General features: G+C 63.4%; 76 protein-coding genes and 1 other RNA gene. 41 read left to right on the top strand and 36 right to left on the bottom strand.

Features of this window, described 5'->3' with window-relative positions:
* Window positions 1–97 precede the first annotated feature (97 nt).
* From AC13FW_RS06030 to htpG, 4 genes are all read right to left on the bottom strand, one after another.
* Window positions 98–373, bottom strand: a complete 276-nt coding sequence (locus AC13FW_RS06030; RefSeq protein ID WP_296250419.1) for an oxidative damage protection protein — start codon at window positions 371–373, stop codon at window positions 98–100.
* Window positions 374–390: 17 nt separating this feature from the next.
* Window positions 391–1,446: an A/G-specific adenine glycosylase gene (gene mutY / locus AC13FW_RS06025; RefSeq protein ID WP_482988511.1), complete on the bottom strand. Its 1,056-nt coding sequence runs from the start codon at window positions 1,444–1,446 to the stop codon at window positions 391–393.
* A 152-nt stretch (window positions 1,447–1,598) separates the two neighbouring features.
* Complete coding sequence (gene ftsY, locus AC13FW_RS06020) at window positions 1,599–3,005, bottom strand: signal recognition particle-docking protein FtsY (protein WP_482988510.1); 1,407 nt, start codon at window positions 3,003–3,005, stop codon at window positions 1,599–1,601.
* A gap of 681 nt (window positions 3,006–3,686) precedes the next feature.
* Window positions 3,687–5,591, bottom strand: coding sequence for a molecular chaperone HtpG (gene htpG / locus AC13FW_RS06015; protein WP_296250413.1), 1,905 nt, complete (start codon window positions 5,589–5,591; stop codon window positions 3,687–3,689).
* A 202-nt stretch (window positions 5,592–5,793) separates the two neighbouring features.
* Between htpG and rsmD the strand changes: the two genes are divergently transcribed.
* From rsmD to AC13FW_RS05980, 7 genes are all read left to right on the top strand, one after another.
* Window positions 5,794–6,417, top strand: coding sequence for a 16S rRNA (guanine(966)-N(2))-methyltransferase RsmD (gene rsmD / locus AC13FW_RS06010; protein WP_482988509.1), 624 nt, complete (start codon window positions 5,794–5,796; stop codon window positions 6,415–6,417).
* Entirely contained in the window at window positions 6,414–6,917 is a 504-nt protein-coding gene (gene coaD / locus AC13FW_RS06005; RefSeq protein ID WP_282268816.1) for a pantetheine-phosphate adenylyltransferase, read from the top strand. Before rsmD ends, coaD begins: the two co-directional genes overlap by 4 nt.
* A gap of 39 nt (window positions 6,918–6,956) precedes the next feature.
* Window positions 6,957–7,445, top strand: coding sequence for a hypothetical protein (locus AC13FW_RS06000; protein ID WP_282268818.1), 489 nt, complete (start codon window positions 6,957–6,959; stop codon window positions 7,443–7,445).
* Window positions 7,446–8,124: 679 nt separating this feature from the next.
* Entirely contained in the window at window positions 8,125–8,409 is a 285-nt protein-coding gene (locus AC13FW_RS05995; RefSeq protein WP_282268820.1) for a YfhL family 4Fe-4S dicluster ferredoxin, read from the top strand.
* Window positions 8,406–10,148 (top strand): gamma-glutamyltransferase, encoded by a 1,743-nt coding sequence (ggt, locus tag AC13FW_RS05990; RefSeq protein ID WP_296246358.1) that lies wholly within the window; start codon window positions 8,406–8,408, stop codon window positions 10,146–10,148. The genes AC13FW_RS05995 and ggt overlap by 4 nt, the downstream gene beginning before the upstream one ends.
* A 350-nt stretch (window positions 10,149–10,498) precedes the next feature.
* Window positions 10,499–11,389, top strand: a complete 891-nt coding sequence (locus AC13FW_RS05985; RefSeq protein ID WP_482988508.1) for an MBL fold metallo-hydrolase — start codon at window positions 10,499–10,501, stop codon at window positions 11,387–11,389.
* Between the two features lie 96 nt (window positions 11,390–11,485).
* Window positions 11,486–12,322, top strand: a complete 837-nt coding sequence (locus tag AC13FW_RS05980; protein ID WP_482988507.1) for an alpha/beta hydrolase family protein — start codon at window positions 11,486–11,488, stop codon at window positions 12,320–12,322.
* Window positions 12,323–12,458: 136 nt separating this feature from the next.
* On the opposite strand, the gene AC13FW_RS05975 is transcribed toward AC13FW_RS05980, so the two are convergent.
* On the bottom strand, window positions 12,459–12,869 hold the full coding sequence (locus AC13FW_RS05975; protein WP_296246353.1) for a g-type lysozyme inhibitor: 411 nt from the start codon (window positions 12,867–12,869) through the stop codon (window positions 12,459–12,461).
* Window positions 12,870–12,927: 58 nt separating this feature from the next.
* Window positions 12,928–13,560 carry a uracil phosphoribosyltransferase gene (gene upp / locus AC13FW_RS05970; RefSeq protein ID WP_481533405.1) on the bottom strand — a complete coding sequence of 211 codons (633 nt, stop codon included), beginning with the start codon at window positions 13,558–13,560 and terminating at the stop codon, window positions 12,928–12,930.
* Window positions 13,561–13,764: 204 nt separating this feature from the next.
* On the opposite strand from upp, the gene AC13FW_RS05965 reads away from it, so the two are divergent.
* The 5 genes from AC13FW_RS05965 (at window position 13,765) to AC13FW_RS05945 (ending at window position 20,088) form a co-directional block, all read left to right on the top strand.
* Window positions 13,765–16,281, top strand: a complete 2,517-nt coding sequence (locus tag AC13FW_RS05965) for a TonB-dependent receptor (protein ID WP_482988637.1) — start codon at window positions 13,765–13,767, stop codon at window positions 16,279–16,281.
* Window positions 16,278–17,387 (top strand): NHL repeat-containing protein, encoded by a 1,110-nt coding sequence (locus AC13FW_RS05960; protein ID WP_482988506.1) that lies wholly within the window; start codon window positions 16,278–16,280, stop codon window positions 17,385–17,387. The genes AC13FW_RS05965 and AC13FW_RS05960 overlap by 4 nt, the downstream gene beginning before the upstream one ends.
* Window positions 17,384–18,781: a purple acid phosphatase family protein gene (locus tag AC13FW_RS05955; protein WP_482988505.1), complete on the top strand. Its 1,398-nt coding sequence runs from the start codon at window positions 17,384–17,386 to the stop codon at window positions 18,779–18,781. The genes AC13FW_RS05960 and AC13FW_RS05955 overlap by 4 nt, the downstream gene beginning before the upstream one ends.
* A 4-nt stretch (window positions 18,782–18,785) precedes the next feature.
* A complete protein-coding gene (locus AC13FW_RS05950; RefSeq protein WP_482988504.1) occupies window positions 18,786–19,397 on the top strand; it encodes an inorganic diphosphatase in 612 nt (203 codons plus the stop codon).
* Between the two features lie 211 nt (window positions 19,398–19,608).
* Window positions 19,609–20,088 (top strand): hypothetical protein, encoded by a 480-nt coding sequence (locus AC13FW_RS05945; RefSeq protein ID WP_482988636.1) that lies wholly within the window; start codon window positions 19,609–19,611, stop codon window positions 20,086–20,088.
* Between the two features lie 205 nt (window positions 20,089–20,293).
* Here the strand turns inward: AC13FW_RS05945 and AC13FW_RS05940 are convergent, their stop codons facing one another.
* Window positions 20,294–21,316: a LysR family transcriptional regulator gene (locus AC13FW_RS05940; RefSeq protein WP_296246341.1), complete on the bottom strand. Its 1,023-nt coding sequence runs from the start codon at window positions 21,314–21,316 to the stop codon at window positions 20,294–20,296.
* Window positions 21,317–21,829: 513 nt separating this feature from the next.
* Between AC13FW_RS05940 and AC13FW_RS05935 the strand changes: the two genes are divergently transcribed.
* The 4 genes from AC13FW_RS05935 (at window position 21,830) to AC13FW_RS05920 (ending at window position 28,589) form a co-directional block, all read left to right on the top strand.
* Window positions 21,830–23,026: an efflux RND transporter periplasmic adaptor subunit gene (locus AC13FW_RS05935; protein ID WP_482988635.1), complete on the top strand. Its 1,197-nt coding sequence runs from the start codon at window positions 21,830–21,832 to the stop codon at window positions 23,024–23,026.
* 106 nt (window positions 23,027–23,132) lie between these two features.
* Entirely contained in the window at window positions 23,133–26,303 is a 3,171-nt protein-coding gene (locus AC13FW_RS05930; protein WP_296246339.1) for an efflux RND transporter permease subunit, read from the top strand.
* 130 nt (window positions 26,304–26,433) lie between these two features.
* The gene (locus AC13FW_RS05925; RefSeq protein WP_482988503.1) at window positions 26,434–27,171 is read left to right on the top strand and encodes an SDR family oxidoreductase; all 738 of its coding nucleotides are present in this window, start codon (window positions 26,434–26,436) and stop codon (window positions 27,169–27,171) included.
* The gene (locus tag AC13FW_RS05920) at window positions 27,165–28,589 is read left to right on the top strand and encodes an efflux transporter outer membrane subunit (protein WP_482988502.1); all 1,425 of its coding nucleotides are present in this window, start codon (window positions 27,165–27,167) and stop codon (window positions 28,587–28,589) included. The genes AC13FW_RS05925 and AC13FW_RS05920 overlap by 7 nt, the downstream gene beginning before the upstream one ends.
* 76 nt (window positions 28,590–28,665) lie before the next feature.
* On the opposite strand, the gene AC13FW_RS05915 is transcribed toward AC13FW_RS05920, so the two are convergent.
* Window positions 28,666–30,162 (bottom strand): aminotransferase class III-fold pyridoxal phosphate-dependent enzyme, encoded by a 1,497-nt coding sequence (locus AC13FW_RS05915; protein ID WP_482988501.1) that lies wholly within the window; start codon window positions 30,160–30,162, stop codon window positions 28,666–28,668.
* A 118-nt stretch (window positions 30,163–30,280) separates the two neighbouring features.
* Here AC13FW_RS05915 and AC13FW_RS05910 point away from each other — a divergent pair, with 118 nt between their 5' ends.
* The 10 genes from AC13FW_RS05910 (at window position 30,281) to fabV (ending at window position 41,989) form a co-directional block, all read left to right on the top strand.
* Window positions 30,281–30,712, top strand: a complete 432-nt coding sequence (locus tag AC13FW_RS05910; protein ID WP_282271858.1) for an Lrp/AsnC family transcriptional regulator — start codon at window positions 30,281–30,283, stop codon at window positions 30,710–30,712.
* A gap of 290 nt (window positions 30,713–31,002) precedes the next feature.
* The gene (gene queA / locus AC13FW_RS05905; protein ID WP_282271744.1) at window positions 31,003–32,046 is read left to right on the top strand and encodes a tRNA preQ1(34) S-adenosylmethionine ribosyltransferase-isomerase QueA; all 1,044 of its coding nucleotides are present in this window, start codon (window positions 31,003–31,005) and stop codon (window positions 32,044–32,046) included.
* 93 nt (window positions 32,047–32,139) lie between these two features.
* Window positions 32,140–33,222, top strand: a complete 1,083-nt coding sequence (locus AC13FW_RS05900; RefSeq protein ID WP_482988500.1) for a Fe(3+) ABC transporter substrate-binding protein — start codon at window positions 32,140–32,142, stop codon at window positions 33,220–33,222.
* Window positions 33,223–33,294: 72 nt separating this feature from the next.
* Complete coding sequence (locus AC13FW_RS05895; RefSeq protein WP_482988499.1) at window positions 33,295–34,947, top strand: ABC transporter permease; 1,653 nt, start codon at window positions 33,295–33,297, stop codon at window positions 34,945–34,947.
* Entirely contained in the window at window positions 34,937–35,938 is a 1,002-nt protein-coding gene (locus tag AC13FW_RS05890; RefSeq protein ID WP_482988498.1) for an ABC transporter ATP-binding protein, read from the top strand. Before AC13FW_RS05895 ends, AC13FW_RS05890 begins: the two co-directional genes overlap by 11 nt.
* Window positions 35,939–36,012: 74 nt before the next feature.
* Complete coding sequence (gene tgt / locus AC13FW_RS05885) at window positions 36,013–37,152, top strand: tRNA guanosine(34) transglycosylase Tgt (RefSeq protein WP_282271735.1); 1,140 nt, start codon at window positions 36,013–36,015, stop codon at window positions 37,150–37,152.
* Between the two features lie 126 nt (window positions 37,153–37,278).
* Window positions 37,279–37,608 (top strand): preprotein translocase subunit YajC, encoded by a 330-nt coding sequence (yajC, locus tag AC13FW_RS05880; protein WP_282271731.1) that lies wholly within the window; start codon window positions 37,279–37,281, stop codon window positions 37,606–37,608.
* Between the two features lie 57 nt (window positions 37,609–37,665).
* Window positions 37,666–39,510, top strand: coding sequence for a protein translocase subunit SecD (gene secD, locus AC13FW_RS05875; protein ID WP_481533393.1), 1,845 nt, complete (start codon window positions 37,666–37,668; stop codon window positions 39,508–39,510).
* 61 nt (window positions 39,511–39,571) lie between these two features.
* On the top strand, window positions 39,572–40,540 hold the full coding sequence (gene secF, locus AC13FW_RS05870) for a protein translocase subunit SecF (RefSeq protein ID WP_282271728.1): 969 nt from the start codon (window positions 39,572–39,574) through the stop codon (window positions 40,538–40,540).
* 189 nt (window positions 40,541–40,729) lie between these two features.
* Window positions 40,730–41,989 carry an enoyl-ACP reductase FabV gene (gene fabV / locus AC13FW_RS05865; RefSeq protein WP_482988497.1) on the top strand — a complete coding sequence of 420 codons (1,260 nt, stop codon included), beginning with the start codon at window positions 40,730–40,732 and terminating at the stop codon, window positions 41,987–41,989.
* Window positions 41,990–42,301: 312 nt separating this feature from the next.
* On the opposite strand, the gene AC13FW_RS05860 is transcribed toward fabV, so the two are convergent.
* The 3 genes from AC13FW_RS05860 to AC13FW_RS05850 form a co-directional block, all read right to left on the bottom strand.
* On the bottom strand, window positions 42,302–44,371 hold the full coding sequence (locus tag AC13FW_RS05860; RefSeq protein WP_482988496.1) for an EAL domain-containing response regulator: 2,070 nt from the start codon (window positions 44,369–44,371) through the stop codon (window positions 42,302–42,304).
* 209 nt (window positions 44,372–44,580) lie between these two features.
* Window positions 44,581–45,771, bottom strand: a complete 1,191-nt coding sequence (locus tag AC13FW_RS05855) for a BaiN/RdsA family NAD(P)/FAD-dependent oxidoreductase (protein ID WP_296246314.1) — start codon at window positions 45,769–45,771, stop codon at window positions 44,581–44,583.
* 6 nt (window positions 45,772–45,777) lie between these two features.
* A complete protein-coding gene (locus tag AC13FW_RS05850) occupies window positions 45,778–46,326 on the bottom strand; it encodes a YaeQ family protein (RefSeq protein ID WP_296246312.1) in 549 nt (182 codons plus the stop codon).
* Window positions 46,327–46,389: 63 nt separating this feature from the next.
* On the opposite strand from AC13FW_RS05850, the gene AC13FW_RS05845 reads away from it, so the two are divergent.
* Entirely contained in the window at window positions 46,390–47,259 is an 870-nt protein-coding gene (locus AC13FW_RS05845) for a pseudouridine synthase (RefSeq protein ID WP_482988495.1), read from the top strand.
* A gap of 3 nt (window positions 47,260–47,262) precedes the next feature.
* Here the strand turns inward: AC13FW_RS05845 and AC13FW_RS05840 are convergent, their stop codons facing one another.
* Window positions 47,263–47,748: a YaiI/YqxD family protein gene (locus AC13FW_RS05840; RefSeq protein ID WP_482988494.1), complete on the bottom strand. Its 486-nt coding sequence runs from the start codon at window positions 47,746–47,748 to the stop codon at window positions 47,263–47,265.
* 309 nt (window positions 47,749–48,057) lie between these two features.
* On the opposite strand from AC13FW_RS05840, the gene AC13FW_RS05835 reads away from it, so the two are divergent.
* The 6 genes from AC13FW_RS05835 (at window position 48,058) to AC13FW_RS05810 (ending at window position 52,454) form a co-directional block, all read left to right on the top strand.
* Window positions 48,058–48,267, top strand: coding sequence for a cold-shock protein (locus tag AC13FW_RS05835; protein ID WP_054659637.1), 210 nt, complete (start codon window positions 48,058–48,060; stop codon window positions 48,265–48,267).
* Between the two features lie 163 nt (window positions 48,268–48,430).
* Entirely contained in the window at window positions 48,431–49,123 is a 693-nt protein-coding gene (locus AC13FW_RS05830; RefSeq protein WP_482988493.1) for a glutathione S-transferase family protein, read from the top strand.
* A 51-nt stretch (window positions 49,124–49,174) separates the two neighbouring features.
* A complete protein-coding gene (locus tag AC13FW_RS05825) occupies window positions 49,175–50,737 on the top strand; it encodes a protein adenylyltransferase SelO (protein WP_482988492.1) in 1,563 nt (520 codons plus the stop codon).
* A gap of 14 nt (window positions 50,738–50,751) precedes the next feature.
* Window positions 50,752–51,294 (top strand): adenine phosphoribosyltransferase, encoded by a 543-nt coding sequence (locus AC13FW_RS05820; protein ID WP_296246299.1) that lies wholly within the window; start codon window positions 50,752–50,754, stop codon window positions 51,292–51,294.
* 33 nt (window positions 51,295–51,327) lie between these two features.
* Window positions 51,328–52,110: a thioesterase family protein gene (locus tag AC13FW_RS05815; RefSeq protein ID WP_482988491.1), complete on the top strand. Its 783-nt coding sequence runs from the start codon at window positions 51,328–51,330 to the stop codon at window positions 52,108–52,110.
* The gene (locus AC13FW_RS05810; protein WP_482988490.1) at window positions 52,110–52,454 is read left to right on the top strand and encodes a hypothetical protein; all 345 of its coding nucleotides are present in this window, start codon (window positions 52,110–52,112) and stop codon (window positions 52,452–52,454) included. The genes AC13FW_RS05815 and AC13FW_RS05810 overlap by 1 nt, the downstream gene beginning before the upstream one ends.
* 7 nt (window positions 52,455–52,461) lie before the next feature.
* Here the strand turns inward: AC13FW_RS05810 and AC13FW_RS05805 are convergent, their stop codons facing one another.
* The 14 genes from AC13FW_RS05805 to AC13FW_RS05740 all read right to left on the bottom strand — a co-directional run bounded on the left by AC13FW_RS05805 (window position 52,462) and on the right by AC13FW_RS05740 (window position 68,981).
* Window positions 52,462–53,799, bottom strand: a complete 1,338-nt coding sequence (locus AC13FW_RS05805) for an acyl-CoA thioesterase/bile acid-CoA:amino acid N-acyltransferase family protein (protein WP_482988489.1) — start codon at window positions 53,797–53,799, stop codon at window positions 52,462–52,464.
* A gap of 113 nt (window positions 53,800–53,912) precedes the next feature.
* Window positions 53,913–54,620 (bottom strand): LytR/AlgR family response regulator transcription factor, encoded by a 708-nt coding sequence (locus tag AC13FW_RS05800; RefSeq protein ID WP_482988488.1) that lies wholly within the window; start codon window positions 54,618–54,620, stop codon window positions 53,913–53,915.
* Window positions 54,617–55,708, bottom strand: a complete 1,092-nt coding sequence (locus AC13FW_RS05795; RefSeq protein WP_482988487.1) for a sensor histidine kinase — start codon at window positions 55,706–55,708, stop codon at window positions 54,617–54,619. Before AC13FW_RS05795 ends, AC13FW_RS05800 begins: the two co-directional genes overlap by 4 nt.
* A gap of 36 nt (window positions 55,709–55,744) precedes the next feature.
* On the bottom strand, window positions 55,745–57,121 hold the full coding sequence (dbpA, locus tag AC13FW_RS05790) for an ATP-dependent RNA helicase DbpA (protein WP_481548149.1): 1,377 nt from the start codon (window positions 57,119–57,121) through the stop codon (window positions 55,745–55,747).
* 87 nt (window positions 57,122–57,208) lie between these two features.
* The gene (locus AC13FW_RS05785) at window positions 57,209–58,162 is read right to left on the bottom strand and encodes a C13 family peptidase (RefSeq protein ID WP_482988486.1); all 954 of its coding nucleotides are present in this window, start codon (window positions 58,160–58,162) and stop codon (window positions 57,209–57,211) included.
* Between the two features lie 229 nt (window positions 58,163–58,391).
* Window positions 58,392–58,679, bottom strand: a complete 288-nt coding sequence (locus AC13FW_RS05780; RefSeq protein WP_481533380.1) for a hypothetical protein — start codon at window positions 58,677–58,679, stop codon at window positions 58,392–58,394.
* Window positions 58,680–58,924: 245 nt separating this feature from the next.
* Window positions 58,925–59,437, bottom strand: coding sequence for a GNAT family N-acetyltransferase (locus AC13FW_RS05775; RefSeq protein ID WP_482988485.1), 513 nt, complete (start codon window positions 59,435–59,437; stop codon window positions 58,925–58,927).
* A 310-nt stretch (window positions 59,438–59,747) separates the two neighbouring features.
* Window positions 59,748–60,101 (bottom strand): helix-turn-helix domain-containing protein, encoded by a 354-nt coding sequence (locus AC13FW_RS05770; RefSeq protein WP_482988484.1) that lies wholly within the window; start codon window positions 60,099–60,101, stop codon window positions 59,748–59,750.
* Between the two features lie 8 nt (window positions 60,102–60,109).
* A complete protein-coding gene (locus AC13FW_RS05765) occupies window positions 60,110–60,424 on the bottom strand; it encodes a type II toxin-antitoxin system HigB family toxin (protein WP_482988483.1) in 315 nt (104 codons plus the stop codon).
* A 466-nt stretch (window positions 60,425–60,890) separates the two neighbouring features.
* Window positions 60,891–61,589, bottom strand: coding sequence for a M48 family metallopeptidase (locus AC13FW_RS05760; protein ID WP_482988482.1), 699 nt, complete (start codon window positions 61,587–61,589; stop codon window positions 60,891–60,893).
* The gene (locus AC13FW_RS05755; RefSeq protein WP_482988481.1) at window positions 61,589–64,699 is read right to left on the bottom strand and encodes a type I restriction endonuclease subunit R; all 3,111 of its coding nucleotides are present in this window, start codon (window positions 64,697–64,699) and stop codon (window positions 61,589–61,591) included. Before AC13FW_RS05755 ends, AC13FW_RS05760 begins: the two co-directional genes overlap by 1 nt.
* 28 nt (window positions 64,700–64,727) lie before the next feature.
* Window positions 64,728–65,969 carry a restriction endonuclease subunit S gene (locus AC13FW_RS05750; RefSeq protein ID WP_482988634.1) on the bottom strand — a complete coding sequence of 414 codons (1,242 nt, stop codon included), beginning with the start codon at window positions 65,967–65,969 and terminating at the stop codon, window positions 64,728–64,730.
* Window positions 65,966–68,383 carry a type I restriction-modification system subunit M gene (locus tag AC13FW_RS05745; RefSeq protein ID WP_482988480.1) on the bottom strand — a complete coding sequence of 806 codons (2,418 nt, stop codon included), beginning with the start codon at window positions 68,381–68,383 and terminating at the stop codon, window positions 65,966–65,968. Before AC13FW_RS05745 ends, AC13FW_RS05750 begins: the two co-directional genes overlap by 4 nt.
* 343 nt (window positions 68,384–68,726) lie before the next feature.
* A complete protein-coding gene (locus AC13FW_RS05740) occupies window positions 68,727–68,981 on the bottom strand; it encodes a helix-turn-helix domain-containing protein (RefSeq protein ID WP_482988479.1) in 255 nt (84 codons plus the stop codon).
* 78 nt (window positions 68,982–69,059) lie between these two features.
* On the opposite strand from AC13FW_RS05740, the gene AC13FW_RS05735 reads away from it, so the two are divergent.
* Window positions 69,060–69,896 (top strand): surface-adhesin E family protein, encoded by an 837-nt coding sequence (locus AC13FW_RS05735; RefSeq protein WP_482988478.1) that lies wholly within the window; start codon window positions 69,060–69,062, stop codon window positions 69,894–69,896.
* A gap of 733 nt (window positions 69,897–70,629) precedes the next feature.
* Here the strand turns inward: AC13FW_RS05735 and AC13FW_RS05730 are convergent.
* From AC13FW_RS05730 to AC13FW_RS05705, 6 genes are all read right to left on the bottom strand, one after another.
* A complete protein-coding gene (locus tag AC13FW_RS05730; RefSeq protein ID WP_192288158.1) occupies window positions 70,630–70,971 on the bottom strand; it encodes a helix-turn-helix domain-containing protein in 342 nt (113 codons plus the stop codon).
* Window positions 70,971–71,168 (bottom strand): helix-turn-helix transcriptional regulator, encoded by a 198-nt coding sequence (locus AC13FW_RS05725; RefSeq protein WP_192288159.1) that lies wholly within the window; start codon window positions 71,166–71,168, stop codon window positions 70,971–70,973. Before AC13FW_RS05725 ends, AC13FW_RS05730 begins: the two co-directional genes overlap by 1 nt.
* A 295-nt stretch (window positions 71,169–71,463) precedes the next feature.
* Entirely contained in the window at window positions 71,464–72,207 is a 744-nt protein-coding gene (locus AC13FW_RS05720) for a hypothetical protein (protein WP_482988477.1), read from the bottom strand.
* Window positions 72,208–72,298: 91 nt separating this feature from the next.
* Window positions 72,299–73,567: a tyrosine-type recombinase/integrase gene (locus AC13FW_RS05715; RefSeq protein WP_482988476.1), complete on the bottom strand. Its 1,269-nt coding sequence runs from the start codon at window positions 73,565–73,567 to the stop codon at window positions 72,299–72,301.
* Window positions 73,568–73,744: 177 nt separating this feature from the next.
* Window positions 73,745–74,098, bottom strand: a transfer-messenger RNA (tmRNA) gene (gene ssrA / locus AC13FW_RS05710).
* Window positions 74,099–74,187: 89 nt separating this feature from the next.
* Window positions 74,188–74,556 carry a DUF6713 family protein gene (locus AC13FW_RS05705; RefSeq protein ID WP_482988475.1) on the bottom strand — a complete coding sequence of 123 codons (369 nt, stop codon included), beginning with the start codon at window positions 74,554–74,556 and terminating at the stop codon, window positions 74,188–74,190.
* A gap of 170 nt (window positions 74,557–74,726) precedes the next feature.
* Between AC13FW_RS05705 and AC13FW_RS05700 the strand changes: the two genes are divergently transcribed.
* Window positions 74,727–75,314, top strand: coding sequence for a hypothetical protein (locus tag AC13FW_RS05700; protein ID WP_482988474.1), 588 nt, complete (start codon window positions 74,727–74,729; stop codon window positions 75,312–75,314).
* Here the strand turns inward: AC13FW_RS05700 and AC13FW_RS05695 are convergent.
* A complete protein-coding gene (locus tag AC13FW_RS05695) occupies window positions 75,311–75,730 on the bottom strand; it encodes a GNAT family N-acetyltransferase (protein ID WP_296246246.1) in 420 nt (139 codons plus the stop codon). The genes AC13FW_RS05700 and AC13FW_RS05695 overlap by 4 nt on opposite strands.
* Window positions 75,730–76,233, bottom strand: coding sequence for an SsrA-binding protein SmpB (gene smpB / locus AC13FW_RS05690; protein WP_296246245.1), 504 nt, complete (start codon window positions 76,231–76,233; stop codon window positions 75,730–75,732). The genes AC13FW_RS05695 and smpB overlap by 1 nt, the downstream gene beginning before the upstream one ends.
* Window positions 76,234–76,283: 50 nt before the next feature.
* On the opposite strand from smpB, the gene AC13FW_RS05685 reads away from it, so the two are divergent.
* Both AC13FW_RS05685 and AC13FW_RS05680 read left to right on the top strand, forming a co-directional pair.
* Window positions 76,284–76,712, top strand: a complete 429-nt coding sequence (locus tag AC13FW_RS05685; protein WP_282271976.1) for a type II toxin-antitoxin system RatA family toxin — start codon at window positions 76,284–76,286, stop codon at window positions 76,710–76,712.
* A 3-nt stretch (window positions 76,713–76,715) separates the two neighbouring features.
* On the top strand, window positions 76,716–76,973 hold the full coding sequence (locus AC13FW_RS05680; protein WP_296246242.1) for an RnfH family protein: 258 nt from the start codon (window positions 76,716–76,718) through the stop codon (window positions 76,971–76,973).
* Between the two features lie 21 nt (window positions 76,974–76,994).
* Here the strand turns inward: AC13FW_RS05680 and AC13FW_RS05675 are convergent, their stop codons facing one another.
* Entirely contained in the window at window positions 76,995–77,384 is a 390-nt protein-coding gene (locus AC13FW_RS05675) for an outer membrane protein assembly factor BamE (RefSeq protein WP_282271980.1), read from the bottom strand.
* 104 nt (window positions 77,385–77,488) lie between these two features.
* Here AC13FW_RS05675 and fur point away from each other — a divergent pair, with 104 nt between their 5' ends.
* On the top strand, window positions 77,489–77,899 hold the full coding sequence (gene fur, locus AC13FW_RS05670; RefSeq protein WP_282271992.1) for a ferric iron uptake transcriptional regulator: 411 nt from the start codon (window positions 77,489–77,491) through the stop codon (window positions 77,897–77,899).
* 606 nt (window positions 77,900–78,505) lie between these two features.
* Here the strand turns inward: fur and recN are convergent.
* The gene (recN, locus tag AC13FW_RS05665; protein ID WP_482988473.1) at window positions 78,506–80,173 is read right to left on the bottom strand and encodes a DNA repair protein RecN; all 1,668 of its coding nucleotides are present in this window, start codon (window positions 80,171–80,173) and stop codon (window positions 78,506–78,508) included.
* Window positions 80,174–80,357: 184 nt separating this feature from the next.
* On the opposite strand from recN, the gene grpE reads away from it, so the two are divergent.
* The 3 genes from grpE (at window position 80,358) to dnaJ (ending at window position 84,192) form a co-directional block, all read left to right on the top strand.
* The gene (grpE, locus tag AC13FW_RS05660; RefSeq protein WP_296246238.1) at window positions 80,358–80,873 is read left to right on the top strand and encodes a nucleotide exchange factor GrpE; all 516 of its coding nucleotides are present in this window, start codon (window positions 80,358–80,360) and stop codon (window positions 80,871–80,873) included.
* Between the two features lie 144 nt (window positions 80,874–81,017).
* Complete coding sequence (gene dnaK, locus AC13FW_RS05655; RefSeq protein ID WP_482988472.1) at window positions 81,018–82,934, top strand: molecular chaperone DnaK; 1,917 nt, start codon at window positions 81,018–81,020, stop codon at window positions 82,932–82,934.
* A gap of 133 nt (window positions 82,935–83,067) precedes the next feature.
* Complete coding sequence (dnaJ, locus tag AC13FW_RS05650; protein ID WP_482988471.1) at window positions 83,068–84,192, top strand: molecular chaperone DnaJ; 1,125 nt, start codon at window positions 83,068–83,070, stop codon at window positions 84,190–84,192.
* Window positions 84,193–84,438 lie beyond the last annotated feature (246 nt).

Here is an 84,438-nt window from a genome sequence, read left to right as displayed (position 1 = left end):
CCCCCCGCCCCCCCCCCCCCCGCCGCGCCCCCCCCCCCCCCCCCCGCCGCGCCCCCCCCCCCCCCCCCCCCCCCCCCCCCCACTACAGGGTCCGGTGTTATTCCGCTTCCGGCGCAACGTAGCCGGCCGGCTTTTCCGCGCCGCCGGAGAACAGGTACTTCACCAGCTCTTCCTCGAGGAAGGCGCGGTGCTTGGGGTCGCGCGGTGACAGCCGGTTCTCGTTGATCAGCATGGTCTGGTGCGCCAGCCATGCCGCCCACGCCTGCTTGCCGATGTTGGCGAAGATGCGCTGCCCCAGTTCGCCGGGATAAGGCACGAAATCCAGTCCCTCGGTTTCGCGTTGTTCGTATTGGCAGAAGACGGAGCGGGGCATGGTGTAGTCCTGTCGAATCAGTGCGCCGGATGACGTTCCAGCAGTTTGCGGATGGGCGCAGGCAGGCCGATTGCGGCGAGCTCGTCACGCGCTACCCAACGTAGATCGGCATTGTCACCGACCTTGGATTTGAGTGCGACCTTGCGCAGGTGCAGTGGCTGCAGATGCAGGCGGTAATGGCTGAAGGTATGCACGATCAGCGGCAGCTCGTTGGCGTTGTCGTAGTTGCCTTTGATGCTGGCGGCGAACCACTCGCGCAGCGCGCTGTCAGTGTCGGCCTGCGGCAGCGTCCACAGTGAAGCCCAGATGCCGGTTGGCGGGCGCTTGAGCAGCAGGATGCGGCCGTCGGTGTCTTCCAGCAGCAGGGCGCTGGCTTCGCGCTCCGGCAGCACTTTGCTGGGTTTTGGCGTGGGGAGTGATTCGACCAGGCCGCGTGCATATGCGGTACAGCTGCGCTGCAGCGGGCACAGGATGCAGGCCGGCTTGGCGCGTGTGCACAGGGTCGCGCCGAAATCCATCTGCGCCTGGGTGTAGTCGGCCATGCGCCCGACCGGCACCTGCGCGACGTGTGCCTCAGCCTGTGTCCACAGTTGTTTCTCGATGGCAGGCAGGCCGGGGAAACCAGTGATGCCGTGGTAGCGGGTCAAGACGCGCTTGACGTTGCCATCGAGGATCGCGAACGGGTCGTTCCAGGCCTGGCTGAGGATGGCACCGGCGGTACTGCGGCCGATGCCGGGCAGGGCGAGCAGGGCATCGAAATCACGCGGCAGTTCACCACCATGCAGTTCGACGCATTGTTTGGCTGCGGCATGCAGGTTGCGGGCGCGTGCGTAATAGCCCAAGCCGGCCCAGTGCGCCATCAAGGTGTCGTTGTCGGTTACTGCCAGGTCGCGCAGCGTTGGGAACGACTGCACGAAGCGTTGGAAATAGGGCGTTGCAGTGGCGACCTGGGTCTGCTGCAGCATGATTTCCGATAGCCAAACCCGATACGGCGAACGCGGATGCTGCCAGGGCAGATCGTGGCGGCCGTGCTGGTCAAACCAGGTGAGGAGTTGGCTGGGGAAGTTGGGCATTGGCTCGCGAAGGCTGGCGATTGCGCGTTTCCCTTCTCCCGCTTGCGGGAGAAGGTGCCCCGAAGGGGCGGATGAGGGGAGTTTTTGATTCCGCTCGTAGAGCTTCCCCTCACCCCAACCCCTCTCCCGTAAACGGGAGAGGGGCTAGCAGATCAGTTGCTGCCCAAGGCCTGCGGCAGCAGCGCGTCGACGAAGGCTTCTGCATCGAATACGCGCAGGTCTTCCGGGCGCTCGCCGATGCCGGCGAAACGGATCGGAATGCCAAACTCACGCGCCAGCGCGAATACCACGCCGCCCTTGGCGGTACCGTCCAGCTTTGTCACGACCAGGCCGGTGACACCGGCAGCGGCATGGAACTGGCGCAGCTGCGACAGCGCGTTCTGACCGGTGGTGCCGTCGATCACCATCAGCACTTCGTGCGGTGCGGTGTCGTCGATCTTGCCCAGCACGCGACGGATCTTGCTCAGCTCGTTCATCAGGCCGGTCTGGGTGTGCAGGCGACCGGCGGTGTCGGCGATCAGCACGCTGGTGCCGCGTGCCTTGCCGGCCTGCAGTGCGTCGAATGCAACGGAGGCGGCATCGGCGTTCTGGCCCTGTGCGACCACGGCAACGCCATTGCGCTCGCCCCAGATCTGCAACTGGGCGACCGCGGCGGCACGGAAGGTATCGCCAGCGGCCAGCATCAGGCTATGGCCCTGATCCTTGAAACGCTTGGCCAGCTTGCCGATGGTGGTGGTCTTGCCGACGCCGTTGACGCCGACGGTGAGGATCACGAATGGCTTGGCGTTGGTGTCGATGACCAGCGGCTTGGCGACCGGCTGCAGCATCGCGATCAGGTCGGCGCGCAGCGCGGCCAGCAGCGCGTTGGCATCGGCGAACTCGCGCGACTTCATGCGCTTGCGCAGGTCTTCGACCAGCGCAGTGGTTGCCGGCATGCCGACGTCGGCGGTTATCAGGGCGGTTTCAATTTCATCGAGCAGGTCGTCGTCGAGCTTGGGATTGCGCGAGAACAGGCCGCCGAAGCTGCGCGCGAAGCTGCTGTTGCGCAGGCGATCGCGCCAGCCGAGCTTGCCGGCCGGCGCTGCGGGAGCGGCATCGACGGGAATCAGCGCGGCGTCTGAATCGGGGGAGCTGGGGACGATGACTTCGGCAGCGGCCGGAGCCGGTGCTGCAACTGGAACAACAGGAGCAGGGGCGGCAACGGGCTCCATCGCCTGCGGAGTGATTTCAAGGGCTGCAGCGACGGGCGGTTCGGCGGCAGCCGGTGCTTCGACCTGGGCTGGTGCTGCAACAGGGGTTGCTTCGACCACGACAACTTGTTCGGCAAGCGACGTGGGTGCTGCTGCGGCTTCTGTTGCTTGCTCTACCTGCGTATGAGCAGCGACCGGGGATTCGAGCGATGTTTGTGCGGTTTCGGGCTGGGCGGGTTCTGCGGGCAGCGGCGCTTGTGCCGACGGTGCCTGCGGGAACGCGGCGGCAAGTTCCTCGGCGCTCAGCGTGGACGGCTTTGCGGGCTGTTGGGCGTCGTCGGTCTTTTTGCGGCGGAAGAAGCTGAACATGAGGGAAAAAGGCCTGAAATCAGTTGTCCATTCTACCACTGGCGGTCAGGCGGCCGGCGGTGCGGTGGCGGGAGTGCTGTTGCCAAAGCCCCTGTCCCGCTTGTGGGGTGAGCAGCTTGCGAACCATTGGTTCGCTGCTTATCGAACGCGCTTGCGCCAGCGCAAGGGCTGGGGCGCGGAGCGGGGGTTGGGGTGAGAGGAGCTTTTGAGGCTTTGCCGGGAAGGCCTCTGCCGAGCATGGCTCGGCACTACGGGCTCCTCGCTCTATAAGCCCCTCTCCCGTTTACGGGAGAGGGGTTGGGGTGAGGGGAGCTTTTGGGGCTTTACCGGTAAGGCCTCTGCCGAGCATGGCTCGGCACTACAGGCTCTTCGCTCTACAAGCCCCTCTCCCGCTTGCGGGAGAGGGGTTGGGGTGAGGGGAGCTCTTGAGGCTTTGCCGGTAAGGCCTCTGCCGAGCATGGCTCGGCACTACGGGCTCCTCGCTCTATAAGCCCCTCTCCCGCTTGCGGGAGAGGGGCTGGGGTGAGGGCGGCTCTTGGGGCTTAGCCGATGAGGCTTCTGCCGAGCATGGCTCGGCACTACAGGGATTGCTGGGAAGGCTTCTGCCGAGCATGGCTCGGCACTACAGAGCATCCCTTTCCAACCCTCCCCTTCGCTGCGCGAAAGGGAGGGGGCGGATCATCAGGCTGACAGTTCCAGCAGCAGCTTGTTCAAGCGGCGCACATAGCCGGCCGGATCCTTCAGGCTGTCGCCTGCGGCCAATGCGGCCTGGTCGAACAGCACATGGGCCAGGTCGTTGAAGCGGTCCATGTCCGGCTCGGCATCCAGCTTCTCGATCAGCGGGTGCGCCGGGTTGAACTCGAACACCGGCTTGCTGTCGGGTACCTTCTGGCCGCTGGCTTCGAGGATCTGGCGCATCTGCAGGCCCAGGTCCTGTTCGCCGATGGCGAGGATGGCCGGCGAGTCGGTCAGGCGGTGCGAGACGCGCACTTCGGCGACTTCCTCGCCCAGCACGGTCTTCAGGCGCGCGGCCAAGCCTTCCTTGGTCTTGGCGACTTCTTCCTGTGCCTTCTTGTCTTCCTCGGTCTCAAGCTTGCCCAGGTCCAGGTCGCCGCGGGCGATGTCGGCGAAGGACTTGCCGTCGAACTCGGTGAGGTAGCTCATCAGCCACTCGTCGATGCGATCAGTCATCAGCAGCACTTCGATGCCCTTCTTGCGGAACACCTCAAGATGCGGGCTGTCCTTGACCTGCTGGAAACTTTCGCCGGTCAGGTAATAGATCTTGTCCTGGCCTTCGATCATGCGGCCGACGTAGTCGGCAAGGGCAACACTCTGCTCGCCGCTGCCGTCGTTGGTGGAGGCGAAGCGCAGCAGGCCAGCGACCTTCTCGCGGTTGCCGTAGTCCTCGGCCGGGCCTTCCTTCAGTACCTGGCCGAAGTTCTTCCAGAAGCCTGCGTATTCCTCCGGCTTGTCCTTGGCCAGCTTCTCCAGCATGTCCAGCGAACGCTTGGTCAGCGCCGACTTCATCGAGTCGATCACCGGGCCGGACTGGAGGATTTCGCGCGAGACGTTCAGCGGCAGGTCGTTGGAATCGACCACGCCCTTGATGAAGCGCAGGTACAGCGGCAGGAACTGTTCGGCCTGGTCCATGATGAAAACGCGCTGCACATAGAGCTTCAGGCCCTTGGGTGCATCGCGGTGGTACAGGTCGTAGGGTGCGCGGCCCGGCGTGTACAGCAGCGAGGTGTACTCCAACTTGCCTTCGACCTTGTTGTGGGTCCAGGCAAGCGGATCGGTCGGATCGTGCGCGATGTGCTTGTAGAACTCCTTGTATTCCTCGTCCTTGACCTCGGACTTGGCGCGGGTCCACAGCGCATTGGCACGGTTGACGGTTTCCCACTCCGGGGTGGCCGGCTTGTCGGCTTCCTCGCCGTGGTGTTCTTTCTGCAACTCGATCGGCAGGCCGATATGGTCGGAGTACTTCTTGATCAGGCTGCGCAGCTGCCAGCCGTCCGTGTAGCTGTCCTCGCCTTCCTTCAGGTGCAGCACGATGCGGGTGCCGCGCTCGGGCTTGTCGATGGTCTCGACCTCGAACTCGCCTTCGCCCTTGGACGACCAATGCACGCCTTCGCTGGCCGGCAGGCCGGCGCGGCGGCTGTACACATCAACCTGGTCGGCAACGATGAAGGCCGAATAGAAGCCCACGCCGAACTGGCCGATCAGGTTGGAGTCCTTCTTCTGGTCGCCGGACAGGTTCTTCAGGAACTCGGCGGTGCCGGACTTGGCGATGGTGCCGAGGTGGGCGATGGCTTCATCGCGGCTCAGGCCGATGCCGTTGTCGTCGATGGTCAGGGTGCGCGCGGCCGGGTCGGCTTCGATGCGGATGCGCAGCGGCGCGCCGCCTTCGAGCAGTTCGGGTTGGGTCAGCGCTTCGAAGCGCAGCTTGTCGGCGGCGTCGGCGGCGTTGGACACCAGCTCGCGCAGGAAGATTTCCTTGTTCGAGTACAGCGAATGGATCATCAGGTGCAGCAGCTGCTTCACCTCGGTCTGGAAACCGCGGGTTTCCTTGTGATTCGGGTTGCTCATCGGTCGGGGTGCTCCGTTGCTGATGGATCGCGCAGCTGCGCGGTGGCTGCAGCTTGGGTAAGGGTGAATGGGCCGATTTCAAGGTGGGCGCAGCCGGGGCAGGTGCTGGTCTATCATCTGCAGCACTTGGATCTGTTGGATGTAGACCGCCGATGTATTTGATTTGCCACGTTTTGCCATTGGCTTTGCCGGTGCGGGGCGGATGAGTCCGGTTCGTGGGAAAGCGCCTGCTGCTGCCAGCGGGCAGGTGCGTATCGTCGGTGGGCGTTGGCGCAATACCCGTTTGCAGGTTCCTGAACTGCCGGGCCTGAGGCCGACCAGCGACCGGGTCCGCGAAACCCTGTTCAACTGGCTGATGCCCAAACTGCCGGGCGCGCGTGTGTTGGACCTGTTTGCCGGCAGCGGCGCGCTGGGCCTGGAGGCGGTATCGCGCGGTGCGGCGTTCGCACAGCTGGTGGAGCGCGATCCGCAGCTGGTGGCTGCGCTGCGCGGCGTGGTCGGAAGGCTGGGGGCAGGGGCCCAGGTTGAGGTGATTGCCGGCGATGCCCTGCAATGGCTGGGCAGCGCGCCGCCCGCCCGGGCCGATGTCGTGTTTCTGGACCCGCCTTTCGCCGCCGGTTTGTGGGAACAGGTGATCGAGCGTCTTCCCCGGCACCTGGCTGACGATGCCTGGCTGTACGTGGAAGCGCCGGTAGGCGCGGCGCTGCAGCTGCCGGCGGAATGGCAGCTGCGTCGCGAAGGCAGTACCCGTGAGGTGGCCTATGCCCTCTACCGCCGGGCCGCTGCTACACTTCGCGGCGACATGAACGCGACCGAACCCGCATGACCTCAGCCAATCGCCGCATCGCCGTATACCCGGGCACTTTCGACCCGATCACCAATGGTCACATCGATCTGGTGAACCGTGCCGCGCCCTTGTTCGAGAAGGTGGTGGTCGGCGTGGCGCAGAGCCCATCCAAGGGCCCGACGCTGCCGCTGGAGCTGCGGGTGGCATTGGCGGTGGAAGCACTGCAACACCACGACAACGTGGAAGTGGTCGGTTTCGACACCTTGCTGGCCCATTTCGTGCGCTCCGTGCACGGCGGGGTGCTGCTGCGCGGCCTGCGCGCGGTGTCCGATTTTGAATACGAATTCCAGATGGCGAGCATGAACCGGCATCTGATTCCGGAGGTGGAGACCTTGTTTCTGACCCCCTCCGAGCAGCACAGCTTCATTTCCTCCTCGCTGGTGCGTGAAATCGCCCGGTTGGGCGGGGATGTCTCCGGTTTCGTGCCGGCCACTGTGCTTGAAGCGTTGCGCAAGGCCCGCGAAGCGCGTGGGCAGTAAATTTTTCTGGCAACACCACTTTTCAACGGGAGAACGATCATGAAGAACACGATGCGCGTGCTGCTTGCCGCCTCGATGGTGCTGGCTGTAACGGCCTGCAAGAAAGAAGAAGCACCGGTAGTCGAAGCGCAGCAGGCGCTGGTCGCCCCGGCCAAGGATGACGACGCGGGTTGGAAGAAGTACCTGCAGGCGGTCGCCGTGCAGAACATGGGCAACATCACCGCCAGCCCGTTCCTGTACTACCTGCCGCCGGAGTCGGATCCGGAATTCGCTGCCAAGTACGACCGTCAGGCTGAGAGCGCCACCGGTGCCGTCGGTCGCGGCGTCCAGCCGGGCAACATGCTGGCTTTTGGTTCGTCGGCGTCGGCCAAGATGGCTGACCTCATCGAAGCCAGCTTCAAGGACGTGCAGGCTGATTCGATGAAGGGTGTGCGCGTGGTGTTCATCGGCGATGCCGCTGACAACGCCCGTGTGCAGACCATCGTCAAGCCGACCGGCGCTGACTACGTCTTCGTCGAAGCCAAGTGACGTACTGGCGCGGGGCCGCGTAGCGGCTCCGCCTTTGCCAGTGCGTCATCCCCGCGCAGGCGGGGATCGCTCTGGCCGTTGCTTTAGCTTCTACCCTGGTTCTGGCTTCTGCTCCAGCTGGAGCGGGGCCGCGTAGCGGCTCCGCCTTTGCCAGTGCGTCATCCTCGCGAAGGCGGGGATCGCTCTGGCCGTTGCTTTAGCTTCTACCCTGGTTCTGGCTTCTGCTCCAGCTGGCGCGGGGTCGCGTAGCGGCTCCGCCTTTGCCAGGGCGTCATCCCCGCGCAGGCGGGGATCGCTCTTGCTTCTGCTCTAGCTCCTGCTCTGGCTCTGGATGTAGCTCCGCTCCAGCTGACGCGGGGCTGCGTAGCGAACCCGCCTTACCCTCGCGAAGACGGGAGTCGCCCTTGTTCTGGTGTCAGCCTCAGCATTAGCGCTGGCCCTGGTTCTGCTCAGGCGTTGCGAGACCCCTGCCAACAACGCGCAATTCAGCCAAATCCAGCGGCGACCAAATCCAGCACCGACACCCGCAGAACGCTGTGGAAGCAGCAGCTTGGACCCCGGCAAAACCAGTATCCGGTAAGCTTGCTGTCGGCACTGCCCTTGGCAGTCCATGAACAGCAGGACCGATGAACCGGCAGGCGCCGGTTGCAAGCCCCGCTCCGACGGGAACACCGCAACAATGTCTTTGAAAATCAATGAGCTCTGCGTCAATTGCGACGTCTGTGAGCCAGCCTGTCCCAACCAGGCCATCGCAATGGGCGAGACGATCTATGTGATCGATCCGGCCCGTTGTACCGAATGTGTCGGTCATTTCGATGAACCGCAATGCGTGGTGGTGTGCCCGGTCGAATGCATCGACCCGGACCCGGATATCGTCGAAACCGAAGATCAGCTGCTGGCCAAACTGGCCGGCCTGCAGCGCGATCACCCTGAGTTTTACCAATCGGAGAATCCAACGGCATGAAACTCGTTGCCCGTTCCCTGCTGCTGTTCGCACTGGTGCTGTCGCCAGCCGCGTGGGCAGCCGACACCGCGCCGGCGCGCGCCGCACACCCTGATGGCGCTGCGATTGCCAGCGGTCATTCGCTGGCGACCCAGGCCGGTATGGAAATCCTCGGCAAGGGCGGCAATGCGTTCGATGCAGCGGTGGCCGTGTCTTCCACGCTGGCCGTGGTTGAACCAATCAGCTCGGGTCTGGGCGGCGGCGGGTTCTTCCTGCTGCATGATGCCAAGACCGGCAAGGACCTGATGCTGGATGCGCGCGAGACCTCGCCCGAGTCCGCAACGCCGGAGCAGTTCCTGGACAAGAAGGGCAACCTGGACCGTGACCGCTCGGTCAATGGCCCATGGTCGGCCGGCATTCCGGGTTTGCCGGCGGCGCTGGTGAAGCTGGCGCGCGAGCATGGCAAGTTGCCGCTGGGTGATTCGCTGGCACCGGCAATCCGCGTCGCCACCGATGGTTTCCCGGTATATGCACGCATGGCCCGTGGCTATGCCAGCCGCCGTGAAGTGATGGACCGTTACCCGGGCACCCGCGAGGTCTACCTGCGCAACGGCAAGCCGATCGCCGAGGGCGATATCTTCAAGCAACCGGAGCTGGCGCATACGCTGCAGCTGCTGGCCGCCAACGGCTTTGATGGCTTCTACCGCGGCGAGACCGGGCGCAAGCTGCTGGCCGGCGTGAAGCAGGCCGGCGGCCGCTGGACTGCCGAGGAACTGGCCGGCTACACGGTCAAGACCCGCGAGCCGATCGTGTTCAACTACCACGGCTGGAAGATCACCACTGCCTCGCCGCCGTCTTCCGGTGGCATCGCACTGGCCTCGATGCTGCAGATCCTGGAACCCTGGGACCTGAGCAAGTTGGACCAGGCGCACAGCACGCACCTGGTGGTGGAAGCGATGCGTCGTGCCTATCGCGACCGCACCTTCTTCCTGGGCGACCCGGACTTTGTCGACATCCCGCAGAAGGTGCTGACCAGCCGCGACTACGCGCAGGGCCTGCGTGCAACCATCCATCCGGAAAAGGCCACGCCCAGCGACCTGCTGTCGGGCAACCCGACGCCACTGGAAGATGACGAGACCACGCACTTCTCGATCATCGACAGCGAAGGCAACCGCGTTGGCGGCACCCAGACGGTGAACCTGCTGTACGGGTCGGGCCTGATTCCGGCTGGCACCGGCGTGCTGTTGAACAACGAGATGGACGACTTCGCGTTGAAGCCGGGCACGCCCAATGCCTTCGGCGTGATGGGCTATGCGGCAAATGCGCCGGCCAAGGGCAAGCGCATGCTCAGCTCGATGACGCCGACCTTCATGGAGAACGACGACAAGGTCGTGGTGATTGGTACGCCCGGTGGCAGCCGCATCATCACCATGGTCCTGCTCGGCATCCTCGGCTACGACGCCGGCCTGGATGCACAGCAGGTAGCCGCCTTGCCGCGCTACCACCACCAGTGGTTGCCGGATGAGATTTCGGCGGAAACCGGCGCGTTCTCGCCGGAGGTAGCCAAGCAATTGCAGGCGATGGGCCACAAGGTGGAACTGCCGGGCGACTCCGCCGAAGGTGGCCGTGGCTCCAGCCATGTCTGGGGCAACCTGCAGACGGTGGAGTGGGATCGGCGCAGCAATGTACTCAGCGGCGGCAGTGATCCGCGTAACCCGGTTGGCAGTGCCGAGGTTCGCAAGCTGGGAAAGGCTGACTGAGGTGAACAGGAGACCTCGCTTCGGCGGGGTTTTTGTTTGGCTTTTGATCTATGCCGTCATTCCCGCGTAGGCGGGAATCGCTCCTGCCTTTTGCCTTACGTTCTTTGCTCCATTCCCTGCTCTCGGTTTACTGCATCGCGGAGGCAGTGGCGAGAGCAAGAGCTAGAGCGATTCCCGCCTGCGCGGGAATGACGGCAGATGAGCAAAAGCCGATCCAAAGCCCGGTCCATCAGTAATCATCCTTCCGATAGGTGCACACAACGCGACGTCCCCGCCAGTGCCGTTGCCCGTCAATTATCCGCCATCGGATCCTTGCGAATATTTAACGCGCAGCGGGTAGAATTTTTCATATGAAACTTTGGTCGATTCGCGGTAACTCGCAAAAACTCGATGGCGGCGCGATGTTCGGCAACGCGCCGAAGGCGTTGTGGGAGCGCTGGGCGGAGGCCGACGATGCCAATCGCATCGAGCTGGCATGCCGGGCATTGTTGGCCAGCCCGTTGGGTGGCAAGACGGTGTTGTTCGAAACCGGCATCGGTGCCTTCTTCGAGCCCAAGCTGCGCGAACGCTATGGCGTGCAGGAGCCGCGGCATGTGCTGATGGATTCGCTGCGTGAAGCAGGCTTCGAGCACGAAGACATCGATGTGGTGGTGCTGAGTCATCTGCATTTCGATCATGCAGGGGGCTTGCTGGCGCCGTGGTCGGAAGGTCGCGAGCCGGAGCTGTTGTTCCCCAATGCGACCTTCGTGATTGGTGCCGAGCACTGGGAGCGCGCCAAGCATCCGCACCCGCGTGACAGGGCCAGCTTCATTCCCGAGTTGACCGGTTTGCTGGAAGCCAGTGGCCGCCTTGAGATCGTCAATGGTGCCTATTCGAAAGTACTCGGCGAATCGGTACGTTTCAGCTTCAGTGATGGCCATACGCCAGGCTTGATGCTGGCCGAGATCGTCGGCCCCGAGCGGGTCAACGGGCAGTCGCGTGGTGGCGTGGTGTTCTGTGCCGATCTGATTCCTGGCCGTTCCTGGGTGCATGTGCCGATCACCATGGGTTACGACCGCAATGCCGAACTGCTGATCGACGAGAAGCGGGCATTTCTGGAAGACAAACTGGCGCGCAACGTGCATCTGTTCTTCACCCACGACCCGCAATGCGCGATGGCGCAGGTGGTGCGTGATGAGAAAGGGCGGTTTGGCACCGCCCATGAGGTGGGTGAGCTGAAGGCGCGTTCGCTGGCCGCCTGAGCTGACCAACGGCAGGAAAAAAACTGACTTCCGGCACTGATTCCGGAAGCCGTCAAAACCGACATTGGTCCCATCATCCAGATCCGGGGCAATGTCATGAAACTTCCTTCCCTGCTGCGACGCGCCGGGCTTGCCGTGCTCATGTTGCTGGGGCCCGCTGCTGCCGCGCTGGCGGCTCCAACCCAGGTGCTGCCATTGCAGGTCAGTGCCGAGCGCTCGACAACGCTGGCGATCTGGGAGCCGGCGCAGGTGCGTGGCGTGGTGCTGTTTTCCTCCGGGCACGGTGCCTGGCCGGAGCGCTACGAGCGCCTGCTGCAGTCCTGGGCGGATGCCGGATTCGTGGTGTTGGCACCGCTGCACGTGGACTCGATGAAGTATCCGCAGCGTGAACAGTTCTCGCTGCAACAAGGCTTGACCGAGCGCTTCGTCGACATGCGCGCTGTCAGCAGCTACGCGGCGAAGCATTGGCCCGGGATGCCGGTTGCTGCAGCCGGTCATAGCCTGGGGACGCTGATCTCGGCGACGCTTGGTGGTGCATTGAACGGACTGGGGCCGTTGCGCGATCCGTCAGTGGTGGCTGTGCTGGGCTTTTCGTCGCCAGGCCGGATTCCGGGGCTGATCAGCGAGCAGTCATATGCCTCGCTGGCGGTGCCTTTGCTGCTGGTCACCGGTGACAAGGATCTGGTGCCGGGTTTCGTCAGCGACCCAGTCGATCACCTCTATCCCGTCGAGACGGCGCCTGCTGGAGACAAGACCGGCGTGGTACTTGCCGGGGGCGACCACAACCTGATTGGCGGAGAACCTGAGCTGTTGTTCGAACGCGCCCGCGAGCTGGGCACGGCGTTCCTGCGTGCACAACTGCTCAAGGACGAACAGGCGCGGCAGCTGTTGGCGGCGCCTGCCGCTGCCAATGAGCGCTGGCTGCGCCGCTGATTCGTTGCAGTTGGTTCGGCGGATTACGCGTCTTGCGCAAATCCGCGCCAGCTCGTTTCAGTCAGCAAGCGCCGCAGAGCGGCGGTTGCTGACTTTGCCACTGCCGCCATGCCGGCCTGCATGGCAGGGATCAATGTCAATGAATCGCGAAGGTGATGGCATAGGCCGCCTGCGCACCGCGCCGGGCTGCCGCACGCACCTGATACACCTGCACGGTGTAGGTCCCGGAGGCAGGCAATATGCCGTTCCAGTCCTGTCCCTGGCTGCCACTGCCGAGAGCGGTGGCAACGCCGGGAATATCCCCCGGGGCATAGATGTTGAAGCCGACATTGCTGCTGCCGCTCAGGCTTACCCGCATGGATTGCTCGGCTTTGGCATCCAGCGTGTAGTTGACGCTGTCATAGCCAAGCAGGGTGTGGCTGGTGCTGAAGCTTTGCATGCCCTTGGCGAACTGCACCGGAAGTGTGGTGACCTTGTCGGCGGCAGCAGCCCCCTGCGTGCCGAGTGCAACTGCTGTGGCCAGGATCAAGGGCATGATGCGCTTCATCGTACTCACCGTTTGCGTGGGGAAAGGCTGGCGGCAACTGTCTGGCCGGCCGCGATGCTCAACCGATGCGCGTGCCGAAGATGCGATCACCGGCATCGCCCAGGCCCGGCATGATGTAGCCCTTCTCGTTGAGGCGCTCGTCGATGGCGGCGGTATAGACCTCCACGTCCGGATGCACGGCTTCCAGTGCCTTCAGGCCTTCCGGTGCGGCGACCAGGAAGATGCCCTTGATGCGGCGGGCGCCGGCGCGCTTGAGCATGTCAATGGTGGCGATCAAGGTGCCGCCGGTGGCCAGCATCGGGTCAAGGATCAGCGCGTCGCGTTCTTCCAGGCGGCCGGTCAAGCGCTCGAAGTAGGGCACCGGCTGCAGGGTTTCCTCGTCACGCTGCAGGCCGACAACGCTGACACGCGCGGCTGGAATCAGCGACAGCACGCCGGTCAGCATGCCGAGGCCGGCGCGCAGGATCGGCACCACGGTGATCTTGGCACCGGCAATGCGCTGCACCTGCACCGGGCCGGCCCAGCCTGCCATGGTGTGGCTTTCGGTCTCAAGATTGGCGGTGGCCTCGTAGGCCAGCAGGGTGCCAAGTTCGTTGACGACCTCGCGGAAATCCTTGGTGCTCATGGATGCATCGCGGAGTAGGCCGATTTTGTGCTGGACCAACGGGTGGCGGACTTCGACGATTTTCATGGCGGTGTGATGACAGGGAAGAGCCGATAGTTTGCCGCAGTCCTGCTGTACCCAGCCAGTAATGGACTGAAATATTGCAGCCGTGCGTCTGTAACAGTGATGCAATTGAACGGACATACCGTGCACACCCATCCTTTACACAGATTGGGGGCGGTAGTGCGCAAGAGCGTCTTGGTGGTGGCGGTGACGACCGCGGTGGCCTGCATGGCTGCCGCGCCTGCATATGCACAACAGGCCACGGCCGATGGCACGACCACGCTGGCCAGCGGTGCGGCAGCTGCCATCGACCTGGAGCGCATCGAGGTACGAGCACAGCGCGAGGCACAGATCCGCGCCGTCGAGCTCAAGCGCGACGCCAATGGCGTGCAGGACGCGGTGGCATCCGACTCGATGGGTGACTACCCCGACATGAACGTCGCCGAGTCGCTGCAGCGCCTGCCTGGCGTCAGCGTCACCCGCGACCAGGGTGAGGGTCGCTTCGTGGTGATCCGCGGCCTGGATGCGGCCCTGAACAGCGTCAGCATCGACGGCATCGCCATCGGCACGCCCGAGGACTCCTCGCGGGCAGCACCGCTGGACGTGATTCCGTCCGAGTCCACCGAGCGCCTGCGGGTGATCAAGTCGGCCACGCCGGACATGCCGGGTGATGCCATCGGCGGCGCGGTAGTGGTGGAATCGGCCTCGGCCTTCGACCGCGATGGTCGCTCCCTGAAGGGCAAGCTGGAGGGCAGCCACCAGGAGCTGTCGGGCGAGACCAGCCCGAAGGCTGCGTTCAATTACAGCGAAGTATTTGCGGAAACCTTCGGTGTGGCGCTGGGTGTGAACTACCAGAAGCGCAGCTTTGAATCCGACAACACGGAAGTGGAGTACGACACCTTCGATGGCGGTGCCGATGATGATCTGGTCGCGGTCGAGATCCAGCGCCGCAAATACACCATCGAGCGCGAGCGCACTGGTGCCAACCTGAACTTCGATTGGCGTCCTGATGATGCCAACCGCTATTACCTGCGCACGCTGTACAGCCAGTTCGACGATGCGGAAACCCGCCAGCGCACGATCTTTGGCCTTGGTAACGAAGGGATAACCGCTCTGGGTGGGGGGCGCTATGAGGTCGCTGAGCTCGATGCCGATGCCATCAGCAAGCGCATGCGCTACCGCACCAAGGAAGAGAACACCTTTGCGGTCAGCCTGGGCGGTGAGAATCAGCTGAGCGGCGCGGTCTTGGACTACAAGGTGGGCTACACCAAGACCCGCGAGCGCGTGAACGATGAAATGGAAGCGCGCTTTGACTACGACGGTGGCCCATTCTCCGCCACGCTCAACCAGAACAGTGGCATTCCCGGCCTGGGCCTGAGCGACAGCGGTTGGATGGACAACGGCAACTACGCGTTCGACCGCGTCGTGCTCTCGCCCAAGCAGATCGACGACAGTGAGCGCAGCGCGCAGGTCAACATCCGTTTCGATGGCGACAAGGGCAGCTACAAGTTCGGTGTGCTGGGCCGTTGGCGCGAGCGTGATGTCAATGTGGACGAAGTCGAGCTGCGTACCGGTCCAGCCGTTGACTTGACCAGCTGGAACGGCAAGACGCTTGACCACCGCGGCGGCAGCCTCGGTCAAGGCATGAGCTCGGCGGCGATGCGCGCATGGTGGGCAGCCAATGGCAGCAAGTACAGCGCCAGACCGGGCGACGTCGCTGGCAACACGATGACTTCGCTGGAAGAAGACTACATCGCCAGCGAAGACATCCTCTCCGCCTATGCGATGGGCACCTGGGACATCGGCGCATTGCGGGTGATCGGCGGCGTGCGCGTGGAGAACACGCAGTTCAATGCCACCGGCAACGATGTCGATATCGACGGCGACGGCGAAACCGTCACGGTGACCCCGCGTATCGCCAACAACAGCTATACCAGTGTGCTGCCTGGCCTGCACCTGCGCTACGACACCAATAATGATTGGGTGCTGCGCGGCTCGGTCAACAAGACCGTGGCGCGTCCATCGTTCGGTGATGTCTCGCCGCGCTTGGCAGTAAACCGCGACGACAAGGAAGCGCGCATCGGCAATCCGAACCTGGATCCGTACGAGTCCACCAATCTGGATTTCTCGTTCGAGCGCTACCTGGGTGACAGCGGCATCATCTCGCTGGGCCTGTTCCACAAGTCCATCGACGGCTACATCGTGCAGGTCGAGAGCAAGGCCGATCTGGAGTATCCGGGCTTTGACGTGACCCGCTCGATCAATGGCGACAAGGCCAAGGTGTTCGGCGCCGAGTTCAATTGGCAGCAGCAGCTGAGCTTCCTGCCGGGTGCATGGTCTGGCTTGCTGATCGGTGCCAGCGGCACCTGGCTGGATACCGATTTTGATCCGGGCATCGCTGACCGCGAAGGCGATGACTTCAACCTGCCGCGCGCGTCCAAGAACATCTACAGCGCGCATATCGGTTATGAGTGGGGCGGCCTCAGTACGCGTCTGGCTGGCGTCTATCGCAGCGAGTACCTGGACACCATCGGCGACAGCCGTGCATTCGATATCTACGTCGCGCCGCATACCCAGCTCGACTTCAGCTTCGACTACAAGCTGAGCAAGAACGTGAGCCTGTACCTGGAAGCTTCCAACCTGCTGGATGAGCCGCTCGAGCTGTACCAGGGCGTGTCCTCGCGTACCCTGCAGAACGAGGAATACGGCCGTACCTATGCGATTGGCGTGAAGGTGGCACTGTGAGGGCCGCGCTGCTCGCTACCGCCGTTGCCTTGGTGCTGGGCGCCTGCCAGCCGGTGCCGAAGTCCAGCACGCCACCGACCGCCGCCGATCTTGCCGAGGGCGCGACCGCTGTCCCGTCCACCTTGGTGGCCGAAGCCTTCCTGACGCCGATGACGCCGGCTGACAACATCGATTCGCCGGCCAGCTGGCGCGGTGCCGATGGCCGGCTGTGGCTGATCGCGACCGCCAAGGCCACCGACAAGCTGGTGGTCTACGACGGCCAGACCGGCAGGCATCTGCGTGACGTCGGCAGCACCGGCACCGCGTTGGGTCAGTTCGACCGCCCCAATGGCATTGCGGTGCAGGACGACCTGGTGTTCATTGTCGAACGTGACAACCACCGTGTGCAGGTGCTGCAGCTGCCGGACTTCAAGCCGCTGGGCGTGTTCGCCGGCAACGACCTGCGCAAGCCTTATGGCCTGTGGGTGAACCCGGTGCAGGGCGGTTACGACCTGTACGTCACTGACTCCTACGACGATGGCGAGGATGCGGCGGGCAATGACATCCTGCCAGCGCTGGAACGTCTGAACGAGCGCGTGCGTCGCTACCACGTCACCGTCAATGGCGATGAGGTGCAGGCCAAGCTGGTGCGCAGCATCGGCGACAGCTCGCCCAAGGGCGCGCTGCGTGTGGTCGAGTCGATCTGGGGAGATCCGGCCAACGACCGCCTGCTGATCGCCGAAGAAGACGAAACCTACGCCAGCGAGTTCAAGGTCTACAACCTGGCCGGTGACTTCAGTGGCGAGACCTTTGGTCGCGGCCTGTTCAAGGCGCAGGCCGAAGGCGTGATGCTGCGTACCTGCGGCGATGGCGGCTGGTGGATCACCACCGAGCAGGGCAAGCAGCGCAGTACCTTCCATCTGTTCGATCGCAAGACACTGGCGCCGGTGGGTTCGTTCCACGGCAACACGGTGGCCAATACCGACGGTATCTGGAACAGCCAGCAGGTGTCGGCGCGTTTCCCGCAGGGGGCGCTGTACGCGGTGCATGACGATCAGGGCGTGGTGGCCTTTGATTGGCGTGATATCGCCAAGGCATTGTCGCTGCCGCAGGAGTGTGGCCGATGAGGGCGCGGGGACGCTCTCGCCAGCGGCTGCCGCTGCTGGCGCTGGCGCTGATCAGCGCAGCGCTGATGGGCGCAGCTGGAGCGGTGGGGGCCGCTCCAGCTGCCGAGCCCAACACGCAGGTGCCGGCGGGGAGCCGGCACTACGCGGCCAGTGGCTTTCCTGACCGCATCGTCGCGTCGCCAGCGCAGGATGCCAGCAGCGGTTTTGCGGTGGCATGGCGTACCGCGCCGCTGGCCCAGCCGGCGCGGCTGGAAATCACCGTGGCTGGTGACTCGCCGGACATGGGCCAGGTGCGGCAGCTCACTGCGAGCAGCCAGCTACTGCAGACCGAGAACGGCGAAAGCCAGCACCATCGTGCGTTGATTGATGGCCTGCAGGCAGACACGCTGTATGCCTACCGGGTGCAGGGGCAGGGCACCTGGGGTGCATGGCAGCACTTCCGCACTGCCGCTGCCGCTGGTCAGCCGCTGACCGTGCTGTACTTCGGCGATACCCAGAACAAGAACCTCAGCCATGTCAGCCGAGTGATACGGCAGGGCTGGCAGACCGCACCGGATGCGCGGCTGACCTTGTTTGCGGGTGATCTGGTCAGTGGCGGTGATGGCGAGGACGACAACGAATGGGGCGAGTGGTTCGCCGCCGGTGGCTGGTTGCTGCCGGGCATGGCGGTCGCACCGGCCGCAGGTAACCACGAGTACTTCGAAGAGTTCGAGGACACGCCGCAGGAACGGCGTGTGCTGGGCAAGCATTGGCCGCTGACCTTCGCGCTGCCGGGCAATGGTGCATCGGCTACTGCCAGTACGACCTACTGGTTCGACTATCAGGGCCTGCGCGTGGTGGTGCTGGATGGTACTTCGGCACTGGATCTGGGCACCGCCAAGGCGCAGGCGAACTGGTTGGAGGGTGTGCTGGAAAGCAGTCACCAGCCCTGGAACATCGTGGTCGTGCACCAGCCCCTGTATCCCCTGCGGGCCGAGCGTGACAGTTCGGTGCTGGCCAGCGAGATCCGCCCGGTACTGCAGCGGCACAAGGTCGATCTGGTGCTGCAGGGCCACGATCACACCTACGGCCGCCGTGCCGATGCAGGTGCAGCGTTGCCGCAGTACATCTCGTCCGTTGCCGGTCCCAAGCAGTACCGCTTGTCGCCGGAAGCGCGCGCGACGATGAAGCCGACCGCCGAGGACACGCAGTTGTTCCAGGTGCTGCGACTGGACGACAAGGGGCTGAACTACGAAGCGCGCACGGCAACCGGCCGGCTGTATGACGCTTTCCAGATAAGCCGCGGTGCCGATGGCGGCAAGCAGTTCAGCGAGATCATCGAAGGGCGCATCCCGCAACGTGATTGCCCGCGTGCGGTGTCGCCCAAGGGCCGCGACGACCGTTGCTGGGAGTAAGTGGATGAAGGTGATGCAGGCAGCGCTGTGCGGCGTGTTGTTGGTCGCAACTTCAACCGTACTGGCGGCGGGAGGGCTGCTGCATCCATTCGCCTTGCCGCAGCCCGATATGGCGCCGGAGGAAGTGCTGCTGGCGGTGGAGATTCCCGCTGGCGGCGCGATCAAGTACGAGCTCGGTGAGCATGGCGAGTTGCGGGTGGATCGCTTCCTGTCAATGCCGGTGGCCTATCCGGCCAACTACGGTTCGATGCCGGAGACCTTGGCCGGTGATGGTGATCCGCTGGATGCGCTGGTGTTGACCCGGTTCCCGATCCAGCCCGGCGCCGTCGTCCGCTTCCGCCCGCTGGGCGTGTTGCGCATGGTCGACAAGGGCGAGGCCGACGAGAAGATCGTTGGCGTGCCGGTGGATGCAGTCGACCCGACCTATACGAAGGTACGTGCGCTGGAGGACCTGCCGGTCATGGACGTGCAGCGCATCGAGGCGTTTTTCCGCACCTACAAGCAACTGCCAACTGGCGCCGACATCCAGCTCAACGGCTGGGGCGATGCGGCCGAGGCCCGGCAGGTGATACGCCGGGCACTGCTGGACTACCAGCAGGTCAGGCCGACGCGCTGAGTATCCAACCGGTTTCACGGCTCTGGATGCGGCTTCCTCCTATAATGAACACGGATTAGTCCGAATGTGCTGCCGTGCGGCCGCGGGTAAGGCCGCGCGCCGGGATGGCAGCAGGTAGCAATGACAGCTCGGCCAAGGGTGTTGGCCGGGCGATCACGGCGGACTGCCGGTAACGGCAGGTGCCCAATCAAGGAGGGTGGTCATGCGCATCATGGGAAAGGCGTGGAACAAGTTGGCTGTAGCAGCCATGTTGCTTGCAGTAGCTGCGAGTGCGGCGGCGGCCCCGCCGTTGGAAGAAGAAATCGTCAACCCCAGCGAAGTTCTGTTCGAGGGTGGCAAGGCCTATGCCGATGCTGGCGGTGGCCAGATGGAGCAGTTGCACAGCCGCAAGCAGGGGGGCGAGACCATTTATTACCGCCTGGTCCGCTACGACAACGAGAACGGCTACGTCGACAATGACGGCGCACAGGCGCTGGCGCAGACCTTCCGTACCGAATCTAGCATCGGCCAGACGCCTTACCGTTACTACGGTTCCGGCCATTTCGCGCGTCCGGATTTCTACAACAGCCCCTATAACCGTGATGCCCGCCAGCGCTACTCCGGGCCGGGTTACTTCGGCAGCTGCAGCCGCTATGACGGCTGCAAGGAAGTGCAGATCGTGCCGCTGTGGCCGTATTACCGCGGTTACTGACGAGGTATTGATTCCTGACCTGGGCAAGCGCAGCGCGTCCGGGGCTGCGGAGTCATCAGGTTTCCGAGCCGGATTTGACCGTATTGCTGTTCTTCCCGGGTGCGCTGCGCTTACCCGGGCTACGGCCTGGCGACAAGAGCGCTTGATGCAAATAGAAACGGCGGCCTTGATGGCCGCCGTTTCTGTTTGACGCGTAGTGCCGCACTCAGGCGCTGAGTGCTTCCACCACCCGCAGTTTTGGGTGGCCCTTTGATCGCTGCTGGTACTCCTGCTCGATATCGGCCAGCCGCTTGGCATTCGGGCATTGCAACATCATGTAGTTGGCGTCGAAGTTGAGCTTGGCGACCAGGAAGTCGATGAACGCGCGCACCTTGGGGGAGACCAGGCGGCCGCCGGCAAATACCGCATTGAAGTCGTAATCCGGGCCAGTCCAGCCAGGCAGAACCTGCCGCACCATGCCGGATTCGACAAAGGGCTTGGCCATCACGTCGCTGCTCAGCATCAGGCCTTCACCGGCTACCAAGGCGGCGTTCAGTGCTGAAGGGTCATTTGCTACCAGGAGCGGGTTGACCGCAAACTCGCGCATCTCACCACCATTTTCTGCCAATGCCCACGTAAAACGCTGGGTTTGCCCATGATGGATCTTGCGGATCGCCAAGGTGCGATGGAACTGCAGCTCGTCCGGGTGCTTGGGCTCGCCGTGCACGGCGAGATAGGCCGGGCTGGCGAATACCTGGGTGCGCAGGCTGCCCAGCTTGCGCGCGATCAGGTTGGAGTCGGGCAGTGCGCCAACGCGCAGTGCCAGATCCACTTCCCCTGAAATCAGGTCCAAGGTCTCATTGCCCAGATGCATGTCGACCCGGATCTCCGGGTACTCGCTCTGGAACTGGCCCAGCAGCGGTGCAATCCAGCAGGTACCAATCGAGTACGGAACGGTGAAACGCAGCCAGCCGCGGGGGCCGGATTGCAACTGGCTGACCGCGCTTTCGGCCTGGTCCAGTTCACGGGCAATACGCTGGCAGTGCTCGTAATACACGGTCCCGGCTTCGGTCAGGCCCAGGCGCCGCGTGGTCCGGTGCAGCAGGCGCGCGCCGAGGCGCGTCTCCAGCTCCTGCACCTTGCGGCTGACCGTGGTCTTGGGTTGACCGAGCAGGCGCGCAGCGGCAGTGAAACTGCCCTGTTCGACCACTTTGACGAAGATCAGGGTGTCGTTGAGATCGTTGGCCATGGTTGGGACTCTTGCGGCAACGGAATTGTGCCGGCGACGGGATGATTATTCCCTTCAATCCGTACTAATCAAGTCTGGATTAGGGGCCTATCTTGTACGCCTGTATCCAATCCGGACATGCCGTCATGCGCATGCGCTCCCCCATGGCCCTGCCAATACCTCGCCGCGAACCCAGTTACCGCAATGCTTTGCCTTCAAGGTTGGCCTGCAATCAATTGAATCCATTGCAGTTTGAGGCCTTGCTTGGCGACGTGCAGGCGGCTGCCCCTCGAGGCCCCAAGTGGCGAGGTGTTACGATGCTGCGACGGACCCTGGGGCTGTTTGTCCCATTGGTGGTCCAAAAATTTCCGCGGACGGGACAGTGATTCCGTCGCCGCCGCCGCTGATCCGCCTGCCCAGGGCCGAGCTGCGCAAATTGTCGCGTGACGGACTGGCGCCGCCGCGATGTCGAGCTCCATTCCGTTTTTTTGCAATTCCCTGATCACCTCCCCCTTGGAGCACGAAATGAAAGGCATCTCCCCATCACCCACGTTGCGCCGCGTCGCCTTGGCAGGCATGTCAGCGCTGAGTCTGGCCGTACTGGTCGCCTGCAGTGGCGGCCACGCGGAAAACGCCGCGCCGCCTGCACCCGAAGTAAGTGTTGCGCCGGTGCTGATCAAGCAGGTCGCCCAATGGGACGAGTTCAGCGGCCGCGTCGAGGCCGTGCAGAGCGTTGAACTGCGTCCGCGTGTGTCTGGCTACATCGACAAGGTCAACTACGTCGAAGGCGATGAGGTGAAGAAGGGCGATGTACTGTTCACCATCGATGCGCGCAGCTACCAGGCCGAGTTCAACCGGGCGCAGGCCGAATTGAATCGCGCACGCACGCAGGCTGGTCTGGCACGCAGCGAGTCCGAGCGCGCCCGTCGCCTGGCCGAACAACAGGCCATTGCTGCGGAAACCGCCGAACAGCGCCGTGCCAGTGCAGACCAGGCCGGTGCACAGGTGCAGGCCGCGCAGGCTGCATTGGATGCAGCGCGTCTCAACCTGGAGTTCACCAAGGTGCGTGCGCCGATCGATGGCCGTGCAGGCCGTGCGATGGTGACCGCTGGCAACCTGGTCACCGCCGGTGATGCAGCCAGCGTGCTGACCACCCTGGTGTCGCTGGACACGGTGCATGTCTACTTCGACGCCGACGAGTCGACCTATCTGCGCTACGTGCAGATGGCGCGCAATGGTGAGCGACCGAGCGAGCGTGACCAGGCCTTGCCGGTCAAGGTTGGCCTGAGTGGCGAGCAGGGCTATCCGCACGAAGGCAAAGTCGATTTCCTCGACAACCAGATCACCCGTAGTACCGGCACCATCCGCGTGCGTGCGCTGCTGGACAATGCCAGCCGCCAGTTCACTCCAGGCCTGTTCGCCCGTGTGCAGCTGCTGGGTAGTGGCCAGTTCCAGGCAGTACTCGTGGACGACAAGGCGGTGCTGACGGACCAGGATCGCAAGTACGTCTTCGTGCTGGACAAGGACAACAAGGCGCAGCGTCGTGATGTCCAGCTCGGCCGCAATGCCGAGGGCCTGCGCATCGTCGAGCAGGGTCTGGCTGCCGGCGACAAGGTCATCGTCGACGGCGTGCAGAAGGTGTTCATGCCAGGCATGCCGGTGCAGGCCAAGCCGGTTGCGATGCAGCGCACCGCTGCATCAGCCACCCAGGCCGTGAGCAGCATCAACTAAGCCGCCAACTACCTTTGCCGGCGTGGCAGCCGGCCGTGTTTGCCTGCTCCTGTTGGGAGCGGGCAGGGCGGCTGCAGCCTGACGCCAGCTTTTCCAAGGACTTCCCATGGATTTTTCCAGATTTTTCATCGACAGGCCGATCTTCGCGGCGGTGTTGTCGATCGTGATCTTCGCTGCTGGCCTGGTCAGCATTCCCTTCCTGCCCATTGGTGAGTACCCGGAAGTGGTGCCGCCGTCGGTGGTGGTGCGTACTGTGTATCCGGGCGCCAATCCCAAGGTGATCGCCGAGACGGTGGCTACGCCGCTGGAAGAGGCGATCAACGGCGTCGAGGGCATGATGTACCTCAAGTCGGTGGCTGGCTCCGACGGCGTGCTGCAGATGACCGTCACCTTCCGCCCGGGCACCGATCCGGACGAAGCGGCGGTGAAGGTGCAGAACCGCGTCGCGCAGGCGCAGGCGCGCTTGCCTGAAGACGTGCGGCGGCAGGGCGTGACGACCCAGAAGCAGTCGCCTACCTTCCTGATGGTCGTGCACCTCACTTCGCCCAAGGGCAGCTACGACACCTTGTACCTGCGCAACTACGCCCGCCTGCACGTCAAGGACGGACTGGCGCGTATTCCCGGCGTCGGCGATGCGCAGATCTTCGGTGGTGGTGACTACGCCATGCGTGCCTGGCTGGACCCGGACAAGGTTGCCTCGCGCGGACTGACTGCCAGCGACGTGGTGAGCGCCATGCGCGAACAGAACGTGCAGGTGTCAGCCGGCCAGCTTGGCGCCGAGCCAATGCCCAACAGCCAGTTCCTGACCCTTATCAATGCCCAGGGCCGCCTGCGCAGCGAGCAGGAGTTCGGTGACATCGTGCTCAAGAGCGGCACCGACGGCGAAGTGGTACGCCTGTCGGACGTGGCGCGTATCGAACTGGGCGCGGGTGACTACACCTTGCGTTCGCAGCTGGATGGCAAGAATGCGGTCGGCATCGGTATCTTCCAGGCGCCGGGTGCCAATGCACTGGAGATCCGCGATTCCGTGATCGGCACCATGGACGAGCTGCAGAAGAGCTTCCCGGCCGACGTGAAGTACGAGGCAGTGTACGACACCACGATCTTCGTGCGTGACTCGATCAAGGCCGTGGTGACCACGTTGCTGGAAGCCATCGCGCTGGTGGTGCTGGTGGTGATCCTGTTCCTGCAGACCTGGCGTGCCTCGATCATTCCGCTGATCGCAGTACCGGTGTCGGTGGTCGGTACATTTGCTGCGTTGTACCTGCTGGGCTTCTCGATCAATACGCTGAGCCTGTTCGGCCTGGTGCTGGCGATCGGCATCGTGGTCGATGACGCGATCGTGGTGGTGGAGAACGTCGAGCGCAACATCGAGGAAGGCCTGTCGCCCACGGCTGCTGCGCACCAGGCGATGAAGGAAGTGTCCGGCCCGATCGTCGCGATTGCGCTGGTGCTGTGTGCGGTGTTCGTGCCGATGGCGTTCCTGTCCGGCGTCACCGGCCAGTTCTACAAACAGTTCGCGGTGACGATTGCCATTTCCACGGTGATCTCGGCGATCAATTCGCTGACCCTGTCGCCGGCCTTGGCTGCGCGCCTGCTCAAGCCGCATGGTGCGGCCAAGGATGCGCCAAGCCGTCTGATCGACAAGCTGTTCGGCTGGGTATTCCGTCCGTTCAATCGTTTCTTCAAGACCAGCTCGGAGAAGTACGAGCGCGGCGTGTCACGCATCCTCGGTCGTCGCGGCGCGGTGTTCGTGGTGTACGCGGTGCTGCTGGTGGGTACCGGCGTGATCTTCAAGCTGGTGCCGCCGGGCTTCATTCCGACCCAGGACAAGCTGTACCTGATCGCCGGTGTGAAACTGCCGGAAGGCTCGTCGATTGCACGTACCGATGAAATGCTGCGCAAGGTGGCCAAGATTGCCCAGGAGACCGATGGCGTTGCCCACACCATCTCGTTCCCCGGCTTGAATGCGCTGCAGTTCACCAATACGCCAAACACCGGCGTGGCCTTCATCCCGCTCAAGCCGTTCAACGAACGCAAGGGCCGTACTGCCGCGCAGATCAATGCCGAGATCAACCAGAAGATCGCCGGGCTGCAGGAAGGGTTCGCCTTCGCGATGATGCCGCCGCCGATCCTTGGTTTGGGTAACGGCAACGGCTACCAGATGTTCATCGAGGACCGTGGCAATCTCGGCTATGGCGCCTTGCAGAACGCGGTGCAGAGCATGCAGGGTGCGGTGGCGCAGACGCCGGGCATGGCCTATCCGATCACCAGCTACCAGGCCAACGTGCCGCAGCTGGATGCAGAGGTCGACCGTGTGAAGGCCAAAGCACAAGGGGTGCAGTTGACCGAGTTGTTCGACACGCTGCAGACCTACCTGGGTTCGGCCTATGTCAATGACTTCAACCAGTTCGGTCGTACCTGGCAGGTGATCGCGCAGGCTGATGGTCAGTTCCGTGACAGCGTGGAAGATATTGGCAAGCTGCGTACCCGCAATGATCGCGGCGAGATGGTGCCGATCGGTTCGATGGTGACCGTCAAGGAAACCTATGGCCCGGATCCGGTGCTGCGCTTCAACGGTTACCCGGCGGCTGATCTGGCCGGTGAGGCAGATCCACGCATGCTGTCCTCGGCCGAGGCGATGAACAAGCTCACCGAGATTGCCGGGCAGGTGCTGCCGGCCGGCATGGTCACCGAATGGACCGACCTGAGCTACCAGCAGGCGACACAGGGCAAGGCTGCCTTCATCGTGTTCCCGGTGGCGATCCTGCTGGCTTTCCTGGTGCTGGCGGCGCTGTACGAGAGCTGGTCGCTGCCGCTGGCGGTGATCCTGATCGTCCCGATGACCTTGCTGTCGGCGTTGTTCGGCGTATGGCTGACCGGCGGTGATAACAACGTCTTCGTGCAGGTAGGCCTGGTGGTGTTGATGGGTCTGGCATGCAAGAACGCGATCCTGATCGTCGAGTTCGCCCGCGAGTTGGAGATGGGTGGCAAGGGCATCGTCGAGGCTGCATTGGAAGCCTGCCGGCTGCGTCTGCGTCCGATCGTGATGACCTCGATCGCCTTCATCGCCGGCACGGTGCCGTTGGTGCTTTCGCATGGCGCCGGTGCCGAGGTGCGCTCGGTGACGGGTATCACCGTATTCGCTGGCATGTTGGGTGTGACCTTGTTCGGCCTGTTCCTGACCCCGGTGTTCTACGTGGCGCTGCGCAAGTTCGTGTCACGTAACGGCGGCGGCAAGCTGGTACAGCATGGTGAGCCGACCCTCCACCATTGATGGCAGGTGTAACTCCGTTGCGGGAGGCTGCAGATGTGTTGCCTCCCGCAGGTCCTTGTCACCTTCACTGGCAGGGACGGTTTGAAATGTTATCGGGCTTGTATCAATTCATTCCCCCAAGGAAAAGCAGATGAATACCCAGAACACCAAAGTTGCGCTGGTTACCGGCGCCACCCGCGGCATCGGTCTTGAGACCGTACGCCAGCTCGCCGCCGCGGGCGTGCATACGCTGCTGGCCGGGCGCAACTACGACACTGCCGCCGCAAAGGCGCAGGAACTGAAGGCGGAAGGCTTGCCGGTGGAAGCCATCCAGCTCGACGTCAATGACCCCGACAGCATCGCGGTAGCGGTTGAGCGCGTGACGCAGCAGTACGGCAAGCTCGATATCCTGGTCAACAACGCCGGCGTGCTGGTCGATGACCTGCAGGCCGGCGCCAGCGGCCAGTCGCTGGAAACCTGGCGCAGCACCTTCAATACCAATCTGTTCGCCGTGGTTGAAGTGACGGTGGCCTTCCTGCCGCTGCTGCGCGCTGCACCGGCCGGACGCATCGTCAATGTGTCCAGCATCCTCGGCTCGTTGACCCTGCATGCGCAACCGGGCTCTTCGATCTACGGTTTCATCGTGCCGGCCTACAACGCTTCCAAGAGTGCGCTGAACGCCTGGACCGTGCAGCTGGCGCATGAACTGCGCGAAGGTCCGATCAAGGTCAACGCGGTGCATCCGGGCTACGTCAAGACCGACATGAACGGTGGCGAAGGTGAGATCGATGTCGCCGAAGGCGCGCGCTCCAGCGTGGGCATGGCCTTGATCGCTGCCGATGGCCCCACCGGCAGCTTCAGCTACCTCGGCGAGGTGTTGCCGTGGTGATGCGCCTGTTGGTGACCGCAATGGCCAGTGTCTTGCTGGCCGGTTGCATGACGGTGGGTCCCGATTACAAGGCAGCACCAGTGGAACCGGTCAGCCTGCAGGGCGCGGTTGACCCGGCGTTCTCCAGTGCGCCGCCGGTTGCGAGTTGGTGGACGCAGTTTGATGACCCGGTACTGGGGCAGCTGGTGCACGATGCACTGGGTGACAACCTGGACCTGCAGATCGCGATGGCGCGCGTGCGCGCCGCGCGTGCGGCGTTCACCGAACAGCGCCTGGATCAGCTGCCGCACATCACTGCCGGTGGCAGCCAGGACAGGCGCAAGCAACCCGATGCAACGCTGGGCGGCGAGCGCGTCGGTAGCGAGACCTATCAGCTCGGCTTCGATGCCGGTTGGGAGCTGGATCTGTTCGGCGGGCAGCGTCGTGCGGCGGAGGCCGCGCGTGCCGACCTTGGCGCGGAGCGGGACAATCTGGCCGACGCGCAGGTGATGGTGGCGGCCGAAGTGGCACGCAACTACTTCGAGCTGCGCGGGTCACAGAAGCGGATTGCCGTTGCCCGCGACACGCTGTTGAACCTGCGCGAGACGCAGCGGCTGACCGAAACCCGGCTGGAACTGGGTGCAGGCAGTGAGCTTGACGTGCAGAGCAGTCGCGCCCGCTTGAAGGCGATCGAGGCGGATATTCCGTTGCTGGAAGTGTCCGAAGTGCAGTCGCGGCATCGTCTTGCCGTGCTGCTTGGGCAGCGTCCCGGTTCGCTGGACACACTGCTGCAGCCACGTGAAGTGCCTGCATTCGCCAAGGCCTTGCCACTGGGCGACACCAGCGATCTGCTGCGGCAGCGTGCCGATGTGCGCATGGCCGAGCGTCGCCTGGCTGCAGCCACGGCGCGTGTTGGCGTGGCGACGGCCGATCTGTTCCCGCGCATCAGCCTGAGTGGTTTCGTCGGTTTCCTGGGCGGCGATGCTTCGGGTCTGGTCAACGGCAACAACAAGGCCTGGTCGCTGACCCCGTCGATCAGCTGGGCGGCATTCGACTTCGGCACCGTGCGGGCACGCCTGCGTGCCAGCAAGGCGCAGGCCGATGGCGCGGCAGCCGAGTACGAGAAGGCGGTGCTGCTGGCATTGGAAGACACCGAGAACGCGCTGACCCGCTATGCCAAGCAACAGGCAAGGCTGGGCATCGTGGCTGAGCAGGCACAGGCCGCACGCAAGGCGGAATCGCTTGCACAGCTGCGTTATCGCGAGGGCTCGGAAGACTTCCTGGCCTTGCTGGATGCGCAGCGCAATCAGTTGGCTGCCGACGATGCGTTGGCGGCAGCGGAAGCGTCGGTGAATGTCAGTGTCGTTGCTGTCTACAAGGCACTGGGCGGCTGGGGTGGACAGCCCGGTCCTGCGTTGGCGGTCACCAGCGTACGTTGAGAGCGCGGGAGCTTCTGGATCTGCAAACAGAAACAGGCGGCCAATGGCCGCCTGTTTCGTTACGCATCACGGAAAATCAGGCAGCGTCAGCTTGCGCCCGGTGCGGGCCTTCAACCAGCGCGCGACCAACCATCTCCACCAGCACGTCGAGTTCTTCCTCATCCATGCCGAAGTGCGGGGTGAAACGCAGCGAGTTCTCGCCACCGTGGATGACATTGACGCCGTGCATGCGCAGCCACTCTTCGGTGGAGCCGGCGCCATAGCATTTGAACTGCGGGGCCAGCTCGCAGGAGAACAGCAGGCCGGTGCCCTGCACTTTGGTGATCAGGTCGCCGAGCTGGGTCTTGAGCGCTTCCAGCTTCTGCACGGCCTGTTCACCACGCAGGCGGATGTTCTGGCGAACTTCCGGCGACAGGCGGGCGAGGGTGGCAACAGCCACATCCAGCGCGCGCGGGTTGGTGGTCATGGTGTTGCCGTACACGCCCTTGCGGTAGAGCTTGGCGGCATGCTCGGTGACGGCCAGCACCGACAGCGGGAACTGCGCGCCGTTCAAGGCCTTGGAATAGGTTTCCATATCCGGCGGATCCAGCGTCTCGTAGCCCGGGTAGTCGACGAAGGACAGGGTGCCGTGCGCACGCAGTGCGGCCTGGATGGAGTCGATCAGCAGCAGGCTGCCGTGCTCGCGGGTGAGTTCGCGGACCAGCTTGTAGAAGCTGGCCGGTACGGCGCGGCCGGGGTCGCCTTCGCCCATCACCGGCTCCAGGAATACCGCCTCGATGAACCAGTTGTTGGCCTTGGCATCGGCAAACACCTTGCGCATCGCCGCTTCGTCGTAGGGCGGTACGGTGATGACGCTGTTCTCGCCGCGGTAGCTGGCCAGGTGCTGGTCATAGGCCTTGCGGCTGGAGTCGGAGTACAGCGCCGGGCGGTCGGTGCGGCCGTGGAAGCTGCCCTTGATCACCACCCGCTTGATGGTGGCGCCGGCATGCGGTGCACCCGGATCGGTCTGCAGCTTGGCGTTGATGTCGGCAATTCGAGCGGCCAGGCCAACGGCCTCGGAGCCGGAGTTCAAGCACATGAAGTGCGAGAACGGACAGCTGCCGCGGCTGTGGCCGATCTCTTTCTGCATGGCCTGCACGAAGCGGCGCTGGGCCAGGCTCGGGGTCATGATGTTGGCCATCACCTGCGGCTTGGCTGCAGCGGCCATCACGTCGGCCGGGGTGTGGCCGAAGCCGAGCATGCCGTAGCCACCAGCGTCATACAGCACGGCGCCCTTGAGCGAGACCACCCACGGGCCGCACGCGGCCAGGGCGATGTACGGGACGACGGCGTCGTCGGCGTAGAAATTGACGAAGCCGGCCTGCATGGCGGCGATCTGGTCGTGCTCGTCCAGATCCAGCAGGTCGACGGCTTCGTCCTTGATACGGGCGTATTCGCTGGCGGCAGCGGCGATGGCGCCTGCCAGGTCCGGGTGAGCGACGGCCAGGCGTTCAACGCTGGCGTCGTCCAGGCCTTGGGTCAGGCGGCTGCCGGCGTGCGCGCGAAGCGGGGCGAGGGGGCCGAGTACGGTCATGCTCATCTCCAGAAGTTTCTTGTATATACCCATTATGTGGAGATTCTGGACATATGGCAGCTATGATCTCGACGGATTTTCGGGTAATTTCGGCGAATCGACGAAGCTGGTTTGCAATGTGAATATTTCTCCCGCCGACGAACGCCTGTTGTCCGTATTGCGCGAGGACGCGCGCGCCTCCACCGCGCAGATCGCCCGCCGGCTTGGCCTGTCACGGACCACGGTGCAGAGCCGCATCGACCGGCTCGAACAGTTGGGAGTGATTGCCGGCTACACGGTGCGCACCCATGAGGACTACGAGCAGGGCCAGGTGCGTGCGCACGTGCTGATCACCGTCCTGCCGAAGAAGATGCCGGCCGTGGTCAAGGCGCTGCGTGACATCACCGAGGTGCGCTCGCTGCATTCGGTAAGCGGCAACCACGACCTGATCGCGATGGTGGTGGTGGGTGGAGTCAGCGAGATGGATGTGGTGACCGACGCGATAGGTGCGGTGGATGGGGTGGAACGGACCAACAGCGCGATCATTCTCTCGACCAAGTTTGAGCGGTGAGGTAGCTGGCAGCGTTGCTTTGGCGCTGCCTTGCCCATGCTCTACAGCCGTCATTCCCGCGAAGGCGGGAATCGCTCTTGCTTTGGCTGTTCGCTGTTGATTTGGCCTGGCCAGTGCGAATTCAGGAGCAAGCCAGAGCCAGAGCCAGAGCCAGAGCGATTCCCGCCTTCGCGGGAATGACGGCATGAAGCGAAGCCAAGGCCAAGGCCCGAACCCAGGCCCAAGCCCAGAAGCCAGCGCTTCCTCCCCTGAGAGCTACAATAGTCGGCTCCCCGCACGAAGTTCCGGCCTTGAAGAAGTCCGATTTCACCTATGACCTGCCTGAGGAATTGATCGCCCAGGCTCCCTTGGCCGAACGTTCGGCCAGCCGCCTGCTGCTGGTTCCACCGGCGCCGGCGCCGTTCGACGACCGTCAGGTGCGTGATCTGGCCGGATTGCTGCAGCCTGGTGACCTGCTGGTGTTCAACGACACCCGCGTCATTCCGGCGCGCCTGTTCGGGCAGAAAGCCAGTGGCGGCCGCGTCGAGATCCTGATCGAGCGTCTGCTCGGTGGCCAGCAGGCGCGCGCGCAGATCGGTGCCAGCAAGTCGCCCAAGCCCGGCAGTCGCATTCAGCTTGATGCCGGCGGCGAAGCCGAGGTGCTTGGCCGCGACGGCGAGTTCTATGTGCTGCGCTTTGATATTCCCGAATCGCTGGAATCCTGGCTGGTGCACGAAGGCCGCCTGCCGCTGCCGCCCTACATCCACCGTGAGCCCGGTGTGGACGACCGCGAGCGCTACCAGACGGTGTTCGCCAAGCAGGTCGGTGCCGTGGCTGCGCCGACCGCCGGTTTGCACTTCGACGAAGCGCTGCTGGCGCAGCTACGCGAGCGCGGCGTGCAGTTCGGCCACATCACCCTGCATGTCGGCGCCGGCACCTTCCAGCCGGTGCGCGTGGATGATCTATCGCAGCACGTGATGCACCGCGAATGGCTCAATGTCGGCGCCGAGCTGGTCGAGCAGGTGCGGCGCACCCGTGCTGCCGGTGGCCGGGTGATCGGTGTCGGTACCACCGTCGTGCGAGCGCTGGAGAGTGCGATGCGCGAAGGCGAACTGCATCCCTACGCCGGAGAGACCCAGATCTTCATCACTCCGGGTTACCGCATCCGCAGCGTCGATGCGATGGTCACCAACTTTCATCTGCCGGAAAGCACCTTGCTGATGATGATCAGCGCATTTGCTGGCAAGCAGCGTGTTTTCGAGGCCTATGCACACGCTATCGCGCAGAAGTACCGCTTCTTCAGCTATGGCGATGCGATGCTGCTGTTCCCGGCGGGCGAGGGTGCGGCTGTTTGACGCAGTGCACGGACGGATCAGATGAGATAAGTTCTCATTTGATCCGTGTCCGGCCATCGTGGCCGGGACCGACGACCACTTCCGGAGTAAATCATGCGTCATCCGAAGCGTGCCGCCGGCCATCTGGCTGCCTTGTGTTCCCTCGTCCTGCTTGGCGCCTGCGCCAAGAGCGATGACGCCCCCGCACCTGCTGCCGCATCGCAAGCAGGCACCACTGCTGGTGAGGTCAACCTCTACACCACGCGCGAACCCGCTCTGGTGCAGCCGCTGTTGGACGCATTCAGCGCGGATACCGGCATCAAGGTCAATACGGTGCTGCTCAAGGACGGCTTGACCGAGCGTCTGGCTGCCGAAGGCGAGCGTTCGCCGGCCGACGTGCTGATGACGGTGGACACCGGTCGCCTGCTCGACGTGGTTGAAGCCGGCCACACCCAGGCGGTGAAGTCGCCGGTGCTGGAAGCGGCCATCCCTGCGCACTTGCGCTCGCCGGAAGGGCAGTGGTTCGCGCTGTCGCTGCGCGACCGCGTGGTCTATGCCGACAAGGATCTCGACCTGACCGGCTTCACTTATGAAGATCTGGCCGATCCCAAGTGGAAGGGCCGGGTATGCATCCGTTCCGGCCAGCACCCTTACAACACCAGTCTGTTCGCGGCGATGATCGCGCATGACGGCGCGGAGAAGACCGAAGCCTGGCTGCGCGGGGTCAAGGCCAACCTCGCACGCAAGGCTGCCGGTGGTGATCGCGATGTTGCACGCGACATTCTTGCCGGCATCTGCGATATCGGTGTGGCCAACGCGTATTACGTGGGCCGCATGAAGAACGCCGAGGAAGGCTCCGAGCAGCGCAGCTGGGGTGATGCCATCCAGGTAGTGCGGCCGGTGTTTGCCAGTGCTGCCGATACCGGCACCCACGTCAACATCTCCGGCGCCGCCGTCGCCCGTCATGCGCCCAATCATGACAACGCGGTGAAGCTGCTTGAATACCTGGTCAGCGAGAGCTCGCAGAGCCTGTACGCGCGTGCCAACTACGAATACCCGGTGAAGCCGGGTGTTGCGCTTGACCCGGTCGTAGCCAGCTTCGGGCCGATGAAGGTGGATCCGCTGCCCTTGGCCGAAGTGGTTGCCAACCGCAAGCTGGCCAGTGAGCTGGTGGACAAGGTCGGTTTCGACAACTGAACCTTGCGGCTTCCTACGGGCCGGCGCCGTGCTTGCGGTGTCGGCCCGTTGTTTCGCGATGGATAGTGCTTGATGACGTGGCGATGGAATCCCTGGCTGCTGGGCGCGGTATCGGTGGCGGTGCTGATGTTGGCGCCGGTGCTGGGCTTGGCGTGGGCGGCGAGCGATGGCAGTGCCGGGCTGTGGGCGCATCTATCGGCCAATGTGCTGCCGACCGCGCTGCTCAATACCGGGCTGTTGTTGCTGGGCGTCGGCGTCTTGGTCGTAGTGCTGGGTACGGGTGGCGCGTGGCTGGTGACGGCGTTTGCGTTTCCTGGGCGCAAGATGCTGGCTTGGGCGTTGTTGCTGCCCTTGGCAGTGCCAACGTACATCGCCGCCTTTGCCTATCTGGACGTGCTGCACCCGCTTGGCCCGGTGCAGGGGCTGATCCGCGACCTGCTGGGCTATGACAGTTCCCGCCAGTTCCGCCTGCCGGATATCCGTCATCTGCTTGGCTGCATCGTGCTGCTGGGCTTCGTGCTCTATCCCTATGTGTACCTGACGACCCGCGCCTTGTTCATGACCCAGGCGGCGGGCTTGCTTGAAGCGGCGCGCAGCCTGGGGGCCACGCCGCTGCAGGTGTTCTGGCGGGTGGCGCTGCCGTTGGCGCGACCTGCAATCGCAGTAGGCGTGGCACTGGCCTTGCTGGAAGCCCTCAACGATATCGGGGCCTCCGAATTCCTCGGCGTGCAGACCCTCACTGTTTCGATCTACACCACCTGGGTAAGTCGTGGCGATCTGGCGGGCGCGGCCCAGATCGCGTTGGCGATGCTCGGGGTGGTGGCGTTGTTGCTGACGCTGGAGCGCTATGGTCGGCGCCGGCAGCGCTACGCCAGCGTACTGCGGCCACGCCCGTTGCAGCCGTTGCAGCTGCGCGGCGCGCGTGGCCTGCTTGCGTTGCTGTTGGGGTTGCTGCCGGTGCTGCTGGGCTTTGTGGTGCCGGCGGCCTATCTGCTCTGGGAGGCGGTTGAGCGCCTGCAGGTTGCTGGTTTCTCGCCGCAGTTGCTGGTTGCGCTGTGGAACACCTTGCGGGTTGCCTTGTTGGCAACGGTTGTGGCGATGGCGCTGGGGTTGTTGGTTGCGTGGGCATTGCGGCTGGCGCAGGCGCGGCGGCGTAACGCCCTGGCCATGGCCAGCAGTCGCACTGCCACGCTGGGCTATGCGATCCCCGGCACGGTGCTGGCGATCGGCTTGTTGTTGCCGCTGGGCGGGGTGGATGCCGTGGCCAGCCGACTGCTGGTGCTGCTTGGCGGTCAGCCGCAGATGCTGTTGATGGGTTCGGTGACCGTGTTGGTGCTGGCGTATACGCTGCGCTTTCTTGCGGTATCGGTGGGCGGGATCGAGGCGGGCTTGGCGCGCATTCCGCTGTCGTTGGATCAGGCTGCAGCGAGTCTGGGCGAGGGTGCAGCGGGGATGTTGCGACGGGTGCATCTGCCGCTGCTGCGCCCGGCCTTGGCCGCTGCCGCGCTGCTGGTATTCGTCGATACGATGAAGGAGTTGTCGGCCACCCTGGTGCTGCGGCCAATGAATTTCGAAACACTCGCGACATGGTTGTATGCCGAGGCTGCGCGCGGGACGTATGAAGAAGGCGCGGTGGCGGCCTTGTTGATTGTCGCCAGTGGCCTGCTGCCGGTGATCCTGCTGGCGCGCGCAGGCGCGGCCTATGGAGTTGAAGATGCACGTTGACGCACAGCTGCTATTGGAAGACCTGCATATTGGCTATCCCGTCGCGGGCGGTTTCAAACCGGTGGTGGAGGGCTTGTCGTTGCAGCTCGGTCGTGGCGAGATCGGATGCCTGCTGGGCGCGTCCGGCTGCGGGAAGACCACGGTGCTACGCAGCATTGCCGGCTTTGAGCCGCTGCAGCAGGGCGGCATCGTGCTCGCCGGGCGGCAGCTCGCTGCGCCGCAGCGGGCGCTGCCGGCTGAGCAGCGCAGGGTTGGGATGATGTTCCAGGATTACGCGCTGTTTCCGCACCTGGACGTGGCGGCGAACATCGGCTTTGGTCTGCGTGGCCTGCAACGTGCCAAGCGGAAGGCCCGGGTCCAGGCTTTGTTGCAGTACGTGGGCTTGCCAGGCCTGGAGCTGCGCTACCCGCATGAATTGTCTGGTGGCCAGCAGCAGCGCGTAGCGTTGGCGCGCGCACTGGCGCCGGCACCGGACCTGTTGCTGCTGGACGAGCCGTTCTCGAACCTGGACGTGGATACCCGTCAGCGGCTCGCTGGCGAACTGCGTGACCTGCTCAAGGCGGCCGGCACCACGGTGCTGATGGTGACCCATGACCAGAGTGAGGGCTTCGCCATGGCTGATCGCATCGGCGTCATGCATGAAGGGCGCCTGCTGCAGTGGAGCAGCGCCCAAGCGCTGTATCAGGCGCCGCAGGATCCGTTCGTCGCCGGTTTCATCGGTCGCGGAGCGCTGATCCAGGCGGCGCAGCTCGGCATGGTTGGGGGAGGGCGGGTGCTGGTGCGCCCACACAGCCTGCTGTTGGACCCGGCCGCGGCACTGCGTGCGCGGGTCGAGGGCGTGGTGTTCCGCGGGCCGGGCAGCAGCGGCTGGGTGCGCTTGGCGGGCGGTGAGCGGCTGGAGCTGGACTTCGGCCCTGGCCAGCTGCCGGATATTGGTGCCGAGGTTGGCCTGGCCTGGCACGATCCCGCGCCGGTTCGCTTCCCCGACTGACTGTTCCGGGTACAAAGTTCGCCCTGCAGGCCCATATCCGCGACAATTGGCGCAACTGACGCCTCAATGCTTCCATGTCCAGATTGCAGTTCAAGCTCCAGAACACCGATGGCCGCGCCCGCCGTGGCCAGCTGTCCTTCCCGCGCGGCACCGTGCAGACCCCGGCGTTCATGCCGGTCGGCACCTATGGCTCGGTCAAGGGCGTGCTGCCAGAGCAGGTGCGCGCGCTCGGGGCCGAGATCATCCTCGGCAATACCTTCCATCTGTACCTGCGCCCGGGCCTGGATGTCATTGCCGACCACGGTGGCCTGCATGGATTCTGCCAGTGGAATGGGCCGATCCTGACCGATTCGGGTGGTTTTCAGGTGTTTTCGCTGGCGCATCGCCGCAAGATCACCGAAGAAGGCGTCACGTTCGCCTCGCCGACCGACGGCGCCCGGGTCTTCCTGGGCCCGGAAGAGAGCATGAAGATCCAGAAGGTGCTGGATTCGGACATCGTCATGATCTTCGACGAATGCACCCCGTACCCGGCCACCGAGCCGGTGGCGCGCAAGTCGATGGAGCTCAGCCTGCGCTGGGCACAGCGCAGCCGCAACGCACATGACGCCATGGGCAACGATGCGGCGCTGTTCGGCATCGTCCAGGGCGGGGTACATACCGAACTGCGCAGCCGTTCGGCCGAAGGCCTGCAGCAGATCGGCTTTGATGGCTATGCCATCGGCGGCCTGGCGGTGGGCGAGCCCGAGCACGAGCGCAACGCCATGCTCGATCACATGCACCCGATCCTGCCCGCTGACCGTCCGCGTTACCTGATGGGTGTGGGCCGGCCGGAGGACCTGGTCGAAGGCGTGGCCCGCGGCGTGGACATGTTTGACTGCGTCATGCCGACCCGTAATGCCCGTAATGGCCACTATTTCACCTCGTTCGGCACCGTTCGCATCCGCAATGCCAAGTACGAGCGGGACATGAACCCGATCGAGCCAGGCTGTGGTTGCCACGCCTGTACTGGCGGCTATACCCGCTCTTACCTGCGTCACCTGGACCGCTGCAACGAGATGCTGGCGCCGATGCTGGGCACGCTGCACAACCTGTTCTATTACGAAAAGCTGATGGCCGACATGCGTGCGGCCATCGAGGCGGGAACCTTCCTGGCCTTCCGCGAGTCCTTCTATGCAGCCCGGGGCCTGAGTGTCCCGGCGTTGTCGGGGGAGTAGCGGTCTTCACACGGTCCGGGACGTGTTCCCGGACGCGTGGCATACTTCACGGCTGACCCCGTTTCGCGGTAACTGATGCAGGCCATCCGGCCTGCATGGGTGCCGCCCAACATCAAGGATTACAAAATGACTCTCATGGCTATCCTGCTCCCCGTCGCCCAGGCCGCTCCGGCCGCTCCGGGCATGGGTACCTTCCTGCTGCCCATCGCGCTGATCGCAGTGATGTACTTCCTGATGATCCGCCCGCAGATGAAGCGCCAGAAGGAACACAAGGCAATGCTGGAGAAGATCGCCAAGGGTGACGAAGTGCTGACCTCCGGCGGCATCGCTGGCGTGGTCACCGACATCGGCGACAACTTCATCACCGTGGAAGTGGCTGACAACGTCCGCATCCGCGTGCAGAAGGGCTCGGTCGGCAACGTCCTGCCCAAGGGCACGCTGAAGAACGCCGCCTGAGACTGATCCCTTTCCGTCACGTCGTGACGCCGCACCGGCGTCGCGCAGGATCCTGCAATGCTTGAATTTCCGCGCTGGAAGTACTTCCTGATTCTGATCGTTCTGGCGGTCAGCGCGCTGTACGCGCTGCCCAACATCTACCAGAAGGATCCGTCCGTTCAGATCACCGCCAACCGTGGTGGGCAGATTGATGATGCGCTGCAAGAGCGCGTCAACAAGGCGCTGGGCGAGGCCGGTGTCACCGCCAAGTCGGTGGAGAAGGAGGGCGAGAACAACCTGATCGTCCGCCTTGCTTCGCTGGACGCCCAGTCGCGCGCCAATGAGGTGCTGCGCGAGACGGCCGGCGAAAACTACACCGTCGCCCTGAACCTGGCCTCGACCGTGCCGGATTGGCTGGCCAATCTGGGCGGCAAGCCAATGGTGCTGGGTCTGGATCTGGTCGGCGGCGTGCACTTTGCTTTGCAGGTGGACCAGAAGGCCGCGGTGGACAAGCGTTTCGAAGCCTTCACCGAAGACGTGCGTACCACCCTGCGTGACAACCGCGTGTCCTACCGTTCGGTAGAGCGTCGCGGCGAAAGCGATATCGCCATTGCCCTGACCAATGCTGCCGATGCCGACAAGGCACGTGCGGCACTGGCCAAGGCACAGCCGACCTTCAGCTACTCGGTCAGTGGTGATCGCATCACCGCCACCGTGCCGCAGGCGGAAATGCTGCAGATCGCCTCCGGCGCCATCGAGCAGAACCTGACCACCCTGCGTAACCGCGTCAACGAACTGGGCGTGGCCGAGCCGATCATCCAGCGTCAGGGCGAGGACCGCATCGTGGTCGAGCTGCCGGGCGTGCAGGACACGGCCGAAGCCAAGCGCATGATCGGTGCCACCGCGACGCTGGAATACCGCGCCGTGGTCGATGGCAACGCGCAGGATGCAGTGGATACCGGCCGCATCCCGCCGGAAGCCAAGCTCTACCGCGACCGCCGTGGCATGCCGGTGCTGTTGAACAAGCGCACCATCGTCACCGGCGACCAGATGGTCAAGGCGGCGACCTCCACTGACCAGAACGGCCTTCCGTCGGTCAGCGTGACGCTGAACAGCGTCGGTGGCCAGCGCATGTTTGATTTCACCAGCGCCAACGTCGGCAAGCCGATGGCCGTGGTCTACACCGAGCGGATTCCGCAGGTGACGATGGTCAACGGTGTGGAGCAGCGCAGCTTCCGGGTCAAGGAAGAAGTGATCTCCATCGCCAACATCAATGGCGTGTTCGGCAAGGAATTCCAGACCACCGGCCTGGAGAAGACCGAAGCCGACGGTCTGGCCAAGCTGCTGCGTGCCGGCTCGCTGGCTGCGCCGATGGACTTCGTCGAGGAATACGTGATCGGCCCGAGCCTGGGTAAGGAGAACGTGGACCGCGGCGTCAAGGCAGTGGTGTTCTCGTTCATCTTCACCCTGGTGTTCTTCGCCATCTACTACCGCATGTTCGGCGTGATCACCTCGGTGGCGCTGCTGTTCAACCTGCTGATCGTGGTGGCGGTGATGTCGATGTTCGGCGCGACCATGACCTTGCCGGGCTTCGCCGGCCTGGCCTTGTCGGTCGGCTTGTCGGTCGACGCCAACGTGCTGATCAACGAACGTATCCGTGAAGAGTTGCGACTGGGCATGCCGGCGAAGAAGGCCATCGCGGAGGGTTACGAGCGCGCCTCGGGCACCATCCTCGACGCCAACCTCACTGGCCTGATTGTTGGTGTGGCGCTGTACGCGTTCGGTACCGGCCCGCTGAAGGGCTTCGCGCTGACCATGATCATCGGTATTTTTGCCTCGATGTTCACTGCGATCACCGTGTCGCGTGCTCTGGCGACGCTGATCTACGCCAAGCGCAAGAAGCTGAACTCCGTGGCCATCTGACGCGAACCTCTTCGCAGAAACCCGCACCTGACCGGTGCGGGTTTTCCAAGGAACTCCTTGCATGAAACTGTTTCCACTTCACATCGTTCCGAACGACACCAACATCGACTTCATGAGTCACCGCAAGCCGGTGCTCGCGATCATGGTGGTGTTGCTGCTGGCCTCGTTCGCCATCATCGGCTTCAAGGGCTTCAACTACGCGCTGGAGTTCACCGGCGGCACGGTTGTGCGCACGCATTTTGAGAAGAGCATCAACGCCGACACGGTGCGCGAGCGTCTGGAGAAGGCTGGCTTCGAGAACGCCCAGGTGCAGAGCGTCGGTGGCGGCAATGACCTGATGATCCGCCTGCCGCCGGACGGCGAGCACAACAATGCCGCCGATGCAGCGCAGACGGTTGCCGAGAATGTCCGTGTTGCGGTGACTGCGGCGGACAACGTCGCTACCGTGCAGCCGGGCGAGTTCGTCGGCCCGCAGGTCGGCAAGGACCTGGCGATGAACGGCATCTACGCCACGCTGTTCATGGTCATCGGCTTCCTGATCTACATCGCTGCCCGCTTCGAATGGAAGTTCGCCATCGTCGCCAGCATCACTGCGTTCTTCGACCTGATCCTGACGGTTGCCTACATGTCGCTGCTCGGTCGCGAGTTCGACCTGACCGTGTTGGCCGGTATGTTGTCGGTGATGGGTTTTGCCATCAACGACATCATCGTGGTGTTCGACCGTGTGCGCGAAAACTTCCGCAGCCTGCGCGTTGAGCCGCTGGAAGTGCTTAACCGCTCGATCAACCAGACGCTGTCGCGTACGGTGATCACCGCGGTGCTGTTCTTCCTGTCCGCACTGGCGCTGTATATGTTCGGTGGCGAGTCGATGGAAGGCCTGGCCGAAACCCACATGGTGGGTGCCGTGATCGTGGTCATCTCCTCGATCATCGTGGCCGTGCCGCTGCTGAGCATTGGTCCGTTCAAGGTCACCAAGCAGGATCTGCTGCCCAAGGCCAAGGACGAGGAAGAGCTGGCCCGTCGTCCCTGACGGACTCGCACTGCCTTGCTGAAAAGCCGCGCCCCGCGCGGCTTTTCTTTTGCCTGCAATCCACGCGGGGGCAGGGAGGTCCATGCGGTGGCGTCGGTTGTTTTCGATGCGGCAGCGCACTACGATCCTCCCGGTTCAGCGCGCAAACTGCTTGTGCTGCTGTCTTCTGTTTAGCCAACCGAGGTTTTCATGGTCATCAAACCGCGTGTGCGCGGCTTCATCTGCGTCACCACCCATCCGACTGGTTGCGATGCGGCGGTCAAGGAACAGATCGATTACATCAAGGCCCAGCCCAAGCTGGCCAATGGCCCGAAGAAGGTGCTGGTGCTCGGTGCCTCCACCGGTTACGGTCTGGCCGCCCGCATCAAGGCTGCGTTTGGCAGCGATGCCGCCACCCTTGGCGTGTTCTTCGAGCGCCCGGGCAGCGAGACCAAGCCGGGTACGGCGGGTTGGTACAACTCCGCCGCATTCGAGAAGTACGCACACCAGGCGGGTCTGTATGCGCGCAGCGTCAATGGCGATGCGTTCTCCGACGAGGTGAAGCAGAAGGTCATCGAGATCATCAAGGCTGACCTGGGTCAGGTCGATCAGGTGGTCTACAGCCTCGCTGCGCCGCGTCGCAAGCATCCCAAGACCGGCGAGATCATCAGCTCCACGCTGAAGCCGATCGGCGCGCCGATCACCTTGCGTGGCCTGGACACCGACAAGGAAGTGCTGACCGAAACCACGCTGCAGCCGGCAACGGCTGAGGAGATCGCCGGCACCGTGCAGGTCATGGGTGGCGAAGACTGGCAGATGTGGATCGACGCGCTGCTTGATGCTGGCGTGCTGGCGCCGGGTGCCACCACCACCGCGTTCACCTATGTCGGCGAGGAGATCACCCAGGCCATTTACTGGAATGGTTCGATCGGCGCTGCCAAGAAGGATCTGGATGCCAAGGTGCTGGCCATCCGTGACAAGTTGCAGGGGTTGGGCGGCGATGCGCGTGTGTCGGTGCTGAAGGCTGTTGTGACCCAGGCCAGCTCGGCGATCCCGACCATGCCGCTGTATCTGTCGCTGCTGTTCAAGGTGATGAAAGAGCAGGGTACGCACGAAGGCTGCATCGAGCAGCTCGACACCCTGTACGACATTCTGTACAACGGCCCGCAGGGCGGCGCCAACGCGGCTGACCACATCCGCCAGCAGTTGCAGGACGCGCAGGGCCGCGAGATCGCGCTGGTCGACGGCGAAGGCCGCCTGCGTGCGGACTACAAGGAAATGGCGCCGGAAGTGCAGGGCAAGGTACTGGAGCTGTGGCCGCAGGTGACCAACGAGAACCTGTACGAGATCAGCGACCTGGCCGGCTACAAGGCCGACTTCCTGCGCCTGTTCGGGTTCGGCATCGATGGCGTGGATTACGAAGCCGATGTGAATCCGGATGTGGCTATTCCGGGGATTGTTGAGGTCTGAGTTTTTGCGTTTTTGTGTGTGAAAAGGCCGCGCTTTGCGCGGCCTTCTTTTTTGCATCTCTAGCTAGGAGCTTCCCCTCACCCCAACCCCTCTCCCGCAGGCGGGAGAGAGGCTTTAAAGCTGAGGTTGCAGACATTGCTCGCGCTCGCGGATTGCTAGCCCCTCTCCCGCAGGCGGGAGAGAGGCTTTAAAGCTGAGGTTGCAGACATTGCTCGCGCTCGCGGATTGCTAGCCCCTCTCCCGCATGCGGGAGAGGGGTTGGGGTGAGGGCAGCTTCCAGCGCGGAACGTCAGAACGCAGCCCAATCACCCATCAACCAAACTCAAAATCCATCTGAGCCGTCGGCGGCCCGACAAAATCGCCTTCCACGTAATCCACGCCAGCGCTGAACAACAAGCTCATCGTCGACGCATCCGCCACGAACTCGGCGATGGTCAAGATGCCGGCAGACTGCGCCTTGGTGGTGATCTCCTGGGTCTTCTCCAGCTGTTCCTTGGCCAACGCCGGATCAGCGGTGAACGCACTGTCCAGCTTGAGAAAGCCTGGCTGGAAGTGGGCCAGCAGCTGGAACGAATCCAGTCCCGAACCAAATTGCTCCAGGCCAACCTTGCAGCCCAGCGCAGTGACATCTGCCAGGAATTGCTGCGCATTGCGCAGGTGGGTGAATACCTTGGCTTCGGGAATCTGCAGCCACAGCTGCGCGCCATCCACGCCTTCGGCCTGCAGGCCGCTGCGGATCACCGTCAGCAGCTCGGGGTCGGAGAAGGACTCCGGGGTGATGCGCACCATCAGGTGCGTGCGATGACCCGCGCGGCGGCGCTCACCCAGCGCGCGGATGGCGTTGGCCACCACCCAGCGGTTGATCGGGGCCAGTAGTTCATGTTCCTGCGCGATCGGCAGGAAGCTGGGCGGGCCCACCATCTCGCCGTTGTTTTCCATCTGCAGCGAGGTGTCGTACAGCTGGATCGGCTCGCCCATCAGGTTAAGCACGGGGCGGAAGCGCAGATGGAAGCCATCGCCGGACAGCGCTTGGCGGATGCGCTGTACCCAGCTCTGGATGCGCTCTTCCTCGACGCGGTCGGCCGCGCCCGGGTCGAATACCTTGAAGGTATTGCCGCCCAGTTCAGTGGCGGCGCGTGCGCAGTCATTGGCGCGGTTCAGGACCTGGCCAACGCTGGCGATCTTCTCGCCCACCTGCACGCCGCCGATGCTGACGGTGACAGTGGCCGAGCGCTCGCCGATGCTGAATACCGAGGAGGCAAAGGCGCCGCGTACCCGCTCAGCCATCTGCGAGGTATGTGTGTAATCGCCCTCGGTAAGAAGGGCAAAGCTATGCTCGCCAAAACGCGCCAGCTGCGCGTCCTCGCCAATAGCCTGGGCCAGCTTCTGGCCGAGGGCTGCAATCAATGCGTCGGCCGAATCCAGTCCGATATCGGGCAGCAGGCGCGCGTAGTGATCCGGCTCTACCAGCAGGAAGCCATACTGGCCATCGCTGCGCCCAACCTGGGCGACGGCTTTCTCCAGCTGGACCATGAAGGTCGGGCGGTTGAGCAGGCCGGTGACCTGGTCGCGCTGGCGCAGGGCTTCGACTTCGCGCGCCAGTTCCGGATCAAACTCTTCGCGGCGCCGGAACACGATCTGGAAACAGCTCTCGTCTTCATACGTGGCAGCGGTGAATTCCATCGTCGCCGGGAAGGTGTCGCCATCCTGGTTGCGTGCGTGCACTTCGTACTGCGGTGGCGGTGCTTCGCCCTTGCTCAGCGACTTGAGCAGCTGCTTGAAGTTCTCCACATGCTGCGGTGCCACCATGTCCAGCAGCGAGATGCCTTCCACATCCTCGAACGACTCGAATCCGAACATGTCCAGATAGGCTTCGTTGGCGCGGATGTGCATGCCTTCGTGGATGTAGGCGATGGGATCGCGCGAGGAAGAGATCAGCGCGTCGCAGCGGCGCTCGGTCTCGCGCATCTGTGCCTCGATCCGGCGCAGGCCGCGTCGCGCCTGCAGGTCCGTCCATTCGTTCTGCACCACCGACAACAGGTGATCCGGTTGCTGGCGAAGTGCGATGGCGCGGATGCCATTGGCGGCCGAGTCCAGCAGCATCTGTGCATCGATGCTGTCGGTCAGCAGGATCATCGGGATGTCCTTGCCGCTGGCCGCGACCTGCTGGGTGAGCACCAGTTGCGGAATAACGTAAGAGTTGGCCGCCAGCACCAGGTCGATGGGCTGGCTCAGCGTCTGGCTCAGCTCCTCGACGCTTTGCGGCCGCGACGGGCGTACTGCGATGCCGCTGTTGCGCAAGGTGCTGACGATGGCCTCGGCGCTCTCGGCACTGTCGTCAACGATCAGCAAGCGCAAGGTGATGTCTTTGGCGTTCTGCATTCAGGACTCCCGGGGGACGGGGTTTAATACACGATGCACGGCGCTGGCGTCTATGCGCAGATCGCTTGCCTGTGACGTACTCCCGTGAGTGTAGTCCCAAGGCTGCCGTCAGGACGCTGTCGCCAGCGGTCGCGGCGCATGCCGGCAGGTGCCGTGCCCGAGCATGTGCCGGGCATGGTGAGTTGATGAATCCGGATTGATGAATCGGCTTACACCGCCATCCCGGCAGCACGTCCAGAGGCCCAGGCCCATTGGAAGTTGTAGCCGCCCAGCCAGCCGGTCACGTCCAGTACCTCGCCGACAAAGTGCAGACCGGGTACCAGTTGCGATTCCATCGTCGAGGAAGACACCTTGCGCGTGTCCACGCCGCCCAGGGTGACTTCGGCGGTGCGGTAGCCCTCGGTGCCGCTGGCGACCAGCGGGAAATCGGACAGCAGGCTGGCGGCGGCCTTGAGCTCGGGCTCGTCCATCTGCCGCATCGGCTTGTCCTTCAGCCATTGCTCGCACAGGCGCAGGGCCAGCCGCCGCGGCATCACTTCGGACAGCACGGTGCGCAGCTCGGAGGCGCCGCGCTCGCGCTTCATCTGCCGCAGCCATTCGGCTGCATCGTGATCGGGCAGCAGGTCCAGCCGCAGGTCATTACCCGGCTGCCAGTACGAGGAGATCTGCAGGATCGCCGGGCCGCTGATGCCGCGATGGGTGATCAGCATCGAGTTACGGAAGCTCTTGCCGTTGCAGCGCGCCTCCACCGGCAACGCAACGCCACTGAGCTCGGCGAAGCGTTCCTGGTGGGTGCCGCTCAGGGTCAGCGGCACCAGCCCGGCACGCGTCGGCAGCAGCTCATGGCCGAAGTTGCGGGCCACCTCGTAGCCGAAGCCGCTGGCGCCCATGCTGGGGATCGACAGCCCGCCGGTGGCGATCACCACCGAGGCGCTGTGGAATTGCCCCTGCGCGGTACGCACGTGGAAGCCATCGGCGCCGCGCTCGATCTGCTGCACGCCGCAATCGGTGCGGATCTGCACGCCGGCGTCGGAGCACTCGTCCAGCAGCATCTTCACGATCTGCTTGGAGGAAATGTCGCAGAACAGCTGGCCCAGCTCCTTCTCGTGATAGGCGATGCCGTGGCGTTCGACCATCTCGATGAAATCGGCCGGCGTATATCGCGCCAGCGCCGACTTGCAGAAGTGCGGGTTGTTGGAGATGAAGTTGGCTGCGGTGGTGCCGGTATTGGTGAAGTTGCAGCGGCCGCCGCCGGACATCAGGATCTTCTTGCCAACCTTGTTGGCATGATCGATCACCTGCACGATGCGGCCGCGCTGGCCGGCGGTGAGCGCGCACATCAGCCCCGCGGCGCCAGCGCCGATCACCAGTACGTCGCAGCGGATTACCTTGTCAGCCACTACTGCTTACTCCGCCGGGCGCTTGCGCCAGGCCGGGATCACGTCCAGCTGGATGTGATCATTGAGGATCTGGACCTCGCCATCCTGGATCAGCACGCTCCAGCGCATCGCGCGTTGCACCTGCTCACCCCAGCGCTCGACGAACGCGGACGGCAGGTCGATCACCGACAGGTTGTTGAAACGGGTCAGGTGCTTGCCCTGCTTCTGCCACCAGATATCGGAGGCATTGCCGCCGTAGTTGACGATCTGCACGCGACGGCTGCGGTTGCAGGCCTTGCGCACGCGTGATTCGTCCGGGTGGCCCAGATCGATCCACTGCTCGATGTCGCCGGTGTAGTCCAGCTGCCACAGGTCCGGTTCGTCCTCGCTGCTCAGGCCCTTGCCGAATTCCAGCCGGTCCTCGGCGTTGAGGGCGAAGGCGAGCAGGCGCACCATCAGGCGCTCGTCGGTTTCGGAGGGATGCTGGGCCAGGGTCAGGTTGTGGGTCGCGTAGTAACCGCGGTCCATGTCGCTGATCTGCAGCTCGGCCTTGCGGATGGTGGCGGTGAGGGCCATGGGAATACCGGGTACAAAGACCGCCCATCATAATGCCTGGCCCCGCACCGGACCCGATTCAACGTGCCTGACCAAGATCTGCCGAGCCGTCTGCAACTCGCTCCAGGCCCGTGGGCCAGCCTGTTGGAGGGTTTGTGTGCCCGCTTCCCGGCGGTAAGCCAGGCGCAATGGCTCGACCGTTTTGCGCGCGGGCGGGTGCTGGGCAGCGACGGCCAGCCGCTGCTGCCGGCGCAGCCCTGGCGGGCAGGGCAGGAGATCCAGTACTTCCGTGAGGTCGCCGACGAGCCGGAGGTGCCGTTCGCCGAGCAGATCCTGCACCAGGACGAACACCTGCTGGTGGTCGACAAGCCGCATTTCCTGCCGGTCACCCCGGCCGGGCGCTTCGTGCGCCAGACGTTGCTCGCGCGACTGATCGCCAGCACCGGCGATTGCGAGCTGGTGCCGCTGCACCGGATTGATCGTGGCACTGCGGGACTGGTGTTGTTCTCCTGCAATCCGCAGACGCGCGCCGCCTACCAGCGGCTGTTCGCCGAGCGACGCATCGACAAGGCCTATGAGGCCCTGGCCCCGGCCCTGCCGACGCTGCAGTTCCCGCTGCAGCGGAACAGTCGTATCGGCCGCGGCGAACCGTTCTTTCGCATGGCCGAGCTGGGGGGCGAGGCCAATGCCCTGAGCCGGGTGGATGTGATCGAGCGGCGTGGCGATGTGTGGCATTACGCGTTGGAGCCGGTGACTGGGCGCAAGCACCAGCTGCGTGTGCACATGGCGGCGCTGGGAGCGCCCATCATCGGTGACGACATTTACCCGCAGGTAATCGAGCGCGCGCCGGAGGACTACCGGCAGCCGCTGCAACTGTTGGCGCGGCGCTTGGCCTTCGTGGATCCGCTCAGCGGCCGGCAGCGGGAATTCCGCAGTGCGCGTGAGCTGGTGTGAGCTTCAGCGCCGTTGCGCGAGCCAGCGGTCGAGCTGGCCGGCAAAGGCTTGGCGGTCACGCGCGTGCAAGGTGGCAGGACCGCCGGTCTGAACGCCAGCACCACGCAGTTCTTCCATGAAGTTGCGCACCGATAGCCGCTCGGCGATGGTATTGGCGGTATAGAGCTCACCGCGCGGATTCAGTGCGATGGCTTTTTTCTCCAGCGCACGCGCTGCCAGCGGAATGTCCTGGGTAACGACCAGGTCGCCGGGGTTCACCCGCTCGGCAATGGCGTCGTCGGCAACATCCGGCCCACCCGGCACCTGTATGGCACGGATGAAGCGCGAGGGCGGGGTGCGCAGCCATTGGTTGGCGACCAGTACGGTCTCGACCTTGGCCCGTTCGGCGGCGCGGAACAGGATTTCCTTGATCACCACGGGGCAGGCATCGGCATCGACCCAGATCCGGGTGGGAGAAGGAGTGGCGGAAATGGCGTCTTCAGGGCTCATGCCGCGCAGTCTATTGGATTTTCGGACTTTGCTGGTTCCGGGCTATCGTCAGAAAATTGACTGTTTTCAGCGACTTAATGGACGAACTGAATCAAATTTGGTTTCTGAATACGGTAATTATCGCTTTTTGGAACAAAGCGGCGTATTGTCCATCCCACTGTGCTTGCAAGGGTCACCGTGAATCGTGGCCTGATGCAGTTGATCTTCTTGATCGGCTCATCGATCCGCTTTACCAACGCCTGCAACTCAGTCTCGGCCCCGATATCCGGTGGCCGCGATTATTTCAACTTATGTTTCAGGAGTTAGTACATGTCTGATCGTCAGACCGGCACTGTCAAGTGGTTCAACGACGCCAAGGGCTTCGGCTTCATCACCCCGGAAAGCGGCCCGGACCTGTTCGTGCATTTCCGCGCCATCCAGGGCAACGGCTTCAAGTCGCTGCAGGAAGGCCAGAAGGTGACTTTCGTCGCCGTGCAGGGCCAGAAGGGTATGCAGGCTGACCAGGTGCAGGCGGTCTAATCGACCCCTTGCTACCGTAAGGTTGCTTGGAACGCCGGAAGCGAAAGCTTCCGGCGTTTTTATTTGTGTTTTCGCATCGAGCTTCGCCTTGCACTGACGCTGCGTTCTGCAGGTGTTGGCTAGGATGTTGTCTCGTGTCGATTGAATGACATTGGAGCCAGCGATGATCACCGTGCACCATCTGGAACAATCGCGTTCGCAGCGCGTGCTGTGGATGCTGGAAGAGTTGGGCCTGGCCTACGACGTGGTCAGCTACAAGCGTGACCCCAAGACCTGGCTGGCGCCGCCGGAACTGCGCAAGGTGCATCCGCTCGGCAAATCTCCGGTGCTGCAGGACGGCGCACTGATCCTGGCCGAATCCGGGGCCATCCTGGAATACCTGGCTGACCGCTATGACCTGCAGCGCAACCTGTCGCCACAGCCCCTGCCAGTGGATGCGCCGGAACGCCTGCACTATCACTACTGGATGCACTACGCCGAAGGCTCGGCGATGCCGCCGCTGGTGATGAGCCTGGTGTTCGCGAAAGTGCGCAAGGCACCGCTGCCATTTTTCGCCAAGCCGATTGCCCACAGCATCGTCGACAAGGTGATGAAGAGCTTCATCAGCCCGCAGCTGCGTCTGCACCTGGGCTGGATGGAGCAGGCCTTGGGCGAATCCACCTGGTTTGCCGGCGAGCGTTTCAGTGCGGCTGACATCCAGATGAGTTTCCCGGTCCAGGCGGCGGCAGTCCGCGCTGGTCCCATGACCGACTATCCGAAGCTGCAGGCTTTCCTGGCCCGCATCGCCGAGCGGCCGGCCTATCAGCGTGCCGAGCAGCGTGGCGGCGCGCTGGATCTGATCGGCGGTGCTCGTTGAGCACAATGGGCCACGCTTGCAGCATGGCCCGGCAGTCCCCACTTTCAGATGATGAACGACACGCCCCCGCTATTTGATAACCGCTTCCAGCGCGAGCTGCCCGGTGATCCTGAAACCGGCGCGCGCCGCCGCGAGGTGCTGGGTGCCGCCTGGTCGGCTGTGATGCCGACGCCGGTGGCTGCACCGCGCTTGCTGGCGCACTCGGCTGAGGTCGCAGACCTGCTTGGCTTCGCCCCGGCAACGATTGCCAGCCCGGAGTTTGCGGAGGTCTTTGGCGGCAATGCCTTGTTCGCCGGCATGCAGCCGTGGGCCGCCAATTACGGAGGCCATCAGTTCGGTCATTGGGCCGGGCAGCTCGGCGATGGCCGCGCCATCTCCTTGGGGGAGTTGCTGGCCGGCGGCAAGCGCTGGGAACTGCAACTCAAAGGAGCTGGCCCAACCCCGTATTCGCGCGGTGCTGACGGGCGTGCGGTGCTGCGCTCTTCACTGCGCGAGTTCCTGTGCTCCGAGGCCATGCATCATCTCGGTGTGCCCACCACCCGCGCATTGAGCCTGGTCGGCACCGGCGAGGCGGTGATGCGTGACATGTTCTACGACGGCCATCCGCAGGCCGAACCCGGTGCGGTGGTGTGCCGGGTCGCACCGTCGTTCATCCGCTTCGGCACATTCGAGCTGCCGTCGGCGCGCGGTGATGTCGCGCTGCTGCGGCAACTGGTCGATTTCTGCATCGCCCGTGATTACCCCGAGTTGCAGGGCAGTGGCGAGGCGCTGTACGCCGACTGGTTCGCGCAGGTCTGCACGCGTACCGCGGTGATGGTCGCGCAGTGGATGCGGGTCGGCTTCGTACACGGGGTGATGAACACCGACAACATGTCCATTCTGGGTTTGACCCTGGATTACGGCCCTTACGGCTGGGTCGAGGACTACGATCCGGACTGGACGCCGAACACCACCGATGCGCAGGGCCGCCGCTACCGCTTTGGCACGCAGATGCAGGTGGCGTACTGGAATCTGGTGCGATTGGCGCAGGCGCTGTCGCCGGTGTTTGCGGAAGTCGCACCGCTGCAGGCCGGATTGGACGGCTTCCGCGAACGCTTTGAAACCGAAGAACGTGCCCATCTGGTCGCCAAGCTTGGTCTGGGCGAGTACCGGGACGGCGACGTCGAGCTGATGACGCAGTTCCAGCAGTTGCTGCAGGACGGTGAGATGGATATGACTCTGGCGTTCCGCGCCTTGGCGTCCATTGATATCGACGCGCCGCAGGCCGCCGCGCTGGAGGAGGCCTTCTATTCGCCGGCCGCCCGCGAACAGGTGCTGCCAGCGCTGGCCGACTGGCTGCAGCGCCATGCAGCGCGGGTTCGGGACGCCGGGCAGTCGCCGCAACAGCGTCGTGAAGCCATGCAGGCGGCAAATCCCAAATACGTGTTGCGCAACTGGCTGGCCCAGCAGGCCATCGACCGTGCCGAACAAGGCGACATGACCGGGATTGCTGAATTGCTAGAGGTGATGCGGCATCCTTACGACGAACAACCCGGGCGCGAGGCATTTGCCGGCAAGCGCCCGGAATGGGCGCGTGACCGCGCCGGCTGCTCGATGCTGTCGTGCAGCTCCTGAGCACCTTTCCACGAATGACTGATATGACTTCTCCTGCCTACCCCGAATGGTCGCGCCCGATCCGCGACATCGCTGATTTCCCCAAGCCCGGCATCCTGTTCAAGGACATCATCCCGCTGCTGGGCGATGGCGCCTGCTTCCGTGCCGCCGTGCAGGCCATGGCCGAGCCGTGGCGTGACGCAGGCCTGCATGCGGTGCTGGGCGTGGAGGCGCGCGGTTTCATTCTGGGTACCGCGCTGGCCCTGGAACTGGGCGTGGGCTTCGTGCCGGTGCGCAAGCCGGGCAAGCTGCCGGGCGCAACGCTGAAGCAGGAATACGCGCTGGAGTACGGCACCGATCGCATCGAAGTCAGCGTCGGCGCAACCCCGCCGGGCGCGCGCGTGCTGCTGGTCGATGACGTGCTGGCCACCGGCGGCACCTTGCTTGCCGCCTTGCAGTTGGCTGCGCAGCTTGAGGCGCAGGTTGTTGGCGGCGCGGTGCTGGTGGAGCTGGACGGACTGGGCGGCCGTGAGCGCTGGCCTGATGGTTTGCCGCTGGCCGCTACACTGGTTTATTGAGTACCTGATCCACCCCAATCCGCGGAGTCCCGAATGCCGACGTTGAGCGAGCTGCTGTCTTCCTTCGATGGTGAACAAGGGCTGCTGCTCCCTGACAGTTGGCGACAAGGACGCACCGCCTACGGCGGCGTGCTCAGTGCGCTGGCGCTTGCCGCGGCGATGCAAAGCCATGCAGGTGCGTTGCCGCCATTGCGCGCGATGCAGGTGACCTTCATCGGGCCTGCAGCCGGCCTGCTGCGTTTCGTGCCGGCGGTCCTGCGCGAGGGCAAGTCGGTGGTGAATGTCGGCGTGGATGTGTTCTCCGACGATGCCTTGGCGGCGCGCTTGTCATTGGTGTTTGGCCGCGCCCGCGAAAGCGCGGTTGCGCATGATTTCGGTGGCGAACTCCCGGCCCAGGGGCCTGCCGCGTACCGCGATTTCGACATGGCGGCGATGCCGTTCGCGCCGGCCTTTACCCAGAACTTCCAGATGCGTCCTGCCGGTGGCGCGATGCCGGTGTCGGCTGCGGAGATTCCCGAGCTGCTGACCTGGATCCGCCATCGCGACGCCGACGGGGTAGACCCGGCGGTAGCCCTGATCGCGATGGGCGATGCGATGCCGCCGGCGGCATTCACCAGTTTCCGAGCTGCTGCGCCGATCAGCTCGGTCACCTGGAACGTTGAGCTGCTTGATCCTTCGCCGGAGGGCGAATGGTTCCTGCTGCGTTCCTTCAGCCAGCATGCGGGTGACGGTTATTCGTCGCAGGACATGCAGGCCTGGGATGAGCAGGGCCGGGTGGTGATGCGCGGCCGCCAGAGCGTGGCGGTGTTTGCCTGATGCGCGCCCTGCGGGTGTTGGGTGGACTGGCGCTGCTGCTGGCGATGCTGGGCTGGAGCGCGTGGTTCGTGATCTGCAATGTCTATGAATTCTCGCCAGCACTGGACCCGCTGGCGTTCGCCGGCGGCTGGCTGCTGAGCGCGGTGTTGGCCTGGCGCGTGTTCCGTCGTGGTTTGCGCCGTATTGCCTGGCCATTGTTTGCACAGGCAAGCTGCATCGGCGTGTACCTGCTGCTGATCCATCGTGGCGTCGGCGAGGCCACTGCGCTGTCGCTGTTTGGCGCAGCCAGCGTAGCGGTTGTTGCCGCGGCATTCCGGGTGACGCTGCGCGCTCGCGCTGCCTGAAGCGGGTTCAGCGAGTCAGCTGGATGTCGCCTTCGGTCAGCGCCTGCCGCAGGAATGCCAACACTGCCGGGCCGCTTTCCCGGTCGGCGCGGGCATAGCCTTCGGCAGTGCCGCCAACCGGGATGTATGGGCCGGTGTCGCTGCGGAAGGTGGTCGGCTGCAGGAAGGGCGTGATCAGGTGACCTGCGTCGGAGTAGTACAGCAGGGCGTCCGCTTGCGGTGCGCTGCGGCGCTTCAGGCGTTGCATCGCCAATGCCGCCATCTCGCCGGAAACACCGAGCTGGTCGTCACCACCCGCGACCAGCAGCAGCGGGCCGTTGATGCGTTCGATCGGCAGCATCGCCTGCTCCAATGTTGCCGCGTGCGCGCCAGGTTGATTCCAGTTGAGCTGTTCCACATAGGGCAGGAATGGCAGGTCGCGGCCACCAACGCGCAATGCGGGCTCGTCCACGGCGCGGAAATCTGCCGGCGACACATCACGGCGGATGCCGCGGAATGGCGCAGGGCTGCCTACCCATGACACCGCTGCCTGCAGGCGCGGATCATGCACTGCGGCCGCCATCGCCACGATGCCACCCCAGGAACCCCCCATCACCCCGACCTTGCCGGCAAAGGGCTGGGTGCGCAGCCAGTCGACCGTGGTGCTGACCGGGTCGATCGGTACGCGAACCAGATCCTTGGGCAGTCCGGGCATCCGGTAATAGGCAACAGCCACAGCGACGAAACCGTTGGACGCCAACCAGGCGGCATACAGATTCGCAGTATCGATGCCGCCTTCGGCGCCGCCCAAGGTGATCACGACAGGATGGCGGCGGCCATCGTCCAGCGCACCAGCGGGGTGATAGAGATTGCCGACCACTCCTTGCAATTGCAAAGGCGTGGCAACGACGTCGGCCGCGTTGATCCGCCGCAACAGCGTCTGCTGAGCGATCCGCTCGCCCTCGACGAAGGCCTCCAGTTGCATCGCTACCGGCGTATAGCGCAGGCCGTCGGGTTCGTTGCGCATCGGCAGTGGGGTGGGTCTGCCCTTTCCGGCCGCTGGCTGCATCGACCAGAACAGCCCCATTGCATCGACACCTGCGTAGCTGCCGGCCTCGGCGCCAGCCGTGGCGGTATCGGCGATGCCGTTGTGATCGGCACGGTAGTTGGCGTGCGCCAGCCAGCGGTTGCCGCTGCTGTCCTGCATGGAAAGCTGCAGTTTCACGGCCTGGCTTGGCAGCAGCCCGGCTACGCTGATCTGCACCGGTTGATCGGCTGGACCGTCCACGGGATGTACGCGCAGTTCGGCGGCATAGGCCAGGGAGCTGCAGCTGAGCAGCAGCGGAAGCAGGAGATGCTTGAGCATGGGTGTTGTGAACGAGAAGCGGCCCGCGATGTTGCCGCTGCTGGAAATGCAACGGAACAGCTGGATGCCATCAATGGCGCAGGCCGTGCCGGGCGTGGCATGAGCCGTGCGTCTCAGCCGGCCTTGCCCATCTTTGCTTCGAAGGCGTCGCGGTGCAGCCGGCTCAGCGGCAGCTGGGTGCCATCCAGCAGTTCCAGCGTCGCATCGCCATTGCGGCGTGGCAGCAGACAGCGCACCCGTGCGCAATTGACGATGACCGCGCGCTGTACCTGCACGAAGCCGGCCGGCGCCAGCTGCTCGGCGAGCCGGCCAATGCTCTCGCGCAACAGGTGCACCTGCTTGCCGACATGCAGGCAGGCATAGTGGCCGGCGCTGTCGATGTAGTCGATGTCGGTCGGTGATACGTAGTCGCTGCGGCTGCCATTGCGGATGCATAGCGGTGCCAGCGGGTTGGGGGTCTCGCGTGCCAGATGCCTGCGCAGCCGGTCCAGTGCGACGGCAAGACGGTTGGCATCCAGTGGCTTGGGCAGATAGTCGACCGCGCCCAGTTCGTAGGAGGCCAACGCATGTTCTGCATGGGCGGTGGTGAAGATGATCGCCGGTGCAGGTGCAGCCAGGCTGCGCGCGAGCTGCAGGCCGTCTTCATCGGGCAGCTGGATGTCCAGCAACAACAGCTCGACCGGTTCGGCAGCCAGCAGCGAACGGGCCTGGGCGATGCTGGGCGCTTCGCCGACGATCTGGATATCCGCATGTGCGTCCAGCAGGTGGCGCAGTTTTTCGCGGGCCAGTGCGACGTCGTCGATCAGCAGGGTGCGGATCATGCTGCGGGCTCGCTGCTGGCAAGTGGTAACTGGATGCTGACCTGGAAGTGCGCAGCGTCGCGTTGCGCGTGCAGCGTGGCACGTTCGCCGTAAATCGCCTGCAGGCGTTCGCGGCTGGCTTGCAGGCCAATTCCCATGCCGGCGGCAGCGTCGCCAAGCGGGTTGCGGATCTGCAGGTGAAGCAGATCATCGCGCGACTCGAACTGCAGGCTGATCGTGGCGTCGTCTGTGTCCGAGGTGCTGGCGAAGCGCACGGCGTTCTCGATCAATGGCTGCAGCAGCAGGCTGGGCACGCGCGCATCCCAAGCATCGGCGCTGGCCTGCAGTCGCACCTGCACTGGCTGTTGCTGCAGCAGTCGCTGCAGTTCGATGAAGGCCATCGCCTGCGCCACTTCCTCGCGCAGGGCGACGAAGGGTTCGCTCTGCAGCAGGTTGCGCAACAACTCACCCAGCTGCGCCAAGGCAGCGTCGGCGCGCTCTGCATCGCGATAACCCAGCGCGCCGATCGCATTGAGTGCGTTGAACAGGAAGTGGTGATTCAGGCGTGCCCGCAAGGCTTGCTCGCGCGCCTGCGCCAGCAGCTCGCCACGGCGGCGATAGCGGCGGATATAGGTCAGTGCCTGGCCGATGCTGATGACAGCAACATAGGTTGGGAGCGCGAACAGGCTGGTGGCGACAACCGCATGCAGCCAGCTGTCGGGCAGCGCGCGGGGCAGCGCCAGCTGCGAGAGGTAGTAGCCAAACATCCAGCCCATCAGCGACAGCGCCGGAATGATGCCAATGCCGGCGGCCAGCAGCTTGCCCGCTGCCCGGGCATCGCGGCCCATGCCCAGTGGCCAGCGTGCGCACAGCCGCCAAAGACCAGGCGTTGCCAGCAGCCAGGGGCTGTAGATGCCAAGCAGGAACAGCAGGGAACGCATCAGCTCGACGGGAGCCAGACTGCCAGGGGAGGGGCCGGTGAGCTGTACTGCCGGCAGGGTGACCAAGATCATCAGCAGCCAACCCGCAGATACCGCACGCCACGGAAAGGCAGTGGCGTGCGTATCAGCCGCAATGCTGGAAGAGCGGGTGTCCGGCTGGAAAGTCATGTGTGCGCTCAAGCGCCGGGCTGGGCCGGCACCTGCTTACATCTTGCGAACGCGGAACCGCTTGCCCTTGATCTTGCCGGCTTCAAGGCGGGCCAGGGCCTTGCCTACCTGCTCACGGGCAATGGCCACATAGGAGCGGGTCGGGAAGATGTCGATCTTGCCGATCGCCTTGGCCGACAACCCGGCATCGCCGGTCAAAGCACCGAGGATGTCGCCAGCGCGCAGCTTGTCGGTCTTGCCGCCATCGATGCGCAGGGTGGTCATCGCTGCCTGCGGCAGCTCTGCCGGCCGCGCGGTTGCCAGCGGGGTCTTCTGCCAGTTCAGCGGCTTGCCCTGCTGTGTTTCCAGTGCATCGGCGCGGCTGCGTTCGCGGCCGGCAACCAGGCTCAACGCCAGGCCATTGCGGCCGGCGCGGCCGGTACGGCCTACGCGGTGCTGGTAGGTGTCGATGTCGGTAGGCAGCTCGTAGTTGACCACCGCAGCGAGGTCCTCCACATCCAGGCCGCGTGCGGCCACGTCACTGGCGACCAGCACGTTGCAGCTACGGTTGGAGAACTGCATCAGCACTTCGTCGCGGTCGCGCTGTTCCATGTCGCCATGCAGCGCCAACGCCGAGAAGCCGAACTGGCGCAGCGAGTTGGCCACTTCGTCCACGTCCTTGCGGGTGTTGCAGAACACCACCGCCGATTCCGGCGTATACCTCAGCAGCAAGCCGCCCAGCGCCTTCTGGCGGTTGGCCGGCTCGGTTTCGAAGAACAGCTGCTGGATGGCCGGGGCTTCGGCCTGGCCATCGACAGTGACTTCGGCCGGCTCGTTGAGCAGGGCGCGGGCCAGTTCGCGGATCGCTTCCGGGAAGGTGGCCGAGAACAGCAGGCTCTGGCGGTCCTTGTGGGTGCGGCCGGCGATTTCGCGGATCGGCTCTTCAAAACCCATGTCGAGCATGCGATCGGCTTCATCCAGCACGAAGCTGCGGACCTGGCCCAGGTTCAATGCGCGCTTGCGCGCCAGTTCCTGCACGCGGCCGGGGGTGCCGACCACGACCTGCGGGTCATGTGCTTCCAGCGAGGCCAGCTGCGGACCCAGCGGCATGCCGCCGGTGAGGATCAGCAGTTTCAGGTTGGGGATGCCGGTGGCCAGCTTGCGCAGCTGCTTGCCGACCTGATCGGCCAGTTCGCGGGTAGGGCACAGCACCAGCGCCTGAGTGCGGCTGACGGACAGGTCGAGCCGATTGAGCAGGCCCAGGCCAAAGGCGGCGGTCTTGCCGCTGCCGGTCGGGGCCTGCGCGATCACGTCGCGGCCTTCCAGGATCGGCGGCAGGGCCAGCGCCTGTACCGGCGTCATCGAGGTATAGCCCAGCGCGTCGATGCCAGGAGCGAGTGCCGGCGACAGCGGCAGGGAAGAGAAGTCAGTCATGCCATATTTTCGCAGAAGCCGGGCGGCGGCGCTTGCCTTCCTGAATGGGTAGCCCGGTCGGCTTCATCCAGTGCCGGTGGGGCGGAATCAGCTCTTGCGATTATTGGTGACAGGTTTGCTCCTGGGTGTGACGGTCTTGGCCCCGGAAGGGCGTTGGTAAACGAAGGGATAGGGCACGGCAGGTGTGTCCGGCAAGCCTGCACGCCATTGTTCGAGCACGGTAGCCACGGCCTTGCCAGTCTTGAACTGCGGTTCGGAGGGGAGCTCGCCTTGCTCCTTTTCGCGGCGGCGGACGCTGCCTGCAGCCAGTGTGTAGGCGTGGGCGAAGTCGTTGGTGGCGTTCAGGGCCTCGACCAGGAAGGCGCGGCCAAACCAGGTAGCGCTATCGGTATTGCCGCAGCCAAAGGATGGGCGGTCCTTGCGCGCGGCAGTGATCACCATGCGCTGCGGAGACATCAGTGCCGGCACGAAGGCGCCCGAGAAACAGGCCGAGACCACGATCACCGCATTGCCGATCTGGGCTTGATCCAGTATCCGCGCGAGCTGTGCCGGTGCCAGATAGTCTTCCTGGTCGCGGCCGGTGTGCAGGTAGACGCTGTTGTCATGCAGACCATGGCTGGTCAGGTAGAGGAACAACACGTCTTCATCCGGGTCCAGCTTCTGCCCGAGTCCATTGAGGGCATGGCCGATGCTGTCGGCGGTAGCCAGAACCTGCGGCGGGCCGCCATGGCCCAGGGCGGGCTGGTTGACCAGGCTGATCATGCGGCCTTCGGCACCCCAGCGTGTTGCCGACAGTTGCCGCAGGTAGGCCACTTCATTGGGGAACACGTCTTCGTCGGCATCGCCGGCCACGCCGAGCACGTAGATGTCGGTGACACCGGGGCGCTGGGCCGGCAAGTGCGCCAATGCGGCGTCCAGCATCGTGAGCTGGCTGCCTTCGAGTTTGGGTGTGGTGGCTTGCCGCTCGGTTGCTGCGGCGGTGCCGGCGAATGCAGGCCAGGCCGCACAGGCCGCCAAAAACACGTTGGCGACGGCTTTCATCAGCCGGGTTGGGGAATGCTGGGAACCGCGTTGGGCTGCCATTGCCGTAATCCATGACGGTGGGTATGGCAACACGGTCGAGCTGACCGTGCTGCATCCAGTGCGCGCCAGGAGGCGGCCTTGGTGGCTATGGTGCCGGAGTTGGCGCCTGGATGCGTAGTGGATGCTTTTGCAGGTGTTGGGACCGCGCGCCGTAGCTGGCGTAATCCCGTAGCGGTCAGCGCGACGCTCAGTCCGCCAGCGATGACCAGCCATAGGCCAGGGCACACTTCTTCCTGAGATTCTCAAGCTGCTCGGCGGCATTGATTGCGCTGTTGGCGCGGTAGACCAGATCTTCCAGCCTGCACAGGACGTCGGCCTGCTCATCATCGTCCGGTACAACCTCGACAATCCGGTCGACAAGCTGGTGCATCTCCAGCAGCTTCTGTTTGCGCTCGTATTCGCCAAGCGCGGTAGCGTCCTGCACGACCTGCTGTGCCAGAACGTCGAAGTGATCGCGCAACTTCTCGTAGTCCATACAGCACCTGCTGTTATGACTGCCAGCCAATAGCCTGTAATGGTGCTGTCGGGGATACCACTACCTCAATGAGGGATACACCTTACTTGGCCTAGGATTTATCTGACAAAGCCGTTGTCGAGGGGCTGGAAGGGCGCCCAGGGGGCTTGCATTGCCAATCAGGCGCCGGCGTCGATATCGACATCAGCGTCGTGGGGGGGATTGATCCCGGGCGGCCTGCCTGGTCGGCCAAGAACGGTGCTGTCTTACGGTGTGATGGCGTAGATGTAGAAGTCGTTGTCGCGCGCCCACCCGAGCGCTTCATAGAGTCTTTGCGCTGGGATGTTGTCCTTCGCGGTCTGCAACTCAATGCGTCCAGCACCAAGCCCCTTCGCAACAGAAACCGCAGCGACCATCAGTTTTCTGGCCACGCCCAGGCGGCGAGCGTCTGGAGACACGAACAGGTCGTAGAGAACGTAGCTTTTGGTAGCACCAACGGAATCGAACAGCGGATAGAGTTGGGTGAAGCCGAGAAGACTGCTGGTGGAATCAGCCGCAACCAGGATCAGGGAAGATCCCTCCCGCAGACGGGCGCCAATGAACTCCCGGGCCAAGCCGGGATTGGAAATTTGACCATAGAACTGCCGGTATTGATCAAAGAGCGAGGCGACGGGTTCCATGTCAGCAGCAGTGGCAGGACGAACGGAAATTTCCACTTCTATCTCCTTGCGATTGGTTCTGATGGCTTCGGCGAATCGCGGTTCGTCAACCTGGACCATCACATTCCGCCACGCGGGAGCGGGCTCTGGTGCCCACCTGAGCTACGAGACGGGCAGGACAGGCCGCGAGGAATGAGGCCGCGCCATGAAGCCAGGGTACGGGCCAAGACAGCCTTGATTGCTGCTCGTAAATGGGGGAGGGGCGCGAGGCTGTGATGAGTGCCTGGGCTGATCAGCGCCTCATGTGCGGGTTGAAGGCGGCATTGATCAGCGCGACTGCCCCGACCAGCTCTGCAATCAGTCATCTGTCCATGCACAAGGAAAGATGCCGACCTGCGGAGGCCGCAGACAATCAGGCTTGGGAAGGGGGTCAGGCTGCGACAAGGCTCTCTACGGGAATGCCAAGGTTCCTGTGTAGCTTGCGGATCATTGGGAGTGTCAGCTCGCGCTTGCCGTTCAGTACCTCATATACCCGGTTCGGCTGACCAATGCTGGAGACCAGGTCCTTTACCGTGAGCCCAGATTGCTCCATGCGGAATTTGATGGCCGCAATAGGATTGGGCGCTTCAAGCGCATAGTGTTTTGCTTCATAAGCCTGCACCAGCGTGACGAGGACATCGAGGCGATCACCCTCTGGAGTGTCAGGAAGGGCCATCATCAGGCCGTCGATTTCGCCGAGCATTGCACGGTAATCGGCTTCATTTTTAATGGGTTTGATATCCATGGATCACCTCAAATGGTTTGAGCGTCGATGGCGTCGTACTGCGGATGAGTACCAATGAAACGCACGTATACGACTCGATAGTGATAGTTGATCCAGACGATCAACCTGTACTTGTTGCCTGCGATGTTGAAGACAACTCTGCTGTCCTTGAGGATGCTTGCACTGCCGAAATCCGACTTGACCTCCGCTGGCTGGCTCCAGTCCGCCGCTGCAACATGTTTGTACCAAGCCATCGTCGGCTCTTCGGCATCGGCATATTCAGGTTTGTCTTGCCAGAACGCCTTGAGCGTCGAAAGGGCTATGACTCGCATGGTGGCAACCATAGTCCCAAATTGGGACTGTGGCAAGGTGCTGTTAGTCCAGAGTCGCCGGTTGGTCAGGCCCCGCCCTTCCAGGAACTAGAGCCAAGGGGCCTTCCAGCGCGGGCAAGTGGAGCGTCGGGATGAAGCCACAGCGCGAGAAGCTTCCCTCCAAATGCTCAAGGGCACTCCCGCAGTCGCGTGGACGCGGAAACAAAAAAGCCGGAAACCCATGAATCTGTTGGGTTTCCGGCCTGATCGGGACCTTGACGGTCCATCTAATGGTGGTGGGCGCACCTGAACAAGGTTCATATCTACTTGTATTTAATGCGTTTTTCTTGGATTAATTGTTAGAGTACCCTCAAAAATACCCGCAAAGGTTGGTGGTGCTAGCGAAAGTACCCGCGATGACGGCGTTCCGTTCAGTGGGCTTCCTTGGTGCATCAGGATCAGGTACTTGCTTCATCTGGCCGTACCGCTGCCCTCATCACTACGCAGAAAGCGGAAGACTATTGAGCTCTGCGCGTGCTTCCCGCCATCGCGGGAAGTGTTCATCAAGCAGTGCGATAAAGCGTTCGTCGTGGGTTGGCGCGATAAGGTGTGCCATCTCGTGGACCACCACATACTCGAGCAGGTGCCGCGGCTTCTTCACCAGCTCCGTGTTCAGGCGGATATGGCCGCGGGCATGGTTGCAGCTGCCCCAGCGGGTCTTCATGCGTTGCAGGTAGTAGGCCTGCACCTTCACCCCTAGTCGTAACTCCCAGGCGTGAATGAGATCGGGCAGCACGGCATGCAGCTGCGCCTTGTGCCAGGCGTGCATCACTTCGGAGCGCTTCGCCTCGTCGGTGCCGGGGCGAACACTCAGCGTGATGCGCTTGTGATCGAGGCGGACACCGGGTTTGGCATCGACGATCTGCACATCGAGCAGATAGCGACGCCCCCACAGGCTGTGGCTCTCGCGGGTGACATGGCGGCGCGGTGCCTCGCGGGCCTGCGCGCGGAACCCGGCCTGCTGTTTCCGGATCCAGCCCAGCCGGGTGATGGCATAGGCCCGAAGCACGTCCAGGCGCGAGCGCATGGGTGCGACCAGCGTGACCCGGCCTTCTGGCGGATGCACGGCCAGGTGTACGTTCTTGACGTCCTTGCGCGTCACCGCGATTTCGATGTCGCCCAGCAGGAAGGTGTCCATCAACGGTAGCCAGCCTGGTTTTTGACCAGCTCGTACAGCTTGATCATGGCCTCACGGTTGCCGTCAACCACCGCAAGCAGGGCGCGCTGCACGGCGCGCTCCTTGATCGCGTCACCCTTCCAGCCGGCCGGGACATCGGTGCGCATGACCGCGTCGATCTTCACCGCCATGCCGATCAGCTCGCTGCCGTGCAGCGGCGCATCATCGGCAACGTGCGTGGCATCGACGGGCCTGGCCAGGATGTCTGGCAGGTTGCGGTAGATAAGGGAGGCCTCGGGCTTGTCACGCAAGGCCTCGGGCACCTGCTCGCCACCGGCTGCATGCGTCGCCAGCTTCCTGGCCAGTGCTTCGGCCTGCCTCAGGAACTCCGCGTAGCTTTCCGCATCGGCGCGCGACTGCTTGATCAGCTCGTCCAGCAGGCTCGACATCTCCTTGAAGAAGCGCGGATCGGTCAGCCGCTCCTGGATGATGGCCTTGCGCACGTTGTTGATGATGCCCTCGGCCACCGCCTTGTTGCTGCTGCCCTTGGCATTGAGCTTTTGCGCGATGGCGTCGTGGATGCCGCTCTTGACGATCAAATCCACCAGCGACAGGTCGCCCATGTCACCCAGTTCGCGGGCTTCATCGGCGCGCACGTAGCGGTTGAGCAGGTCGCGCATATCGCCCTCGAAGGGCTTGATGTCGAACTCCTCACCGGAGTGGTTCTTGATGGCCGCGCGCATCTCGGCGTAGAAGGCCACTTCCTGCTCCAGCCGGGCAATCGTGGCCTCGTCGTAGCCGGCGTTCGACAACTCGCTGCCAATGTCCGCCCAGGCCCGCACGAACGCCGTCACCAGCTTGTAAAAGGAAATGCGCAGCGGCTCGGCCTGTTCCAGCGCCTCGGCGTCCTGCGCTTCGCCGCAGAAGTAAGCGATGAACTGCTCCAGCTCACGCGGTGCCAGCACCGGTTCGCACAGGTGCAGCAGCGCCTCGCGGCTCTCCTCCAGCTTCTTCACGCCTTCGCTGATCCAGTCCTTCAGGGTGATATTGCCGTCTTGCCCGTCCTTGCCATCCACCACCAGCTGGTCGGAGCTGTAGACCGAAATGGCCTCCTGCACCTTGCCGAACAGCTCCTTGAAATCGACGATGTAACCGTAGTCCTTGTCATCACCGTCCAGGCGATTGGTGCGGCAGATCGCCTGGAACAGGTCGTGGTCGCGCAGGTTGCGGTCCAGGTAGATGTAGGAGCAACTGGGCGCGTCAAAGCCGGTCAACAGCTTGCTCACCACGATCAGCAGCTTGCAGTTGGCCGGCTCGTCCTTGAAGCGCCGCTTCATCTCCGCTTCGTATTTGTCGGTGCTGTCGAAATCCTTGAGCACCCAATCCCGGTAGGTGTCGTATTTGTAGCGGTAATCGCTGCCGGCCGGTTCCTTCGAATACTGGGTCTTGTCCGGCTCGAAGGAGGTGATGATGCCGACGTGCCGGCCGAAACTGGTGTTCTGGAACAGGCGGAAATAGTGGCAGGCGTCGTAGATCTCGTCGGCCACCAGGATCGCCGTGCCACGCCCGTCGTTCAGGCGGCGGCGCGTGTCGAAGTCCTCCAGGATGCTGCCGATGATGCGGTCCTTGCGCTCGGCCGAGCTGAGCAGCTCCTCCATCGTGGCCCAGCGCTTGCGCAATGCCGCCTTCTGGAAATTGTTGAGGTGCCTGGTCTTGTTGGCGAAGTACTCTTCGATCTTCTTCTGGTTGCCCAGCGCCTGCGGCACCTCGCGCGCCTCGTACTTCAGGTCCAGCACCACCTTGTCGGCCACCGCTTCGGGGAATTTGTAGGTGTGGATGTAGGTGCCGAATACGTCGTGGGTGGTCTGTTTGTCCTTGCGCAGCAGCGGCGTGCCGGTGAAACCGATGAAGATCGCATCGCCCAGCCAGCGCTTCATCTGCTTGTTCATGTCGCCGCCCTGGGTGCGATGGGCTTCGTCCACGAATACGTAGAAGCGCCCGTGCGCCGGCGGCGGCAGGCCGGTCAGGTCAGTGGTGTCGAACTTGTGGATCAGCGCGCACAACAGCCGTGGCGTGGTTGCGCCCAGTTTGTCCACCAGGTCGGCACGTGAGCCCACCCGGGTGGAATCCAGCCCGGAGTTCTTCAATACCTTGGTGATCTGCTCATCCAGCTCCTCGCGGTCGGTGATGACCAGGATGCGGGCATTGGCGTCGTCCTCCAGCAGCCATTTGGCCAGCAGCACCATCAGGATGCTCTTGCCGCTGCCCTGGGTATGCCAGATCACCCCGCCTTCGCGTTTGCGGGTGCGCTCCTGCGCGGCCTTGATGCCGGCGTACTGGTGTTGCCTGGGCACCTTCTTGATGCCGGCGTCGAAGATCACGAAGTGGTAGAGGAAATCCAGCAGCCGCGCCTTGTCCAGCATCTGCGCCAATGGCCGGTCCAGCAGCACGCCGGGCTCGCCAGCGGCCAGGCCGGCCTCGTCCTTCCACTGCACATAGAACGCTTCCGGGCTGCCCACGGTGCCGTAATACAGGCCTTGCGCATCGTTGCCGGCCAACAGCAGCTGCACCGTGCTGAAGAACGCCTGGTTGAAGGCCGGCTCCTGGTTGCTGATCAGCTGCCGGATGCCCTCGGCCTTGTCCTTGCTGCCCCGCTTGAGTTCGATCACCACCATGGCGATGCCGTTGATATACAGCACCATGTCCGGGCGGCGCTCGAAGCTACCGCGCAGGGTGACTTCCTCGGCCAGCGCGAAATCGTTGTTGTCCGGGTTGGCCCAGTCGATGAAGTGGACCTTCCGGGTTTGTTCGCCCAGCGCGGTCTGCACGTCAGCGCCATAGCGCAGCAGGCCATAGGTGCGGAAGTTGGCGTCGTACAGGGTATTGCCGTGGATCTCGGCGGCAGTTTGCAGCTGGCGCAACGCCGCCGATACCTGCGCATCGGTGTAGCCGCGCCGTTTCAGGTTGGCGCTGAGGTAGTCCGGCTCGATGTTGCGGTTGCCCTCGCGCTTGCTCCAGTCGCCCAGGTGGTCGTAACCCAGGCAGCCCGCACGCGCGCTGTCAGTGAACAGCCTGGCCACACGGTTCTGGGTGGTGCGCTCGGCGCGTACGCGTCCGGGTGTTGTATTCATCTTGTGGACTCCCCCTGTCGTCCTTGATTCAGACCAGCCGGATCCGGCCGGTCAGCAGTGCCTGCATCATGCCCTGCTTGAGCTGCACGGTTTTGGCGCGCTGGGCTTCGAGCGCGGTGAGTTCGGTGTCCATGTCGCACAACACCTTAGAGATTTCCGATTGCTCGTCTGTATCTTTAGGAATAGGTATCTCGATCTTCAGCGCTTGACTTGGATGGATTCGCTGATGGCTCCCTGTCGTTCCGATTGCATGTAATTCCATCTCCACACTGACATGACTAGACCGACAGGCAAGCAGCAAAAACTCTCTATCAATCGATTTATTTGGAACAAGAACCAAGAATTCCGTTGAGCAAACTGAATTCGCTGGTATTTCGGCTGGGGCCCAGACTCTCGGAATGCGCGGGTTGAGTTTAGATAGCAGTACCGCATCCTGCGGCACAACAAATTTGTTGCTGCCGATAGACGATCCCGCCTCGACAATAGGTGCTTCTAAGGCATCGAACGCAGGCAAGCTGAAATGTGTGAAAAGAGCCCCCGGCGTCGCCGATGGGTTGATGCCTGCCTTGGATAGTTGTGCCAATTCCCCTAACCGCTTCACCTCCCACTCCCCACTGAATCCCGGCAGGCGGCGCTTGCCGGTGAGCAGTTCCTGCATCGCGCCTTGCTTGATGGCGCGCTTCTTGGCGATCAGCGTGTCCTGCGCGGCCAGTAGCGCATCCATATCGCTGAGGGCGTTTGCAATAGCGGATTGTTCTACCTTGTCTTGAGGGAAGCTGATGGAAAGCTTCTTGAGCGAAGATTGGTTGATATTTGTGTTTGCGCTGACGGTACTACTGGAGATCAATGACTTCCGAAAGCCGTCCAGAAAGAAGCAATGCTCCGCAAACTTTCCGAGCAGTTCGCCGTCGATGCGAAATCGCAGGAGAAAGCCGCTAAACACCGTGTTCGGAAGATTTTCTGAAACAAGTGTCGTAAGACCAACCCCATCAGGCTTAACCGATGAACGAACGAAGAGAACATCGTCCTCTTGTAGATCATAGGTGCGACGGTCATCTTCGCTAGAGTTCACTAAGCCAAGTTCAGGCTCCCCAAGCGACAACTTCGACCTGCCGAATACATCAAGCAGATTAACCAATGGATGACCATGCCCGAAGTCTTCGGCGGACTTGTTGATCCCGTTCTTAAACTTCCCCAACTCGCCAAGGGTTTTCGAGCTCCATCCATTCGGAATGGCCGGAGTATCTGCTTGCATGTGAGAAAAAGTCATTTCCACGCAAACCCCATCTTCGCCAGATGCCCGGCCACCTTGGTTTCCAGTTTTTCCACCTGCGCAGCCAACTGCGGCAGCGGTGCGTCATAGCGCTCGGCCAGTTCCTTTACCCGGCAGGTCAAGGTCTGCGATACACGCTCCACTTCGCCCTGCACGGCGGCGGACAGCGTGGCCAGCCATTTGTCATCCACCACCAGGGCCTGGATGTCGGCCACTGACAGCTGCGGGTATTTGGCCAGGGCCTTGGCGTCGAGCTCGGCGTCCAGTGCCTTGAGTTGCTTTTTCAGCGCGGCCACTTCGCCGGTCAGCGCCAGCCACTGCTTCAGCACCGCCAGCTCCTCGGCACCGTCCGGGTCCTTGCCGATTTCGCGGATGCGGTCCTTCACCAGTGCCGCCGTGACACGGTCGAACCCGGCAAAGGCCATGTCCTCGCCGCTGTGTTCTTCTTCCAAGGCTTCCAACGCACTGCTGGCACTGTCCAGCGCAGCGCTGGCGGCATCAAGTGCCTGCTGTTCGGCAGCGAAGTAACGCGCCACAACCAGCGGCTTGGGCACCAGGTCGCAGGCCCAGCCCTTGTCCTTGCGCTGGCCTTTCTTGTTGGTCTCGATGATGCGTGCTGGCTCGGCCTTCCAGCCATCGGCAGACAGCAGGTAGGCATCGTCCTGCATCGTCTGTGCCCAGTAGTCCATCAGGTGCTGGTAGATGGTGTAGGCATCGAGCAGCGGCGCCTTGGCATAGGCGGCCAGCAGGCTTTCGGACACTTCATGGATGAACTGCTTGGGGGAGCCGCCTTCCGCAAAACCGGCCAATGTCGGGCGAATGTGCTGCTGCCAACGGGTTTGCAGTTCGGCCGCCGTGGCCTGGAAGGCCTGGAACTGGGCGTGGCCGAGGATGGCGGATTTCACCTCGGCCTGCGGCCGCGTCAGTTGCAGGTAGCCGGGGCGGCCGGCGTCCTCGAACAGGGCCGCGCGCAGGGCGGGCATGCTGGCCCAGTAGGTCGCCAGTGCGTCCACGTCGCGCTGCGGGATACCGCCGAGCAGGTGGCCTTCGATGTCCTGCAGGTCTTCGGCGGCGCTGCTGTCGATATAGCGCTGCAGGTTGAGGTTGTAGTCGTTCCTGGCATCGCGGATCTCGTCGAAGCCGACCATGCGCGCATAGCCGGGCACGTCCTGCGCCTTGTTGAAGGTGTCGACGATACGGTGGATGTCCTGCTCGCGCAGGCGGTTCTTGGCGCCGTCCTTCAGGAACCCCTTGCTGGCATCGATCATGAAGATGCCGCGGCGGGCGCTGGCGTTGTCCTTGTCCAGCAGCAGGATGCAGGCGGGGATGCCGGTGCCGTAGAACAGGTTGGCCGGCAGGCCGACGATGCCGGTCAGGTAGCCGCTGTCGACCAGCTGGCGGCGGATCTGGCTTTCCGCATTGCCACGGAACAGCACGCCGTGCGGCAGGATGCAGGCGCCTTTGCCGCTGGCCTTGAGGCTGCGGAGGATGTGCAGCAGGTAGGCGTAGTCGCCCTGTTTGGCCGGCGGCACGCCCCAGGCGAAGCGCTGGAAGGGGTCGGCATCCGGGGTGAGGCCGCTGCTCCAGGCCTTGTCCGAGAACGGCGGGTTGGCAACCACGTAGTCGAAGGTCCTGAGCCGCTCGCCGTCCTTGAACTTGGGGTCGGCCAGGGTGTTGCCCGACTGCACGGACGCATCCGGGAAATCGTGCAGGATCATGTTCATGCGCGCCAGGCCGGCAGTGGTGGCCGAGATTTCCTGCCCGTACAGGGTGATGGGCTTGCCCGCTTCGGCGGCCACCTTCAACAGCAGCGACCCTGACCCGCAAGTCGGGTCATAGGCGGTGGTCTGGCGGTTGGTGTTGTGCGGGCCGATGCCGATCAGCTGGGCGATGGTGCGGCTGACTTCGGCCGGGGTGTAGAACTGGCCCTTGCTCTTGCCCGAATCCTGGGCGAAGTGGCGCATCAGGTATTCGTAGGCATCGCCAAGGATGTCGTCGTGCTCGGCGCGGTTGTCGGAAAAATCCAGCGCCGGGTCTTCGAAGATGGCGACCAGGTTGGTCAGCTTGTCCTGGCGTTCCTTGCCTTCGCCCAGTTTCTTGGGGTCGTCGAAGTCGGGGAAGTCACTGAGTGACAGGCTGCTGCTGTTGGCGTCCACCAGCGGCTGGATGACCCGGGTGTTGATGCGCTCGCCGATGTCCGGCTTGCCCTTGAAGGCCACCATGTCGGCAAAGCTGGCCCCGGCCGGGATCACCAGCGGTGCCAGATCGTCGCCGGCGTACTTGTCGCTGACGTACTTGATGAACAGCATGAACAGGACGTAGTCCTTGTACTCGGACGGCTCCATGCCGCCGCGCAGTTCGTCGCAGCTGGCCCAGAGGGAGGAATAGAGGTCGGACTTTTTGATGGGCATGGTTGATCAGGACTGGAATAGCAAGGCCCGCCCTGTACGGGCGGGCCGGTGGGGTGCAGCGCGGCGGTGTCAGGCCGTCACTGGCGCAAGCGCGGGGTTCAAGGATGCTATGACGAACTGTTTTTTGCCATTGCAAAAACTTCGCGCTGCTTTGATGCTCTGGCCCAAGGCGGCCAACAGGTGTTCTGCTTCAGCTTCCAATGTTGGCGCGTGGCCGCGCCACCGGAGGATGGTGTCCCAAATCAGTACGGCCGAGCGCCATCGGCGGCGCATGACTATCCGATAACGATAGCGACCTCCTGACAAGACCTCACTTCCGCCGCCGATCAATCTTCGGCCGACTTCATCTTTCCTGGGCGGAACCTTCTTTGGAGTCGAAGGCAGTCATCAGGGTGGCTACATCTGCCCCAAGTCTGTCAGCAAGCTTGCACAACACCAATAGCGATGGATTCCCGACTGAGCGTTCGATCTGACTGATGTAGGTGCGATCGATCCCCGCCTCGAGAGCTAGCTTCTCCTGGGAGAGCCCCTCAGCAAGACGTAACTCGCGGATATTACCCGCGAGTTCTCGTCTGACTGCTTCAAAGGGACGGCTCATGGGGATAGGCTCCCGCTTGACGAGACCCCTAGTCCACGGAATATATTCATCAAATCGTAGGACTACGACTTGGGAACGATGGACAACAACCCCTCCAGGCGATATCACGCTGGCTTGGCAGCACTCTGTGTTGTCGCTTTGACGGGGGCGAAATGGCAGAACCCTTCAATCGCCGATCCGGCACAGCAAGAACATCAATTGGTCATTGACGACGCATACTGCAACCGGGTCGCAGTTGGAGCGGCCCCTATGCCCTCCGTGAACGTGCCGCAATCTCAGAGACAGGGCGCTCATGTCTCCGGCAGCTCGATCACCTATGGTCCGAACGGTAGTACCTACCGCAGTACTTATTCAGGCACGACCACCCCAGCCCGAAGTGTTGGTGACGCGTTCGCAGGTGGCTTTGCTCAAGGAGCAGCAGCTGGTGCACTAATCGCCGCCCGACGCCAACAGAGGGTCATCCACAAGGGCTGTATGTCCGAATTGGGATGGTCGAAGTCAGCGTCCTCGTCCCGGGCGGTAGCACGGCCCCCGACGGCTCAGGTCGAAGCCACCACATCCAACACCCCAAGCCAGCAAATGACATGGGAAAAAATCTCGACATCAATTGATGGTGGACAAATTTTCATCAGCCCGGAATCCGTCAACAAACGCGGTTCCAACGTCACTGCCTGGCTGAAGGTCCAGTTCCCCCATGCCTTTGGCCCTGGACCTGGAGGGGTAATGATTGATGAAGTGCAAGAACTAACGACCTTCCATTGTCTATCCCGCCAAACCTCCTTGTTAAAGCTAGTTTCGTTCTACCAAGGCAAGCAACTCTTTGTGGACGAGCAAAGCGGCGCCGACTTGAAGCGGGACAGCTTTTCGGCAGACTCGCTGTATGTTCCGGCCTATGAGGCCCTCTGTAGGCTCTAAAACAAGACGGATTCTTTTGAGAGAAACTCATCGTTCACGTAGACCAGCGCCCATGTTGGCTGCCAGCAGCTCAGGGTGGCTGCCGGCATGGCCGGTGACTAATGAGCGGCGCGCTCAAAACGTTCCCCCGCAATCCCCCCACTTGGTAACTATATCTGTGTAGCTGTTTTGGCTACCGTGAGCGCCCAAAAATTGGCCTGACGGTAGTCATTCTGGCTGCCGTGAAGACCCAGAGTGGTGAATTTTCTGCCGCCACTGTAGCTGTAGCAACTACTGTCGGTAGTCATTTCAGCTGCCGTGTTTTTTTGGCATGCGAGAGCGTATGGGGGCGAGTCCTCATGGTTTTGCCTCCAGCCCGGCATCCGGTTGCCATCGCATGTATGGCTTGGATGGCTTTGCGTCCAGGGCGGCCCCGGCTTCGTTCTCCAGTCGGTAGCTCGTGGCGTGTCGGGTCTTGTACGTGAAGCCGCCTGGAGTTTCGACAGTGATCCACCCGCGCTCAATTAGCGCGGCGAACGCTGCTTGCACGCGCCGCTGGCCCACCCCAATTCGCTTTGTCGCCTCCCGCAGGCTCAGGAAAACCACGTTTCCTTTCGAGGGTCGATACAGTGCGCGAAGTTCTATCAGCAGTGCGCGTGCATCGGGGTTCAATGTGCAGTAGGCGGGGCAGGTCAGTTCGTGCGCATATAGCCGCACATGTGCCTCATGCCCGATCCCGCTACGCCCTTTGGCCTTAAGTCGCGACTGTGCCACCGCCCGCGCCCTCCGCCAGGTGATACCTGGCAACACGTGAAGTTCCGCGCCGGGTCGGGACCTCGACTTCTGTGGTGATGATGGGCCAGCCCGCGCGTTTCAATGCATGCACATCGGCGGCGAGGCGGAACGCACCGAACTCGCGCAGCGCCTCTGCCTGCGTCAGGCTCTGGCCGGCCTCGAGGGCCGCGAGGACGGCCGCACGAGCCGTACCCTCGACCGGACGCTTGCACTGGAGTTGCGATGAGTCGTCAGAGCCGTGTTCCCTCCTGAGCCCTGATCTGCTTGCCGGAGTTCGTTCGCTTTGGACGAAGGCGTTCATCAGTCCACCTTCCCGGAAACGAATCTCTCCAAGTCGGCACGGCGGTAGCGGACGGCTCGCTTACCCAGCTTCACATAGCGCGGGCCTTCGTCTTTGGCTCGCCAATTCCGCAGAGTGGCAACTTTCAGCGCCAGCAGGGCTGCTACTTCTGTTTCGTCCAGCAGGTCGCCAGGTGTGAGTAAGGGTTGAGTTTCCATCGATGTACCTCAGCAGTAAGTGACCGTAGGCCAGATGCCTTGCGGTACTGCGGAATGCAGCGATGGGAATAGTTGGCTGGAAGAACCGGGCAGCGCGCTACCCAGCGCGCGCAATCAGGAAGCTGCGCGCAGAGTCACAGGCGCGCCAGCTCTAGAGAGCCTCTGAACAACTCGCCCGGCCAGCACCGGAATGAAAATTTGGCTGCTCCGGCATCGGGTAAGTCATTGATCCTTGGCTTCCCAACTCACCAATTAGGCCGGAGTTCCTGCTGCTGAGACACGGGATCGGAGTTGTTCAGACCTTCCCGGGCTCCTTCCTCCATGCGGCTGACCATTTGCGAATGGTTTCCGCGTTCTTCAGTACAGGCCATCGGCGCATGACCTCCGTCGCGAAATGCTCAGTCGTGCGCAACTTCGGATGCCGGCCGCCCTTCCACTCCTTCCATAGCTCCTTCGCCTGGGCCTTCGCAGCCTGCTTTCCGTCCTTATCCAGCTTGACCTTTGCCTTGGCGGCGTGTCGGGCACCGGCACTGCGCACTTCGGCAGAGGTCATGCTTGGTTCGGTCCTGATCAAACCGGACGTGTTAACCGAGGTCAACCCGCCGGCTATCTCGGAAATGGCGTCAACCCAATGCGTAGTCGTCGCGCCAGGCTCACCTCCAACGGCGAACTCAATGTCTCCAGCTTGGTTGTAGATCCAACACGCCACGAGCTCCGCAGACGCTGGCAGCTTGATGTAAGCACTCTTGCGAAATTCAGCAGCAATGGCCGCTTCTTCTTTGGTCCAGTCGTGGAAGTCCAAAGGAAGAGCTGCGCCTGCTGAAATCTCGACTTCGATACCCTTCTCATCCTCGTGCAGCCTGTACCAGGGACGGTCGCTGTTCGTGTGCTCAGGGCCGAAGGTGCTCAGCTCTAAGAAGGATGGGTAGTAAATAAGTGTGTCGCTCAGATTGCATGCCCGCAGGCTCGCCAGCAGTTCGCTAAGCCAAGCTTCGTTGGCCGCTCTCATGCTAGCCGCCGTTTCATCGTCACTATTCATCGTTCACCCTCGCCCTAAAGAGGGGGCCCACTGCGCCCAGCGGAATGAGGCTGAGGGTTTTCGTCTGCCTATGCCGAGGGAGACCATTTGCTCAACTCACTTTGGCACGCAGCGAGACCACATTCGCCCCCGTGCGCAGGCCGTCTAGGTAGTCCGCCCATGCCTGCATCATCCTCCGGCGTTCGGTCAGGTACTGCGCTTGGTTGTAGGTGCCGCGAATCTTGTTGCGGTCCCGGTGCGATAGCTGACGCTCGATGGCGTCTGGGTTCCAGCCCATTTCGTTCAGCCGGGTTGATGCCATGTGCCGGAAGCCGTGCGGGGTCATCTGCTCGTTGTCGTAGCCGAGCCGCCGCAGTGCCTGTCGTACTGTGTTCTCCGACATGGGGCGCTTGCTCGAAACTTTCCCCGCGAACACGTACACGCTGCGCCCGGTGAGCTGGTGCAGGTCACGCAGGATAGCGACTGCCTGCGAGGGCAGGGGGACGACGTGGGCAGGGGTGCGCGGATTCTCCTTTTCGGCCCGGCTCAACTTCTGCTTGGCGGCCGGGATGCGCCACTCGGCAGCGTCTAGGTCTAGCTCGGTCCATTCCATTTGCCGAATCTCGCCCGGTCGCTGGAACAAGATTGGCGATAGCCTGAGGGCGGCCAGTGTCACGGGGTCGCCGGTGTAGCCGTCCATTGCCTGCAATAGGTCAGCGATCTGGCCGGTGTCGGTGATGGAGGCGAAGTGCCGTTTGACGGCCTTGGGTAGCGCCCCACGCAGATCATGGGCAGGGTCGCGCTTGGCGATTCCTGCAGCGATGGCGTAGCGGAATACGGCAGACAGTTCCGAGCGGATGCGGTCTGCACTCTCCAGCTTGCCGGCCTTGACCAGTCGTTGCAGGCAGGCCAGCAACTCTGGGGCTTCGATCTCGGCTGTTGGTCGCGCCCCGACGTAGGGGAAAACATGTGTCTCCATCCACGCCTTGCAGCGATCGGAAGTGCCCTTGGTTCGCTCGCGGGCCTTCATCTCCTGGTAAGCGCGAGTCACTACCTCCAGACTGTTTGCCGCCCGCTCGGCTCCGGCCGCCTTCTCTGCCTTTCGCTGCGCTCCGGGGTCGGTGCCTTGGGCGACCAGTGTGCGGGCTTCCTCGCGCCGCTGGCGGGCTTGCGCCAGCTTCACCTCAGGGTAGGTACCGAGCCCCAGCATGTTCTCCGTCCCGATGACAGGCCGGCGGTAGCGCCAGCGCCACAGTTTGGAGCCGTCTGGGTTCACCAACAGGAACATGCCGCCGCCGTCAGGCAGCTTGTACGGCTTGGGGCCGGGCTTGGCGTTTGCGACTTCAGAGGGTGATAGTGGCTTGGAGGTCAGCCTGGGCATGGGGGGCATCTGGTTTGAGGGTACGGCTCGTTGCGTGTAACCGCGTACCCGCACTTGTACCCGCAAACTTGGGTGATCGCCAGTGACATGCAAAGATGTCGCCAGACAACAGGAAAAGAAAAACCCCCGATTTCTCGGGGGTTTTTGGTGTTTCCGGTACCTTGCGGGACCTTTATATGGTGGAGGTGGGCGGAATTGAACCGCCGTCCGAAGGCACTCCATCCCCGGCACTACATGCTTAGCTCACCGTTGGGTCTCGTCCTGTGGCAGCACGGTGTGCAAAGCGCACCCCAGGACCAGCCTGTTTTGGTTAAGCCGTGACTGACAGGCAGCTGTCACAGCCGGTTCCGTGATAATGACCCTACATCCACGAGCACGGGCACAAGTGGGTTCGGGGCTTACGCCTTAAGCGGCGAGAGCGTAGTTGTCGTCGTTGGCAACTAGAGTTTTGCAGCTGGATTTACGAGGAAAGCTACCCCCTCGGCATGCGCCAAGCGACTTCACAACCCCCGTCGAAACCAGTGCACCCCCGGTAAGACGTTGATTCATGAGGGCTGTAGACGATGTTCTGACCACAGCCTCGCTGACGAAACGAATGCTACAGGGAAAACCCTGAACAGTCACCCGCGTGAATTGGGGTTTTGCCGGGCTTTCAGCAAAAGGCCGCTACCACTTGCCAGGCAGGCGGCGTTGGTTGCGATGGATAGAGGCAGATCGAACTGGTCTTTGCCTGCTGCGGCAAAGCCGGCGTGGAGCAGGGCGGTCAGCACACCAATGCCTCCGCAGAGCAGGGCATAACGCCTTGCTTGTGGCATAGCCAATGCCACCTGCCGATAGCCGTGGAGCAGCAGGCCTAATGCCAGTACGTTGAACAGCAGAAAGCCTTGTATGCCGCCGGGCACATGGAACATCTCCCATTCGTGCCAGTAGGCAGCATCTATCTGGTGAACGATCAGCGACAGCAGCGTAGCGGTGTACCAGCGATCCATCGTCAAAGAACTCTTTGGTGGGGCGCCAGTCTAGTCAACAATCTTCATGACCACGTGCGGCTGCGATGTTGCATCAACTTGAACGCACCAGGTGAGGCTTAACACCGCGCCGACCTTTCTGCGACGTTTGCCGGCGGACCATGGCTGCCATCAAGTTTGCGACGGTGTAAGTGGTCATGCAGAAGCGCTGCCTGCGATTGTTGGCGGGTGGAGTTGGAACCGGGTTTCGGCGACGCGCGCTGGCGCCGGTTTCGCTCTATCTGTTGCTGGCGGTTGTTGTGCTGATCACGGCGTGGTTGGGGCAGAGCTATTGGCCGCAGCTCGCACCGCTGGTGTTGTTGCTCTGCGCTGGGCTTCTGGGTTGGGTGCGGCGAGTGCGTCAGCGCTGGCTTGGTGTCTATCTGGCGGCGGTAGTGCTGTTGCTGGTGCTGCAATCGACTTGGTCTGGACTCACGGCCGCCGGAGTGGAGCGGGTTGCGCTCGTCGCCATGGCATTGGGTCTGGCTCAGTTGCTGATCCATTCCTCGCGGGTATGGCGGTTCTCACGCGCGCTGCAGCTGCAGGTTGATGGCCTGGATGATGCCGCGATTCTGGCGGTGTTGCCGCCGGAAGCTGCCGAGGAGGCAAGGCAATGGCTCGGCGGTGATAACCGCAAAGCTGCCGAGCTGAGCGAGGTGGTCAGCCTGAGCGTGCTGTACGCGGTCTTGCAGGCGCCCGGAACCCAGCGACGCCATCTGCGCCGGATTTTGATGGGTTAAAGCGTCTTGCGCAGATAAATGCGCTCGTGGCCGGGCGGAAAGTCGGGCAGGCGGCCGAAGACTTCGTAGCCGTGGCGCAGATAAAAGCCCTCGGCCTGCCAGTCGAAGGTGTCCAGCACAACGCTGTGTGCACCTGCGGCCTTGGCCTGTTGTTCGGCTTCCAGCAGCAGTTGGCTGCCCAGCCCTTGGTCGCGCAGCTCCGGATCGATCCACAGCACATGGATGGCGAGCCAGCCTGCGCAGACGTCGCCAAGCAATCCGCCGCGCAGGGTTCCGTCCCGGTCATGGCTGGCCAGCTGCACTGGCAGCTCATCGAAGCTATTGCCGCTGGCCTTGCGATTGAAGGCCAGCAGCCGTGCGCACAGCGCCTGCACGTCCTGCGCGCTGGCGACCTGCACCGCGCGCTGTGCCGACATCAGGCGTTGCGGTTGTGGGCACGCATCGCGCGCTGCTTTTCGCGGGCCCAGTCGCGTTCCTTGGCGGTGTCGCGCTTGTCGTGGTTCTGCTTGCCCTTGGCCAGTGCGATCTCGAGCTTGATCTTGTTCTTGCTCCAGTACATCGCGGTTGGCACCAGCGTGTAGCCATCGCGCTCGACCCGGCCAATCAGCTTGTCGATCTCGCGACGGTGCAGCAGCAGTTTGCGCTGGCGACGGTCTTCCGGAATGGTGTGGGTGGAGGCCTGGATCAACGGGGTGATCTGCGCGCCGATCAGGTAGATCTCGCCATCCTTCACATAGGCGTAGGCGTCGGTCATGTTGCCGCGGCCGGCGCGTATGGCCTTGACCTCCCAGCCCTGCAGCACCAGGCCCGCTTCGACCCGCTCTTCCAGGTGGTACTCGTGGCGCGCGCGCTTGTTCAACGAGATGGTTTTGTCGGCCGTCCCGTTCTTTGCTTTATCCTTGCTGTGTTTCGTGCTCATTTCCGTATTGTCTCCGATTCGGGGGCTCCCCGAACACTTTCTGTATTGCCATGACTACCATTCGTCGCAGCGCGCTGGTCGAACACTCCGCCGAGCGCATGTTCAACCTGGTCAATGATGTCGCCGCCTATCCTGGCCGGTTCCGCTGGTGTGACAAAGCGGAAATCCTGGAGCAGGGCGAGGAGCGGCTGGTTGCCCGGCTGGATCTGGGGCTGGGTTCGTTCCGTACCTGGTTCATGACCGAAAACACCTTGCAGCGCCCGCACAGCATCGATATGAAGCTGCGCGAAGGCCCGTTCAAGCGCCTGCACGGCCGCTGGGAGTTCCACGCCCTGTCCGAAAGCGCCTGCAAGGTCAGCCTGGAGCTGGAGTTCGAGCCGACCTCGCGCCTGCTCGGGCCGGCCCTGGCGCTGGGCTTCCAAGGCTTGGCCGATCGCATGGTCAACGATTTCGTGCGCGTGGCCGATCAGGAACTCTGAGCGATGCGTGTAGAGGTGGTGCTGGCCTGGCCGGACCGTTACCAGCTGCGGCAGCTTGAGCTGCCAGAGGGCTGTACGGTCGCTGATGCGGTGGCCGAGGCGGCGCTGGATGGCGCTGTCGCGGCGGCGGCAATGGCGGTGCACGGCGTGCTCGCACGTCCGCAGCAGTTGCTGCGGGACGGTGACCGGGTCGAGCTGCTACGCCCCTTGCTGGCCGACCCCAAAGAAAATCGCCGCCGGCGGGCGCGCGGCGGCGATTGACCCTGCGAAGAGGGCGCTGGATCAGCGGCCCTTCTTCTTGTCCTTGGCCAGGTTGCGGCCGAACTGACGCACGCTGTTACGTGCCAGGTCGCCGTCCTGGGTCGGGAAGTACTCACCTTCCCAGCGGGTGACCAGGTCGTTCTCGAAGAACACGGTGAAGTTCTTCACCTCGGTCTTGCCCAGGCGATTCACCCGCTGGCTGGCGGTGTAGTCCCAGCGCTGGGCGTGGAAGGGGTCGGCAATGGACGGCGTGCCCAGCAGCGCGTTGACCTGCTGCTTGCTCTGGCCGGCCTGCAGCTGCGCCACGGACTGTTCACGGATCAGGTTGCCCTGATAGATGGGCTGCTTGTAGATGATGCCGCAGCCAGTAGTGGACAGGGCGACAACGGCGATCAACAGTAGGTTGCGCATTAGGTAGGGCGGTTGAGGAAATCAGGTCGATGATACACTCCCCGGCACCCAGCGCGATCTGACCGGAGATAACTGGCGTTAAACCGCCAATGAACACGATGGCTATGGAATCCAATGACCTGCGCAAAGTCGGCTTGAAGGTGACGCATCCGCGGATGCGCATCCTTGCCCTGCTTGAACAGAACACCCCCCAACACCACCACCTCACCGCCGAAGACATCTACCGCCAGCTGCTTGATTGCGGTGATGAGATCGGGCTGGCCACGGTTTACCGTGTGCTGACCCAGTTCGAGGCGGCCGGGCTGGTCCTCAAGCACAATTTTGAAGGCGGCCAGGCGGTTTACGAGCTGGACCGCGGCGGCCACCACGACCATATGGTCGATGTGGACTCGGGCAAGATCATCGAGTTCGAAAGCCCGGAAATCGAGGAGCTGCAGCGGAAGATCGCTGCGGAACACGGTTTCGAGCTGGAGGAGCACTCGTTGGTGCTCTATGTGCGCAAGAAGCGTAAGTAAGGCGTTGGCGGCGCAGTCTCTGGGCTGTTGCTGCTGAATTGAAAACACCGGCCAATGGCCGGTGTTTTTGTTTGTGCTCCCCGCTCACCGAAGGCAAGGGCTTGGATGTAGTGCCGAGCCATGCTCGGCAAGGGCCTCACCGGTAAGGCGTCAGCGGGCGGTGCTTCCGCTTTGAGATTTGCTCCCTCCCTTTCGTGCAGCGAAGGGGAGGGTTGGGGAGGGGTGTTTTTGGAGCGGAGCCTTAAGAGCCAAGAGCTGCCCTCACCCCAACCCCTCTCCCGCAGGCGGGAGAGGGGCTTCAGAACCAGAGCCAAAAGCCAGAGCCCAAGCCCAAGCCAAAGCAAAAGCCCAAGCCAAAGCCAAAGCCAAAACCAAAGCCAAAACCAAAGCCAAAGCCAAAGCCAAAGCCAAAGCCAAAACCAAAGCCAAAACCAAAGCCAAAACCTCAAGCCCAAGCCAAAGCCAAAACCTCAAGCCCAAGCCAAAGCCTCAAGCCAAGCCCAAAGCCCAAAGCCCAAAGCCCAAAGCCCAAAGCCCAAAGCCCAAAGCCCAAAGCCCAAAGCCCAAAGCCCAAAGCCCAAAGCCCAAAGCCCGGGCTTCCCGCTATCAGGCCTCCGTCAGCAACTTCCGCGCTGCAGCACGCGCTTCCTTGCTGACCTCGGCGCCGCCCAGCATGCGCGCAAGCTCCTCTTCACGGCCCTTGGCATCCAGTAGTTCAACAGCGCTCTGGGTCATGCCTTCCACCGGTGCCTTGCTGACCCGGTAATGGGAATGGCCCTTGGAGGCGACCTGCGGCAGATGGGTCACGCACAGCACCTGGCGGCGTTCGCCCAAGGCGCGCAGCTTCTTGCCAACGATGTCGGCGATGGCGCCGCCGATGCCTGAATCCACTTCGTCGAAAACCATGGTCGGTACGGCGTCCAGGCCCAGTGCGGCGACTTCGATGGCCAGGGAGATGCGCGACAACTCACCGCCAGAGGCGACCTTGCGCAGGGCGCGGGCTGGCTGGCCGGCGTTGGCGGCGACCAGGAACTCGACCCGCTCGGCGCCATTCGGGTCCGGGCGCAGCTGTGCCTGGGGCTCCAGTTCGATCAGGAACTGGCCGCCGCCCATGCCCAGCTCGCCGATCAGCGCGGTGGTGGTGTCGGACAGTGAGGTGGCAGCAGTCTGGCGGCTGCTGGAAAGGGTGGCCGCCACGGCTTGCCAGCGAGCGGTGGCCTTGTCGATCTCGCCGGCCAGCTTGGCCAGGCGCTCGTCGGCGCCGCGCAGTTGCTCCAGCTCGGCTTCGAGGCGGTCGCGGGTGGCGGCGAGTTCTTCCATTGGCACGCGGTGCTTGCGGGCCAGGTCGTGCAGGCGGCTCAGCCGACGCTCGATGTCCTCGAAGGCCTCCGGGTCGCTGTCCAGGTCGTCCTGGACCCGGTCGAGCTGGGCCAGCGCCTCGTGCAGCTGAATGCCGGCGGCATCGAGCATGGCATCGACCTCGCCGAGGCGGGCGTCGTGCTGGCTGACGCGGCTCAGCTCGTTTCGCACCTGCTGCAGCAGCGAGAGCAGGGAAGGGCCGTCCTCGTCGCCATTGAGCAGGCCGCCAGCGCGCTGGCAGGCTTCGATCAATGCGGTGGAATGGGCCTGGCGGCGGTGGCTGGCGCCAAGCGCTGCGATGGCTGCCGGCTCCAGGTCTTCGCGCTGCAGCTCACCGAGCTGGTGCTCAAGAAAGCCGATCCGGTCGGAGACGTCGCCTTGCTGGGACAGCGCATCGCGCTCATCCAGCAATGCCTGCCACTGGGTGCTGGCGTTGCGTACGGCGGCGCGTTCGGCCTCGTTGCGGGCGAAGGCATCGAGCAGGGCCAGCTGGCTGGGACGTGATAGCAGCGCCTGCTGGTCGTGCTGGCCGTGGATCTCGACCAGGAAGCCTGCCAGTTCAGACAGTTGCGATACCGGTACCGGGCGGCCGTTGATGAAGGCGCGGGAGCCGCCGTCGGCGCGGATCACCCGCCGCAGCTGGCATTGTTCTTCGTCGTCCAATTCGTTGTCGCGCAGCCAACTGCGTGCCGGAGCGTCGTCGTCCAGGCTGAATTCGGCTGACAACTCGGCGCGGCTGGCGCCGTGGCGGACCACGCCGGAGTCGGCACGCAGGCCGGACAGGAAGCCCAATGCGTCCACCATCAATGACTTGCCGGCGCCGGTCTCGCCGGAAACAACAGTCATGCCTGGCCCGAACTCAAGTTCGGTGGCGCGGACAACGGCAAAATCCTTGATCGATAGATGTCTGAGCATGGCGGGCAGGTCTAGGGGCCGCGCAAAACTAGCATGCGGGCTGGATAGGTCAATGTAGGACAGGCGGTGACCGGCACAGATTAGGAACAAAGCGTCTCATGGAGTGAGCCGGAGCCTTGAAACTCTCGGTACAGCCCACATACGGGTCGGGGTAGGCGGCAGAACATCCGCCAAGGAACCGGAAATGAACCAAGAGCACACTGAATTCGACCCCGAGAACGCCGCCATGGGCGGTGACGACGCGCAGCACGACCAGATCGAGGCGCTGCGTGCCGAGCTGGAGCAGGTCAAGGCCGAATCGCTGCGCGAACGCGCCGACCTGGAGAACCAGCGCAAGCGCGTGGCCCGTGATATCGACCAGGCCCGCAAGTTCGCCAACGAGAAGCTGCTTGGCGAGTTGCTGCCGGTGTTCGACAGCCTCGATGCAGGCTTGGCTGCTGCTGGCAGCGAGCCCAATCCGCTGCGCGAAGGTATGGAACTGACCTACAAGCAGCTGCTCAAAGTAGCCGCTGACAACGGTCTGGTCCTGCTGGATCCGGCCGGCCAGGCCTTCAATCCGGAGCATCACCAGGCCATCAGCCAGGTACCGGCACCGGCCGGCGTGGCCCCGGGCGCGGTAGTGACCGTGTTCCAGAAGGGCTACCTGCTCAACGAGCGCCTGCTGCGGCCGGCGCTGGTTGTGGTGGCCCAGGCCGACTGATCGGCCGCGCTGGCTGGCCGCTGCCTAAATCAGGCGCGGCCGTCGGCAAACAGTGTTCCGGGGATGACTTGAATGTCATCAGGTCCTTCCCCATATCCCATTCATCCCCGGCGGCTGCCGGCAAACGAATCTCAGGAGTCCCCCATGGGCAAGATCATTGGTATCGACCTCGGCACCACCAACTCGTGCGTGGCGATCATGGACGGCGGCAAGGCCCGCGTCATTGAAAACTCGGAAGGCGATCGCACCACGCCCTCCATCGTCGCCTACACCAAGGACGGCGAAGTACTGGTGGGTGCCTCGGCCAAGCGTCAGGCCGTCACCAACCCGAAGAACACCTTCTACGCGGTGAAGCGCCTGATCGGCCGCAAGTTCACCGACGCCGAAGTGCAGAAGGACATCGCCCACGTGCCGTACGGCATCCTGGCGCACGACAACGGCGATGCATGGGTACAGACCAGCGATGCCAAGAAGATGGCACCGCAGGAAATTTCTGCCCGCGTGCTGGAGAAGATGAAGAAGACCGCCGAAGACTTCCTGGGTGAGAAGGTCACCGAAGCAGTCATTACCGTGCCGGCCTACTTCAACGACAGCCAACGCCAGGCCACCAAGGACGCTGGCCGCATCGCCGGTCTGGACGTCAAGCGCATCATCAACGAGCCGACCGCTGCTGCCCTGGCCTATGGCCTGGACAAGGGTGACAACAAGGATCGCAAGATCGTTGTGTATGACCTGGGCGGCGGCACCTTCGACGTGTCGATCATCGAGATCGCCAACGTCGATGGCGAGAAGCAGTTCGAAGTGCTGGCCACCAACGGTGACACCTTCCTTGGCGGCGAAGATTTCGACAACCGCGTCATCGAATACCTGGTTGAAGAGTTCCAGAAGGACCAGGGCATCGACCTGCGCAAGGACCCGTTGGCCCTGCAGCGCCTGAAGGACGCTGCCGAGCGCGCCAAGATCGAGCTGTCGTCCGCGCAGCAGACCGAAGTGAACCTGCCGTACGTCACTGCAGACGCTTCCGGTCCGAAGCACCTGAACATCAAGCTGACCCGCGCCAAGCTGGAAAGCCTGGTCGAAGAGCTGATCAAGAAGTCGATCGAGCCGTGCCGCGTTGCGTTGAATGACGCCGGCCTGCGTTCGAGCGACATCAGCGAAGTGATCCTGGTCGGTGGCCAGACCCGCATGCCGAAGGTGCAGCAGGCTGTTACCGAGTTCTTCGGCAAGGAACCGCGCAAGGACGTCAACCCGGACGAAGCCGTGGCACTGGGTGCTGCGATCCAGGGCGGCGTGCTGGGCGGCGACGTCAAGGACGTGCTGCTGCTGGACGTGACCCCGCTGTCGCTGGGTATCGAGACCATGGGTGGCGTGTTCACCAAGATCATCGAGAAGAACACCACCATCCCGACCAAGGCCTCGCAGACCTTCTCGACCGCTGAGGACAACCAGTCGGCCGTGACCGTGCACGTGCTGCAGGGTGAGCGCGAGCAGGCCCGTTACAACAAGTCGCTGGCCAAGTTCGACCTGTCCGGCATCGAGCCGGCACCGCGCGGCATGCCGCAGGTCGAGGTGTCCTTCGACATCGACGCCAACGGCATCCTGCACGTGTCGGCCAAGGACAAGAAGACCAACAAGGAACAGAAGGTCGAGATCAAGGCCGGTTCGGGTCTGTCCGAGGAAGAGATCGCACGCATGGTCGCCGACGCGGAAGCCAACCGCGAAGAAGACAAGAAGTTCCAGGAGCTGGTCCAGGCCCGCAACCAGGCTGACGGTCTGATCCACGCCACCCGCAGCGCCATCACCGAGCATGGCAGCAAGGTTGGCGGCGACGTGATCGGCAAGGTTGAAGCTGCACTGGCCGACCTGGAAACCGCGATGAAGGGCGACGACAAGGCACAGATCGAAGCCAAGTCGAAGTCGCTGGAAGAAGCCGGTCAGGCGCTGTTTGCCGCCGCTTCTGCCGGTGAGCAGGGCCAGGCTCCGGGTGCCGATGCTGGCGCCCAGTCCAATGACGACGTGGTGGACGCCGAGTTCACCGAAGTCAAGGACGACAAGAAGTAAGCAAGGCCGGTGTTGTTACTGGGGATTCGGGATCCGGAACTACTGTTCCGGCTTCCGGATCCCCTTCCGGTATCTGCAATACCAGGCTTTTCGTCCCTGATTCCCAACCCCGATTACAGAACCTCATGTGCCGATGAAACGCGATTATTACGAAATACTGGGCGTAGCCCGCACCGCCACCGATGAAGAGCTGAAGAAGGCCTATCGCCGTTGTGCGATGAAGCACCACCCGGACCGCAACCCGGGCGATGCTGCCGCTGAAGCTGCCTTCAAGGAGTGCAAGGAGGCGTACGAAACCCTGTCCGACGGCAATAAGCGGCGCATGTACGACGCCCACGGCCACGCTGCGTTCGAGCATGGCATGGGCGGCGGCGGTGGTCCGGGTGGTCCGGACATGAATGATATTTTCGGCGACATCTTCGGCAACATTTTTGGCGGAGGTGGCGGCGGTCCGCGTCAGCCGCGTCGCGGAGCCGACATCGGCTACGTGATGGAGCTGGACCTGGAAGAAGCGGTGGCCGGCGTTGAACGCCGCATCGAGATTCCGACCCTGGCCGAGTGCGGTGATTGCGACGGCAGTGGCTCGGAAGACCGCAAGGTCGAGACCTGCAATGTCTGCGGTGGTCGCGGCCAGGTACGCGTGCAGCGCGGCATCTTCGCCATGCAGCAAGCCTGCCACAACTGCGATGGTCGCGGTCAGATCATCAGCAAGCCGTGCAAGACCTGCCATGGTAATGGCCGTGTCGAGGAAGACAAGGTGTTGTCGGTCAAGGTACCGGCAGGCGTTGATACCGGCGACCGCATCCGCCTGCAGGGCGAAGGCGAGGCCGGCCCGGCTGGTGCGCCGGCGGGCGACCTGTACGTGGAAGTGCGCGTGCGCGAGCATGCCATCTTCACCCGCGATGGCGATGACCTGCACTGCGAAGTGCCGGTACGTATCTCGCAGGCCGCGCTGGGCGATGCAATCCGTGTCGCAACCCTGGGTGGAGAAGCGGAAATCCGCATCCCGGCCGAGACCCAGACTGGCAAGCTGTTCCGTCTGCGTGGCAAGGGCGTCAAGTCGGTGCGCAGCCGCACCGAAGGCGACCTGTATTGCCGCGTCGTGGTGGAAACCCCGGTCAACCTGACGGCCGAGCAGCGCAAGTTGCTGGAGCAGTTTGAAGCTACGTTCATCGGCGAAGAAGCGCGCAAGCACTCGCCGAAGTCGGCGACCTTCATCGACGGCGTGAAGGGCTTCTGGGAACGCATGAAGTCCTGATGCATCACCTGTGGTGCCGAGCCATGCTCGGCATCAGCTTACCTGTAGTGCCGAGCCATGCTCGGCAGAGGCGTTCCCGGTAATGCCCCTGCCGAGCATGGCTCGGCACTACCGGCTCGGCGCGCGACAAGCCCCTCTCCCGCTTGCGGGAGTGGGGTTGGGGTGAGGGGAGCTCTTGAGGCTTTGCCGGTAAGGCCTCTGCCGAGCATGGCTCGGCACTACGGGCTCCTCGCTCTATAAGCCCCT

It is taken from the genome of Stenotrophomonas sp. 21LCFQ19 (genome assembly GCF_056861425.1).
The sequence above is the reverse complement of the archived record's forward strand: the minus strand, read 5'-3'. Positions and strand labels throughout refer to the sequence as shown.

Excerpts from the sequence above, each read along its gene's own strand:
- AC13FW_RS05825 (WP_482988492.1), top strand. The coding sequence starts at position 49,175 with ATGAACGACACGCCCCCGCTATTTGATAACCGCTTCCAGCGCGAGCTG.
- AC13FW_RS05725 (WP_192288159.1), bottom strand. The coding sequence starts at position 71,168 with ATGGAAACTCAACCCTTACTCACACCTGGCGACCTGCTGGACGAAACA.
- AC13FW_RS05965 (WP_482988637.1), top strand. The coding sequence starts at position 13,765 with ATGGCTGCCGCGCCTGCATATGCACAACAGGCCACGGCCGATGGCACG.
- fabV (WP_482988497.1), top strand. The coding sequence starts at position 40,730 with ATGGTCATCAAACCGCGTGTGCGCGGCTTCATCTGCGTCACCACCCAT.
- AC13FW_RS05780 (WP_481533380.1), bottom strand. The coding sequence starts at position 58,679 with ATGGACTACGAGAAGTTGCGCGATCACTTCGACGTTCTGGCACAGCAG.
- AC13FW_RS05850 (WP_296246312.1), bottom strand. The coding sequence starts at position 46,326 with ATGGCCCTCACCGCCACCATCCGCAAGGCCGAGCTGCAGATCAGCGAC.
- AC13FW_RS05775 (WP_482988485.1), bottom strand. The coding sequence starts at position 59,437 with ATGGTCCAGGTTGACGAACCGCGATTCGCCGAAGCCATCAGAACCAAT.
- AC13FW_RS05895 (WP_482988499.1), top strand. The coding sequence starts at position 33,295 with ATGACGTGGCGATGGAATCCCTGGCTGCTGGGCGCGGTATCGGTGGCG.
- AC13FW_RS06030 (WP_296250419.1), bottom strand. The coding sequence starts at position 373 with ATGCCCCGCTCCGTCTTCTGCCAATACGAACAACGCGAAACCGAGGGA.
- AC13FW_RS05985 (WP_482988508.1), top strand. The coding sequence starts at position 10,499 with ATGAAACTTTGGTCGATTCGCGGTAACTCGCAAAAACTCGATGGCGGC.
- AC13FW_RS05715 (WP_482988476.1), bottom strand. The coding sequence starts at position 73,567 with ATGCCCAGGCTGACCTCCAAGCCACTATCACCCTCTGAAGTCGCAAAC.
- smpB (WP_296246245.1), bottom strand. The coding sequence starts at position 76,233 with ATGAGCACGAAACACAGCAAGGATAAAGCAAAGAACGGGACGGCCGAC.
- AC13FW_RS05980 (WP_482988507.1), top strand. The coding sequence starts at position 11,486 with ATGAAACTTCCTTCCCTGCTGCGACGCGCCGGGCTTGCCGTGCTCATG.
- AC13FW_RS05735 (WP_482988478.1), top strand. The coding sequence starts at position 69,060 with ATGGACAACAACCCCTCCAGGCGATATCACGCTGGCTTGGCAGCACTC.
- AC13FW_RS05915 (WP_482988501.1), bottom strand. The coding sequence starts at position 30,162 with ATGACCGTACTCGGCCCCCTCGCCCCGCTTCGCGCGCACGCCGGCAGC.
- AC13FW_RS05760 (WP_482988482.1), bottom strand. The coding sequence starts at position 61,589 with ATGGACACCTTCCTGCTGGGCGACATCGAAATCGCGGTGACGCGCAAG.
- dnaJ (WP_482988471.1), top strand. The coding sequence starts at position 83,068 with ATGAAACGCGATTATTACGAAATACTGGGCGTAGCCCGCACCGCCACC.
- AC13FW_RS05900 (WP_482988500.1), top strand. The coding sequence starts at position 32,140 with ATGCGTCATCCGAAGCGTGCCGCCGGCCATCTGGCTGCCTTGTGTTCC.
- AC13FW_RS05945 (WP_482988636.1), top strand. The coding sequence starts at position 19,609 with ATGGGAAAGGCGTGGAACAAGTTGGCTGTAGCAGCCATGTTGCTTGCA.
- yajC (WP_282271731.1), top strand. The coding sequence starts at position 37,279 with ATGACTCTCATGGCTATCCTGCTCCCCGTCGCCCAGGCCGCTCCGGCC.
- AC13FW_RS05795 (WP_482988487.1), bottom strand. The coding sequence starts at position 55,708 with ATGACTTTCCAGCCGGACACCCGCTCTTCCAGCATTGCGGCTGATACG.
- AC13FW_RS05675 (WP_282271980.1), bottom strand. The coding sequence starts at position 77,384 with ATGCGCAACCTACTGTTGATCGCCGTTGTCGCCCTGTCCACTACTGGC.
- dbpA (WP_481548149.1), bottom strand. The coding sequence starts at position 57,121 with ATGACTGACTTCTCTTCCCTGCCGCTGTCGCCGGCACTCGCTCCTGGC.
- recN (WP_482988473.1), bottom strand. The coding sequence starts at position 80,173 with ATGCTCAGACATCTATCGATCAAGGATTTTGCCGTTGTCCGCGCCACC.
- AC13FW_RS05740 (WP_482988479.1), bottom strand. The coding sequence starts at position 68,981 with ATGAGCCGTCCCTTTGAAGCAGTCAGACGAGAACTCGCGGGTAATATC.
- secF (WP_282271728.1), top strand. The coding sequence starts at position 39,572 with ATGAAACTGTTTCCACTTCACATCGTTCCGAACGACACCAACATCGAC.
- tgt (WP_282271735.1), top strand. The coding sequence starts at position 36,013 with ATGTCCAGATTGCAGTTCAAGCTCCAGAACACCGATGGCCGCGCCCGC.
- AC13FW_RS05925 (WP_482988503.1), top strand. The coding sequence starts at position 26,434 with ATGAATACCCAGAACACCAAAGTTGCGCTGGTTACCGGCGCCACCCGC.
- AC13FW_RS05940 (WP_296246341.1), bottom strand. The coding sequence starts at position 21,316 with ATGGCCAACGATCTCAACGACACCCTGATCTTCGTCAAAGTGGTCGAA.
- AC13FW_RS05750 (WP_482988634.1), bottom strand. The coding sequence starts at position 65,969 with ATGACTTTTTCTCACATGCAAGCAGATACTCCGGCCATTCCGAATGGA.
- mutY (WP_482988511.1), bottom strand. The coding sequence starts at position 1,446 with ATGCCCAACTTCCCCAGCCAACTCCTCACCTGGTTTGACCAGCACGGC.
- coaD (WP_282268816.1), top strand. The coding sequence starts at position 6,414 with ATGACCTCAGCCAATCGCCGCATCGCCGTATACCCGGGCACTTTCGAC.
- AC13FW_RS05835 (WP_054659637.1), top strand. The coding sequence starts at position 48,058 with ATGTCTGATCGTCAGACCGGCACTGTCAAGTGGTTCAACGACGCCAAG.
- AC13FW_RS05730 (WP_192288158.1), bottom strand. The coding sequence starts at position 70,971 with ATGAACGCCTTCGTCCAAAGCGAACGAACTCCGGCAAGCAGATCAGGG.
- AC13FW_RS05755 (WP_482988481.1), bottom strand. The coding sequence starts at position 64,699 with ATGAATACAACACCCGGACGCGTACGCGCCGAGCGCACCACCCAGAAC.
- AC13FW_RS05720 (WP_482988477.1), bottom strand. The coding sequence starts at position 72,207 with ATGAATAGTGACGATGAAACGGCGGCTAGCATGAGAGCGGCCAACGAA.
- AC13FW_RS05745 (WP_482988480.1), bottom strand. The coding sequence starts at position 68,383 with ATGCCCATCAAAAAGTCCGACCTCTATTCCTCCCTCTGGGCCAGCTGC.
- ggt (WP_296246358.1), top strand. The coding sequence starts at position 8,406 with ATGAAACTCGTTGCCCGTTCCCTGCTGCTGTTCGCACTGGTGCTGTCG.
- AC13FW_RS05995 (WP_282268820.1), top strand. The coding sequence starts at position 8,125 with ATGTCTTTGAAAATCAATGAGCTCTGCGTCAATTGCGACGTCTGTGAG.
- rsmD (WP_482988509.1), top strand. The coding sequence starts at position 5,794 with ATGAGTCCGGTTCGTGGGAAAGCGCCTGCTGCTGCCAGCGGGCAGGTG.
- AC13FW_RS05930 (WP_296246339.1), top strand. The coding sequence starts at position 23,133 with ATGGATTTTTCCAGATTTTTCATCGACAGGCCGATCTTCGCGGCGGTG.
- AC13FW_RS05950 (WP_482988504.1), top strand. The coding sequence starts at position 18,786 with ATGAAGGTGATGCAGGCAGCGCTGTGCGGCGTGTTGTTGGTCGCAACT.
- AC13FW_RS06000 (WP_282268818.1), top strand. The coding sequence starts at position 6,957 with ATGAAGAACACGATGCGCGTGCTGCTTGCCGCCTCGATGGTGCTGGCT.
- AC13FW_RS05770 (WP_482988484.1), bottom strand. The coding sequence starts at position 60,101 with ATGGATATCAAACCCATTAAAAATGAAGCCGATTACCGTGCAATGCTC.
- AC13FW_RS05820 (WP_296246299.1), top strand. The coding sequence starts at position 50,752 with ATGACTGATATGACTTCTCCTGCCTACCCCGAATGGTCGCGCCCGATC.
- AC13FW_RS05695 (WP_296246246.1), bottom strand. The coding sequence starts at position 75,730 with ATGTCGGCACAGCGCGCGGTGCAGGTCGCCAGCGCGCAGGACGTGCAG.
- AC13FW_RS05975 (WP_296246353.1), bottom strand. The coding sequence starts at position 12,869 with ATGAAGCGCATCATGCCCTTGATCCTGGCCACAGCAGTTGCACTCGGC.
- fur (WP_282271992.1), top strand. The coding sequence starts at position 77,489 with ATGGAATCCAATGACCTGCGCAAAGTCGGCTTGAAGGTGACGCATCCG.
- AC13FW_RS05765 (WP_482988483.1), bottom strand. The coding sequence starts at position 60,424 with ATGGTTGCCACCATGCGAGTCATAGCCCTTTCGACGCTCAAGGCGTTC.
- AC13FW_RS05785 (WP_482988486.1), bottom strand. The coding sequence starts at position 58,162 with ATGAAAGCCGTCGCCAACGTGTTTTTGGCGGCCTGTGCGGCCTGGCCT.
- AC13FW_RS05890 (WP_482988498.1), top strand. The coding sequence starts at position 34,937 with ATGCACGTTGACGCACAGCTGCTATTGGAAGACCTGCATATTGGCTAT.
- dnaK (WP_482988472.1), top strand. The coding sequence starts at position 81,018 with ATGGGCAAGATCATTGGTATCGACCTCGGCACCACCAACTCGTGCGTG.
- htpG (WP_296250413.1), bottom strand. The coding sequence starts at position 5,591 with ATGAGCAACCCGAATCACAAGGAAACCCGCGGTTTCCAGACCGAGGTG.
- upp (WP_481533405.1), bottom strand. The coding sequence starts at position 13,560 with ATGAAAATCGTCGAAGTCCGCCACCCGTTGGTCCAGCACAAAATCGGC.
- AC13FW_RS05685 (WP_282271976.1), top strand. The coding sequence starts at position 76,284 with ATGACTACCATTCGTCGCAGCGCGCTGGTCGAACACTCCGCCGAGCGC.
- AC13FW_RS05805 (WP_482988489.1), bottom strand. The coding sequence starts at position 53,799 with ATGCTCAAGCATCTCCTGCTTCCGCTGCTGCTCAGCTGCAGCTCCCTG.
- AC13FW_RS05830 (WP_482988493.1), top strand. The coding sequence starts at position 48,431 with ATGATCACCGTGCACCATCTGGAACAATCGCGTTCGCAGCGCGTGCTG.
- AC13FW_RS05800 (WP_482988488.1), bottom strand. The coding sequence starts at position 54,620 with ATGATCCGCACCCTGCTGATCGACGACGTCGCACTGGCCCGCGAAAAA.
- grpE (WP_296246238.1), top strand. The coding sequence starts at position 80,358 with ATGAACCAAGAGCACACTGAATTCGACCCCGAGAACGCCGCCATGGGC.
- ftsY (WP_482988510.1), bottom strand. The coding sequence starts at position 3,005 with ATGTTCAGCTTCTTCCGCCGCAAAAAGACCGACGACGCCCAACAGCCC.
- AC13FW_RS05705 (WP_482988475.1), bottom strand. The coding sequence starts at position 74,556 with ATGGATCGCTGGTACACCGCTACGCTGCTGTCGCTGATCGTTCACCAG.
- AC13FW_RS05680 (WP_296246242.1), top strand. The coding sequence starts at position 76,716 with ATGCGTGTAGAGGTGGTGCTGGCCTGGCCGGACCGTTACCAGCTGCGG.
- AC13FW_RS05810 (WP_482988490.1), top strand. The coding sequence starts at position 52,110 with ATGCGCGCCCTGCGGGTGTTGGGTGGACTGGCGCTGCTGCTGGCGATG.
- AC13FW_RS05860 (WP_482988496.1), bottom strand. The coding sequence starts at position 44,371 with ATGCAGAACGCCAAAGACATCACCTTGCGCTTGCTGATCGTTGACGAC.
- AC13FW_RS05840 (WP_482988494.1), bottom strand. The coding sequence starts at position 47,748 with ATGAGCCCTGAAGACGCCATTTCCGCCACTCCTTCTCCCACCCGGATC.
- AC13FW_RS05955 (WP_482988505.1), top strand. The coding sequence starts at position 17,384 with ATGAGGGCGCGGGGACGCTCTCGCCAGCGGCTGCCGCTGCTGGCGCTG.
- AC13FW_RS05815 (WP_482988491.1), top strand. The coding sequence starts at position 51,328 with ATGCCGACGTTGAGCGAGCTGCTGTCTTCCTTCGATGGTGAACAAGGG.
- secD (WP_481533393.1), top strand. The coding sequence starts at position 37,666 with ATGCTTGAATTTCCGCGCTGGAAGTACTTCCTGATTCTGATCGTTCTG.